Raw genomic sequence first — 115,343 nt, forward strand, 5'->3', positions numbered from 1 at the left:
TCGTGCCGGTATCGACCGCCGACTACTACGCGAGCGCCGAGGGCCCCGTCGCCCCGCGCCCGGTCCACTCCGCGCTCGACCTGTCCAAGCTCGAGGCTGCCGGCTTCCACATGCCCGACTGGGAGGAAGAGCTGGGGGAGTACATCAAGACGCTCTAGCCGCTATTAACTTTTCGAGAGTAAAAGCCGCCGTTCTTTAACGGCGGCTTTTCTTGTTGGTGGCTATCTGCGCAGTGGTGCCAATAGTATTTTGCGGAAGATCTACCTCTCGCTTGGCATGGAAGTAGGGTGGCCGGGCTGGTCGTCGTAGGCGTATTTGCTGTACACGTTGACCTCCCACTGCTTTTTTTCGACCTTTGCTACAGAATCTAGGATGAAGCCGGTCGCAAGGCTCAGGCCGCACAGGAACATAAACGAGGCGGCGAGCATAGCGGTGGGGAAGCGCGGGACGAGGCCGGTCTGGAAATATTCGACAACGATGGGCATGCCCAGGGCGAGGCCGAATACCGCGAACAGAAGCGCAACGAGGCTGAAGAACTTCAGCGGGCGGTAGTCCTTGAACAGCGTGCCGATCATCGCAACGACTTTAATGCCGTCGCTCACGGTGTTGAGTTTGGACTCGGAACCCTCGGGACGGTCGCGGTACTCGATGGGCACATCTTTGATGCGCCAGCGGTGGTCGACGGCGTGGATCGAGAGCTCGGTTTCGATCTGAAAGCCCTCGGAAAGCACTGGGAAGGTTTTAACGAACGGGCGGCTCATGGCGCGGTAGCCTGTCATGACGTCATCGAAGCTGTAGCCATAGATCCACTTGATCATGGCGCGGACCAGATTATTGCCAAAGCCGTGGAAGGCACGCTTGTTCTCCTCGGCGTAGGTGCCGTTGGAAAGGCGATCGCCTACGGTCATGTCGGCCGTGCCGTTAAGGATGGGCTCGCAGAGGGCCTTGGCCGCCTCGGCGGGGTAGGTGTCGTCTCCGTCGACCATCAGGTAGCAATCGGCGTCGATATCGCGAAACATCTGGCGGCACACGTTGCCCTTTCCCTGACGGGGCTCAAAGCGGACTGTGGCGCCGTGCTCGGTGGCAATGCGTGAGGTATCGTCCGACGAGTTGTTGTCATAGACATAGACCGTCGCCTGCGGAAGCTCGCGGTGAAAGTCGTCGATGACTTTGCCGATCGTGAGCGCTTCGTTGTAGCAAGGGATGATGACGGCGATGGATTCAGAATTCACTTAATGCTCCTTATACATTCAATCCTAGAAAGTATAGCCGTTTGGGCCTGGCATCCTAAGATGTGGGTTAGTTCTCCAGTTTTGTTGCGCGAATCGTTTGCATGGCCGTCGGGTCTATACTGTTCGTTTATCAACGATTACGAGTAAAGGAGTTGCATCCGTGTCGGATCAGACAAAGCAACAAGAAACTCGCAGTCTGCCTGCGACGTTTGCTAAGAACGAATTTGAGAAGGACGCGTTTATCCTTCGTCAGCTGGTTACCAAGGATTTTAAGATCAAGTATCGCCGTAGCGTTCTGGGCGTCGCATGGTCGGTGCTCAACCCGCTGCTGATGATGATCGTCATGGCCATCGTGTTCTCGACGATTTTTGGCCAGGGCCGCAATGGCTCAATGACGCCCGAGATGTACCCGCTGTACTTGATCGTGGGTAACATCACCTTTGCCGTCATGTCTGAGTCTACTAACCAGGCCCTGACGTCGATCGTGGGCGCTGCCCCTCTGCTCAAGAAGGTTAAGGTGCACCGCTGGGTTTTCCCGGTGCAGAAGGTGCTCTTCTCGCTGGTCAACTTTGCCTTCTCGCTGGTCGCCGTCGCCATCGTCATGCTGTGGTTCCGCGTTATGCCTTCTTGGCACCTGATTCTGTTGCCGGTTTGCCTGCTGCTGCTTATGTGCTTCTGCATGGGCCTGGGCATGATGCTCTCTGCCCTTACGGTCTTCTTCCGCGACGTTATGCATCTGTGGAGCGTCGTCATTACGGCGTGGACTTACATTACGCCCATCTTCTGGACGACTGACTATATTGCGCAAATGCCGCATCTCGTGCGTATCTTGATGTATGCGAACCCCATGTTCAACTACCTGCAGTTTATGCGCGATATCTTCCTGTTCCAGACTACGCCCTCGCTTATGACGTTTGGTATGTGCGTCGCTTGGGCGGTTCTTGCGCTTATTATTGGCTATACCGTGTTCCATAAGTCCGAGCGCAAATTTATCCTCTACATCTAAGGAGTGCTGTGATGACTGAATCTGTTGTTGATTACAGCGAGCAGCCTCTGGCTGTCGAGGTCGACGACGTCACCATGATCTTTAACATGGCGTCCGAGTCGCTGACCAACCTCAAGGAGTACTTCATTAAGCTTGCCAAGCACGAGCTGTTCTTTGAGGAGTTTAGGGCGCTTAAGCACATCTCGTTTGATATTCATCGCGGCGAGGTTGTGGGTCTGGTCGGCACCAATGGCTCCGGCAAGTCTACGATGCTCAAGATTATCGCTGGCGTTCTTGAGCCTAGCGAGGGCAGCGTTAAGGTGCACGGTAACATCGCGCCGCTGATTGAGCTTGGCGCCGGCTTTGACCCCGAGCTGACCGCCCGCGAGAACATCTATCTGAACGGCGCCCTGCTCGGCTATACCAAGGAGTTCATCGACGCCAACTTTGACGGCATTATCGAGTTCGCTGAGCTGCAGAACTTTGTCGATATGCCGCTTAAGAACTTCTCTTCGGGCATGGTGGCGCGTATCGCCTTTGCAATCGCGACGATTACCGAGCCCGATATTCTGATCGTTGACGAGACGCTGTCCGTCGGTGATGTGTTCTTCCAGCAAAAGTGTGAGGCCCGCATCCAGCACTTTATTCAGAGCGGCGACGTGACGGTTCTGTTCGTTTCGCACTCTATGGAGCAGGTTGAGCGCATCTGCCAGCGTGCCGTTTGGATTGAGAAGGGTGACCTTCGCATGGACGGCCCGGTCGATGAGGTCTGCAAGGCGTATCGCGAGCAGTTCAACTAGGTTATAATTACTTGCGCCTGACAGGCTTGCGCTTGCTTGGGCGTGCGGCTATTTGCTCCATTAGCTCAGTTGGATAGAGCAGGGGACTTCTAATCCCAAGGTCGACGGTTCGAATCCGCCATGGAGCACCATCGTTTGTTAAGCCCGGACCGCTTGGTGGTCTGGGCTTTTTTCATCTTGCTGATGTGGATTGGCCTTTCAGCGACTCCACGCATGGGCGTAGCCTCGGTTTTAAACGTTTTGCGTGGCTTACTGCTCTGCCCTCGAACACTCCGATAAGTCTTTCGCAACCGCATTCAGCGATTACGGCAATAGAACTTAGTGCGGCATTCTAGTCGCATCTTCAACATCCAGAAAATCATTCGTGGCACCAACAAACTCCTGCATGTTCCTGACGATGCGGCCATCGTTATCGATGCGAATCTCAAAACGCTTCCAGGGGAACTTCATGATGTGGTAAAGGGTTACCAGCACATCCTGTTCTTTGCCAATTTTGAGCAGCCAACGGGCGCAGTTATCGACGCAGGTGGAAGCATTAAAGATCATGTTGGGGAGATTGCGGACAAGCAGGAGCGTCTTTACTCCGCCGGATAACTCGAGCGGGCTGATCGAGCCCAGCTGCTTGCTTATGATGTTGTGAGAGCCGATGAGCTCCGATCCGTTAACGCCTTTAATAATTTGCGCAGCCATGGGGTCTTCGAACCATGAATCCAAGTACGAGTTCCTAAAGTAGGTCTTGGTATCGTAGATGGAGCCGGGGTAATCTCCCAGATGAATGCTCAGCATGCGGGTCTCCAGACATTGTGTGACTGCAACGATTATATGCCAGTAATAAAATGCCGGCAGCAGCGAGATTGCTGCTGCCGGCACTGGCGTTGTAGTCACGCGAATCAGCGTTCGTGAATTGTCACCGTTTGCTTACTTTTCGAGACGCTCCCTCAGCAGCTCCAGGGCATGGGCGTAGCCTTGGAGGCCTTCGCCGGTGATGGTGGCGAAGCAGGCCAGGCGGGCGTAGCTTACCTGGCGGAAGTCCTCGCGGGTCTCGACAGCGCTGATGTGGACCTCCACAGCCGGGATGGCGACGGCTTTAAGGGCATCCAGGATGGCCACGCTGGTGTGCGTGTAGGCAGCCGGGTTGATGACGATGCCGTCGACCTTGCCGTAGGCCTCCTGGATCTTGTCGACGATGCTGCCCTCGTGGTTAGACTGGAAGACCTCGACCTCGTCGAAGCCCTGTGCGGCACCCGCTTCCTGACAGATCTGCACTAAGCGATCGTAGTTGTCGCTGCCGTAGATGCCTGGCTCGCGAATGCCGAGCATGTTGAGGTTGGGGCCGTTAATGACGAGTGCTTTCATGGTTGCTTCCTTTGCGGTTGAAAAACCACCACAAAGGTGCCTGCCCCCTTTGTGGTGGTTTTGGTTAGAGAGCGGGTGGGAGGGTGTCGAGGAGGGCATGGGCGGTGTTGGCGGCGCAGTCGCGTGAGTCGATGATGTAGTCGGCCCAGGCGCGGTAGCGCGGCATGCGCTGTTCCGCCAGCTTATCGATGCCATCGCGGGCGGTGATGGGGCGACCCTTGTGGGCAAGTTCGTCGAGCTTGCGGTTGAGCATCACGATCTGGCTGTTCTGGTGCAGCAGCGGATAGTTTTCGTCGCGCGTGACCACGCCGCCGCCGGTGGAGAGCACCAGGCCGCTGCGCTTGGAGATGTCGGCCAGCGCCGCCGTCTCCTGCTCGCGGAAGGCCGCCTCGCCGCGCTCGACGATAAAGTCGGCGCAGGGCATGCCCAGGCGCTCCTCGAGGGCGCGATCGAGGTCGATGTGCTCGCGTCCCGTGAGCTGGGCGATCTGCTCGCCCACGCGGGTCTTGCCCGAGCCCGGCATGCCGATTAGCGCGATGTTCTGCTCGCGGCGGGACAAGCGCTCCGTTACGTCCAGGATGCGCTCGCGCGGGGTGGCTTGGCTGGTGTAACGCTCGACGGCCTGTGCTGCCTGGGCAACAAGCATGAGCAGACCGCCGATGCAGGGGATCCCGCGGCGCTCGGCCTCGAGCATCAGGCCCGTGCGGGCGGGGTTGTAGACAATGTCGATAACGCCTTCGAGCGCATCGAGCCCTTCGAGCGTGCAAGGCGCGTCGGGGCAATGGGGGAACATGCCGGCAGGTGTGCAGCTGACGAGCAGGGCGGCGTCGGACTGCTGCGCGATGTTGTCGTAGTTAACCTCGCTCGTGCGACCCACGGGCACAACGATGGCGCCCAGGTCTTCCAGCACCATACTTGCCGTGGTACCGGCGCCGCCAGTGGCGCCGAGTACGAGAGCCTTCTTGCCGGCAACCTCCACACCCAGCTCCTCGACCAGGCACTGAAAACCGAAGTAGTCAGTATTATCGCCGCGTAGGCGGCCGTCGGGTAGGCGCGTGATGGTGTTGACGTTGCCCATGCGCTCGGCGAGCGGGCTCAGCTCGTTCAGATACTCCATGACGGCGCGCTTGTAGGGGATGGTCACGTTGGTGCCCTCCCACTCGTCGCCCATCATAAAGGCCGCGAGGTCCTCGGGCTCGCGCTCAAAACGCACGTACTCGAGCCCAGCGAGCTCCTTGTAGATGGTCGGGGTGTAGCTGTGGCCCAGCACACGGCCCAGCACGCCGTAGGGACGGGTTGCGGCGGTATCGGTCATCTAGAGCACCTCCGTGTAGCTGCCAAAGTAGGTGAAGCTCTCGCACACGTCGTCGATGGAATCGAGCAGGTCGTCGAGGGCCTTACTGCCAAAGGGGCAGTCCAGGTCAAAGTAGAACATAAACTCAAAGTCGTGCCCGGGGATGGGACGGCTCTCGAGCTTGATGAGGTTGATGTTGAGCGCGTAGAAGCGCTCGAGTACGCGGTAGAGGGCGCCCGGCTCATTGGCCGTGGTGATCATGAGCGAGGTGCGGTTGGCGCCGGGGTAGACGCGCGGCTCGCGGCTGATGACGACAAAGCGCGTGTAGTTGTTGTCCGAGTCCTGGATATTAGGCTCCAGTACCTCCAAGCCGTAGAGCGCCGCACAGCTGCGCGAGGCGATAGCGGCGACGTCGGTGCGCTCGGAGTTGGCGACCATCTCGGCCGACATGGCGGTGTTGGGGTATTTGGTGGCATGCAGGCCGTGGCCCTCGATAAAGCCGGCGCACTGGGCAATGGCTTGGCCGTGGCTGTAGACCTCGCGCACGTCGGCGAGTTTGGTGTCGGGCTTGGCGAGCAAGTTGTGGTCGATCTTGAGGCGAAGCGAGCGCACGATGTGGAAGTCGAACTGGGCGAGCAGGTCGTAGACGGCGTTGACCGAGCCGGCGGTGGAGTTCTCGATGGGCAGCACGCCAAACTCGCAGAAGCCGTCGCGCACAGCGCGCATAACGCCTTCGAAGGTCTCGAAAAACGCGATGTCGGGCACGTCGAAGAGCTTGCACGCGGCGATTTGACTGTAAGCGCCCTCAACGCCCTGGCAAGCGACGGTGGCAGTTTGAGGGAAGGGCGTGTCGGAGGCTGCAGCCGTGGCGTGGGCCTTTTGCGAGACAGTGATGCCCTTGAGTTCGTTGATGTAGCGCTGCTGCTCGGCCTTGCTCATGCTCATGAGGAGACGGAACAGGGTGATGGTCTGCGCCTCGTAGCGCTCGGGCGCGCGGCTGGCGAGGTTGTTGAGCTTGGAGCGCTCGCGGGCGGGGTCGAAGACGGCCTTGCCCATCTCGATTTTTGACTTGGCGACTTCGGTGGCAATGTCCATGCGCTCGACAAAGCTGTTGAGGAGCGTGGTATCGATGGCATCGATGGCCTGGCGAATATCGGCAAGGTCCATGGAGACCCCTTTCACGTGTCGGTGATTTTTCTGGGACGGGGATTAAAAAATCATTGTGTACCTAATGATTTTTTAATCCCCGTCCCAGAAAAATCACTGGGTGGGCGTGGGGGCCGGAGCTGGCCCCCGGAGATTTTTAGCGCTGGGCGGCGTCCTCAAGGAGGGCGTCCCAAATCGCGAGGGCAGCTGCTGCTTCAGCTACGGGGACAGCTCGGGGGACGATACAGGGATCGTGACGGCCGTGCACCGAGAGTTCGGCATTTTCCATGGCGTCCATGTCTACGGTCTGCTGCTCGCGGCCAATTGAGGGCGTCGGCTTTACGGCCATGCGCCACATGACGGGCGCGCCGGTCGTAATACCGCCCAGGATGCCGCCGGCGTTATTGGACTCGACTTCGATCTTTCCGGTCTCGGCGTCGATGCGATACGGATCGTTGTTCTCGCTGCCGCGCATGGCGGCCACGGCAAAGCCCATGCCAAACTCCACGCCCTTTACAGCGGGAATGCCAAACGCGATTTGCGCGATGCGGTTCTCGATGCCGTCGAACATGGGGTCACCGATGCCTGCGGGAAGCCCGTAGATGCCGCACTCCACGATGCCGCCGATGCTGTCGAGCTCGTCGCGCGCGGCCAGAATCTCCTCGCGCATGCGACCGGCAGCGGCAGCGTCAATGCAGGGCAGGTCGTTCGTAAGGATCGCCTTGCGGTCGGCCTCGCGATAGACCATGTCGTCCATGGGCAGGTCGGAGATGCCGCCGATCTGCGCGACGTGCGCCATGACCTTGATGCCACGGGCTTCGAGTGCCTGCAGCGCAATACCGCCGGCGATGCATAAGGGGGCCGTTAGGCGGCCGGAGAAGTGCCCGCCGCCGGCGACGTCGTGCATGTTGTGGTACTTCACACGCGCCGGAAAGTCTGCGTGCCCGGGGCGGGGCTTGCGGCGCAGCTCGGAGTAATCCTTGGAGCGCGTGTTGGTGTTCTCGATAATCGCGGCGATGGGCGCGCCGGTGGTATGTCCATCGACAACACCGGCGATGATGTGGGCGGCGTCGGCCTCGCGGCGTTTGGTCGCGGTCTCGTCGCGACCGGGGGCGCGACGGTCGAGGAAGGCCTGCAGTTTCTCCTGGTCCACGGCGATGCCCGCCGGGATGCCATCGAGCGAGCAGCCGATAGCGGGGGAGTGCGACTGGCCGAAGATGCTTAAGTGCAAGACGTTGCCAAAGGTCGAGGACATGCTATTCCTCCTCGAGCGTGACCTTGCCGCCCAGCAGGCGGTAGTGGTCGAAGAAATCGGGATAGGACTTGTTGACGGCCTCGGCGCCGTGGATCACGACCTCGCCGGTGGCGCGGCTCGCAGCGATGGCGGCCATCATGGCGATGCGGTGGTCGTTGTGCGAATCGACCTCGCCGCCGGTGAAGGCATCGACACCCCTGATGATGAGGTCATCGCCGGCAATGCGCACCTGTGCGCCCAGCGCGGTGAGCTCGCGGGTGGTGGTGACCAGGCGGTCGGATTCCTTGATACGCAGACGGGCGCAATCGCGGATGAACGTGCGGCCCTGAGCCAGCGAGGCCACGGCCGAGATAACGGGCACCAGGTCGGGGATGTCGTGGGCGCTCATCTCAAAGCCGGCGAGCTTGTCGGACTGCACGGTGGCGGCGTTGGTGGAGCGCACGATGCGGGCGCCAAAGCGCGAAAGCGCGGCAAGCACGTTGCGGTCGCCCTGCGCGGAGCTCAGCGACACGCCCTCCACGGTGATGGGGTCGGTGCCGATGGCGCCAGCGCACAACCAAAAGGCGGCGTTGGACCAGTCGCCCTCGACGGCCACGCTGCCGGGCGTGCGGTACGAGCCACTGCTCACGCGGAAGTTCGTGACCTCGGGCTGACCGTCCTTGGCGGGAATGCGCTCGACGTTGACCTCGACGCCAAAGGCCTTCATGGCCTGGATCGTCAGGTTGATGTAGGGGCGGCTCTCAATGAGGCCGGTCACCTGCACGCAGGAGGGCTGGGCGAGCAACGGGGCTGCCAGCAGCAGGCCCGAGATGTACTGCGAGCTCACGTTGCCCGGCAGCACAAAGGTGCCCGGGCGCATGCGTCCGCTCGTCTTGAGCGGAAAACCGCCCAGGCCCTGCAGGTCGCAACCGGCGGCGATAATCTCGTCCGAGAGCGGAGAGAGCGGGCGGGCGCCCAGACGACCCTGGCCCACAAAGGTGGCCTCTGCGCCTAACGCGCAGGCGACGGGCAGCATAAAACGCAGCGTGGAGCCGCTCTCGCCGCAGTCGAGCGTGCCGCCTGCAAGTGCTTTGAGCAGGCCAAACTCAATACTCTTCATGGTGGGGTGGACCTGGAAGCCGTCCTCGACGGTCTCAATGCGAGCACCCAGGGCCGTAAGGCAACGCACCGTAGCCTCGATGTCGGCGCAGGTGGTGTTACAGGTGACGTGTGTCTCGCCGTTGGCAAGCGCAGCGCAGATGATCAGGCGATGCGCCATCGACTTGGACGCGATGGCGGGAACGGTGCCCTTGAGCGGGGACGGGGTGATGCGGGCTAGCATGCGGATGCGTCTCCCTTCTGGCCGAGGCCCTCGGCAATGAGTTCGTGGAAAGTGGAAAGCGGCGTGCGGTCGATGCTGCAACGGCCAATGTCGTGCGGAATTACCAGTTCGATAGTGTCACCGGCGCGCTTTTTGTCGTGGAGTGCCTCGGCAAAGACGGCGTCGGCCGAAAGCTCGCAGCGGGTCTTGAGGCCGTGGCGCGCGCAGAGCTCCTCGATGCGAGCGGGAAGTTCGGCGTCGCAAATGCCGTGCAAGGCCGCGGCGCGCGTGATGATGCCCATACCGATTGACACGCAGTTGCCGTGCCCCAGCTCATAGTTCTCGCAGGCCTCGACGGCATGTCCGGCGCTGTGTCCAAAGTTGAGGAGCTTTCGCTGGTTGGTTTCGCGCTCGTCGGCAACGACCACGGCGCGCTTGATGTCGATGTTGCGGGCGATGATAAGCGCCACGCGGGCCACATCCTGGTTGAGCAGCTCCAGCGTGAGCGGGGTCTTCTCCAGCTCGGCGAAAAGCTCCGGATAGGCAATCACGGCATGCTTGACGACCTCGCCGCAGCCGTCAGCGAACTGCTCGGGCGTGAGGGTGGCCAGGCACCCCACGTCGGCGATAACCACGCTCGGCTGCCAAAAGACGCCGGCCAAGTTCTTGCCGGCAGCCAGGTCGATGGCCGTCTTGCCGCCCACCGACGAATCCACCATGGCGAGCAGACTCGTGGGGATCTGCACAAACTTGCAGCCGCGCATGTAGGTGGCGGCCACAAAGCCCGCCACGTCGCCCACGACGCCGCCGCCGAGTGCTACGATCACGTCGGAGCGCGAAAGCTCGTGCTCGGCCACAAACTCCAAAATGGCAACATAGGTCTCGGCGCGCTTATGGGCCTCGCCGGCCTCGAAGGTGCAGATGCTCACCTCGTAGCCTGATGCCTCCAGACTCTGCTTAACTGGCATTTGGTAGAGCGGGCCCACGTTGGTGTCCGTCACGATGACGGCCTTGGTGCCGCCGGCAGTGGCGCGCACGAGCGGTCCCGCCTGCTCCAGCAAAAACGTGCCAACATGCACCTGGTAGGGGCGTGCAGTGTCGATATCGATGGTAATCGCCATAAGCTTCGGTCCTTTCGACCTGGCGTGATAGGTGGTCTAGTGGGAGGCCTCGTCGTCGAGCGCGCGCTTGATGCGGTCGCCCTCGGCAAGGAGATTCTCCAGATAGCGCTGGTCGCGGTCCTTAAGGGCGCGGCTGTAGGCGCCGAGCGATTCGATAAGATGGTCGATCTCGAAGGCGAGCGCATCGGCGTCGTCGATCATAAGCTCGGACCACATCTGAGGATTGAGGTGCGCCACGCGGGTGAGATCGCGGTAGCTACCGGCTGAAAAGCCGTGGTGGACCTGGGCGGTCGGGCTCTTTACGTAGGCGTTGGACACCACGTGCGCAAGCTGGCTCGTGAAGGCGATGACGCGGTCGTGCTCGGCGGCGCTGGTCACGCTGAACTTGCCAAAGCCCAAGGGGCGCACCATCTCGCGCACCTGGCCCAAGAGCTCCAGCTTAAGGGCATCGTCTACCGCGGGCGGAACGAGCACCAGGGGAGCGCCCTGGAACAGGTCGGCGCGGGAGTGCGCGTAGCCCGAGAACTGCGTGCCCGCCATGGGGTGCGCGCCCACAAAGTAAAAGCCGTTCTCGCGGGCAAGCTCAAAGGCGCGCTCGCACACGATGCCCTTGACGCCCACGGTGTCGATCACCACGGGACCCATGATGGCGTCGGTGTCGGTGGCGTCGGCGAGCGCCTGGGCGTGCGCCTCGAGCCACTCGATGCATGCCTCGGGATAGCAGGCAAGGACGATGATGTCGCATTCGCCGAGTGTCTTGTCGTTGAGCTCTCCGGCGACAGTGCCCATGCTGGCGGCCGTCATGACATCGTCATCGGGGTCCCAGGCCAGCACGCGAACGCCCGCCTGCGCATAGCCGCGGGCAAAGCTGCCGCCGATGAGGCCAAGGCCGACGATGCCCGCGCATTTGGGACCGCCCTGGTTAACGCGCGCGTTTCTCACCGTACCCATGGGCTACTCCATGGTCTCTTGGCAGACGACCTCGCGGATGGCTCGGATGCGGCGCATGGTGTCATCGAACTGATCGGGGGTGAGGGCCTGGGCGCCGTCGGACCAGGCGCGGCTCGGCTCGTCGTGGACCTCGATCTCCAGGCCGTTGGCACCGCAAGCGGTCGCGGCGAGCGCCATGGGCTCAACGTAGCGGGTGTAGCCGGTGGCGTGGCTGGGGTCGGCGACGACGGGCAGGTGCGACAGGTGGTGCAGCACCGGCACGGCGTTGAGGTCGAAGGTATTGCGGGTGCGGGTCTCGAAGGTGCGGATGCCGCGCTCGCACAGGATGACGTTGTCGTTGCCCTCGCTCATGATGTATTCGGCTGCCATAAGCAGCTCGTCGATCGTGCCGGACATACCGCGCTTGAGCAGGACCGGGGTCTTGGTCTTGCCGACCTCTTTGAGCAGGGGGAAGTTCTGGGCGTTGCGGGCGCCGATCTGCATGACGTCAATCTTCTTGTCCAGGAAGACCTGCACGTCGCGTGGGTCCATGATTTCGGTGACGATCGGCATGTCGAGCTCGGCGGACGCCTCGCACAGCAGGTCGAGGCCGGCGGGGCCCATGCCCTGGTAGGCGTAGGGGGAGGTGCGGGGCTTGTAGGCACCGCCGCGCAGCATCGTGGCACCGGCGGCCTTCACGCGGCGGGCGATGCGGATGAGGTTCTCGCCCTCGACGGAGCAGGGGCCGGCGATGACCTGGAATTGATCGCCGCCGATCTTGACGCCGTGGCCGCAGTCGATGACGGAGTCCTCGGGGTGGAACTTGCGGTTGGCGCGCTTGAACGGCTCGGAGACGCGCTGCACGCGCTCGACGACATCCATGGACTCGAGCAGGAACGGGTCGATCTTGGTCGTATCGCCCACCAGGCCGATGATGGTCTCATTCTCGCCGCGCGAGACATCGGTCTTCAGGCCCTTTTTCTCAATCCAGCTGACGATATGGCCGACGGCCTCGTCGCTGGCGCTCTGCTTTAAAATTGCAATCATGGTGTGCCTCTCACCTCGATGGATAACTTTTGCAAAAACGGCCCGCATCGCGAGCCGTGTATATATGGTGCATGAGAGTTTATACTATCTGACTCGCTTTTGCCTTCTAAAGTGGGCCGTTGCGCCGCGTCTTCCTCGGAATTGCAAAGCTTTTTCTTTTTTTTTGATAGCCCGTGGTGCACTTGGGTATAATGCCAAACGTTGGCCCTATTAGCTCAGGGGATTAGAGCGTCTGCCTCCGGAGCAGAAGGCCGTTGGTTCGAATCCAACATGGGGCACCATCGAACGTAAGACCGTCCGAACCTCGCATGGTCCGGGCGGTTTTTCTTATACCGACGCGACGTGATGGGACGTGGTATGGCAGCAACGGATATCGAGCGCGGACTCTCGACCGCCGAGGTTGAGGAGCGCATCGCCGCCGGTAAAATCAACCGCAACATGGAACTCAAGACCAAGTCGGTCAAAGAGCTCATCATCGAGAACCTCTGCACGCTGTTCAATTTGATCAACGTGATCTTGGCTTTCCTGGTCATTTTGACCGGTTCGTTTAAGAATCTGACGTTCCTGTTCGTGGTGTTCCTCAATACCGCTATTGGCGTCATCCAGTCCATGCGTTCCAAGAAGATGGTCGATAAGCTCACGCTGCTGACCTCCAAGAAGGCCATCGCGGTGCGCGATGGCGCCGAGGTGGAGCTCGACCTGGACCAGATCGTGCTCGACGACATCATCCGCTTGGGGCGCGGCGACCAGATTCCCGCCGACGCCGTGGTGGTGTCGGGCGAGGCGCTCGTGAACGAGAGCCTGCTGACGGGCGAGAGCGACCTTATTAAGAAACAGCCAGGCTCTGAGCTCATGAGCGGCAGCTTTATCGACTCGGGCCTGCTGCGCGCCCGCGTGATCCATGTCGGCGCCGACAACTACGTGGCCAAAATTAATAACGAGGCCAAGTACGTCAAAAAGGTTAATTCCGAGATCATGAACGCGCTGAACGCCATCGTGCGCTTTGCGAGCATCATCATGATCCCGCTCGGTTTGGCGTTGTTTGCCTCGAGTGTGAGCGAGCTGTGGGATGCCGCGGGAACCCCGGGCGATAGCGCGCTTTCGTGGTGCTTCTCCGAGCTGTTGGCCGGTCATGTGCCTTCGTCGGCGCTGCTGTCCACGGTGGGCGCCCTGCTGGGTATGATCCCGCAAGGCCTGGTGCTGCTGACTTCGTCGGTGCTCGCCATCGCCACGGTGCGCCTGGCCCGCCGCAAGGTGCTGGCACAGCAGCTCTACTGCATCGAGACACTCGCTCGCGTCGACGTGCTGTGCCTGGACAAGACGGGCACCATCACGTCGGGCCGTATGGAGGTCGAGGGCACGTATCCGCTGCCTGTTGAGGGTGTTGGCTTTGGCGTGGACTCGGACGAGGCGGCTGTTCCCGTCGATACCACAGTGCTCGATTTTGCGCTGGCTAACGTGGCACGTGCGACTTCGGCCGATGCCAACGAGACCTGCCAGGCGCTGCTCAACTATTACGCCGATCGCCCGGTCGAGGTGTCTGAGCCGCTGTCGGTCATTCCATTCTCGTCGTCTAAAAAATGGAGCGGCGCTTCTTTTGCGCAGGGCTCCTACGTAATGGGCGCCGCGCAATTTGTGCTCTCTGATCGTGCGTTTGCCCAGGTCGAGAACCGTGTCGCCGAGCTTGCCGATACCTGCCGCGTGCTCGTGGTGGCGCGCGTGGACGGCTTTACGCCCGATGGGGATATGGTGGGCGAGGCCGAGCCCGTGGGATTTGTGACCATCCGCGACGAGATTCGTACCTCGGCGGCCGAGACCATCGGCTACTTTAACGAGCAGGGCGTGACCCTCAACGTGATCAGCGGCGACGACCCGCGTACGGTGTCGTCGATCGCGCGCGTGGTGGGCGTGCCGGGGGCGGACGCTTATGTGGACGCCACGACGCTCGATACGCCGGCCAAGCTCGATGCCGCAGTGGACCGCTACCATGTCTTTGGTCGTGTGACCCCGCAGCAGAAGCGCGAGCTCGTGCAGGCGCTCAAGCGCCGCGAGCACACCGTGGCTATGACGGGCGACGGCGTCAACGACGTGCTGGCGCTCAAGGAGGCCGACTGCTCCGTCGCCATGGCGGCCGGCTCCGATGCCGCGCGTAATGTGGCCGAAATCGTACTCGTCGACAACGATTTTGCCTCGATGCCCGCCGTGGTGGCCGAGGGCCGTCGCTCCATCAACAACCTGCAGCGTTCGGCCTCACTGTTCCTGACCAAGACGCTGTTCTCGATGGGCCTGGCGGCGCTGTGTATCGCGCTGCCGCCGTACCCCTTCGAGCCCATCCAGATGACGCTCATTAACTTCTTCTGCATCGGCGCGCCGGGCTTTGTGTTGGGCCTGGAGCCCAACAATGCTCGTGTGAAGGGTGCGTTTTTGACGAACGTACTCAAGCGTGCACTGCCGGCGTCGATTGCGGTCATTTTGGCTGCGGCGCTCGACATCTTTGTGGCGCGCGTGTTTGGCTTTAGCCAGCTCACGCTGTCTACGATGTGCCTGCTTACGTCGTGCGCGGCGAGCGTCAGCCTAATCTGGCGCATCTCGCAGCCTCTCACGCCCTTACGTGTGGTGCTCTTTGTGTTTGTAGTCGCCGGCATCCTGGTGGGCGTTATCGGATTCCCGGAGCTGCTGTCTATTGCCAACCTGTCGATGGGCCAGATGGTTATCTTGGCTGTTATCGTGGTCTTTACCTGCTCGGTGTTCTTTAAGCTCGCCACGATGATGGATTCGCTCAAGCCGCGTCGTCGTCATGCCGCAACTGGTTTTGGCCGCGGTGTGCGCGTCCGCCTGGGTCGCGGTGGCGGCAAAGTGAGCTCGACGGGCTCGACGGCCGAACGTTTTGCCAAGCGCGTCGCCGCCGACATGGCGCAGCGCCGCGAAGATCGCACCGCTCGCGAGGCCGAGGCCCGCGCACTCGAGGGCGTGGCCCAGGCCCAGCCCAAGAAAAAGAAGAGTACCGGAGCCAAGCGCTCTCGCGTGACCAAGTCCGCCCAAGGCATCAAAGTCTCGATGCCAAGCAAAAAGAAGAAGTAACTACGCGCCCTGCCGATGTTGAATTGGTGCCTTGCTCCTGTGGGGCCGTGGCGATGTTATGCTCTAACCTCGATTGTTTGAATTGCTTCGAAAAGAGGATGCCGTGATCTGCCCGCATTGCCTTAAGACTATCGAGGACGGCGCCTCGTTCTGCCCCTACTGCAACGCCTATGTGGGTCCGGGCGATGGCCCCGAGCACACCGAGTTCGTGTTCTGCGAGGGCTGCGGTGCCCGTCTTTCTCCGCATGATCGTACGTGTCCCAAATGCGGACGCCCCGCTCCGGGTATCCTCTCCGAGGACGCGGCCGCATCCGACCTGGCAGCGGGCCGCACGGCGGGCTTTCCGCGCCTAACGCAAGAGCAGATCGATACCGAGGTGCCTCATGCGCCCGCCTCGGCTGCCGCGGTTCTTTCGGATGCCGCCGACCCCAATGAGACTTGCGTGCTGCCGGCTTTCGATAAGGATTTCGGTATCCCCAAGGTCGACATTCCCACGCCCGTTTCCCTGCACGACGATGCTCAAAAACCCAAGCGCAAGGTGCACCCCGACGAGGACGCTTATCACAAGCACAAGCGTCATATCCCCAAGCCGCTCATCGTCATCGCGGTCCTTGCCGTCGTTTGCGGCGGTGCCTATTGGTTCGTGACGACCGATCCCATGGGTGTCATGCCTGGCTTCTACGACCAGTTTGGCCAAGCTGCACAAACCACCTTCCCCACGCGCCAAAAGGGCGAGGCGACTGAGGACGATACCAAGCAAGACGATTCTGCCGAGGTGGTCCAGGAAGAAACCGTGCTGACCGATGATCAGCTCTATACCAGGCTCGACGGTCTGTATCAGACCATCGTGTCCTACGGTGACGAGGACCAGATCGGCGAGGTCATCGATTCCTTTAACAACGGCTATCTCCGAACGCCGCTGTCCACCCGTCAGGAGCTGTCGCAGAGTGCTTACGCCCTGCGCGACCAGATTAAAAAGACGCAAGATGAGCTCAGCAACCTTAAGTACCAGGACGATACGGTCTATGCGGACGACATTGCCCACTTAAAGCAGCTTGCCGAGTGGATGTACGAGCGTGTCGACGTGATCTGTCAGAGCTGGGACATCTCGCTGGCCATTCCCGATGGTGAGTCGATGAGTTCCCACCAAAGCGATATCCTGGCGCCCATCGCGCAGGGCGGCAACAGCGCACTGAACCAGTACGACGCCAATGTGGGTTCCTGGAAGCCGCAGCAGCGTTCCTAAAATTAGTTCGCCATAGTCGGCATAACCTACGTGCGCAATTGATGTAAGCGCATGCTTATTGCTACAATTCGTACAAATATGCTTTAAACGCACGAGGAAGGAACCACATGTTTGGTTTTAAGAAAGAGCTCTACACGCCCGAGTATCAGCTTACCGGCGACGAGTGCGCCGTTATCGAGACGTCGAAGGGTACCATCAAGGTCAAGTTTGACGGCGAGGGCGCTCCCATTCATGTCGCGAACTTCTGCGAGCTTTCTACGATGGGCTTCTATGATGGCCTTAAGTTCCATCGCTATGTGCCCGGTTTTGTCATCCAGGGCGGCGACCCCAATACCCGCGATATGTCCGGCGCCGACGTCGCTGCCGGTCTTGAGGGCCCCGACGGCATGCCCGGTACTGGTGGTCCCGGCTACTGCATCAAGGGCGAGTTTGCCACCAATCCGCGCAACAGCCATGTCGATGGTGCCCTTGCCATGGCACGCTCCATGGACCCCGATTCCGCGGGTTCGCAGTTCTACTTCTGCCTGGGCGCCCAGCATAACCTCGATTCCGGTTACACCGTCTTTGGTACCACGGTCGAGGGTCTCGATGTGATTTCGCAGCTGCGTGCCGGCGACGAGATCGTCCATGTCGAGATCGTTCACGAGTAAAGGGGACTTCCTTGAATAGCCAGCTGATCCAACAGGGCCGCGCCGCTTACCGCGCGGGTGATTTTTCCGCTGCAGCCCAGATGCTTGGGGCGGCAAAGACTCCCGATGAGATTATGGGCGAGGCCGATCACCTTCGTGGCAACGCCTTGATGCACCTGGGCATGTATGCCGAGGCCGCCGAGGCCTATGCCGCCGCCCTCAACGACGGCACCTATGGCAAGCGCGGCGCACTGCTCACCAACCGCGGAAAGGCTCTCGCCGCCGTGGGCGACTACACGACGGCCGCTCAGGCGTTTTCTGCCGCTACGCAGGACGCTTCCTATGCCACGCCGTTCAAGGCCTATCTCGGCCTGGGTAACGCGCTGTTCCAGTCGGGCGACTATGCCAACGCGGGTACTGCCTTCCGTCAGGCTGCCATCGACGGCGCCAATCCGGCTCCTGCCGCCGCACTCGGCGAGCTTGGTCGTTGCTTCATTAAGCTCGGCCGTCCGGCGGATGCCGTGGAGACCTACCGCACGGCTATCGACTTTGCCGGCCCCCGCGACGATACGCGTGCGCTCAACGCCGGCATGGGTCAGGCACTTTCTGCCGCCGGCCGTCCCTCCGACGCACTCGACGCCTTTAACGCCGCTACTGCCGATGGCATCTACCAGCTCACCTCCGAGCAGGCCGATGAGCTTGCCCGCGTGCACGATTCGCTTGCCGCGCTGTCTGCCCAGACGGCTATGGCTACGGCTCCGGCGCCCGCGATGGACGCTCCTGCCGTCGATCCGCTCGATCCTACGGGCGCGACCGGTCAGTTTATGCCCGATCCCTCGGACACCGGCTTCTTTACGCTGTCCGAGTCCGAGATGGTCCAGCAGGACCGTCAGGACCGTAAGCAGGCCAAGGTCCGTCGTCGCCATCGCCACACGGGTCTCAAAGTCTTCATCGTGCTGCTTCTGCTCATTTTGATCGCCGCGGGCGGTCTGGGCTTTGCCTACACGCGCGGCTTTGGCTTCCCGTCCCAGGAGTCTGTCGTTACCGATCTGTTCCAGGCTGCCGGCGACGGTGACACCGCAAAGGCCGATTCTTGCCTGGCCTCGAGCCTGTCCGAGGACGCCAAGTCGATGATCATCTCCTCGATTCCGCAGGGTGCCACCGTGTCCGTCGAGGGCATGGATCAGTCCATGACCGAGACGACCGCCAAGGTTAAGGCATCGCTGTCCAAGGGCGGCGAGCAGGAGTACACCGTCAAATTCGTGCGCTCCGATAACCATATCGGCTGGGCCGTTTCCTCGCTCGATATGGATTTCTCGGCTGCTGACAACCAGTAGTGACCTTATGGGATTTAGCTTTGCCCGGCGCTTCACCGCAAGTGAGGTGCCGGGCTTGCGCTAGTATGATGAGCTAGTAGTTTTCCAGCAATCATCCAACACATCAGGAGTTGCGTTGTTTTCTTTGATGGATATGTTCTTCGGTAGCTATGCGGGCGATCTTGCCATCGACCTCGGCACCGCAAATACGCTTGTCTCCGTGCGTGGCAAGGGCATCGTCATTCGCGAGCCCTCTGTTGTCGCCATCGACAAGAACGACGAGCGCATCCTGGCGGTCGGTATCGAGGCAAAGCGCATGCTCGGCCGTACGCCCGGCAACATCGTGGCCGTTCGTCCCCTGAAGGACGGCGTCATCGCCGACTTCGACGTTACCGAGGCCATGCTTCGCTACTTTATCGACAAGGCGTCCGAGAAGCGCTATCCGTGGACTCCGCGTCCGCGCGTTGTCGTCTGCGTTCCCTCCGGCGTCACGTCGGTCGAGAAGCGAGCTGTCTTTGAGGCCACGATTCAGGCCGGTGCCCGCCAGGCCTATCTGATCGAGGAGCCCATGGCTGCCGCTATCGGCGCCGACCTGCCCGTCGAGGAGCCCACCGGCTCCATGGTCATCGACATCGGTGGCGGTACCACCGAGGTTGCCGTTATCGCTATGGGCGGCATCGTCGTCTCGCAGTCTATCCGTATTGCCGGTGACGAGTTCGACCAGGCAATCCTCACGCACGTTCGCGATGCCTACAACCTGGCCATCGGCGAGCGTACGGCAGAGGACATTAAGATCAAGGTCGGCTCTGCTGTGCCGCTCAAGGACGAGCTCGACGTCGAGGTCAACGGCCGCGACGTGATCACCGGTCTGCCCAAGACCGTGCGCATCGAGAGCGAGGAGATTCGTCGCGCGCTCAACAAGCCGCTCGACGAGATGGCCAAGGCCGTCAAGGACGCCCTCGATGCCACGCCGCCCGATCTTGCCTCTGACCTTATGTACTACGGCATTTTGCTGACCGGTGGCGGCGCGCTGCTGCGCGGTCTCGACGTGCGCCTGCGCGATGAGACCGGTGTTTCGGTCAACGTCAGCCCCACGGCGCTCGATAACGTCGTTAACGGCTGTGCCCGCGTGCTCGAGGCCAATGCGTTTGATGGCGGCTTCGTCCAGACCAATGCTTAATTTCCAAAAGGTGGATTCCATTTGGCACGATCTTCGGGTTTCTCCACAAATCTGAATACCAAGCGACAATCAACGGGTATGCGCCCGTTGATTGTTTTCAGCCTGATTTCGGTGTTGCTGCTCACGTTTTACATCCGCGAGGGCGAGGCAGGACCGATTCATGCCGTGCGTTCGGGCGTAACGACGATTACCTCACCGGTGCGCTTTGTGGGCTCGGCTGTGGCGGCTCCCTTCAATGCGATTGGCAACGTGTTCTCTAACCTTACGGCGTCGCAGGACACGCTTGACGAGCTTAAGAAGCAAAACGAGGAACTGACCTCTAAGGTCGCCGAGCTTTCTGAGGCTCAAAAGACTGCCGAGCGCCTGGAGGGGCTGGTCGGCCTGCAGTCGACCTACAACCTTAAATCGACCGCAGCTCGTATTGTCGGTGCCTCCGGCGATGCCTGGACCTCGACCGTTACCATCGACAAGGGCTCTGCCGACGGCCTTACCATCAACATGCCTGTGACGAGTTCGGCCGGTGTTATCGGCCAGATCATCGAAGTTTCCGCCAAGACATCGACCGTGCGCCTGATTGGCGACGAGAACTCGGGCGTGTCCGCTATGGTGCAGGACACGCGCGCCCAAGGCATGCTGCAGGGTCAGGCTGACGGCACGCTGCGTCTTGAGTACGTGAGCGTCGACTCCGATGTTAAGGTTGGCGACATCATCGTGACCTCGGGCATCGGTGGCGTGTTCCCCAAGGGTCTACCGCTCGGCACCGTCTCGTCGGTTGAGAAATCGGCAAACGATGTGTACTACACCATTGTGGTGCGCGCTCAGACGACGGCCGAGAACAACGAGGAAGTGCTGGTCATTACCTCGCTGACCGACGAACAGTCGGCCTCGGATGAGGACGTGAGCACGGCCAACAGCACGCCGCAGGGAACGTCGCGCGATGCTGCGACCAAGACGAAGGACGAGGGCTCGGATGACAGTTCCGACACGTCCGAGATGACCGATTCCGGCTCGAGCGAATAGGGGGCATGTCCATGGATCTACACGAGCAGGGGATGAGCTCCCGCACGTTTGTGATCGCCGCCATCGTGTGCGTGCTGCTGCAGGCAGGCCTGGCACCGCAGATCTCCATTGCGGGCGGTCGCGTCAACTTCATGATTATCCTGGTGTGCCTAAGCGTGTTCTCGGGCGTCCCGACCCGTGCCGTCGTGTGCGGTTTTTGCAGCGGCTTGTTCTATGACCTGTCTGCTGCCGTGCCGGTGGGCGTTATGTCGCTCCTGCTGACCGTGGGTTCTTTTGCCCTGGTGCACAGCGCCGTCGGTCAGACGGGCGGTACCCCGAGTGCGCGCGGCGTCACCGTGGGCGCCTTTGCGCTCGTCATTAATGTGATCTACAGCATCATCTTGCTGTTTATGGGTTTGGAGACGAGCTTTGTCGTGGCGATCTTCGGCCATGCGCTGCCGTCCTCGATCCTGACGGGTCTGGTTGCCATTCCGTTTTTGATGTCCGGCGTCGTGCCGCAGTCCGGCTATGGATTCTCCGCACGTGGCGGACGCCAGTCGGGTATGCGCTTTAAGCCCAAGACCCGCAAGCTCAAATAGGGGAGGCCCGTAGATGTCTTCCCAGTTGACGGTTATTATCGCCGGTATCGTGCTGGTTGTGGCCATCGTGGTCGCGCTGGTCATCATGCGTCGTGGCGATTCCCGTTTTACCTACGATACGCAGCATGGAACGGCCCCGCGCGCCACCGAGGGCGAGGGCAATACCGCGGCGACCGCCTTTAAGGGCCGCTTTTCCATCCTCACCACGGGTGTGGGCGCGATGTTTGCGGCACTTGCCGTCAAGCTGTGGGGCATGCAGATGGTCTCGTCGGACTATTACGAGAAGCAGGCCAATAGTAATCAGACTCGCACCGTTACCACACCCGCTGTGCGCGGCCGCATCCTCGACCGCAATGGCGTGGCGCTTGTCCAGAACCGTCCCTCACTTGCTGTCGTGGCCTACCGCGACCTTGCCGAGGATGAGGTTCTGGTTCGCCATCTTGCCAACGTGCTTGGAATGCCTTATGTGGCGGTCCTTCGCAATATTCAGGACAATACAGAGGGCGCTCAGAGCCTGCATACCATCGCGACGGACGTCCGTCGCTCCACGGTTGCCTATATTCAGGAGCATGCCGGCGAGTTCCCGCGCGTCAAGATTGCCGAGCGTACCGAACGCCAGTATCCATACGGCGAGACGGCATGCCATATCTTGGGCTATACCGGCACCATTACCTCCGAGCAGCTCGAGGCCCAGAATAAGAAAACCTCTGGCGATGATGATGCTTCTGCTGGCAAGATTACGTACCAGTCGGGCGATATCGTGGGCCAGGCGGGCGTTGAGAGCTACTACGAAAACCTGCTGCAGGGTATTCGTGGCGAGCAGACCGTCAAGGTCGATGCCTCGGGCAATGTGACCGGTCAGGCCGGCGCCGTGCCCGCGAAGGCCGGCTCCGACATTAAGCTCACGCTCGACCTTAAGATCCAACAGGCCTGTGAGACGGCGCTGGCGAGCGCTATCGAGCTTGCCAAGACTACTGGTTACAGTAATGCCGGCAACGGCGCTGTGGTGTGTCTCGATCCCAACAATGGCGAGATCCTGGGCATGGCGAGCGAGCCCAAGTTCGATCCGTCCGTCTTTATCGGTGGCGTCTCAAATGACGTGTGGACCGAGCTCAATGATGACAAGGGTTCGCACCCGCTGCTCAACCGCGCCATTAGCGGACAGTACATGTCGGCTTCGACCATTAAGCCGCTCTCGGCACTGGCCGGTCTTGAGTTTGGAACCTACACGTCGGGGCAGACGACCAACTGCACGGGCTATTGGACGGGTCTGGGCAAGTCGTGGGGCAAGTACTGCTGGCTGCATTCCGGCCACGGCACCATGACGCTGCAGTCGGGTATCGCCAACTCGTGCGACCCCGTCTTCTACGACATGGGCAAGGCGTTCTTTTATGACGAGCAACATCCCGAGGGCCTGCAGGAGGTCTTTCGTCGCTGGGGCCTAGGCAAGACCTGTGGTATCGATCTGCCGAGTGAGGGCGCGGGCCGTATTCCCGATGCCGAGTGGAAAGAGTCGTACTTCACCGACGCTTCTGCTGAGGACCGCAAGTGGAATGCCGGCGATATGACCAACATTGCCATCGGCCAGGGTGACATCCTGGTGACGCCCCTGCAGATGGCGTGTGCCTATATGGGTCTTGCCAACGGCGGCAAACAGTACGTGCCTCACGTGTTTTTGTCTGCCGTGTCGCGCGATGGCGACGGCGATGCCTATAAGTACAACGGCAAGGGCAAGAAGAAGCGCCTGGAGGCCAAGATCAACAGCGATTCGGATTTGGCTCTTGTTCGCAACGGCATGCACGATGTGATTTACACGGCATCGACGTCCCTGGCGGCTCACTTTGGCACCCTGACGCCGCAGGTATACGGCAAGTCGGGCACGGGCGAGAAAAGCGGCGAGGACGAATATGCGTGGTTCTGCGCCTATGCACCGGCCGATGATCCCAAGTATGTCATCGCTACTGTCCTGGAGCAGGGCGGCGGCGGCTCAGATACCGCGATGCATGTCGTGCGCGACGTGCTCGGCGTGATTTATGACGAGCCCGATACCTCTTCGGCCTCGGGCGATTCTTCGGTTCGATAGGAGGTTGCGATGGATTTTTCTCCGGCGGATCTGTTCCGTTCAACCAAGACCGGCTCTCGCAGCAGCCTGGACCGCGTCAACAAGCAACTTTCGGCCTCGCGTGGCACGTTTCGCCAAAAGGTGCATATCGGTGTGCTCGTGGCTACTGTGGCGCTCGTCGCCTACGGTGCCATCATTATCTGGTCAGCTTCGCAGTTTAAGGCCGATGCCTCGTTCTCACGCCATCTGCTGGGAATTGGCATCGGCACGGTGCTGGCGGTGCTGGTCTGGCGCTCCGACCTGCGCGGTATTTCCAATTTCTCGACGGCGTTGCTCGTCATCGACCTGATCGTGATCCTCTCGCCCAAGATTCCGGGTCTGTCCTATACGGGCGGTCTGGGCATGACGGGCTGGATCAAGATTCCCGGTATCGGCTTGACATTCCAACCGGTTGAGCTTGCCAAGCTCATCACCATCTTCTTTATTGCTACGCTTGGATCGCAGTATAACGGCCGCATCGATACCGTTCGCGACTACGTCAAGCTCTGCGGCATGCTGTCCATTCCGTTTTTGGCCGTCGTTGCCATGGGCGACCTGGGCTCGGGCCTGGTCGTGCTGGTTTCGGGCGCCATCGTCATCTGTATGAGCGGTGCACGCCGCGAATGGGTGCTGTCGACCCTGGCCCTGCTCGTGGGCCTGGTGGCCCTCGTCCTGGCGCTCGATTCGGTTTTTGATTCGTTGCTCGGCCACGATGTGCTCATCAAGCAGTATCAGATGAACCGTCTGACGGTCTTTATCGACCCCGATAATGCCGATTCGGACGATGCCTACAACCTGCAGCAGTCGCTTATCGCCGTTGGCTCGGGCGGTTTCTTTGGTAAGGGTTTGGGCCATGCGACGCAGTCGGCAGGCGGCTTTCTGCCTGAGTTCCACACCGACTTCGTCTTCGCCTTCCTGTCCGAGACCTTTGGCTTTTGCGGTTCCTTTTTGCTGCTGTGCTTGTACGTGCTGCTCATCTTCTCGACGATCCGCGTTGCCTTTAAGTGCGAGTCTCTGTTTTTACGTCTTTCGTGTGTGGGCATCGTTGGCATGTGGACGTTCCAGACCTTCGAAAACATCGGCATGTGCATCGGCATGATGCCGATTACCGGTATTCCACTACCGTTTATTAGCTTCGGTTCGTCTTCGATGATGATTCAGCTGCTGACGGTAGGTATCGTACAATCCATATGGCGGCATCGTTCGGGCGCCGCGTAACCGCTGGAGGGGTTTGCTATGAAAATTTCCGTAGATAAGCTGACCCGCGCTTTTAAGATGGGCGCGTCCGTTAAGAAGGATTCAGATACGCCGGTGCGCGTCTCGGTCTATCTGGATTCGTCCGCATCGCGCTTTCTGGCCGAGACGGTGCGTGACGCCTTTGTGCCACAGACGACCTCGGGCATTGTACGCGTCGAGCGTCTGGGGGAGGAGCGAATTGCTCCAAAGACCGATACCGATGTGGTGCTGGTGCTCTCGTGTGGTTCCGACCGCTTGGAGAGTGCCGTGCAGGAGCTCGTGATCGCCGGCGCGCCTGTGTGCGTGCTTGCCGAGTCCGCTGTGGAGGTGCCGTTTATCGAGGAGTCCACGCCCATGCTCGGCGTGGTAGCGGCGACCGATAAGACGTATCTGCTCGAGACGCTTGCACGCTGGATTCTCGATCGCACCGAAAAGGAAACGGCTTTTGCGGCGAACTTTGCCTTTATGCGTATCGCTGCGGCCAACCGCATCATCACCTCGTGCGCGCTCACCAATATGGCGACCGGTGCGCTGGTGTTTTTGCCGGGCGCCGATTATCCCGTTATGGCGCTGGCGCAAGTGGGCATGCTCTTTGAGCTCGCTGCCGTCTTTGGATGCGGCATTAAGCCTGAGCGTGGCTACGAGGTCGCGGGCGTGCTTGCTGGCGGTCTTGTGATCCGCGCGGTCACCCGCGCGCTCGTCAAGCAGACGCCGCATATTGGGTTTGCCGTCAAGGCGCTCACTGCTGCCGCGGGTACCTATGGCATGGGCCGTGCGCTCGTTTCGCTCTACGAGCGCGATGTCGACTACAGCCGTGCCAACGAGGTGGTCACTGCCACGTTCTCCCGCGTTCGCGATCTGGTGACCACGGTCGCGGGCGCTACCCGTCCCATGGCGTCCTACCAAGACGCATCCGATCTTGCTGCTTAGGGGTTTTCCGTTGCGCGTTGCATACCAAGACTGTTTTCATTTAATTGAGCCGCTGCTCGCCAAGGTCGAGAAACCGAGCCGCTACATCGATCACGAGTGGGGCACGCTTTCCAAGGCCGATGCCGACTACCGTTGCTGCCTGATCTATCCGGATGTGTACGAGGTCGGTCTGCCCAACCAGGGCATCGCCATCCTCTACAACATCCTTAACCAGGCCGAGGGCATCTCCTGCGAGCGTGGCTATGTGCCGTGGCCCGATATGGGTGACGCCATGCGCGAGGCAGGCATTCCGCTGCTCTCGCTCGAGGGTGCAGCGCCGGTCGCTTCGTTTGATATCGTCGGTCTGCATGTGCCGCACGAGATGGCGGTGACGAACTTCCTCGAGGCTTTGGACCTCGCTGGCATTCCGCTGTTGGCGGCTGACCGTACCGAGGACGACCCCATTATCATCGCCGGCGGCCCCTCGGTGTACAACCCCGAGCCGTACGCGGCCTTCTTCGACGCTATCCTCATCGGTGAGGGCGAGGAATCGCTGCTCGAGACCTGCCAGCTGCATCGCCGCCTGCGTGACGAAGGAGTCCCGCGCGCGCAGATTGTCGAGCAGCTTGCATCCATTGCCGGCAACTACGTACCGTCGCTCTATGAGGTTCGTCACGACGAGCCCTGCTCGCCGCATGGCTACACCGTGCCGCGTGAGGGCAAGGATGCGCCGACCGTGGTTTACAAGCGCGTCGTCGAGGATTTCGGCGCCACGAATCCGCTTTCGCAGTCGTGCGTGCCCTATGCGCAGCTGGTTCACGACCGCCTGTCTATCGAGATCCTGCGCGGCTGCGCCCGCGGCTGCCGTTTTTGTCAGGCCGGCATGACGTATCGCCCGGTGCGCGAGCGCTCGGCCGACCAGATTGTCTCGTCGGTGATTCAGGGTCTGGAAAAGACTGGCTATGACGAGGTGTCGCTGACCTCGCTCTCCACGACCGACCACTCCTGCATTCGCGACGTGCTCGGCAGGCTCAACCGTCGCCTGGAGGATACGGGTATTCGCGTGTCTATTCCGTCGCAGCGCCTGGATTCGTTTGGCGTGGATATGGCCGAGTCGGTCGCCGGCGAAAAGAAGGGCGGCCTGACGTTCGCGCCCGAGGCCGGCAGCCAGCGCATGCGCGACATCATTAACAAGAACGTGACCGAGGAGGACCTGGACCGTGCGGCCAAGGCGGCCTTCGAGGCCGGCTGGAACCGCATGAAGCTCTACTTTATGATGGGCCTTCCCGGCGAGCGCGACGAGGACATCGTGGCCATCGCCAATCTGGCTGATCACGTGCTGGAGCTCGGTCGTTCCGTGGTGCCCAAGGCTCGTCGCGGCTCGATCTCGGTGTCCATCTCGGTTTCGGTCTTTATCCCCAAGGCTGCCACGCCGTTCCAGTGGTGCCCGCAGCTCGACTACGACGACGTCAAGCGTCGCCAGAAGCTGCTTATCACGAGCGTTCGCAACCGTGCCGTCCGCGTGCATTACCACGATGCCGAGACCTCGCTCATCGAGGCCGCGCTTTCCCGCGCCGGTCGTGACATGGCGCCCGTCATCATTGATGCTTGGCGTTCGGGCTCTCGCTTTGACGCCTGGGTAGAGCATTTCTCGCTCGATAACTGGAAGGAGGCTGCTGCCAAAAACGGCATCGACCTCAATGAGCTCGTGCACCTGCCCTACGAGTTGGATTGGCGCCTGCCGTGGGAGCATGTGAGCCCTGGCTGTACGCGCGGCTTCCTCGAGCGCGAGTACCGTCGCTCGCTCGAGGGCGTCACGACTCCCGACTGCACCCGCACGTCGTGCACCGGCTGCGGGATCTGCCCCACGCTCCACGCCAAGAATGTATTGATGGGTGATCGCGCATGAGTGAGCGCCTGACCGACAACCCCTCGCTCTTTAGACTTCGTGTTCGCTATGGCAAGCGCGATCGCCTTAAGTACCTGGGCCATCTCGAAGTGATCCATACCATTGAGCGCATCGTGCGCCGTGCGGGACTTCCCTATGCCGTCACGCAGGGCTTTTCTCCGCACATGCGCGTGGGCTTCTCTTCGGCGCTACCGGTGGGTACGTCGTCGACCTGCGAGTGGTATGACCTGTTTATGACCGAGTTCGTGGCGCTCGACGAGGCGTTTGGGCGCCTGGCTGCGGCGTCTCCGGCCGATCTGGCGCCCATCGAGGCGGCGTACATCGACGTGCGCACGCCGGCGTTGACGGCGCAGCTCACGCGCCTGTCGTATCGCATCGACCTGCACTTGGATCCCGAGGCGCCCGTAAGCGCCGACGAGGTGCGTCGTGCGCTCGACACGCTGCGCGCGGACCATGGCATCGACTACGCGCGCGGAAAAAAGAGCAAGCGCTTGGATTTGGATCACACGCTCGTGGGCTATGAGCTCACGGCAGGGGAGCATGAGGACCATCTGGTCCTCATGCTCGACACCCATGCCGACAACGAGGGCTCCATGCGTCCGGAAATTTTGCTTTTCGCTGCTGATGTTTTGTTGCAGGGCTTGACCCCGGGCGTGGATGCACCTATTGTTTCCACCGGTATGCAAGACCTCGTGACCATCTGCTCCTACGATGTCGAGCGTCAGAATCAAGCATGCGAGGACGACGAGGGCCGACTCGTCAGCCCCATACCTGTGCGAACTTGTGGATTTGCTCCACATACTCGTTGACGGGGGTATTTTCGCCTGCTACTATATTCGGCTGTTGCACTAACTGATGCATGAAGGGCAAGTAAACATGTACGCAATCGTTAACACGGGCGGCAAGCAGTACAAGGTCGCCACCGACGATGTCATCACCGTCGAGAAGATCGAGGGCAATGAGGGCGACAAGGTCACCCTGCCGGTTATCTTCCTCAACGATGGTAAGAAGATCGTCACCGATCCCGACAAGCTGGCCAAGGCCAAGGTTACCGCTCAGATCGTTGAGCAGTTCAAGGGCGAGAAGCAGCTGGTCTTCAAGTTCCACAAGCGCAAGCGCTATCGTCGTCTGAAGGGTCACCGTCAGCAGCTCACCAAGCTGAAGATCGTGAAGGTTCAGGCTACCTCCCGCGCCAAGAAGGCTGTCAAGGCAGAGGCTGAGGCTGTTGCCGAGGCTCCCGTCGCCGAGTAGATTACACTCGTAACGAAAGAGTAGGTATACACAATGGCACACAAAAAAGGACTCGGTTCCTCCCGTAATGGCCGTGACTCCCGCGGTCAGCGCCTTGGCACGAAGCGCTATGCCGGCCAGACGGTAACCACGGGCACGATTCTCGTCCGTCAGCACGGCACGCACATCCACCCGGGTGAGAACGTTGGCCGTGGTAAGGACGACACGCTGTTCGCGCTGGTCGACGGTACCGTTGAGTTCCACAAGGGTATCAAGCACAGGGTCAGCGTACGCCCGCTCGCGAACGCGTAATTCACCCTTCATAGAGCACATATGTGGGAGGCACTTGAGTTTTAGGATTCAAGGGTCTCCCTCTTTTTTGTAGGAGGCGATTCTGTTGTCACAGTTCACCGATATCAGCCGCATTAACGTGTGCGGCGGCGACGGCGGAGCCGGATGCATGTCGTTTAGGCGCGAGGCATTTGTCCCCAAGGGCGGCCCCGATGGCGGCGACGGCGGTCGTGGCGGCAATGTCGTCATCCAGGCCGATGCTCAGCTGTCTTCGCTGATCGATTACCGCTTTAAGCATCACTTTCGCGCCGAGCGCGGCACGCACGGGCAGGGTGCCCGTCGTAACGGCAAGAGCGGCGAGGACCTGATTCTCAAGGTCCCTATGGGTACCGTGGTGCGCGAGCTCGACCCCGAGACGCAGACCCCGATGTTCGAGATTGCCGATCTGGTGCATGATGGCGAGCGCGTTGTCGTGGCCCCTGGTGGCGCCGGTGGTCTCGGCAATACGCACTTTGTGACGTCGGTGCGCCGCGCGCCCGCGTTCGCCCAGCTGGGCGAGCCGGCCGAGGAGCACTGGATTGAGCTCGAGATGAAGCTCATGGCCGATGCCGCGCTCGTGGGCTTCCCCTCGGTGGGTAAGTCATCTCTCATCGCGCGCATGAGTGCCGCCCGCCCCAAGATCGCCGACTACCCGTTTACCACGCTCGTGCCGAATCTCGGCATGGTGCGTGCCGGCGAATATTCTTACGTCGTTGCCGACGTTCCCGGTTTGATCGAGGGCGCGAGCGAGGGCAAGGGCCTGGGTCACCAGTTCCTGCGCCACATTGAGCGTACGGCTCTGATCATGCATGTCGTCGACATGACGGGTGGTTTTGAGGATCGCGATCCGGTCGAGGATTATCGCATCATCAACCGCGAGCTCGAGCAGTATGGCGCCGAGCTTTCGGAGCGTCCGCAGATCGTTGTTGCCAACAAGTGCGACGCGCCGGGTACGGCCGATAAGATTGCCGACCTCAAGCGCGCAGCGCTCGACGATGGACATATGTTCTTTGCCGTGTCTGCCGTGACGGGCGCCGGCCTCAACACGCTGATGCTTGCCGTGGGCGAGCAGGTGGCTAAGCTGCGCGCCGAGTTGGCTGTCTCCGATGAGCCGGTCGTTCTGCGCGACGATGAATGGGAGCGCCGCCGCCTGCAGCGCGAGAAGCGTTTCCGCATTGTCCAGGAAGAGCCCGGTGCCTTCCGCGTGGTCGGTCGTGCCATTGAGCGCATGGTCATTCAGACCGACTGGGAAAACGAGGAAGCCGTCATTTACCTGCAGCATAAGTTTGCGCGTATGGGTGTTGACGATGCGCTCGAGAAGGCCGGTTGCCGTGCGGGCGACGAGGTTCGCATTTGCCAGCGCGCCTTTGACTTTGAGGGCGCCGAGGACTTCTCGGAGTACGAGGAGCTCGAGGATGCTGGCGAGGACGTTGCCGTTGAGGCCATTGACGTGACCGATGCTGCGGATGAGGGCGTCGAGGTTGTTGATGCGGCGGATGCCGCGGACGATACCGAGACACCGGAGGGCGAGTAAGCCATGTCGCTGCGCGGTGGAATCGGTTTGCCCGAGCTTCCTCTAGAGGACGGGCAGGAGTTTAGGCTCGGTATTATGGGTGGCACCTTTGATCCCATCCATTACGGGCACCTGGTGACCGCCGAGCAGGCGCGCGAGTCGCTCGACTTGGACGCTGTGCTCTTTATGCCGGCGGGCTCTCCTGCCTTTAAGCTTGACAAGCCGGTGACGCCTGCCGAGGACCGTTATGCCATGACGGTCCTCGCCACCGCTGCGAACCCGGCCTTTTTGGCGAGCCGGTTCGAGATCGACCGCCCGGGCGTAACCTATACGGCCGATACGCTTCATGCCCTTCGCGACTTTTACCCGCCGCAGGTAAAGCTCTACTTTATTACGGGCGCCGACGCGATTATCGATATTGTGACCTGGCATGATGCCGAACGAATCGCTGAGCTTGCTACCTTTATTGCGGCGACACGACCGGGCTTTGATATCGATACGGCGCGTGCCCGAATCAAAGAGTCGGGGCTGCCGTTCGACGTGCGCTATATTCAGATTCCGGCGCTGGCGATCAGCTCGACGAACATTCGTAAGCGAGTTGCCCGCGGCATGAGCGTGCGCTATCTTACGAGCGAGTCCGTGCTCGGCTACATTCGCAAACGCAGGCTATATGCCGATTTGGGCCAAGAAGATTTTGAGTGATGGGGGTCTACGTTGTCGGTAGAGGATCAGTTTGAGGGCGATGAGCGCGCGCTGCTCAAGCGCATTCAAGAGCTGCTCGATGTTCGCATGAAGGATAAGCGCAAGCGCTATGTGCATTCGCTGGGTGTTGCCGAGACCGCACTTCATCTGGCCGAGGTCTACGGCGTTGACCGCTTTGATGCCGCTGCCGCCGGCCTGATCCATGACTGGGACAAAGTGCTCTCCGACGACGAGCTCGTGGCCCGCGCGCTTCACTATGGCATCAAGGTTGCCGGCTCTCCTTCTGCCGCGACGCCGCTTTTGCATGGCCCTGTTGCCGCCTATGAGCTTCCGCAGCTTTTTCCCGAGCTGTCGCCGGCGGTCTTTCAGGCTGTCGACCGTCACACCGTGGGCGCTTGCGACATGACGCCGCTCGATATGGTCGTCTTTGTGGCCGATGCCATCGAGCCCAACCGCCACGGCGATTATGCCCATTCGCTGCGCAAGATGGTGGGGGAGTCGACGCTCGATGAGTTGTTCTTCTCCTGTTTTGCGCAGGGTCTGGTCTATGTGATCCGGTCCGGGCGCTATCTTTATCCCACGGCTATTACCATTTACAACCATTACGCCCAGCTGCGCTAGCTCGGGCTGTCTAGAAAGAGGTATTCCATGGCCGACGAGACCATGACCGACGAGCAGATTCTTGAAGGCGTGGAGCACAAGAGCTTCGCTGCCACGTCCGACCGCACCGCCGCCTCGCTGTCCGCGAGCGGTGTCGCCGCCGAGGATGTCGCCCGCGCCGCCGCTCAGGCCGCCTACGACAAGAAGGGCGAGGACGTTCAGGTGCTCGACCTGACCGAGCTTTCCGACGTATGCGACTACTTTGTGCTTGCCACCGGTACCAACAACCGCCAGGTCGATTCTATCGTCGACGAGATCGAGGAGAAGGTCGCCGAGGCTTGCGGCGAGCACCCGTTCTCCATCGAGGGTCGCGAGCAGAAGACCTGGATGCTCATGGACTACGGTTCGGTTGTCGTCCACGTCTTCACTCCCGAAGCCCGCGACTTCTACCGCCTCGAGAAACTCTGGGGAGACGCCCCCCAGCTCCCCCTCAACCTCCTCTAAATGATTTTTCTGGGACGGGGATAAAATAATCATTGCTACCGTTTGCCGAACCGCTCACCTTTGTTGGGCGGTTCGGCCCTTTTCTTCCTTTCCTTTTGTATGCTGTGACTACTGCATCCTTGGAAGGGAGGGTTTCGATGACTCGTGTTGCCCGTGCGTTGTCCGAACTCGGCCATTATCACGTCATGCTCAAGGGCTGTGCTGGCCAGCTGATCTTCGAAGACGATGACGATCGCCTTTATTTTCTCAATCTATTGAACAGACGATTTACGTCCGCTCATATTCGTCTTCTTGCCTGGTGCCTCATGGACAATCATGTTCACCTGCTATTTGATGATCTCGATAATCAGATGAGCGTTGCTATGCATGCGATTGATACGGCATATGCGAAACACTTCAATCAAAAAACCGGCCGCCGCGGACCGGTGTTCCAGGAACGATTCAAGAGTGTGATCATTTCTGACGACAAACAGCTGCTCCGTTGCGTCCGATACATACACGATAATCCTGCAAAAGCAGGTATTTCTTCTGCTCCTCTGTATCGCTGGAGCAGCTTCCATGAGTATTTCTCTCATCCCGAAATTTGTGATTGTGAAGGTATTCTCAATCTGTTTGGGGGTACGGAAGCGTTTTATCTTTCGAGTACCGACGGCAAGCCTAATCCCTATTTTATGCCCGAAGGTAAGCATATCTCCGATATGGATGCGCTGGAAGTTGCCCGGGCTCTTTTGGCTCCGCATGAGCCTTATCAGCTTAAAACTTTGCCGAAATCAGAGCGAAATCGTCTTCTGGCAGTGTTGAGGCATCGGGGGTTTACGATTGACCAGATTTCGCGTCTGACGGGAATTGGGACCAATATCATTCAAAGGGCGAAATGACGCTCCAAATGATTAAAAAATCCCCGTCCTAGAATAATCATTCGCAGCTGCCCGGCTTTTTTGCCTTAGGGACTAATCGTTGAAGCGGGATTGGCGGCCGAAGGATAGGGCGGTGTCGCCGAATTTGTCTCGGACGGCGTCGATAGCGACCGAGAGATCGCGACGGTCGCTGGATTGGGCTCCGCGATCATCGACTTCGCAGAACAGGTCGGTCTGGATGCCGCCTTGGTGGTCGAAGTCGCTCATGCCGATGCCCGCTAAGCGAACATGCATGCCTTCCTGCCAGATGTTGTCGAGCAGTTCGAGTGCAACCGCCACGAAGATGTTCTCATCGTCGGTCGGATGAGGCAGCCGGCGCTGTGCCGTACGCCCGCTGCCATACGAATACTTAAGCTTGAGCGTTACCGTGGCGCCCGTCAGCCCCTGACGGCGCAGGCGGCGTCCCACTGACTCTCCCAACAGCGCAATTGCCGCCTCAATATCCCCACGCTCAGTCAGATCTTTAGCAAAGGTGCGTTCATTGCTGACCGACTTGACCTCTCGCTCTTCATCGAGGCTCGTGACTTCGGAGATTTCGAGTCCCAGCGCACGCTGGCGCATGCGTTCGCCGTTGACGCCAAAAATAGAGGCCAAGGTGGATTCCGGTGCACGTGATAGCTCGCCGAGGGTGTAGATGCGCATGCGGTGCAGTCGCTCCTCGGCCGAGCGCCCGATGCCGCTCATGGCAGATACCGGCAGTGCGGCCAAAAAGCGCTGCTCGGTTCCGGGGCGCACGATGGTCAGCCCAAACGGCTTATCCCGCTCGCTTGCGATCTTTGTGACCGTCTTGTTGCAGCCCACGCCAATGGAGCACGTCACTCCCAGCGCTGCCACGCGGTCGCTTATACGCCGCGCAACCAGCATCGGGTCTTCGGGCGCAAAGCGGCCCGGTGTGATATCGATAAAGGCTTCGTCGATGGATACGCGCTCAACGCGCGGGGTCTCGTCGGCGAGAATCGCCATGACCTGCGCGCTCACCTCGCGGTAGCGATCAAAGTGCCCATGCGTCCAAATGGCTTGCGGGCATAAGCGCCGCGCCTCGGCCGAGGCCATGGCAGAGTGCACGCCAAAGCGACGTGCCTCATACGAACACGTGGACACGACGCCACGCGAATCGGCGTCTCCGCCCACGATGAGCGGCTTTCCTCGCCATTCGGGATGATCGAGCATCTCCACGCTCGCAAAAAACGCATCGAGGTCCATGAGGCCCACCGCCGGACCCGTCCAGGGAGGCGGCGTGACGCCCGTGGCATCCTCATAACCGTATGTATGTTCGCGTCTTTCCATGTCATGAGTATACCGCGCAGCTCATGTGGGGTGCGTGTATGTGCTTGCAAATCCCGAATTCTTGTCTAAGATATGGATTTGCCCTCGACTACACCGAAGAAGTTGGTCTCACGGACTTCACCTGCCCGCGTCGATGGCGTATTATGTTCAACTGTTTGTTTGTAGTTGCAGCCTAAAGCTGCTTGGTTGGAGGAGTTTCCTTTGGCAGTCAAGATTCGCCTTGCTCGTCACGGCGCTAAGAAGCGTCCGTACTACCGTGTCGTCGTCGCCGATTCCCGCGCCCCGCGTGACGGTCGTATCATCGAGGAGGTTGGCCGCTACAACCCGATGACCGCCCCCAAGACCATCAACCTCGACCTCGAGAAGATCGCCGACTGGCAGTCCAAGGGCGCTCAGCTCACCGACGCCGTCGCCGCTCTGGTCAAGGCCGCCAACGAGGGCGAGAAGACTGAGACCGTCGTCAAGAAGTCCAAGAAGCAGCTCGCCAAAGAGGCCGAGGCCGCTAAGGCTGCCGCTGAGGCCGCTGAGGGTGCCGAGGAGTAAATCGTGCCTGAGGTTGACGCTGCACAGCTCGAGGGTGAGGCAATGCTCTCAGATCGCATCGCCGATCTCGTCGAATATCTCGTTGTTCAGATCGTCGACGACCCGGATTCCGTGAGCCTTGAGGTCATCGATGGTGACGACGCCTCTACGATTGAGGTTTCGGTCGCCGAGGATGATGTCGCTAAGGTCATCGGCCGTCGTGGCCGTACCATCAAGGCCATTCGCACGCTCGCCCGTGCACTGGCCGCTCGCCTCGACACTGCTGTCGAGGTAGAGGTTCTGGGCTAGGACCTTGAGGTCCCAGTACAAAAACATCGCCCGTGTGGTCAAGCCGCACGGAAGGAAGGGGGAGGTCCTCGCGCAGCCGCTGCGGGGGCTTCCTTCTGTATTAGAGCCGGGTATGCGCGTCGCCCTGACGCCGCCGGCGCTCAAGCGCGACCGCTTTTGCACGGTCGTGTCCGTCACCGATACGGGCGATGGCGATCTGGTCTCGTTTGAGGGCATTGACGACTTGACGGCCGCCGAGGGCATCACGGGATGCTACGTGCTGGCAAATCGTGACGACTTTGAGCTCGATTCGCTCGACGCTGCCTATACCGACCTGATGGGTCGCGAGGTGGTCGACGAGCGCTTCGGTTCGCTCGGCACGATCGTCGAGATCATGTCGACGCCCGCTAACGATGTTTGGGTTGTCGAGGGCGATCGGTACGGCGAGGTACTGATTCCCGTGATCGAGCAGGTCGTGCTCGATCTTCCCGACACAGGAACAATTTCCGTCCATGTTATGGACGGCCTGATCGATATGGACAAGTAGGGAGGACAACATGCTGATCGAGACCCTTTCGGTCTTTCCCGAGATGTTTGAGCCCGTCATGTCCACATCGATTTTGGGCCGCGCCCGCAAGGCCGGCCTTTTTGATTTTAAGGCGTATAACCTGCGCGACTGGACGCACGACCGCCATCGTACCGTCGATGACGAGCCGTACGGCGGCGGGCAGGGCATGCTCATGAAGGTCGAGCCTATCGCAGAGGCCATCGAGGCCATTAGCGCAGAGGGTCCCAAGCCCACGGTTGTGTTCTTCACCCCCTGTGGCGAGCCCTTTACGCAGCATGTGGCCGAGCGCCTGCTCAAAAGTGAGCGCCTGCTGTTTGTGTGCAGTCGCTACGAGGGCGTCGACGAGCGCGCGTATGCGTATGCCGATGAGCGTCTGTCGATCGGCGACTACGTGCTTACGGGCGGCGAGCTTCCCGCTATGGTCGTTGCCGATGCCGTCGTACGCCTGATTCCCGGCGCCCTGGGCGACGAGATGAGCAACGTGGACGAGTCGTTCTCGACCGCCGAGGATGGAGGCCTGCTCGAGTACGCGCAGTACACCCGTCCTGCCGAGTTCAACGGCGAGGGCGTGCCTCCGGTGCTTGTGAGCGGCGATCATGCTAAGGTCGATGCGTGGCGTCGTAAGAACGCCATCGAGCGCACCTGTCGTTGGCGTCCCGATCTGATTGAGACGGCGCGGCTCACGCCCGAGGAGCGCGCTTACGCGCAGGAGATTCTGGACGCTTCGTATTCGCAGAGCGAGGAGTGAGGATGGTTCCATCGCAGCATTCCGTGCTAAAGGGTGCGTTTGAGTGGATCGTGGTCGTCGCGATCGCACTGGTCGCTACCTTCTTGATTCGCTCGTTTGTGGTCGAACCCTTTGTGGTACCCACCGGTTCCATGGAGTCCACGATCGAGATTGGCGACCAGATCATGGCACAAAAGGTGAGCCTCGAGCTCGGTCAGCCCGTCAAGCAGGGCGATATCGTGGTGTTTCACAACCCCGATGGCACCTCCGAGCATGATGTTCTTGTCAAGCGTGTTATTGCCACGGCCGGGCAGACGGTCGACCTGCAGGATGGCAAGGTGGTCGTTGACGGCCAAGCGCTCGACGAGGACTATACGACGGGCATGAGCTGGCCACTTTCGGTCCAAGCGCCCGGCGCTCAGGTAAGCTATCCCTACACCGTTCCCGACGGGTGCGTGTGGGTGATGGGCGACAACCGCGAGAACTCTGCTGACTCCCGCTACTTTGGGCCGGTCGACCGCTCCGAATTGATCGCCGTGGCGCTCGTGCGTTACTGGCCGCTCAACCGTCTGGGCGCTATCGACTAAAAACCGCTATAGTACAGTACCTAACCGTGTAATCGTTTCGACGAGGGGATATTAGAGGCATGAACGCTTCATCGCTTTCCTTCCAAGACATCATCCTGCGCCTCCAGCAGTACTGGGGCGAGCAGGGCTGCGTCATCATGCAGCCCTATGACTCCGAGGTCGGTGCCGGTACCTTCCATACCGCGACCACGCTGCGCTCGCTCGGTCCCGCCGAGTGGCGCACCTGCTATGCGCAGCCTTGCCGCCGTCCCGCCGACGGCCGCTACGGCGAGAACCCCAACCGCATGCAGCACTACTATCAGTTCCAGGTGCTCATCAAGCCCTCACCGGTCAACGCCCAGGAGCTTTACCTGGGGTCTCTTGCCGCTATCGGTCTGGACCCCAACGACCATGACGTCCGCTTTGTCGAGGACGACTGGGAGAGCCCGACGCTCGGCGCCTGGGGCCTTGGCTGGGAGGTCTGGCTCAACGGCATGGAGGTCACGCAGTTTACGTACTTCCAGCAGGTAGGCGGCATCGAGGTCGACCCCGTGCCCGTCGAGATCACCTATGGCCTAGAGCGCATTGCCATGTATGCGCAGGGCGTTAACTCGGTCTACGACTTGGTGTGGAGCTACCTGCCCGACGGCACGCCCATGACCTATGGCGACGTGTTCCTCGAGAACGAGCGCGAGTTCAGTGCCTATAACTTTGAGGTCGCAAACGTCGAGATGATGCGTCAGAAGTTTGACGACTACGAGGCCGAGTGCCATTCCTGCCTGGAGCGCAAGCTGCCGCTGCCGGCATATGACTGCGTCATGAAGTGCAGCCACGCTTTCAACCTGCTCGATGCTCGCGGCGCCCTGTCCGCGGTCGAGCGTGCCAACTACATCCTGCGCGTCCGCGCCGTCGCCAAGGCGTGCTGCGAGGCCTACATGGCCGAGGTCGCCGGAGTCAACGAGAATGCCGACCAGGAAGGCGAGGTGGCGTAAGCCATGGCAGACGCTAAGGATTTCCTGTTTGAGATCGGTACGGAGGAAATGCCCTCCGCACCGCTGAACAATGCCGTCAAGCAGCTTGGCACCATGATCGCCAAGGGTCTCGACGAGGCCGGTCTGGCTCACGGCGAGGTCCGCGTGATCTCGAGCCCGCGTCGTCTTGCCGCGCTCGTGGCTAATGTCGCCACCGCGACCGATGAGGTTCACGAGGTCAAGCGCGGTCCCGCGGCAAACATTGCTTTTGATGCCGACGGCAACGCCACTAAGGCCGCCCAGGGCTTTGCCCGCAAGTGCGGTGTGGCTGCCGAGGATCTGGTCCGTCGCGAGGACACCGACGGTCGCGAGTATGTGTTCGCCGAGAAGAACATTCCCTCCGCACCGGCTACGCCGATTCTGACCGCTCTGTGCGAGAAGACTATTGCCGGCCTGCAGTGGCCCAACTATCGCTCCCAGCGCTGGGGCCACGAGCACGCGACGTTCGTGCGTCCTGTCCGCTGGATCTGCTGCCTTTTGGGCGAGGATGTTGTGCCCGTGTCGTTTGCCGACGTGACGAGTGGCAACACCACGCGCGGTCATCGCGTACTTGGCCCTGGCGACCATGTGGTTGCCAGCCCCGCTGTTTACGAGCAGGTGCTCGAGGACGCCGGTGTGCTTTCTGCCGAGCGTCGTCGTGAGGCCATCCTCGCCGGTATCGCCGAGGTCGAGGCTGCCCGTCCCGGCTGCCATGTCGATACGCCCAAGAAGGTCTTTGAGGAGGTCATTAACCTCTGCGAGTGGCCGACGGTGCTCGTCGGTACCTTCGATGAGGAGTTTCTCAAGGTCCCGCACGAGATTATCTGCGAGTCCATGCTCACCAACCAGCGCTACTTCCCGATCTATGACGGCGAGGGCAAGCTCACGCGTGAGTTCGTGGTCGTTTCCAACAGCAAGCCCGAGAATGCCGAGCGCGTGATTGACGGCAACGAGCGCGTCGTGCGCGCCCGTCTGGACGACGCCAAGTTCTTCTACGAGGAGGACCTGAAGATCTCCCTCGACGAGTTCCGCGAGCGTCTGGCCAAGGTCGCCTTCCAGGAGAAGCTCGGTAGCGTGCTCGCCAAGTCCGAGCGCATTGAGCAACTCGCGCTTGCCATCGCTCGCGAGGCCCATCTGGGCGCCCACCTGGCCGCCGACGCTGCTCGCGCCGCGCACCTGTGCAAGGCCGACCTGGTGTCTAACGCCGTCGTCGAGTTCACGAGCCAGCAGGGCGTGATGGGCGGTTACTACGCCATCGCGATGGGGGAGAACGACGAGGTCGCTCATGCTATTCGCGATCACTATCGTCCTCGCTTTGCCGGTGACGAGCTGCCCGAGGGCACCGCTGGCTGCATCGTGGCCTGTGCCGACAAGCTCGATACCATCGCCGGTATCTTTGCCATCGGCGAGCCCCCGACCGGCTCTTCGGACCCCTACGCGCTGCGTCGTGCCGCTATCGGCATCATCAACATCCTGCGCGACCGCCTGCCGATCGACCCCACGTCGCTCATCGACTTCGCCCTCGAGCTCTATAGCGAGCAGGGCATTGAGTTCGACGCCGCCGAGGTCGCCCAGCAGGTTCGTGACTTCTTCCATGGCCGCCTGGTGAGCATGGCCCGCGACGAAAAGATCCCGGCCGATACCGTTGCCGCCGTCTCCGCGGTGCACATCATCGCTCCGTCCGTCTTCTTCGCCCGCTGCGCCGCCCTCGACGAGGCCCGCAAGAACGACGCCGAGACGTTCGACAACCTTGCGACCGCCTATGCTCGCGCCGCGCATATCTCCAAGCCCGAGCTGGGCGTGGAGTACGACCGCAGACTGATGGGCGAGGTCGAGCTTGCGCTCGCCGACGCCTCCGAGGCTGCTCAGACCGCTGTCGATGCCGCCCTTGCTACCGAGGATTATCCGGCCGCATTTGCTGCCCTCGCCGCCCTGCGCGCGCCCATCGACCGTTTCTTCGACGAGGTCATGGTCATGGACAAGGACGAGCAGCTCCGCGATAATCGCCTTAAGCTGCTCAACCGCTTCGAGGCCGTTTTCTCCGGCATCGCCAACATCGGTGAGCTTGCTCGTAAAAAGTAAGCCAGCCTGCGCGTAAGCGCAAAAGGAGCCCCGCATGGATTGCCCGGTCACCGCTCGTCCCACCGTTATCGTTATCTCCGACTCGCTCGGTGATACCGCTTGTGAGGTGGTGCTTGCGGCGTCCGGGCAATTTGATGAAGGGGCTTTTCGTTTGTTGCGCCTGCCCAAGGTGACCTCGGTGGAGCAGGTGGAGTCGTTTGTGGGCCCGCGCGTCGATGCCGACCATCGCGATATTGCCGTGTTTCACACCATTGTCGATCCGGCGCTTCGCGCCCGCGTGCTCGATTACCTGGGCATGCTGCATATCCGTTCGGTCGACCTGATCGGTCCGACGCTCGCCGTGCTATCGTCGCTCATCGGTGTGCCGCCCAAAGGCGTCGCGGGCGTGATTCACAGGACCGATGACCGCTATTTCCATCGTATCGAGGCCATGGAATATTTCGTTGAGCACGATGACGGGCGCGGTTGCGACGATTTGTCGGGTGCCGATATCGTGCTGCTGGGCGTATCGCGCACGTCCAAGACGCCGCTGTCGATGTATCTGGCTTATCAGGGCTACAAGGTTGCCAATGTTCCGTTGGCCCATGGCATGGAGCCGCCGAAGTCGATTTACGAGGTCGACCCGATGCGCCTGTTCGGCCTGATTTCGACCGTCGATGTGATTTCCGAAATTCGCGATAGCCGCTTGGGCGATGACTACGCTCGTGCCGTTGCCGGCTCCTATGCCGAGCCCGAGAGCGTGCGCAGCGAGCTTGAGGAAGCTCGTGCCCTCATGAAACGCCTAGGCTGCTTTGTGGTGCGTACCGACGGCAAGGCCATCGAGGAAAGCGCTGCCGAGATCATTAGCCACTTGGAGGAAATCCAAGAAGCCCGTGCCCGCCGCGCCGCCCGTCGCACCTAATAGTAGTAGCATTTTGATAAAGCGATTTAGCAAAAACATCGCACTTGACCTGCTTTTTTATTGCAGTGGTATCTTCATAAGGTAACCACCTTTACCTACCGTTTACCGCCAGTTTTAGCACGTTTACCAAACCGCGCACCCTCTGCTCAAGCCTGCCCAAAACCCGCCGTATAGTTCCCTCACGGCCCGCATTCGGCGGGTCGATTCGTTACCACGGTCGTGCGCGAGAGCGCATGGAAGGGGAAGTATCGTGAGCGATTGCAAGAGGGTTTACCGTTTTGGAACCGACGCCCAGGGCACCTGTGTCACCGAGGGCGACAAGTCCATGAACTTCGCGCTTGGCGGCAAAGGCGCTAACCTTGCCGAGATGAGCCGTATCGGCCTGCCGGTTCCCGGTGGCTTTACTATTACCTGCCAGACTTGCGTCGAGTACTCCGGTGCCGGCAACGTGTGGCCCGAGGGTGCACTCGATGAGATCGTTGCTGCCGAGGCGGACCTCGAGGCCCGCTGCGGCAAGAAGCTCGGCGACGCCTCCGATCCGCTGCTCGTGTCGGTTCGTTCGGGCGCTCCGTTCTCCATGCCCGGCATGATGGACACGGTCCTCAACTTAGGCCTCAACGACGACTCCGTTCAGGGGCTCATCGCCCAGACGCAAAATCCGCGTTTTGCTTGGGATAGCTACCGCCGCTTTATTCAGATGTTCTCCAACGTCGTTATGGGCGTTGACGCCGACCTGTTCGAGAACGCGCTGACCCAGGCACGCCTGGTCGCCGGCGTCCGCGTCGACTCCGAGCTTTCGGCCGAGGATCTGCAGGAGCTCGTCGAGACCTTTAAGGGCATCTTCTCCGAGAACGTCGATGCCTCCCTGTATCCCGAGCTCGAGGTCGCTGACGGCAAGCCCGTTTTCCCGCACGACCCGGAGCTTCAGCTACGCCTTGCAATTCAGGCCGTCTTTGGCAGCTGGATGAACGAGCGTGCCTGCATCTACCGCAAGCAGCATGGCATTTCCGACGAACTCGGCACCGCTGTCAACGTACAGGCCATGGCCTTTGGCAACAAGGGCGAGACATCTGCGACCGGCGTTGCCTTCACGCGCAATCCGGCCGACGGCACCAAGGAGTTCTACGGTGATTTTTTGGTTAATGCCCAAGGCGAGGACGTCGTCGCCGGTATCCGCAACACCGAGCCCATCGCCGACCTCAAGACCACCCCGGGCCTTGAGTCCGCGGGCGAGGAGCTCGAGCGCGTCTTCCTGACGCTCGAGGATCACTATCGCGACATGTGCGACATTGAGTTCACCATCGAGCAGGGCAAGCTCTGGATGCTCCAGACCCGCGTGGGCAAGCGAACTGCCACCGCCGCCCTGCGCATCGCCATCGAGATGGTCGAGGAGGGTCTGATCACCCGCGATGAGGCTGTGAGCCGCATCGATCCCGCGCAGCTCGACCAGCTCCTGCACCCACAGTTCGACGCCTCCAAGAAGTACGAGGCTCTCGCCAGCGGTCTTAATGCCAGCCCCGGTGCCGCCGTGGGCGAGGTCATGTTCTCGAGCGACGACGCCGTCGCGCGCGCCAACGAGGGCCACAAGGTCATTCTGGTTCGTTGGGAGACCAACCCCGACGACCTGAAGGGCATGGTCGCCGCCGAGGGCATTCTGACCAGCCACGGTGGCAAGACGAGCCATGCCGCCGTTATCGCCCGCGGCATGGGTACGCCCTGCGTCTGCGGCGTTGAGCGCTTCCATATCGACGCCGCCGAGAAGGTCGTGCGCATCGAGGGCAGCGACCGCGTGCTGCATGAGGGCGATGTCATCTCCATCGACGGCACCCAGGGTATCGTCGTCGACGGCGCCGTTGATCTGGTTTCGGCCGAGCTCACCGGCGACCTGGACACCATCCTGTCCTGGGCCGACGAGATTCGCCTGGACGAGACCGGTGGCCACGCCAACCATGTGCGCGTCAACGCCGACAACCCCGAGGATGCCGCGCTCGCGCTCGAGTTTGGCGCCGAGGCCATCGGCCTGTGCCGCACCGAGCACATGTTCCTGGGCGACCGCAAGAACATCATCCAGAGCTTCATCCTCTCCGATGATGAGGCCGTGAAGCAGCAGGCCCTAGCGGACCTGCTTAAGGTTCAGACCGAGGACTTCCTGGCGATGTTCAAGACCATGTCCGGTCGCGACGTAGTTGTTCGCCTGCTCGATCCGCCGCTTCATGAGTTCCTGGATAATCCTCGCGAGCTCGAGGTCGCCATCACCAAGAAGGAAGCCGCTGGCGCCAGCGAGGAAGAGCTTGCCGTCCTGCGTGCCCGCCTGCGCCGTATCGATGGCATGGTCGAGTCGAACCCCATGCTCGGCCTGCGCGGCGTGCGCCTGTCCGTTGTCTTTAGCGATCTGCCACTCATGCAGGTTCGCGCCGTCGCCACGGCTGCCGCTCGCCTCATCAAGGAGGGCGTCGATCCGCGTCCCGAGATCATGGTTCCGCTCGTCTCCATCACGGCGGAGCATGTCCAGACCCGCGAGGTCATCGAGCGCGTGATCGCCGAGGTTTCCGTCGAGGAGGGCGTCGAGCTCAATATTCCCGTGGGCACGATGCTCGAGCTGCCGCGTGCCTGCATGGTTGCCGACGAGATCGCCCATCATGCTGACTTCTTCTGCTTTGGCACCAATGACCTCACCCAGACGACCTTCGGCTTCTCTCGTGACGATGCCGAGGCCAAGTTCATCCCCCTGTACATGCACAAGAAGATCTTGAAGGACAACCCCTTCGAGACCATCGACTCGGCGGTGCTGGAGCTCGTGCGCATGGCCGTCGAGAAGGGTCGCGCCACCAACCCCGACATGCACTTTGGCGTGTGCGGCGAGCACGGCGGCGACCCCAAATCCATTAAGGGCCTGTTCAACGTGGCCGATGTGGACTACGTGTCCTGCTCGCCCTATCGCGTGCCCCTCGCGCGCCTGGCGGCCGCTCAGGCCAAGCTCGAGGCGAAGCGCTCCGCCTAACGTTTTGGGTTTAGACGCCTAGCGTAGCCCCCTTCATGCCGCCCGTCTCATTCGCGAGGCGGGCGGTTATCATGTGCGGGTTTTGTCTTTTTGTCTGCGTAAAAAATTGTTCTTGCAGCAGAAACCCGCGCGTGTATACTCGAATACGTTTGTTCAACTACGTGCCGGCCAAGGTGGTACGGCACCTCTAGAAGAGTAAGGAATTGCACATGGATTACATCCGCGCAATCGAGCGTCAGCAGATCCGCGAGGACATTCCTCAGGTTCGCGTCGCCGACAACGTCAAGGTTCACTACCGCATTAAGGAAGGCGACCGCGAGCGCATCCAGGTCTTCCAGGGCGACGTCATCCGCATGGCCGGCGCCGGTGCCCGCGAGACCTTCACTGTCCGCAAGATGTCCTTCGGTGTCGGTGTTGAGCGTACCTTCCCGCTTCACAGCCCTAAGATCGCCAAGCTCGAGGTCGTTCGTCATGGTCGCGTCCGTCGCGCCAAACTGTACTACCTCCGCGACAAGGTGGGCAAGGCTGCTCGCATCCCCGAGAAGCGCTAAGAAGATCGCAGCGTCTGTCCACTCGTTTGGACGTAAGGGTCACCTTCGGGTGGCCCTTCTTTTTATCTGATTTGCATGCAAGGAGGGCCTGGTATGGCCAATATGACGAGCTCGGTTTCGGCATCGCAGGTTGCCGGCGAGCTGGCGAGTGCCACGTTCGAGGAGATTCCCGCCCTCGTGGAGCATTATCGCGAGGATCCGCGCCAGCAGGTGATCAAGGCTTGCGAGCGTGCCCTTAAGCGCCATGCCAAGGAGCTTGCCGAGCGCGAGCGCGTCAACGGCATGTACGAGCTTATGCATGAGCTCGGCGGTGATGGCGTGGTCGTGGGCGTCGACGAGGTGGGCCGTGGCTCGGTAGCGGGGCCCTTGACCGTGTGTGCCGTGTGCCTTCCGATGGAGCCGCGCATCTGGGGCATCAACGATTCCAAAAAGCTCACGCCGGCGCGCCGCGAGCTGCTCTCGGTTAAGATTGCCGAGGTGGCGACTGCTATCGGCTTTTGCCATATCGCTCCTGCAGATATCGATGAGATGGGTATGGCCCGCGCCATCCGCGCTGCCGTTGCGGGTGCGGTGGCCGATACGGGACTTGAACCCGACTGCGTCCTCATGGATGGCAACCCCTTGGGCGCCGTTCCCAATGAGCGCGACGTGGTGAAGGGCGATGCCAAGATCGCCTGTATCGCCGCGGCATCCATCATGGCAAAGGTCACGCGTGACGAGATGATGGTCGAGTACGACGCCGAGTACCCCGAGTACCATCTGGCCGAATCGAAGGGCTATGCGAGCCCCGAGCACATCGAGGCCATTCGAAAACATGGACTTTGTCCACTGCATCGTGTGAGCTTTTGCGGAAACTTTCTGCAGACTGAGCGCCTTTTCTAGGTCAATTGTGGAGACAGGGACCTCTAGGGTTTTATAAACCTGCTGGTAGCGGGCCGTATGCAACAGCATTGCTGCGTACGGCCCTTTTTTTGACGGCATTTGGTCAGCTTTTGGTTTGCTTCCTGTACTTACCCGCATGAAAGGTGCCCTCATCATCGGGGCAATGCAGTGTGCGGGAAAGGAGACCCCATGAGTGCCGCAAGCAAAAAGAGCAAGACGCAGCAGCTCAAGGAGCGTTGGGAAAACGGCGAGCTCGACTGCGGGGCGATGACGCCCGAGTTTATCAAGGGACTCAGTCCCCGTGAGCTGGGCATGCTGGGCGAGCTGATCACCATCGACTACTTTAACGAGCGCGGCTACACCTTGCTGGAGCAGGGTTATCGTTGCACCGAGGGCGAGGCCGATCTGGTGCTGCTCGATGAGCTTGACGATGTCGTGGTGATGGCCGAGGTCAAGACCAGGCGCGTCGCCCTGGATTGCACCACGCGGGTCTTTCCCGAGGAGGCCGTGGATGCCCAAAAGCAGCGTCGGTATCGCCGTATCGCAAGTTGCTATCTCATGGAGCACTATCCGCTCAAGGCGATCCGCTTCGATGCAGTGGGTGTCACCATTCGCGGCGGGCATATCGCCGAGATCGAGCATCAGTACAACGCGTTCGATTGGCAGGTGTCGTGATGGCGTTCGAGACGTTTGCCGTTCACGCGGCCTGCATCCGCGGCGTCGAGGCGATTCACGTCACGGTCGAGGTCTCGCTTGCCGGCGGCGTTCCGGGCATTCAGATGCTCGGCATCCCGAGTATGGAGGTGATGGAGTCACGCGGTCGTATTCGCTGCGCGATGCGCTCCGCCGGGTTCGAGATCACGCGCTCGGGCATTACCGTTAACCTGGCACCCGGCGATATCCGCAAGACCGGTAGCGGCTTTGACCTGCCCATCGCCATCGCGGTTCTAGCGGCCGATGAGCAGATTCCCCGTGACAACCTCGATCGCTGCCTTATCGCAGGTGAGCTTGGTCTGGACGGTACGGTGCTTCCCGTCAAGGGCGAGGTGGCGTTTCAGCTATTGGCTCGCGACATGGGGCTGTCTTTTATCGCCGGCAGGTCCGACCAGCATGTGCCACTCGCGGGCGTAGATTGCGGCTTTATCGACCATCTGTCTCAGCTTGCTCACGGCATGGGCGATGCCGCACGGCACTACTTGGATTCCGAGGGTGTCGAGGCGACCTTTGAGCCCGAGCTCGACTATGCAGACGTGCTGGGGCAGGAAGTCGCTAAACGCGGCATGGCGCTTGCGGCGGCAGGAGAACTCGGCTTGCTCATGATCGGGTCTCCGGGATCGGGCAAGACGATGCTCGCACGCCGTATGACCGGCATCCTGCCCGAGCTTTCCGTTGAGGATCAGCAGGAGGCACTGTGCATCCATTCGGTTTTGGGTGAGAACATTGATGGCTTGTTGGCGGGGCACCGCCCCTTCCGCAGTCCCCACCACAGTATTTCGACCGCAGGCCTTATCGGCGGCGGGCGCCCGGTGCACCCGGGTGAGATCAGCCTTGCTCATGGCGGCGTGCTCTTTTTGGACGAGCTTGCCGAGTTTCCCACTGGCGTGCTGCAGACGCTGCGTCAGCCCATCGAGCGCGGCTACGTGAGGATCGTACGCGTCGACGGGGCTTTTACCTTCCCGTCGCGCTTTCAGCTGCTGGCTGCGAGCAATCCCTGCCCCTGCGGCTTTTTGGGCGATCGCGAGGTACCGTGTCGCTGCTCGGCGGCGATGGTCGAGCGCTATCGGTCTAAACTGCGCGGTCCCTTGGCCGACCGTATCGACATGATGATCGATGTGACCCGTCCCGACCCTCAAGTGATTATCGAGGGTGCGGAGGGTATGTCGTCGGCCGAGTTACGTGACTACGTTGTGCGCGGTCGTGCCTTTCGCGCCTGGCGCGAGTTCCGTATGGACGATGCGGATGCCGAGGCCGAGGATGACGAGACGCGGTCTATTGACGGCGTCGTTTCGACCTTCGAGCTCGATGATGCTGCCGAGAAATGCGTACTTGGCCTATCCAAACGCACGCATCTCACGGGCCGCGGCATCGTACGCCTGGTGCGTATCGCGCGTACAATCGCTGACGTCGCCGAGAGCGAGCAAGTGACGCAGGACCACGTGCTCGAGGCGGCGATGTACCAGGGAAGGAGGGACCAATGATAGCTGAGGGGACCTTCGAGCTGCATCCAGGTGATGCGTTGTATCCCGAGAGCGTTTTGGAGCTATCTGATGTACCCCAGACGCTCTATGTGCGCGGCAACCCCGAGGTGCTTTCGACGCCCGCGCTCTCCATCATCGGTGCGCGAAAGGCCTCGCCGTATGGTCTTGCCGTGGCAGAGCTTGCGGCGAAGGTGGCGGTTGAGGCGGGAGTGACGGTAGTTTCGGGCGGTGCGGTCGGTTGTGACCAGGCCTCGGGTTGGGCTGCGGTCAACGCCGGCGGCAAACACGTCGTGGTGCTGGGGACGGGCGCCGACGTGGTCTACCCGCGTTCGAGCGCGGGGCTTATTACGCGCACGCTCGATACGGGCGGCGCGGTCGTGTCGATCTCTCCGTGGGGCATGGGTCCGCGCAAGTTTGCCTTTCCGCGTCGCAATCGCGTGATCGCGGCCCTGTCGCAAGCCCTCTTTGTATCCGAGGCGGGTATGCCTTCCGGGACGTTTTCTACAGCCGAGGCTGCTATGGATTTGGGGCGCGAACTTCTTGCCGTGCCGGGGTCGATCCTATCGCCCGAGTCGCGTGGCACGAATTACCTCATTGCGAACGGTGCCTGCTGCATTGTCGACGAGGAGTCCATCGAGATGGCTATCTCTCGCATATACGGCACCCTGCGCTACTCGCGCCCCGATGCTCCCGGCATTGCCGACCTGAATCCAACACAGCAGACCGTGATGCATGCGCTCATCGCCTCTCCGCTCAAGGTCGACGACATCGCGGCGCTCGTCTCACTCGATGCTGTCGGCGTACTCAAACTCTTGGGTTCGCTTGAACTCGAGGGCCTTATCGAGCGCATGATGGATGGAAGGTATGCGCCCTCCAAGTTTGCCCTTCACGCCCAGACGCCCTTCGGTCACAATGGAAAACGTGTCAATTAGAAAGGTGTTTGCAGATGCAGTTCGATCAGGTGACGGTTATCGGTGGCGGTCTGGCGGGTTCGGAATGCGCGATCCAGCTGGCAGACCGCGGGTTTGCCGTAAAGCTGTGCGAGATGCGCCCCCAGGTGAGCTCCCCGGCTCACCATACCGATCACCTGGCAGAGCTCGTCTGCTCCAATTCGTTTAAGTCGACCCGTCCGGATTCCGCGGCTGGTTTGCTGAAGGCCGAGCTTGAGCGCATGGGTTCAGTCCTGCTCGACTGCGCCCATCGCGCTGCTGTTCCCGCTGGTGGCGCCCTGGCGGTCGACCGTGTTACATTCTCCGAGCTCGTCGAGGCTGAGGTTGCCGCCCGCCCCAATATCGAGGTCGTTCACGGCGAGGTCACCCAGATCCCCGAGGGCCACGTGGTCATTGCCGCGGGCCCGCTGTGTTCACCGGCGCTGAGCGAAGAGGTCATGAAGCTCGTCGGTGGCGACGCCCTTGCGTTCTTCGATGCCGCGGCGCCGATCGTCGATGCCTCCACGCTCGATATGGACGTGCTGTTTTCGCAGTCGCGCTACGAGGAGCAGGGGAGCGGCGACTATCTCAACGCTCCGCTCAACAAGGAGGAGTACGAGGCCTTTATCGAGGCGCTCACCACGGCCGACCGCGTGGTGCTCAAGGACTTTGAGGGCGGCGATCTGTTCCAGGCCTGCCAGCCTGCCGAGGAGGTTGCGCGCACCGGCAAGGACGCCATTCGCTTTGGCGCCATGAAGCCCGTCGGCCTCACCGACCCGCGTACCGGACGTCGCCCTTGGGCGGCGATTCAGCTGCGTGCCGAGAACAAGGAGAAGACCGCCTATAACCTGGTGGGCTTCCAGACCAACCTGACCTTTGGCGAGCAGAAGCGCGTCTTCCATATGGTGCCGGGCCTGGAGAACGCTGAGTTCTTCCGCTACGGTGTCATGCACCGCAATACCTTTGTCGACGCCCCGCACGTGCTCGATGGCACCTTTGCCGTGCCCGGTACCGGCGTGCGCCTGGCCGGTCAGATCACCGGCACCGAGGGGTACATGGAAGCCGTGGCGACCGGTCTGCTCGCGGCGCTCAACACCTATGCAGAGGCTATCGGCGCCGATTCCGTCGAGTTGCCCCGCGTGGGCGCCCTGGGTGCGCTCGTGGGCTATGCGACCGATCCTGCCACCGTGGGCTATCAGCCCATGCATGTCAACTTTGGCCTGGTGCCGCCGCTCGAGGACGGTAAGCGCCGCAGCAAGCGCGACCGCTATCAGGCCTATGCGGACCGTGCGCTCGAGGCCCTCGATGCCTACTTGGCCACGCGTTCCGACTTGTTTGGAGGCGACCGGTCATAGCCTTTGACCTGTACGACACCGTCGACTCTTTTATCGCCTATATCGCACGCGTTGAGGGGCTTTCTCCCAACACGGTGACGGCCTATGGCTCGAGACTGGAGCGCTTTGCTGCCTGGTGCGAGCGCGAGGATATTGATGCTTTCGCTGCCGACGTGCGCACCATTCGTCGCTATCTTGCTGAGCTTTCGCGTGAGCAGGTGGCTCCCCGAACGCTTGCGGCGCACCTGTCGGCTATCCGATCTCTCTATCGCTGGATGGCTGCCGAGGGGATTGTCGAGGGCGATGCGGTCTCGGCGATCGCGTCGCCCAAGCTGCCGCGTGACCTGCCGGGCGTCCTTACGACCCAGCAGGTCGAGGCGCTGCTCAAGACGCCTGATACCTCAACACCCGCGGGACTGCGCGATGCGGCGATGCTCGAGTTGCTCTATGCCTCGGGTGCCCGCATCTCAGAGCTTGCGGCGCTCAATGTGGAATCCATCTCATGGTCCGAGCGCACGCTGCGCCTGTGGGGCAAGGGGAGCAAGGAGCGTATCGTCCCTCTGTATCGTCGTGCGCTCGATGTGACGCGTCTCTATATTGAAGAGGGGAGGCCGGAGTTGCTCGCTCGGGCAAAGCGCCGCGACCTCGCTACCGGGCCGCATCCGCTGCTTATATCGGCGCGCGGCAATCGCATGAGCGCCGCGATGCTCCGGCGGCGGTTCCATACGCTGGCGACGCTCGCCGGCATTCCGGCTGACATCGCCCCGCATGCGATGCGCCATACCTTTGCGACCGACTTGCTCGAGGGCGGTGCGGACCTGCGCTCGGTTCAAGAGCTGCTAGGTCATGCGAGCCTGTCCACGACGCAGATCTACACGCATCTCACACCCGATCGGCTTAAACGTGCCGTGGCTCAAGCCCATCCTCGCGGCGAATAGTGGCTGGGACGTCCCGCGCCGCACTCAGGTGTGTGGTTTTGATTGCGGGTTGGCAGGAAGAGGCATTCCTGCTATCATTCATCGGGTTGCTTCACGGCAACATGTTTTTATCACGCACGCGCGGCTACTTCATACCGTGGTGCCCGGGCTTTGGTAGCACATGTCCGGGTTGGTTTTGGAGGATGACCCCGCGCGGAGGCAAACCACAGGAGGTTTAACATGGCTACCAAGATTAATATCCGCACCCTGCTCGAGGCCGGCTGCCACTTCGGTCACCAGACCCGTCGCTGGAACCCCAAGATGAAGCCGTTCATCTTCGGTGAGCGCAACGGCATCTACATCCTCGACCTCAAGCAGACCATCCTCGACGCCGACCAGGCCTACACCTTCGTCAAGAACGTCGCCAAGGGTGGCAACGTGCTGTTCGTCGGCACCAAGAAGCAGGCTCAGGAGGCCGTCAAGAACGCTGCTGAGCGCGCCAACATGCCTTACATCAACCAGCGTTGGCTCGGCGGTATGCTGACCAACTTCGTCACCATCCGCTCCCGCATCAACCGCATGGAGGAGCTCGAGGCCATGGTCGAGGACGGCCGCATGGCTGTTCTGCCTAAGAAGGAGCAGGCTGTTCTCGGCAAGGAGCTCACCAAGCTCCAGACCAACCTCGGTGGCGCCCGCGACATGAAGGGTCTGCCCCAGGCTCTCTTCGTCATCGACACCAAGCGCGAGGAGAACGCCATCAAGGAGGCTCAGCGCCTGAACATCCCCGTCGTCGCCCTGATCGACACCAACTCCGATCCCGACGAGGTCGAGTACGGCATCCCCTGCAACGATGACGCTATCTCCGCTGTCACCCTTATGTGCGAGCTCATGGCTGACGCCTGCCTCGCTGGCTCTGGTAAGGAGCAGGTCTCCGAGGCCGAGATGGCCGCTGAGCCCAAGGCCGAGTAAATCAGTCTTAGTTAATTCTTTTTCATCTCTTTGAAAGGAACCACAATGGCCCAGATTACCGCCGCTATGGTCAAGCAGCTCCGCGAGATGACCGACTCCCCGATGATGGAGTGCAAGAAGGCTCTCGTCGAGGCTGACGGCGACATGGACGCCGCTGTCGACGTTCTGCGTAAGAACGGCCTTGCCAAGGCTGCCAAGAAGGCTGGCCGTGAGACCAACGAGGGCGCTGTCGCCGCGTTCGTCTCCGAGGATGGCAAGACCGGCGCTCTGCTCGAGCTCTCCTGCGAGACCGACTTCGTTGGCTCTAACGCCAAGTTCACCGGCTTTGCTTCCAAGGTCGCTGAGGTTGTCGCTACCACCGAGCCTGCTGACGTCGACGCTCTGCTCGAGAAGCCGATGGGCGAGGAGACCGTTTCCTCCGAGCTCACCGAGATGATTCACATCATGGGCGAGAACATGAAGATCTCCCGCTTCGCTGCCCGCAAGGCTGAGAACGGCGCGCTCGCTTCTTACATCCACATGGGTGGTAAGATCGGCGTCCTCGTCGAGTTCGCCTTCGAGAAGGCTGAGACCGCTCAGGCTGAATCCTTCAAGACCTTCGCTCACGACGTTGCCCTTCAGGTTGCCGCCGTCGCCCCGATCTGCGCTACCCGCGATCAGGTTCCGGCCGAGACCGTCGAGCACGAGAAGCAGATCTACATGGCTCAGGCTGCCGAGTCCGGTAAGCCCGAGGCTATCCAGGAGAAGATGGCTGTCGGCCGTCTGGAGAAGTTCTACAAGCAGTCCGTGCTCACCGAGCAGGAGTTCATCAAGGACAGCTCCCTCACCATCAAGAAGTACGCTGAGCAGGTCTCCAAGGAGCTCGGCGACACCATTACCGTCGTTGCCTTTGACCGTCTGGTCCGTGGCGAGTAAATAAGCTCTTGTAGCTGGTAATGAGCAGGCTGTGGGTTTTACTCACAGCCTGCTTTTTCATGGCTCTTCTTAGAGCCTTTGATAGAATGTTGAGAGTTCAATCTAAAGGAGGATCGCTTTGTCCGACATCCGATATAAACGCGTGCTTCTTAAGCTTTCCGGCGAAGCGCTGATGGGCGACGGCCAATATGGCATCGACCCCAAGGTTACCGACCATCTTGCTAAGCAGGTCAAGGAGCTGCTCGCCGTTGGCCATGAGGTCGGCGTCGTTGTCGGCGGCGGCAATATTTTCCGCGGCATGGCAGGTGCTGCCGGTGGCATGGAGCGTGCTCAGGCCGACTACATGGGCATGCTGGCAACCGTTATGAACGCGCTCGCCCTGCAGGATGCCTTCGAGCATAACGATGTTCCCTGCCGCGTGATGAGCGCTATCCAGATGAACGAGATCTGCGAGCCCTATATTCGCCGTCGCGCCATCAACCACCTTTCCAAGGGCAACGTCGTTATTTTTGCCGCCGGTTCGGGCAATCCGTACTTTACGACCGACACCGCCGCGGCTCTTCGTGCGTGCGAGATCGGCGCCGAGATTCTGATTAAAGCCACCAAGGTTGACGGCATCTACGATAAGGATCCCGTCAAGTGCGCTGATGCCGTCCGTTTTGACAAGATTACCTATCACGAGGTTCTCGTCCGCGGTCTGCAGGTTATGGATTCCACCGCTACGGCACTGTGCCAGGATAACCGTATGCCGATTTTGGTCCTCAACATCGATGGCGAGGACACCGTCAAGCGCGCGCTCGCGGGTGAGTCCGTCGGCACGCTCGTCTATCAGGAGGATTAAGCATGGCAGAGAACATCACCGCCCATATGGACAAGTCGCTCGAGTCCCTCAAGCATAACTTCTCCAAGGTCCGTACCGGCCGCGCCAATGCCAACATTCTGTCCGACATCACCGTCGATTATTACGGTGTTCCCACGCCGGTCACGCAGGTTGCCGCCGTCAAGACCCCCGAGGCCCACATGCTGCTCATCGAGCCGTGGGACAAGGCACTCATCAACGCTATCGTCAAGGCCATCGGCGCTTCCGATCTGGGTATTACCCCCAACTCCGATGGCACCGTCGTTCGTCTGCCGTTCCCGGCTCCCACCGAGGAGCGCCGTCGCGAGCTCGTCAAGGAGTGCCGCGAGTACGCCGAGCAGGCCAAGGTGTCTATCCGTAACATCCGTCGCGACTTCAACAACAAGCTTGAGCGCGATGAGGAGCTCACCGAGGACGATGTCCGTCGCGAGCAGGCCAAGGTCCAGAAGCACACCGATGAGTATGTCGCCAAGGTCGAGGAGCTTCTGAAGGAAAAAGAAGCCGAGGTCATGGAGATCTAAGGTGCAATACGACGAGCATAAACTGGTCGAGTACTTTGCCGACGCCCCTGCGGGCGTCGGTTTTTCCGACCTTGACCTCAATAACATTCCGCACCATATCTCGTGCATCATGGACGGCAATGGTCGTTGGGCCACATCGCGCGGTCTTGCACGCACCGAGGGCCACAAGGCGGGTATCGTCTCCCTTCGTGAGATTATTACCGCCTGCGTGCGTCTGGGCGTCGACGTGCTTTCGGCCTATGCGTTTTCTACCGAAAACTGGAACCGCCCGCAGCATGAGGTCAACGTCTTGATGCACCTGTTTGCCAAGACGTTTATCGACGAGCTGCCGCTTCTGAAGCGCGAAAACGTGCGCGTTGTCTTTTTGGGTGACATTTCCGCGCTGCCCAAGAAGACCCGCGACGTTTTTGAACGCGGTCTTGCCGAGTGCGCCGATCACACCGGCATGACGCTGGCGCTTGCCGTCAACTACGGCGCGCGTGCCGAGATTACCCGCGCTGTCCGTCAGATCGCACTCGACGCTGCCGCCGGTAAGATCGATCCTGGCGCAATTGATGACGACATGGTGGCTTCCCACCTCTATACCGCCGGCCTTCCCGATCCTGAGCTTGTGATTCGCACTTCTGGTGAGCTGCGCCTTTCGAACTATCTGCTGTGGCAGGTGGCTTATTCCGAATTCTACGTCACCGATACCTATTGGCCCGACTTTGATCGTTGGGGCCTTGTCGACGCCATTTTGGCCTATCAGGGCCGTGACCGTAGGTTTGGTGGACTGAGCAAGACCGAGGAGGCTTAATCGTGTCCGATCGTCCCAAGGCATCTGCTCCCAAGACGCCTGCGCGCAAAGCTGCCACTGCGGGAACGCCTGCAGTGAAGAGCGGCACCGGTTCGTGGCTGGCGGGCTTTATTACCCGTGCCGCCGCCGGTATCGTCTACGCCGTTGTCTTTATCCTGTGCCTGGTTTTGGGTATCGTGCCCACGGCCATCTTTGTTTCCGTCATGAGCGGTCTGTGCTGCTATGAGTTTTTCCGTATGACAAGGCTCGATGGCAAGATGGCTAACGAGCGCATGGGTATCGCTGCCGCCGTGCTCTTTCCGCTGTCGGCGTTGGGCGATTCGATGCTGCTGAATGCCCTGCTTTTTGCCCTGATGCTCGCTGTGGGCATTTGGTATGTCTGGTCGCCGCGTACCCGTATATCCGATGTTGCCGTGACACTCATGGGTCCCATCTACACCGGTTTTATGCTGTCGGCTATCGTGCTGCTGCGCGATGCCGTGCCCGGTTTTGCCGGCGCCCTGCTTTCGGTGGGTGTTTGCGCGTCTCTCTGGGTCTCCGATTCGTTTGCCTATATCGTGGGTAGCCGTATCGGCAAACACAAGATGGTTCCCAAGATCTCTCCCAAAAAGAGCTGGGAGGGGTTTGTTGGCGGCATCCTGGGCTCGGTTTTGATTTGGCTCATCCTGTGGGCGACGCATTTCTTCAAGCTCAGCCTGCCCTATGCGCTGCTGTGCGGCGTGGTCGTGTCCATTCTGGGCGTTATCGGCGACCTTATCGAGTCGCGCATCAAGCGCGGTGTGGGCGTCAAAGATTCCGGCAACCTTATCCCGGGCCACGGCGGCATGCTCGATCGTAGCGATTCGCTTATCTTCGGCTGCATCACCGCGCAGCTGATGCTGATGATCGGAGGCGTGCTGTAATGTCATTCCAGACGACGTATGGCCCCGATGGACGCCTCCGTGTTGCCATCCTGGGTTGTACGGGCTCCATCGGCACCCAGGCGCTCGATGTGTGCCGCCAGCATGCCGATCGCCTGCAGGTGACGGCGCTGTCCGTTAACTCCAGTACCTCCGAGCTTGTTGCCGCTGCCCGCGAGTTCTCGGTTTCGGCGGTTGCCGTGGCCGATGTCGCTCATGGCGATGACGCCGTGCTGCAGGAGTTGCCCGAGGGAACGAAGCTCGGCGTTGGCGCGCAGGCGGTTTGCGAGCTCGCGCGTCGCGACGATGTCGACTGCGTACTCGTCGCTATTGTGGGTGCCGCCGGTCTCGAGGCGAGCCATGCGGCCTTGACCTCGAATAAGCGTCTTGCCCTTGCCAACAAGGAGTCCCTCGTCGTCGGTGGCGACTTGCTTATGCCGTTGGCGCAACCGGGCCAGCTTATTCCAGTCGACTCTGAGCACTCCGCCATCTACCAGTGCTATCTGGGGGAGAACCCGCGCGAGGCTCATTGTATTTGGCTCACCTGCTCGGGCGGTCCGTTCTTTGGCCGCACGCGCGACGAGCTAGATCGCGTGACGCGTGCCGATGCCCTCGCACATCCCACGTGGGCCATGGGTGCTAAGATCACCATCGACTCCGCCACCCTCATGAATAAGGGCCTGGAGCGCATTGAGGCCATGCATCTGTTTAACTGCGACCTCGATTTCATTAACGTGGTCGTGCAGCGTCAGTCCAAGATTCACTCTATGGTCGAGTTTGCCGACGGCTCCGTGATGGCGCATCTCGGTGCTTCCGACATGCGTATTCCCATCCAGTTCGCGTTCTCGTATCCCGAGCGTTGGGATACCCCGGCGCCTCGTATCGATTTCCGCGAGCTGGGGCAGCTCACGTTTGATGCTGCCGACATGGATACCTTCCGCTGTCTGGCACTGGCCGAGCGTGCCGGCAAGACGGGTGGCACCATGCCGTGCGTGCTCAATGCCGCCAACGAGGTCGCCGTCGATGCCTTCCTGCACGATGGCTGCAGCTTTACCGATATCGATCGCATTGTGGAATCCTGCATGGATGCCCACGATATGCAGACGGTCGATTCGTTTGAGCAGCTTCGCGACATCGATGTGTGGGCGCGTGAAAAGGCTGCGCAGGTGCTCGCCGCAACCCGTTCCTAACCCATAAGGATTGCTTTTTCGATTTATGGATACTGTTCTGAGCGTTCTCTCATCGGTCTTTTGGGGCCTGCTGGTGCTTTCCGTCCTCGTGTTTTTGCACGAGGGCGGCCACTTTTTGGCGGCACGTGCTTGCGGCGTTCGTGTGACCGAGTTCTTTTTGGGCCTGCCGTGCCGCTTTGACATCCATTACACGTCGCGTCGCATTGGAACCAAGTTTGGCGTGACCCCGCTGCTGCTGGGTGGCTACGCTGCCATCTGCGGTATGGATCCGACCGATGTCTCGTGCGCCGATCGCGTGCTCGCGGCTATCTATCGTCATGGTCGCGTGACCGTGGCCGACCTTGCTGTCGAGCTTGAGCTTTCCGAGGAGGATGTGCTCGAGGCATGCGCCCTGTTGCTGGGCTGGGGTTCCATCGCACCCTGGTATGAGGAAGGGGAGAAGCCCTCGCCGAGCTACTATCCCACCAAGTATCAGACGCTGCCGCGAGATGCGGCGGGTTACACTACCTTTGACGGCCGCCGTTTCGATCGCGAACATTCAACTGCCGAGGGCGATGTGTGGGAGCTGCCGTGCGGCGAGGCCGAGTTCCTTGCACAAGAGCGTTCGCACACCTATCTTGGCCAGGGCTTTCTCAAGCGCGCCTTTATGCTGCTCGCGGGCATTCTCGTCAATATCCTGACGGGCTTTTTGCTGCTTATGAGCATCTACTCTATTGCGGGTGTCACCGTGCCGATGGATACCAACGTGATCGGTCAGGTTGACGAGGGGTCTATTGCCGCCAAGGCGGGTATCGAGGGCGGCGACGCGATCCTTACGGTTGACGGAGTATCGTGCTCTACCTGGATGGACGTTTACGATGCCATCGGTAAGGCTGCCGGTAAGGACGATATCGCCATCGAGTACGAGCGTGACGGCAAGCAGCATTCGACCGCGGTTGCGCTCAAAGAGGACGAGCGCGTAGGTGTGTATGCCTCTACGCAGGTGGTCCGTTTAGACCCCATCACGTCGGCTCGACTTTCGTTCTCCTATGTCGTGCAGACAGCGGAGGGCGTGATGCGCCTGCTCCAGCCGCAGCATACGATGGAGATTCTCGATCAGTCTTCTTCGATCGTGGGCATTAGCGTTATGTCCTCACAGGCTGCTGCTGCCGGCCCTGCCACGTTCCTTTCGTTTGCCGCCCTCATTTCGTTCTCGCTTGGCTTTATGAACCTGCTGCCCATCCCACCACTCGATGGCGGCAAGCTGGTCATCGAGATCATTCAAAAGATTGCTGGCCGCGAGCTTCCGCTCAAGGTCCAGACGATTGTGAGCTATGTGGGCATCGCGCTCTTTGCGCTGCTGTTTGTCTATATGCTTCGTTCCGACGTCCTTCGATTTATCCTGTAGGGGAGTGTTTGGATTGTCTTTATCCCATCCTTTGCCTCGCGAGTTGACGCGCCCCGTGCATGTGGGCGGTGTGCAGATCGGTGGTGGCGCGCCGGTGGTGGTCCAATCCATGACCTGCACCGATACCGCTGACGCCCAGGCAACGCTTGCGCAAGTGTGCGCGTTGGCGCAGGCTGGCTGCGATATCGTGCGTGTGAGCGTGCCCACCGAGGCCGCGCTTGAGGGTTTCCGCACCATCTGTGCCGAGTCTCCGGTGCCGATCGTTGCCGATATCCACTTTAACCACAAGCTGGCCATTGGCGCTGTGGAGGCCGGTGCCGCCAAGCTCCGCATCAATCCCGGCAACATTGGCGATTGGGCCAAGGTCGATGCCGTCATCGACGCCGCCGGCGCCGCGGGCTGTGCGATTCGTATCGGCGTCAATGCCGGTTCGCTTGAGCAGGATATCGCCGAGCGCGACGACCTCACGCAGCCCGAGAAGCTCGTGATGTCGAGCGAGCGCTTTGTGCGGCACTTTGAGGACCGCGGCTTTACGAACATCGTGCTTTCGGCCAAGGCCCATAGCGTGCAAACGACGCTTGATACCTATCGAGCCCTCTCGCGCGAGATTCCCCATGTTCCGCTTCACCTGGGCGTGACGGAGGCGGGGACCAAGCTGCAGGGCACTATCAAGAGCTCGGTGGGTCTGGGTATTCTGCTGTCCGAGGGCATCGGTGACACCATGCGCGTGTCGCTTACGGCCGATCCGGTTGAGGAGTCGCCGGTTGCCTGGGGTATTCTGCAGTCGCTGGGCCTGCGTCGCCGTGGCCCCGAGATTGTCTCGTGCCCCACGTGCGCCCGCTGCCAGGTTAACCTCATTCCCATCGCCGAGGAGGTCACCGAGCGGCTTAAGAACTACTCCGCGCCGCTTTCGATCGCTGTGATGGGATGTGCCGTTAATGGCCCCGGTGAGGCTTCTGATGCCGACCTGGGCGTTGCTTGCGGACGTGGTCAGGCCTTGCTCTTTTCGCATGGCCAGATCATTGGTAAAGTAGCTGAGGACCATATTGTCGACGCGCTTATGGCCGAGGTCGACAAGCTTATTGAGGAGAAATAAATGACTCGAGCAATGTATATGTCTAAGCTCTATGCGCCGACGCTTAAGGAGGATCCGGCGGACGCTGAGCTCGCCAGCCACCGCCTGCTGCTCCGTGCCGGCATGATCCGCAAGGAGGCCGCCGGTCTGTATTCCTACCTGCCGCTTGCTTGGCGCTCGATCCGCAAGATTGAGAACATCGTGCGCGACGAGATGGACGCTGCCGGCGCCCAGGAGCTTATGATGCCCATCATGGTCGACGCCGAGTTGTGGCGTGAGTCCGGCCGCATCGACGCCTATGGCAAGGAGCTTGTGCGCTTTGACGACCGTCATGGTCGCGAGTTCGTCCTGGGCCCCACGCACGAGGAGACCGTCACGGCCCTGGTGCGCAACGAGCTGCGCTCCTATAAGCAGCTGCCCGTCAACCTGTACCACATTCAGGACAAGTTCCGCGATGAGTTCCGCCCCCGCTTTGGTCTGATGCGCGGTCGCGAGTTCATCATGAAGGACGCCTACAGCTTCTCCGCCACGCAGGAGAGCCTGCAGGAGGAGTACGACAAGATGAAGCAGGCCTATGCCAACATTTGCGAGCGCTGCTACATCAAGGCCCTGCCCGTTGTCGCCGACTCCGGCGAGATCGGCGGCGACACCTCCGTTGAGTACATGGCTTTGGCCGACGCTGGCGAGGCTTCGCTCGTCTACTGCGATGAGTGCGGCTTCGCTGCCGACGATGAGGCCGCAAGCACCAAGGTCGTTGTGACCGAGGGTCCTGGCGACGGTACGCTCACCAAGGTCGAGACTCCGGGCATGGGCACCATCGAGGCCGTTGCAAAGTTCTTCGGCTTCCCCGAGAACGGTACGCGAAAGTCGCTGGCGCTCATCGATGCTGAGGGCAAGCCGGTCGTGGCCATTGTCCCGGGCGACCACGAGCTCAACGATTGCAAGGCCGAGCATGTCTTTGGCAAGGGCTATCGCATGATGACCGACGAGGAGCTTCAGGCGAACGGTCTGCACAAGGGCTTTATCGGACCAGTTAACCTGCCCGAGGGCATTCGTCTGGTCTGCGACGAGAGCCTGCGCGAGTCCAAGCAGTGGGCCTGTGGCGCCAACGAGGTCGACTATCACTTTACCGGCGCCTGCCCCGAGCGCGACTTTACCGTTGACGAGTGGGCCGACCTGGTAACCGTCGTTGCCGGCGACCCCTGCCCGCACTGCGGCAAGCCGCTCTCCGCTGCCCGCGGCATCGAGGTCTCTCAGGTCTTCCAGCTTGGCACCAAGTATTCCGAGGCCATGGGTGCCACCTTTATGGACGAGGACGGTAAGGAGAAGCCGCTCATCATGGGCTGCTACGGCGTTGGTGTGTCCCGCTCGCTCGCTGCCGTCGTGGAGCAGCACAATGACGAGCATGGCATCGTCTGGCCGGTCTCCGTTGCTCCGTACGAGGTCGCGGTGATTCCGCTCGATCCCAAGAAGGAGGAGTGCGCGACCGTCTGCGAGCAGATTGTTGATGGCTTGTGCGCCGAGGGTATCGAGGTTGTCGTGGACGACCGCGACGAGCGTCCCGGATTTAAGTTTGCCGACAACGACCTTATGGGCTTCCCGTATCAGGTGGTGCTCGGCAAGCGCGGCCTTAAGAACGGCACCGTTGAGCTCAAGGACCGTGCCACGGGCGAGCGCGAGGACGTGGCGATTGACGAGGTCGTCGCCAAGGTTGCCGAGCTTGTTAAGGCGGCCCGCCGTTAATCTACGATTTCGCTTGTAGTTCGATATACGGGACGGCCCCGCATTTCTCCAGATCGGGGAGATGCGGGGCCGTTCTTTTATCTTGTAGCATCCTCGATATCTAAAAGGAAAACCCCACAGCCCATATGAGCTGCGGGGTTTTCCTTTGTGCCTCCGATGCGAAATAAATCGCTCAGATATTACTGATAATCGACGACGTCGATCCAGTTCTTAAGGAACTCATCGTTCACGTTGCGCTTACGAGCGAGCTCGGAAGCGGCGACGATGCTCGTCCACTGACGCACGACCTGCATGGGCATGTCAGCGCGGTCGCAGTAGAGCTCCAGGTAGGCCTCGGCCTGATCCTTGCTGTTGAGAGCGAAGAGCAGGTAGGTGGTGGCAACGTCGGCAGCAGGGGAGCCCTGGGTGGCGTGTGCCCAGTCGCACACATAGAGCTGGCCGTCGTCGCCGACGATGACGTTGGAGGGGTTGAAGTCGCCGTGGCAGACCTTGAACTCCTTGGTCATGCCGTCCAGACGCTCCTGAAGGTTGTAGCGCGTGGTGGCATTGAGCTGATCAAGGCTGTCGATCATGCGGGCGAACTTGTCGCGCTGACGGTTGAGCAGCGGGGAGGTGTAGCCGTGGATCTCAATCTGGAGGTCAACGAACATCTCGAGGTACTCACCAAAGCGCTGGGGCTCGGCAGTCATCTTCTCGGCAAGGGTGGTGCCCGGAACCTTCTCGGTCACGAGCGCCCAGCCGTTGGCGTTCTCGAGCTGAGAAACCTCGAGAGCCTTGGGGCTGCGGATGCCGCACTCATTGATGCGGGCAAGATTCAAAGCCTCGTTGAACACGTCGGAGACGGGCTTGGTCTCGTTAAAGACCTTGACGATCTTGTCGCCCAGGTCGTAAACGACCTTGTTGCCGCGACGGACGAGCTCGGTCTTGGAATCGGGTAGCAGCATGGTTGCATCCTTTCAACGATGCGATAGAAGCGACGGCGGGGGTGTGTGAAACACCCGTGCACCCCCGCCGCAAAAAACCGTGCTAAAAACTAGCAGACGGCGTAGTCCTGGGGCTCGCGGCCGTAGTAGGCGTCCAGGTAGAGCTCCTTGATCTCGCTCATGAGCGGGTAGCGCGGGTTAGCGCCGGTGCACTGGTCGTTGAATGCCTGCTCGGTCATCTCGTCGAGGGTGTCGAGGAAGTACTGCTCGTTAACACCGTAGTCGGCGATGGTCTTCTTGACACCGATGAAGTCCTTGAGCTCCTCGAGCTTCGTGATGAAGTTCTCGAAGACCTCCTTGTCGTCCTTGCCCTCGATGCCGCAGTACTTGGCCATCTCGGCGTAGTTGTGCAGCGCGTTGGGGTAAGGATACTGGGAGAAGGTACCCATCTTGACGGGAGCCTCGGCGGCGTTGTAGCGCATGACGCGGGTCAGGATGACGGCGTTAGCGATGCCGTGGGGCAGGTGATGGAAAGCGCCGAGCTTGTGAGCCATGGAGTGGTTGAGGCCCAGGAAGGCGTTGGCGAAGGCCATACCGGCCATGCAGGAGGCGTTGTGCATCTCCTCGCGGGCGTGCGGGTCCTTGGCGCCGTTCGTGAAGCTGGAGGGCAGGTTCTCAAAGACGAGCTTGGCAGCGCGCTCGGAGAGGCCCTTGGTGTAGTCGGAAGCCATGATGGAGACGTAGGACTCGATGGCGTGGGTCATGACGTCGATGCCGGAGGCAGCGGTCAGGCCGCGCGGGGCGGTCATGCAGTTGTCGGCGTCGACGATAGCCATGTTGGGGAGCAGCGCGTAGTCGGCGAGCGGCCACTTGATGCCGGTCTCCTTGTCGGTGATGATGGCGAACGGCGTGCACTCGGAGCCGGTACCCGAGGAGGTCGGGACGGCGACGAAGTAGGCCTTCTTGCCCATCTCGGGGAAGGTGAAGATACGCTTGCGGATGTCCATGAAGTCCATGGCCATGTCCTCAAACTTGCACTCGGGGTGCTCGTACATCATCCACATGATCTTGCCGGCGTCCATAGCGGAGCCACCGCCGACGGCGATGATGACGTCCGGCTCAAAGAGAGCCATCTGCTTGGCGCCGCGACGTGCGCACTGCAGCGACGGATCGGGCTCGACGTCGTAGAAGCAGTCGTGGGCGATGCCCATCTCGTCGAGCTTGGCCTCGATGGCGCGGGTGTTGCCATTCTTGAAGAGGAACTGGTCGGTAACGATGAAGGCGCGCTTCTTGCCCATGACGTTGCCCAGCTCGTCGAGGGCGACGGGCGTGGAACCCTTCTTGAAGTAGACCTTCTCGGGAGCGCGGAACCACAGCATGTTCTCACGGCGCTCGGCCACAGTCTTAACGTTGATCAAGTGCTTCACCCCAACGTTCTCGGAGACGGAGTTGCCGCCCCAGGAGCCGCAGCCCAGGGTCAGAGACGGCTTCATGCCAAAGTTGTACAGGTCACCGATGCCACCGTGCGAGGACGGGGTGTTGATGACGATGCGGCAGGCCTTCATGACGTGCTCGAACAGGCTGATCTTCTCGGCCTGGGCGGGGTGCACGTACAGAGAGGCGGTGTGGCCCGGGCCACCGGCGAGCACCAGGTGCTCGGCCTTGTCGACGGCCTCCTGGAAGTCCTTGGCGTGGTACATGGCCAGGACCGGGGAGAGCTTCTCGTGGGAGAACTCCTCCTTGGCGGGGTCGGTGGAGGTGACCTCGGCGATCAGGATCTTAGTCTTGGCGGGAACCTCGATGCCGGCGAGCTCGGCGATCTTGGCGGCAGCCATGCCGGGGATGCGGTGATCGAGGGCGCCGTTCTTGAACATGGCGGCACGCAGGGCCTCCATCTCGGCACCCTGCTTGACGAAGTAGCAGCCGCGCTTCTGGAACTCGGCCTTGACCTGGTCGTAGATGGTGTCGATGACGGTCACGGACTGCTCGGAAGCGCATATCATGCCGTTGTCGAAGGTCTTGGAGTGGATGATGGAGTTGACTGCGAGCAGAACGTCGGCGGTGTCGTCGATGACGACCGGGGTGTTACCGGCGCCAACGCCCAGGGCGGGCTTGCCCGAGGAGTAGGCGGCCTTGACCATGCCCGGGCCACCGGTGGCGAGGATGATGTCGACGTCGCGCATGACCATGTTAGTCAGCTCGATGGAGGGGACATCGACCCAGCCGATGATGCCCTCGGGGGCGCCGGCCTTGACGGCGGCGTCAAGCACGAGCTTGGCGGCGGCGATGGTGCACTTGGCGGCAGCCGGGTGCGGGGAGATGATGATGGCGTTGCGGGTCTTCAGGCAGATCAGCGTCTTGAAGATCGCGGTGGAGGTGGGGTTGGTCGTCGGGATGACGGCGCCCACGATGCCGATGGGCTCGGCGATCTTGGTGATGCCGTAAGCCTCGTCGCGCTCCAGGACACCACAGGTCTTGGTGTTCTTGTAAGCGTTGTAGATGTACTCTGCGGCGTAGTGGTTCTTGATGACCTTGTCCTCAAGAACGCCGCGGCCGGTCTCCTCGATGGCCATCTTCGCCAACGGGATACGAGCCTTGTTGGCGGCCATGGCGGCCTCATAGAAGATCTTGTCGACCTGCTCCTGCGTGTACGTAGCAAAAAGCGCCTGGGCCTCTCGCATCTGAGCGAGCTTAGCCTCAAGCGCCTCTACGTTGTCCACAATTGCGGGAGTAGTGTTTTCCGGTGACTTTTTCACCATTTGTGTCTCCTTGCGATCGGAGATTTACCCTACGCCTTGCATGATAGCAAGAAATTATTCGGCGAACGGTAAGATTCCTCTAAAAGGCACACTAAAACGCTTCAATTGAATGAAGCGTTTTAACTAAAACTATCTGCCTGCTGCATCGCCCCGCTCATTGGGGACAGACTTACATGAGTGCTTTCACTCATTTGGGACAGACATCGTTTTGCCATTTTGCCGTTCTGAACCAGTTTTTGCCGCTCATTGGATATAAATAGGTCACAGGCTCAGCATTTCGCGTTCCTTCTCTCCTTTTAGGTGTTGCCTGTTCAGTTTTGAAAGGAGAGATTATGCCTCGATGCGCCCGCGCCGTTTCGCTCACCGGCTATTACCACGTCTTTGACCGTGGCAACTCCAAACAGATTATTTTTGAAGATGATTCTGACCGATATCGTTTCTTATCGGACATCTCGGACAGGTTTGCACGCCATAAAGTGGCGGTGTTGGCTTGGTGCCTTATGGACAATCACTTCCATTTGATGATTGATGATCCATTTGACAATCTTTCAAAGGCAATGCAGTGTGCGTTGACAGCATATGCTAAGTATTTCAACGGGAAAACGGGGAGAACGGGGCATCTGTTTGATAATCGCTATTCGCGGGTCGCGGTTGAGTCGGACGTGCAGGCGGTGGAGCTGCTCGACTATATTCATCTCAATCCCGTGAAGGGTGCGCTTGACTCGCTCGAGGCGTACCGCTGGTCAAGCTATAAGGCGTATCAGCTGGGCTATGATCCCTTTGACATCTGTGATGCGGTCCCTATGCTCGATATTGTCGGAGGCTCCCGTTGCTATTGCGAGCATCTCGAGGAAGTTGCTGGGCGCATCTGGGCAATGGAGGTTCTTCCACGCCGGCGGATCTCCGATGAGGAGGCCCTTTCCGTTGCGCGCGAAGTTCTGCCGAGCATAGATCCTGCGCTGCTCAAGGCCCTGCCACGCCCCGAACGCGATGCCTGCCTGCTGAGGCTCAGGCGGGCACATCTCACGGTTAAGCAAATTGCTCGTATCACCGGTATCGGCGCCACGAGCGTGACCAAGGCAACTGCAGGCTGGAAGGATGCAGCGTGAGGCAGGGGCCGGAGTCAGTCGGTGCGCCGCATACGTACGTCATGTCTGTCCCCAATGCGTGAAAACACTCATGTAAGTCTGTCCCCAATGAGTGTGGTTTTGCATTCCTGGATAGATAGAAAAAACCGCCTTCTCAAAAGAAAGCGGTTTCTTATAGTTCTATATGAACGCGAGGTCTTTGACCCGGAGAGTCCGAAGTACCTGTTGGTAAGACCTTATTTAGGAGCGCGCAACCTTGCCAGACTTGAGGCAGGTGGAGCAAACGTTCATCTTGCGACGGTGACCATCGACGACGACGTAGACGCGCTGGATGTTGGGGCGGAACTTACGGTTGGTGACGCGGTGAGAGTGGCTGATGGAGCGACCGGCAACGGGGTGCTTACCGCAAACTTCGCAAACTTTGGACATAACTGACCCTCCTTGGGCGACAAACGAACATGTCGCGTTAACAAACAAGCCTGAACTATAGCACAGAAGCAGCTCCCTGTGCGTAATCTACACAGAGATATTCCTCTTTTGGCGATAGTGCTCACGCCACGGCCCTGGACGTAGATCCGATTTGCGTGCAGCAGAGGGGATTATGCCAGCTCGTGCGTGCGTTTTCAAGCTCGTCCCACAAATATATATAGGTTTATGGAGCATTGGGCTCCGTTTACGGATTGCTCTGTATTTATGCTCGCAATTAAGCTCGAGGTTGGCTACACTATCCCTTGACCATTAAAGGGGTACGAGATACCCACATGGAATTATATAGCTGCCAAAGAGCAGCCCTTCCTGTGGGTGTCTGGTCCGCTTTGAGCGGTCGGGCATCTATTTTTTTGACTGTGTCAGCAGTCAAGACATGTGAGGAAGGAGATCGATGGGCACGACTTCCCCCAAGGCGGTCATCATGGACGAGACCGCCGTCAATCGAGCGATGACCCGCATCGCGCACGAGATTCTCGAGCGCAACGAGGGCTGTGAAGACCTCGCTCTGGTCGGCATCGTCACGCGCGGCGACCTTCTGGCAAAGAAGCTCGCCGAGGAGATCAAGGAGATCGAGGGCGTCGACGTTCCGCTCGGCAGCCTCGACATCAGCTTCTACCGCGATGACTACGCTACCAATTTCGCTCCCGCGATCCACGCCACCAACATTCCCTTCAGCGTCGACGGCAAGCGCGTCGTGCTGGTGGACGACATCCTGTACACGGGCCGTACCATTCGCGCCGCTCTCGACGCCGTCATGGACCTTGGCCGTCCGAGCCGCATTGAGCTGGCCGTCCTCGTTGACCGCGGCCACCGCGAGCTCCCCATCTCGCCGGACTTTGTCGGCAAGAACGTTCCCTCGTCGCATGAGGAGAACGTGCACCTATATATGAAGGAAGTCGACGGCCACACCGCCGTCGAGATCAACGACGTCGCGCCGGGTTCCCACGTGGGCTCTGCGCCGCTGGGAGGTGAGTAGTACCGTGGCGTTCAACCATAAGCACCTGATCGACATTACCGAGTACTCCGAAGAGGACATCAAGCTCATCCTCGAGACCGCCAAGGCGTTCTCCGAGGTCAACGAGCGTGCGATCAAGAAGGTCCCCACGCTCAAGGGCAAGACCATCGTCAATATGTTCAACGAGCCCTCGACGCGCACCCGCAGCTCCTTCGAGCTCGCCGAGAAGCGTCTTTCGGCCGACAGCCTCAACTTTGGCGGTTCCTCGACCTCCACGGTCAAGGGCGAGAGCCTCGTCGACACCGTCGAGACCCTCAACGCTTATAAGATCGACTGCATTGTCGTGCGCGACAAGCACGCCGGCGCTCCCTACATCGTCACGCAGAACTCGCCCGCAAGCGTCATCTGCGCCGGTGACGGCAAGCACAACCATCCCACGCAGGCCCTGCTCGACCTGTACACCATCTGGGAGCACAAGGGTGACTTCCACGGTCTGAAGGTCGCCGTCGTCGGCGATATCGCCCACTCCCGCGTCTGCGGCTCGCTGATCCCCGCCCTTAAGATCATGGGCTGCGAGACCTACGCCGTCGCCCCCGGCACGCTGCTGCCGCCGGCGCCCGAGGTCCTGGGCTGCGACCACGTGACGAGCGACCTCGATTCCGTCCTGCCCGAGCTGGACGTCGTCTACATGCTGCGCGTGCAGCAGGAGCGCCTCGAGGGTGCCCCGTTCCCGACCATTCGTGAGTACCACAAGCTCTTCGGCCTGACCAAGGACCGCGAGAAGCTCATGAAGCCCGACGCGATTATCTGCCACCCGGGCCCCATCAACCGCGGCGTCGAGTTCGATTCCTATATGGCCGACCACCCGCAACGCTCCGTCATCCTGGAGCAGGTCTACGCCGGTATCTGCGTGCGTATGGCTATCCTGTATCTGCTGCTTGGAGGTGCCGATAATGGCCTTGCTTCTTAAGAATGCCCACGTCGTCGACCCGTCCGTCGAGCTTGACGGTGTCGTTGACGTCCTGATTGACGGCGACAAGATCGCCGAGGTCGGCGAGAATCTCGCCGTCGAGGGAGCCGAGGTCCGCGACCTTTCCGGCAAGTACCTCGTCCCCGGCCTGGTGGATATGCACGTTCACCTTCGCGAGCCCGGCTACGAGGTCAAAGAGGACATCGAGAGCGGCACCCGCGCAGCTGCCAAGGGCGGCTTTACCGGCGTGTGCGCCATGCCCAACACCGATCCCGTCACCGATAACGGCACCGTCGTGGAGTTCGTCAAGTCCCGCGCTGCCGAGGTCGGTCACTGCCGCGTCTATCCGTCGGGCGCCATGACCCGCGGTCTTAAGGGCGAGGCCATGTCCGAGATGGGCGATATGGTCGCCCACGGCGCCGTCGCCTTCACCGACGACGGTCGCGGCGTGCAGGGCGCTGGCATGCTCCGTCGCTGCATGGACTACGGCAAGATGTTCGGCAAGGTCTTTATGAGCCACTGCCAGGACGAGGACCTGGTCGGCCACGGCCAGATCAACGAGGGCAAGGTCTCGACCCGTCTGGCTCTCGAGGGCTGGCCGGCTGCCGGCGAGGAGCTCCAGATCGCCCGCGACATCGAGATCGCCAAGCTGACCGGTGCCAAGCTGCACATCCAGCACATCTCCACCGCCCATGGCCTGGAGATCGTGCGTGCCGGTAAGGCCGCTGGCGTTCAGGTTACCTGCGAGGCCACCCCGCACCACATGTTCCTGACCGAGAACGACCTGGACGAGACCTACAATACCTCGCTCAAGGTCAATCCGCCGCTGCGCACCGACGAGGATGCCGAGGCCATCCGTCAGGGTGTCATCGACGGCACCGTCGACGTTATCGTCACCGATCACGCTCCCCACACCCCGTGGGAGAAGGCCCGCGAGTTCGAGCTTGCGCCCTTTGGCATGATCGGCCTCGAGACCTCGCTGTCGCTCGTGCTCACCGAGCTGGTCAACACGGGCAAGATGAGCATGGGCCGCATGGTCGAGCTCATGGCCATCAAGCCGCGTGAGATCCTGGGCCTCGACCAGGTTCAGGTCAAGGCGGGCTCCGTTGCCGACCTGACCGTGTTCGACGCGTCCGCCACTTGGACGGTTGGCGAGGACGGTTACGAGTCGCGCGCCGAGAACTCCGGTTTTGCCGGCCGCACGCTTACCGGTCGTGCCACCGATGTGTTTGTCGGCGGTAAGCAGACGCTCGCCGACGGCTGCATCTGCTAGCATAGCCTTATCGCTTTTGTGCGCGGTGCCCTTGCGGTGCCGCGCTTTCTGTTCGTTTTGACCATGCAATCGCATGGGGGATTGGAGCGTCTATGCCCACACCTTCCACTGCACGCATGCACGACTTCGAGGTCGTCTCGAACCAGGAGATCGCCGACGGCATCTTCTCGCTCGTCATCTCGGCCCCCAAGCTTGCAAGTGCGCTCAAGCCCGGTCAGTTTGTGAACATTGCCGTGCCCGGCGATGCGTCTTCGCTGCTTCGCGTGCCCCTGAGCTTCTATTGCGCCGACGCCGAGGCCGGCACCGTCGAGCTGTGGTACGCCGTCGTGGGCGACGACACCCGTCGTCTGTCGCAGATGTGCCCCGGCTCCAAGTCCAACCTGTTGGGCCCTGGCGGCCGCGGCTGGCTTGTTCCCGAGGGCACTAGGAAGGCCCTGCTCGTCGCCGGTGGCATCGGCGTTCCGCCCGTGCTGTGCCTTGCCGGCAAGCTTGCCGAGCAGGGCGTGGATGTCGACGTTTGCCTGGGCTTTGGCACCGCTTCCAAGGCCGTGGGTGTCGATGAGTTCCGCGCGCTGGGCGCCACGGTTAACGTGTGCACCGATGACGGCACGCTCGGCACGCACGGTTTTTGCACCGACCCGGCAGCCGAGCTGCTCGGCGAGGGCGGCTACGACTATGTGGCCAGCTGCGGTCCCGCCGTCATGATGAAGAAAGTCGCCGCCGCTGCCGCTGAGGCCGGTGCGTACTGCGAGGTGTCGCTCGAGCGCATGATGAGCTGTGGCTTTGGCGCCTGCAACACCTGCAATGTCGAGACGGTCGACGGTATGAAGGGTGCTTGCATGTGCGGCCCCGTGTTCGATGCTTCCAAGGTGGTGGTCTTCTAGTGGGTACCGTGAACATGGCCGTCGATTTCGGCGGCGTCAAGATGCAGAACCCCATCAACACCGCAGCCGGTACCTTTGGCTACGGTTGGCAGTTCCAGAACTTCTTTGATGTTTCCCAGCTGGGCGCCATCACCACCAAGGGTTGCGCAGCCGAGCGCTGGCCCGGCAATCCCGCGCCCCGCATGGCTGAGATTCCCGGCGGCATGATCAACTCCGTGGGTCTTCAGAACCCCGGCGTGGCCGCCTTTGCCCGCGAGTCCGGTCCGTGGCTCGAGCAGCTGTCCAAGGACGGCTGCCAGGTCATTTGTCAGGTTGCCGGCCACTCCGTTGACGAGTTTGTCCGCGCGCTCGAGATGTATGTCGAGCTGTGCCCCTGGGCTGCCGGCTACGAGATCAACGTGAGCTGCCCCAATATCGCCGCCGGCGGTGCCGCCATGGGCTCCACGCCCGAGGGCGCCTCTTCCGTTATGGCTGCCTGCCGCAAGGTGACCGATAAGCCGCTGTTCGTGAAGATGGCACCGGTCAACGTCGCCGAGATCGCCAAGGCCCTCGAGGCTGCCGGTGCCGACGGCCTTTCGGTCATCAACTCCATCCAGGGCATGGCCATCGACGTCCATACCCGCAAGTCCCGCGTGGCAAAGCCCAAGGGCGGCCTTTCGGGCCCGCTGTGTCATCACATCGCCGTGCGCATGGTCTGGGAGGTTGCCCAGGCCGTCGATATCCCCATCAACGGTGTCGGCGGTGTCATGACCGGTGAGGATGCGGCTGAGTTTATCCTGGCCGGTGCCACCTGCGTGTCGGTCGGTATGGCCAACTTCGTCGATCCGTGCGCTTCGCTCAAGATCGCGCATGAGCTCGAGGCCTGGGCCGAGTCCCAGGGCGTGAAGGACATCAACGAACTGGTAGGTGCTTTCGAATGCTAGAGACCGATGCCCGCGACCGCGTTATCGTCGCCCTCGACTGCGACCGTGAGCGTGCGCTCGAGCTCGCCCACGAGCTTTCTGGTCATGCCGCTTGGCTCAAGGTGGGCATGACGCTCTATTACGCTGAGGGTCCCCAGATCGTCAAGACCTTTAAGGACCTGGGCTTTAAGGTCTTCCTCGACCTCAAGTTCCATGATATTCCGCATCAGGTTCGCGGTGCCGCCCGCTCGGCCTCGCTTGCCGGTGCCGACCTGCTCTCGGTTCACGGCTTGGGTTCGGGCGCCATGCTTGCTGCCTGCCGCGAGGGTGCCGAGGAGGCGCGCGACGACCGCGCCAAGCTCGTCGCCATCACCGTGCTCACGAGCATGAATCAGGATGCCTTGAGCGAGATCGGCGTCGAGTCGCCCGTGGCCGAGGAGGCCGCTCGCCTGGCAAAGCTCGCTCAGGCCAACGGCATCGACGGCATCGTGTGCTCGCCGATGGAGGCTCACGACATGCGTGAGCTGTTGGGTCCCGATGCCCTGATCGTGACTCCGGGTGTGCGTCCGGTTGGTGCCGCCCTTGGTGACCAGTCCCGCGTGGCGACGCCTTCCCAGGCTATCGAGCGTGGCGCAAGCCACATTGTGGTGGGCCGTCCCATCACCGGTGCCGACGATCCGGTTGCCGCCTTTGACGCCATCGTCGCCGAGCTGGTCGAAAACGTCGCGTAAAAGATTCCCCTAAGTCACCACTTTTGGGTCTCATTAGCACAAAATAGCCCCTGTTCCTGCGTAAACTTTCCCATCCTTTGTGTGGAATCGCAGGTCAGGGGCTTAACTTTGGGCGCAGTATATTGCACTTTTTGCGGGTATCGTCTAACCTATGGAGCCGCGATTGGGCATTTTGTACGTTCTACGTGCTAAAATGCCAATTATTGAATCAGATATAACCCAACTATTTGGAGGTACGAATGGCACTCCCTCAGCTTACCGACGAGCAGCGCAAGCAGGCTCTTGAGAAGGCTGCTGCCGCACGTCACGCCCGCGCTGAGCTTCGCGAGCAGATCAAGAAGGGCGAGAAGTCCCTCGAGTCCGTGCTTAACTCCGATGACCCCATCGCTTCCCGTATGAAGGTTTCCACCCTCATCGAGTCTCTCCCTGGTTATGGCAAGGCCAAGGCCGGCAAGATCATGGAGGAGCTCGGTATCTCCGCTACCCGTCGCGTCCAGGGCCTCGGCGTCCGTCAGCGCGAGCAGCTCCTCGAGCAGCTGACCAAATAAGTGAGCGCTCAGGATTCCAAGCTCTTTGTGATTTCTGGACCGTCAGGCGCAGGCAAGGGTACGCTCGTCACTCGTGTGCGCGAGCGCCGCTCGAACCTGGGCCTGACGGTTTCGGCTACCACGCGAGCACCACGCAAAGGTGAGGTCGACGGCGTCAACTACTTTTTTCTGACGCGCGAGGAGTTCGACCGCCGCGTGGCAAACGGTGAGTTTGTTGAGTGGGCCGAGGTCCACGGTAACTGCTACGGCACGTTGGTGAGCGAGGTCACATCCAAGCTCGCCTCGGGCGCGTCTCTGATTTTGGAGATCGATGTCCAGGGTGCCCTGCAGGTGAAGGAGCGTTTCCCCGAGGCTGTGTTGATCTTTATCAAGCCGCCTTCGCTTGAGGTGCTCCGCGAGCGTCTAGTCGGTCGCGGTACCGAGACGCCCGAGACGATTGAGCTGCGTATGGCAAACGCCGCCGATGAACTTGCCCTTGCCGACCGCTACGACGACGTCGTGGTTAATGACGATCTCGACCGCGCGACCGATGAGCTCGTTCGCGTTCTCGATATGCATGAAAGGATCTGAGGTCCGTGTCCGTTGTAAAGCCTTGCATTGACGATCTTCTGGAGAAGACCGATCACAACCGCTTCCTGCTCGCTTCGCTTGCCTCTAAGCGCGCCTGCGACATCAATAGCATGCTGCGTGGCCAGCACAACCGCGTGCTTGCCGTCCAGGATGTCGATGACATCACCATCGGGCTTTCCGGTGCCGATACCATCTCGATGGCTATGGACGAGATTGTCGACGGCGACATCTCTTACGACGAGGCCCGTTACGAGAAGGCGCTCGGCCACAAGGTTGCTGAAGCCTAAATGGCGGCTCGCGTCTGCCTGGTCCACTATCACGAGGTTGGACTGAAGGGCAAGAACCGCGCACATTTTGAGCATATCCTCATGGATAACATTAAGGCGGCTTTGGCCGCCTTTTCCGTGAACGCCGTGTCTCGAATTTCCGGTTATATCCTCGTGACCTTTAACGAGCATCAGGCCGATGATGCGGCGCGTGTCATTCGCACCGTTCCCGGCGTTGCTCGTGTGTCTTTGGCGTATCACACCAACCGCGACCCGCAGGAGTACTGCGCCGCCGCCGTCAAGGCGCTGCGTGAGTTTGGTTCCTTCGATTCGTTTAAGGTGCACGCTAAGCGCTCCAATACCGACTATGAGCTCACCTCGATTGACATCAATCGTCAGGTGGGCGAGGTGTTGTGTGAGGCCTTCCCCGATAAAAAGGTTCAAATGCACGAGCCCGATGCGATGGTGCACGTACTGGTGGTCCAGGGTAGCGTTTATGTGTACGCGCGCTCCGAGCGCGGCGTGGGCGGTCTGCCGGTGGGTTCTGCCGGCAAGGTCGTGACGCTGCTGTCGTCAGGTATCGATTCTCCGGTGGCGACCTGGATGCTCGCGCGTCGCGGCGCGGTGTGCGTGCCGGTACATTTCTCTGGTCGTCCGCAGACGCCCGATACGAGCGAGTATTTGGTGCAGGATATCATCCGTGCGCTTGAGCCGGGTGTCCAGATCGGCCGCCTGTACGTGGTGCCGTTTGGCGACTGCCAGCGTGAGATTTCGGTCACCTGTCCCAGCAACCTTCGCGTGATCATGTATCGCCGCATTATGTATTCGGTTGCCGAGCGCATTGCGCACATCGAGGGCGCCAAGGCTATCGTGACCGGCGAATCGCTCGGGCAGGTTGCCTCCCAAACGCTTGAGAACATCATGGCCGTCAACGAGGCCGTGAAGATCCCCGTGTTCCGCCCTCTCATCGGTTCGGACAAGCAGGAGATCATCGCGCGCGCCGAGGAGATCGGTACGTTCGATATCTCGACTGAGGCCGCTCCCGACTGCTGCACGCTGTTTATGCCACGCCGTCCCGAGACGCACGCTAAACTCGATGCTGTGCATGAGGCCTGGGAGTTGTTCGATCACGAGGAGATGATCGAGCGCCTGCTCAAGCAGACCGAGTACATCGACTTCGAGAGCAACACGTATAAGGCCCCTAAGACCTTAAAACGTAAACATTCGGAGCTTGCTCCGCGTGAGATTTACCAAGATCACGAGTAAATTTGTGCATAGACCGACGATGCGCTTGCATCGTCGGTCTTTTGTTATCTGGGCATTTTGCGACTAAGTGCTCATTTGCTGACGTGTGCCTGAATAAACGGACATTATTTCGCAAGGTTTTGGTCGGCTTTTGGTTTGACCGCGAAAACCGGTTTTGGAGCATGGCTGTTGCAGGACTCTTTTCCTGACACGATGTTATTGGGAGGTTTTGCTATGGCGCAGCGCGAACAACACGAACGGGTCAAACGGATGGATCGCTTGGCGGGCAAGCTGCTCGGTCATAAGGCAGTGGTGATGGCGATTCTGGTCGTCATTGCGATGGCGAGTGGACTGGCGATGGCGAACCTTGGCGGCGGTGCCGGCAGTGTGTCGTTTGAGCGCACTGATGGTTCGGGCTCGTTGGCGGAGCCGGGATCCGGCGATGCCTCGAGCGGAAAGACTTCCGAAGGCTCTTCGCCTAAGGCGTCTGCCGCGGCAGAGGTCTATGTCGATGTCGATGGCGCCGTTGTGTCGCCCGGTGTATATCGTCTCAAGGACGGCGCGCGGGTGGCTCAGGCGATTGATGCCGCCGGCGGGCTGGCGCCCGAGGCAGACGTTACGGGGCTCAATCGGGCATCTAAGGTCGTCGATGGACAGAAGATTCACGTTCCAACGGTAGGGGAGCAGCAGGCGTCCATTGCGGAAGCTGGTGTTGATGGTGGGGCTTCCGCATCATCGGGCGTGAGTGGCGCAACAGGCCTAGTAAATATCAATACGGCAAGCGCGGCAGAGCTACAGATGCTCTCGGGCATCGGCCCCTCCATGGCCCAGTCGATTATCGATGAGCGGACAAAGAACGGTGCTTTTGCCTCGGTTGACGATCTGATGCGTGTGTCGGGAATCGGCGAGAAGAAGCTTGCCAAAATCAAAGATTGCATCTGCGTATGAGTGCGACCGAGCGCGAGCATGTGATGCCACCGCGTCCATTGATGCCGTGGACGATGGCCCTGTGTGCCGGCATGTGCATGAGCTGCGCCTTGGTGCTCAACGTGGCCGCTGATGCGCTGCTGAGGGAGCAGGCGCCGGCGGTCGGGCCGCTATGGGCCATCCCCGTCGCGGCGGCGGTATTCGTTGTGCTGGCTCAATCTTGTGCGCGGCTTGCCCCTTTGAAGCGGTGGCTGTATGCCTCGTCCGTCGGCCTCGTGGCGGGAGCGGTCGTCTCGGCGTGGTGGGCTGTGGGCGCGCTAAGCGCCTCGAAGGCGCTCGAAGGTCGAGCGGCAAGCAGCCTCGAGTTTGTCGTGCAGGGTGATCCATCCATAAACGACGACGTGTATTCCTATACCTGCGAGGCACGTGCGGACGGTAAGAACTTGGCAACGGTTCGCCTATCGTGTGACAGCGAGCTCAATGTTGGGGCGCACGTGCGTGTTATCGGTCGCGTTTCACGTTTTGAGAACGATGCGTATGGACGATCGCGCGCGCTCCGAGGCGAGGTGCGCAAGGTAAAAGCCGTTCGGATTGTGTCGGTCGATGAGGGCTCTCCGGGGCCGCTGCTTCGGCTGCGAAATGGGCTGCTTGCGTCCATCGCGCCTGCGACCGACCCGGCGCGTGCGCTCATAGCCGGTGTCGTCTGCGGTCGTTCGGCCGAGCTGCGCGCCCAGCCGGCGGGCGACTGGTTTTCGGTGACGGGAACGGCGCATCTTATCGCCGTCTCGGGCGGCCATTTGGCTATCGTGGGGTTTGTAATCGAGGGTGTATTGCAAAAGACTCGGTGCTCACGTGGTCTTCAGCGGGCGATATTGGCGGTAACGCTTGTGGGCTACGCTGCCTTTACGGGCGCGTCTCCCTCGGCCGTGCGCGCGTGCTGCATGGTGTTCGCGACGCTTGTCGTAAACGGCGCAGGGCGTCGCCGGCACGGTGCATCGGCGCTCTTCGTAACCATGTCCATCTTTGTGCTACTGCGGCCGACGGTGCTGTTCGAGATGGGCTTTCAGCTTTCATGCGCCAGCGTTTTAGCCATTCTGTGCTTTTGCCCCTATGCGACCTACGCTTTGGGTGAGTTGGGTGTGCCATCAGGCGTTGCTGGCATGCTTTCCGTCACGTTGTGCTCGCAACTGGCGACACTTCCCATTACCATTCCTGCCTTCGGTACGTTCTCGCTCATTGCTCCGTTGGCAAATGCGGTCATTGGTCCGGTGGTGAGCGTACTGCTTGCTGTGTCGATCGTGCTGGTTCCCTTTTCGCTTGTGGCACCGTTGCGGACTTGGGCGCTCGTTGTGCCCATGATTGCCGCCCGTTGCGCGCTGTTCTTTGAGCAGCTGTTTGCCGCCGTGCCGGGTGCATCCGTGAGCGTGCCGCCCGATAGCATGTGGATTTACCTAGTGCCGTGTTTGCTGGCGGTTCTGCTGGTCTGGTGGCCACGTCCCCGTGCACGTCCTGTGGCGGTGGGGCTTGCATGTCTGGTGTTCCTGGCTGCGATTCCGTACGTCTACTGGGATCGATTCGCTCCGCCTTCTGTGACGGTGCTCGATGTGGGCCAGGCCGATGCGATTCTTATCCGCCAGGGCGGTGCAGTGGCACTCGTCGACTGCGGGCTCGACGAGCGCGTGGTGGCGGCGTTGGTTCGCAATAACGTGCACCATATCGATGCCGTCTTTGTGACGCATTGGGATGAGGACCACTGGGGTGGTCTGCCTGCCGTGCTCGAACAGTTTCCGGTCGGTACGATTGCCGTGGCGGCGGATGCGCTGGAGGATGCTCCTGCCGAGGTATTGAACCGACCTGGCGTGGAGTATCGGCAGGTGCGCCGTGGGGATACGGTCGATATCGGCTCATTTTGCGCCCGCGTGATGTGGCCATTCGAGTCCGTGGATGGTGAGGGAAATGAGGACTCGCTTGTCCTGCTGCTCTCATATGTTCAGGAAGGCAAGGGCCTGCGTATGCTCCTCACCGGTGATGCCGAGATCGACCAAGAACGGGAATTCGTGCAGGAGGTGGGGGATATCGACGTACTTAAACTTGGGCATCACGGCTCTAAGGTTTCAGTCGATGATGAGTTGCTGGACGTCCTGAAGCCCGAGCTTTCCCTCGCGAGTGCGGGCGAAGGGAATCGATACGGCCATCCGTCCGATGCCTGCATCGATGCCGTTAAGGAAGCGGGCGCCGTGTTCGCGTGCACTATCGAACACGGCGACATTACCGTCACGCCGACTGCGAATGGCTTTGCGATGCGATGCCAGCGACCGTGACGACGTCGATGGCGTGTGGTGGGCCCCTGGGCTAGAATGGCACGGAACGAATACGAAGGCCTGCGGGAGGGGAGCGTAATGTCCGAAACCGGTCTGCTGCCGGCATATCTGATCGTCGGTACCGACGGCGTCAAGCGCGATCACGCCGTCTCGCGTATGAAGGCGCGTCTGGAAAAGTCGGGAATGGTCGAGTTCAACCTCGACGAGCGCGACATGACCAAGGACCCCGATATCGAGTCCATTATCGGATCGCTTAACACCTTTCCGATGGGCAGCGAGTTTCGCTTGGTAATCCTTGATGGCTGCTCAAAGCTCGCTAAGGCGGTCTCGGAGCCGCTTGTCGACTATCTGGCGAGTCCCAGCCCCACGACGGTCTGCCTCATCATCGCCGACTCGCTTGCCAAGAACACGCGCCTGTATAAGGCGATCGCCAAAATCGACAAGAAGGCCGTGATCGATTGCTCCGGCACCAAGCGCTGGGAGTTACCGCGCCGCGTGCAACAGATGGCGACGCAGCACGGCAAGTCGATCTCGACGGCGGCCGCCGAGGAGCTCGTCTCGCGTTCGGGTGAAAACACTCGCATGCTCGATAACGACTTGGCTAAGCTTGCCCAGATGGTCGAGGCGCCCCAGATTGAGCTTGCCGACGTTGAGCGCTGGATTGTACGTACGGCCGAGGTTCAACCCTGGGACTTTCTCAATGCGGTCTCGGCCCGTGACATGCGCCGTTCGCTCGAGCTCTTCAATCTAATGCCCGCCAAGAGCTACGTGTGGACGTACACATTGCTGTGCGGCCGCATTCGCGAGCTTATCGTTGCCAAGGCGCTCGATGCGCGCGGACAGGGTCGTGAGCTGGCCGCAACGCTCAAACTCCAGTCCTGGCAGGTCAAGAATCACCTGACCTGGGCACGTCGCTTTTCGATGGCAGAGCTCGTCGCAGCGCTCGAGGGTGCCGTTGATGTGGAGCTCGCGCTCAAGGGTTCGGCCGATTCTCAGACCGCGCTTTTGCTCTGGATTACGAACATCTTGAGAAAATCGTGATGATACCTGCCTATTTGACAAATTCGTTCTATCCCTTTGAGGGGGAGCGTGCTATAGTAGGCGCTTGCATGACCTCACCGTGTCTCAGAGGTGTCATACATTTTTTGCAAGGAACTCGAAAGGAACTCCAGAAGTGGCAAACATCAAGTCTCAGAAGAAGCGTATCCGCACCAATGAGGCAGCTCGCATGCGTAACAAGGCTGTCAAGTCCGAGCTCAAGACGCTGACCAAGCACGTCCAGTCCGCCGTCGCCGAGGGCGACGCCGAGAAGGCCCAGGCTGCCCTCAAGACCGTCACCAAGCGTCTCGACATGGCTGCCGCCAAGCATGTTATCCACAAGAACCAGGCTTCCAACCGCAAGTCCGGTCTTGCCAAGCTCGTGAACAGCATCAACGCTTAAGTTGTAAATTTCACACCACACAGATTACGCGCATAAATGGAGCCTGTTTTATGGAACAGGCTCCATTTTTTGTACCGCTCGGGTAAGATAGTCCGCATGAATACTTCAATTGACATTTCCCACATCCGCAACTTCTCAATCGTTGCGCACATCGACCATGGCAAGTCCACGATCAGCGATCGCATCCTCGAGCTCACCCATACCGTCGACGAACGCGACATGGAGTCGCAGCTGCTCGACACCATGGATATCGAGCGCGAGCGCGGCATCACGATCAAGTCCAATGCCGTTCGCGTGTCCTATGACGCCGACGATGGCGAGACGTATCAGTTCAATCTGATCGATACGCCGGGCCACGTGGACTTTACCTATGAGGTCTCGCGCTCGCTGGCAGCCTGTGAGGGCGCGGTGCTCGTTGTCGACGCCACACAGGGCGTCGAGGCACAGACCGTCTCCAACGCGACGCTTGCCATGAACGCCAATCTGGACATTGTGCCGGCCATCAACAAGATCGACCTGCCCTCGGCTCATCCCGACGAGGTTAAGACCGAGATCGAGGATGACCTGGCGATCCCTGCCGACGATGCCGTATGCGTATCGGGCAAGACCGGCGAGGGCATTCACGATCTGCTGGAGTCTATTGTCTTTTTGATCTCGCCGCCCAAGGGCGATGCAAACGCGCCGCTCAAAGCGCTCATCCTGGACTCGTATTTCGATGAGTACCGCGGCGTCGTTGCCACGGTCCGTGTCTTTGACGGCTCCATCAAGAAGGGCGATACCCTGCGCATGATGCAGGCAAAGGGCGACTTTTTGGTCGATGGCGTGGGAGTCAAGCGTCCCGCCGAGACCCCGGTCGATGCGCTGACGGTCGGCGAGGTGGGCTACGTGGTCACGGGTCTGAAGGACCCCGAGGCCGTTCGCGTGGGCGATACCCTTACGTGGGCGTCGAACCCCTGCCCCGAGCCGCTTCCCGGTTACCGCGAGGCCAAGCCCATGGTCTATACGGGCCTGTTCCCGATCGATAACAAGGACTACGAGAACCTGCGTGACGCACTCGATAAGCTCCACGTTAACGACCCCTCGTTGGTGTGGGAGCCCGAGACGTCCGTGGCGCTCGGCTTTGGCTTCCGCGTGGGCTTCCTGGGTCTGCTGCACATGGAAGTCGTCAAGGAACGCCTGGAGCGCGAGTTCAACCTGGACCTCATTGCCACGAGTCCCTCGGTCGACTATCACGTCTACAAGACCGACGGCGAAATGATCGATGTCCGCAGCCCGCAGGACCTTCCCGAGGCCACGCGCATCGAGCGTATCGAGGAACCCTACCTCAAGGCAAAGATCATCTGCCCACCTGAGTACACGGGCGCCGTCATGCAGCTCGCCATCGAGCACCGCGGCGTTACGACCGACATGATCCACCTGACGAGCAAATCGGTCGAGATGCGCTTCGATATGCCGCTTGCCGAGCTCATCTTGGACTTCTTTGACCAGCTCAAGAGCCGCACTAAGGGCTATGCCTCGCTCGACTACGAGTTCAACGAGTATCGTCCTTCCGAGCTCGTGAAGCTCGATATCTTGCTTTCTGGCGACGAGGTGGATGCGCTGTCGTTTATCGTGCACAAGGACAAGGCCTATGGCCTGGCCCGCGGTCTGTGCGACAAGCTCAAGGAGATTATTCCGCGCCAGCTGTTCGAGGTGCCCATCCAGGGTGCTATCGGCAACAAGATCATTGCCCGCTCCACCGTCAAGGCACGTCGCAAGGACGTGCTTGCCAAGTGCTACGGCGGCGATATCTCGCGCAAGCGCAAACTGCTCGAGAAGCAGAAAGAGGGCAAGAAGCGCATGAAGGCCATCGGCTCGGTCGAGGTCCCGCAGGAGGCGTTTATGGCTATCCTCAAGGTGGACGAGTAGATCTATGGCGCTTTCCGAATATAGTCGGCGGCTGCTGGGCGCCTATGCCGAGCAGCCGTTCCTTATGGCTCCCATGGCGGGCGTGACCGACCCTGCCTACCGCGTCATGTGCCGCCGCCGCGGTGCCAACCTTGCCTACAGCGAGATGGTGAGCGTGGCGGGCCTTGCCTATGCCAGCAACAAGACCTGGCGACTGGTGCTTCCTGCCGACGAGGAACAGCAGATTTGCGTGCAGCTCTTTGGCTCCAAGCCCGATCAGTTTGCGAGTGCCGTCGCCGCCGTCGAGGAGCGTGTGGGTGATCGCCTGTCGCTCATCGATATCAATATGGCATGCCCCGCCCGCAAGGTCGTCACCAAGGGCGAGGGCTCGGCGCTTATGCGCACTCCCGATCTGGCCGAGCAGATCGTCGAGGCGGCGGTGGGCGCGGCGCATGTGCCCGTGACCGTAAAAATCCGTAAGGGCTTTTACGCCGAAGACCGCAACGCCGCGACGTTTGCCCAGATGCTTGAGGGAGCAGGGGCCGCCGCGGTGGCGGTACATGGTCGCTGCGCCACGCAGCTCTATACGGGCCAGGCCGATTGGTCGGTCGTCGATGAGGTGGCCGACGCCGTCGAGATTCCCGTTATCGGTTCGGGCGATGTGTTCTCGGCAGAGGACGCTGCTGAGCATCTGCAAAGCTCGGGTGCCAGCGCGGTGTTTATCGCGCGCGGCATCTACGGCAATCCATGGGTGTTCGGCGATGCCCGAGCCCTTGCACTCGATGGCACGCCGGTTCCTTCTCGCTCCTCGGTTGAGCGCCTGGATGCCCTGCGCGAGCACCTGACGCTCACGCACGAGCTGTTGCCGCTCATGTCGCGTGCCCGCACGTACGCAAGCTGGTATCTAAAGGGCATGCCCCATGCTGCCGCCTGGCGCGCTCAGGTGGTGCGTTGCTCCACATACGAGGAGTTCATGGCACTGGTCGATGATATCGAGCACGATGTGGTGGCCTGTGAGGCCGCACTTGCCGCCGGCGAGTCGGTGCCCGCTCATCCGTTGGAGGCCTAACGGTGGTCGTTACCGCGCTGTACGTGCATGTGCCGTTTTGCGCCCAAAAATGCCGGTACTGTGACTTTGACTCACGCAGTTTTGCTCCGTGCAACATGAGCGTTGCGCTCGATACCTATTTTGAGCAGTTGTATGCGCGCCTCGATGCTTTTGGCGACGCAGGCGCGCTTGCACAGATCCGCACCGTCTATGTTGGCGGCGGCACGCCGTCGCTGGCGGGGGAGCGTTTGGTAGAATTTGCCCGGCGTATCTCTGCGTGGTGCAAGCCTGTTGAGTTTACCTGCGAGGCCAATCCCGAATCGCTGACCGCAGAGCTTGCCACTGCGCTTGCCGGGGTGGGTGTCACGCGCGTCTCTCTGGGCGTGCAAACGCTCGATAACGCCGAACTTACCGCCATCGGCCGCATTCACGATGCCGATCGGGCGCTCGCTGCCATCACGACGGTCAAGGACGCTGGGCTTGTCGTGTCGTGCGACCTGATGTGCGGCCTTCCCGGGCAGACCGACCTAAGCTGGCAGCGCACACTCGATGGCGTGTTGGCGGCGGCGCCGCATCATGTGTCGGTGTACCCGCTCACGCTCGAGGAGGGCACGCCGCTCTATCGCATGGCGTGTCGCGACGAGTCGCTCGAGCCCGACGAGGATTTTCAGGCTGCATGCATGGATGCGGCGCGTGAGCGCCTGAGTGCGGCCGGCTATCACCCGTATGAGGTGGCAAGCTACGCGCTCGACGGCCATGAGTGCGCCCACAACATTGCCTATTGGACCGGACAGGGCTATCTGGGTTTGGGCCGCTCTGCCGCCGGTATGCTCGACGCCGAGGATTTCGATCGCTTGGCCGGGCTGTTTCCCGACGTGCTTGCTCGCGGCGATGCGTATCGCGTGCGCTTGGTGCAACGCGACGATGCCGCGACGACGTTTGATGCCGAGTATCTGTCGCAGCGCGAGGCGGCGGCCGAGGATTTGATGCTTGCCTGTCGCATGACGCGTGGCATTGGGCCCGATCTGTTGGTTCGCTCGGCAAGCGTGATCGCTGCAGATGAGTTGGCGGCGGCCTGCGACCGTGCGGTCGAGTTGGGCCTTGCCACCTGGGTGCCCGATCATATTGAAGGACATGCGGGGCGCGTCACCTCGAAAGACGTTATCGCAGGTCGCGTCCGTGCTCGTTTAGCGCCCACTCACTTGGGCTGGCTCGATGGAAATGTGCTGTTCGAGCTGTTTTGGGGTCTAGCCTAGGCCGCTCGGGTAGAATTACCGCAATATATACGCTGCTGTGAGCAGGAGGTTGCCGCGCATGGCGACGATGAACGAAAAAGATTACTACGAGATTTTGGGTGTCTCCAAGGACGCCACCTCGCGTGATATACAGAAAGCCTTCCAGCAAAAGGCCCGCAAGCTCCATCCGGACGTCAACAAAGAACCGGATGCCGAGGAAAAGTTCAAAGAGGTTTCCGAGGCCTATGCTGTGCTTTCGGACGAGCAGAAGCGTGCGCGCTACGACGCCATGCGCTCGGGCAATCCCTTTGCCGGCGCTCCCACGGCTTCGCCCTATGGCGGCGGTTACGCCGGCAGCGCGGGCTACGGCAATCCCTTTGAGGGCGGCTTTCCCTTTGGTGGCGCCTGGGGTCAGCCGCGTCGCGGGCAGGCTGCCTATAATCCCGAGAACGGCGCCAACGTGGTCGTCGATATTAAGCTCGACGCCAAGGAGGCCAAGGGCGGTGCCCGCAAGACCGTCCGCTATACGCGCTTCGATACCTGTGGTCACTGCGGCGGTTCGGGCTCTGTTTCGTCCGAGCATGCACATACCTGTCCGAGCTGCGGCGGTCGCGGCCACATCGATGTCGACCTGTCCTTTCTGTTTGGTGCCGGCACGTTCCAGTCTGTCTGCCCTGAGTGCGGTGGCTCCGGTAAGGTCGTCGCCGACCCCTGTCCCGATTGCGGCGGCAGCGGGCGAACCCGTGTGACCTCCGAGCAGACGATTGAGTTTCCCGCCGGCACGCACGATGGCGACGAGGTCCGTATTGGCGGCATGGGTCACGCCGGCACCAACGGCGCCTCTGGCGGTGATCTGGTCGGTCGGGCCCATGTTGAGGCCGAGCGCCTGGAAGGCAAGGCCCGTACCGGTTTTTACCTGATGGGCATCGTGGCGCCGTTTTTGGTGCTATCGGCCATCTCGGGCGTGTTCTCGGCCTTTGCCGTGATGTGCTTTATTCCGTTTGCCATGGGCCTGTTCATGGTGCTCTCGGACGGCGTGCTGCACCGCAGCCTGCTGTGGTGGAAGCGCGGCGCGATGCAGTTTGCCAACGGTTTTGCCAACGGATTTATGTTTGCGCTCGTGTCGGTTTGGTTTGCGAGCTGCTCGCAACGTGCCATGCTTTCGCCCTACGCAATGCAATAACATCAAACCCTCTGTTTGCGGCCGGCCCAGCTTGGGTATAGGACGCACTGTGACAATAATGAAAGTCGGAAGGATTCGGTCGTGTCGGAAAATAGGGATTACTACGAGGTGCTTGGCGTCGACAAGGATGCCGACGCGCGGACGATTAAGCGCGCGTTTCTAAAGAAGGCCCGTACCGTACACCCGGACGTTTCGGACGACCCCGAGGCCGAGGCTAAGTTCAAAGAGCTCAACGAGGCATATTCCGTTCTTTCCGATGAGCAGAAGCGTGCTAACTACGACCGTTACGGCACTGCCGACGGCCCCGGTGGCTCCGGCTACGTCGATATCAACGATATCTTTGGTGGCATGGGCATGGACGACTTGTTCTCGTCGTTCTTTGGCGGCGGTGCCGGCGGTGGCGCCCGCAGCCGTCGTGAGCGTCGTCGCGGACGTGATATGGCCATCTCGCTTTCGGTGACGCTCGAGGAGGCGGCGCTCGGCTGCAAAAAGACAATCAGCTATGACCGCCTTGCTCCTTGCGAGGACTGCAATGGCACCGGTAGGGCAGAGGGCGCACTGGAAAAGCAGTGCGGCCGCTGCCACGGTACGGGCTACGTCACGACGGTTCAGCGATCGTTTTTGGGCCAGGTTCAGTCTTCCTCGCCTTGCCCCGACTGCCATGGCGAGGGCACGGTTATCGATCATCCCTGCGAGACCTGCGACGGTCAAGGCCGCACGCCTTCGCACGAAAAGATCGACATCGATATTCCCGCCGGCGTTTCGACCGGTCGCCAGCTTCGTGTGAGCGGCTTTGGCGAGGCCGGCCTTCGCGGCGAGCCTTCGGGCGACCTGATTGTCAACGTGCGCGTCGCCGACCATGAGCGCTTTAAGCGCAACGGTGATGACCTGTACCTGGTGAGCGATATCTCGATTGCGCAGGCTGCGCTCGGCTGCGAGATTGAGGTCGAGGGCATTATGCCCGACGAGGTCGTTAAGGTGACGGTTCCCGCCGGCGCCCAGTACGGCGACACCGTGAGCGTCAATAATTACGGCATGCCGCGCATTGGCGGTGGCGGTTCGCGTGGCCGCCTGATCGTGCAACTGCGCATGGTCGTTCCCACCAATCTTTCCAATAAGCAGCGCGAGCTGCTCCGTGCTTTTGCCGATGAGATGGGCGATGACGTCGCTTCTGGTAAGAAGTCGGTGACCGACCGTATCAAGAGTGCCCTCGACGATATCCTCGATTAAGGAGCCCGCGTGCTCGCACCCCATATTTCCGTCGTCAACCTCGGCTGCCGTGTCAACCGGGTTGAGTCTGACCGTATCACTGCCGATCTTATGCGCTTGGGCTTTGCTATTGTGGAGCCCCAGGATGCCGATCTGATCGTCATTAACACTTGTGCCGTTACGGGCGAGGCCGAGGCTAAGACCCGTAAGGCCGTCCGTCATGCGCTGGCCCATCCAAACGAGCCCTATGTGGTCGTGACCGGATGCGTGGTCAATTTGCATCCCGAGGAGCTGTCGGAGCTTTCGGATCGCGTGATTGCCGAGCCGTCCAAGATAGATGTCGCCGAACGTGTTTGCGAGGTGCTGGGTGTTGAGTCCGATAGCGTTCCCGCCTGCAGCGATGGCGAGGTGGTCGATGCGCTCGGTCGCTCTCGCCTGGGCGTGAAGATTCAGGATGGCTGCAACCATCGCTGCACCTATTGCATTGTGTGGAAGGCGCGCGGCCCCGAGCGCTCCGTGCCCGTCGAGTCCGTGCTCGAGCAAGTTCGCGAGGCCCAGGAGGCCGGCGTGCCCGAGGTGGTGCTGGCCGGTGTGAACCTGGGTGCCTACGATGGCAAGAGCGCGACCGACGAGCACGTCGAAATCGATGAGCTGCTCGAGGCCATCATGGAGCGCACGTCTATTCCGCATGTGCGCATTTCCTCGGTCGAGCCCATGGATATCTCCGAGCGCCTGCTTAAGGTTATGGCGCGCTACCCGCAGCGTATCGCCCCGTTTTTGCACCTGCCCGTGCAGTCCGGCTGCACGGCGACCCTGCATCGCATGGGCCGTCCCTATAGCGCCGAGGCCTTTGAGGACACGGTGCGTATGATTCGCGCCAACTTGCCCCAGGCGTCCCTTTCGTGCGATGTCATCGTCGGTTTTCCTGGTGAGACGGACGAGGAGTTCGAGGAGTCGCTGGCGCTGTGCCGCCGTGTGGGTTTCTCGCGTATGCACGTGTTCCGCTACAGCAAGCGTCCCGGTACCCTTGCTGCCGACATGCCCGACCAGGTGCCACCCGAGGTTATGGCCGAGCGCAGCCGCCGTATGCGGGCCGCCGCACAGGAGCTCGCTATTGCCGACGCTCGTCGTCGCGTGGGCACGGTCGAGCGTGCCGTGCTCGAGTATGGTGACAACCTGACGCTTGGCTCGTTCCATCATGCCCGTCTTGACGATACCTGTGGACTTACAGCCCCGTGCCTGCTCGATGTTGCTATCATCGGAGTCGATGATTCCGGCTTGGTCCATGCACGCAGGGAGGTTCATGGAAGCCTCGAAGATTAGACTTACCGTTCCCGAGGGTATTGACCCCTCGCGCGTTTTGGGTGCCGGCGACGGCGTCCTTCGTGCGCTGGAGAGCTCAGTTCGCGCCCACGTGGTCGCCCGTGGCGACAGCATCGCCGTGAGCGGTGACCCGGACGAGGTCGAACTGGTCGCGCGTTTTTTCGAACATGCCTTTCGTGAGGCTGCTTCCGGGCGCACGCTTTCTGCCGACGATGTCTCTCGCTGCCTGGCCGTCTTGCGCGACGGTGAGCACGAGGCTACGTCGCTTCGCGATGACGTGCTGCTTTCGTATCGCGGTCGCGTCATTCGCCCCAAGACGCTCGGTCAAAAGCGCTATGTGGATGCCATCCGCTCAAATACCATCACGTTTGGCTTGGGTCCTGCCGGTACCGGTAAGACCTATCTGGCCATGGCGCTCGCTGTTGCCGCACTCAAGCGTCACGAGGTGGGCCGTCTGATCTTGACGCGTCCGGTTGTCGAGGCGGGGGAGAACCTGGGCTTTTTGCCCGGCACCCTCGAGGAAAAGATCGATCCGTACATGCGCCCGCTCTACGACGCCCTATTTTGCATGATGGATCGCGAGCGCACCGATGAGCTCATGGAGCGCGGCGTGATCGAGATCGCCCCGCTTGCCTACATGCGCGGCCGCACGCTGAGCGACGCCTTCGTGGTGCTCGACGAGGCCCAAAATACCACGCCCGAGCAGATGAAGATGTTTCTGACGCGCCTGGGCTTTAACTCCAAGTTTGTGATTACCGGCGACCTGAGCCAGCGTGACCTGGTGGGCCGTCGTGGTGGCTTGGCGGATGTCGAGAAGATTTTGGGCCGTGTCGACGATGTCGCATTTTCTCACCTCGAGCGTGCCGACGTGGTGCGCCATGCCCTGGTGGGACGTATCGTCGAGGCATATGATGCTTATGATGACGTGCGCGAGCAGCGCCCGCGCGACCGAAAGGAGTCCCGTTGAGTGTATTGATCAGCAACGATGCCGAGCTCGATACGCTGCTCGACGCGCAGGAGGTAGAACACATCTGCGAGGTCGTGCTTGCCGCCGAAGGCGTTGAGCGTGAAGTCGAGATTTCCCTTTCGTATGTCGACGAGGACGAGATGCACGAGCTCAACCACGAGTGGCGCGGTATCGACCGCACCACCGATGTCCTCTCGTTTGAATGCGACTCGGCCTTTGACGAGGATATTCCCGCCGACGAGACGCTTGAGCTTGGCGATATCATCCTGGCCCCGCAAGTCATTGCCCGTCAGGCCCCCGGCTTTGGCAATGCCCCTGCCGACGAGTGCCGCCTGATGCTCGTGCATGGCATGCTGCACCTGCTGGGGTATGACCATATCGAGGACGACGAGGCCGAGGTCATGGAGGCCCGCGAGGACGCCATCCTGCGCGATCTGGCGCTCGAGCGCGGCGAGGACCCCAAGCTGGTCCACGTCGGCCCCATCACCAACCACGCCCACGACTAGGAGCCGTCTATGATTCCCGGATCGAACAAGGACCATCCGTCCTTCTTAAAGTCGTTCTCCTACGGCATGGAGGGCTTCGTCACCGCCGTCAAGACCGAGCGCAATATTAAGGTCATGCTCGTTGCGGGCGTGTGCACCGTCATTGCCGGCTGCATCGTGGGGCTCGACATTGCCGAGTGGGCCACGATTATCATCTGTTGTGGCCTGGTGATTCACGGCGAGCTATGCAACACCGCCATGGAGGCGATTGTCGATCTGGCGACCCAGGAGCTCCATCCGCTGGCAAAGCGCGCGAAGGATATCGCCGCCGCCTCCGTATACGTTCTTTCCATCACCGCCGCGATTGTGGGCTTGCTGGTATTTGCCCACGCGCTCGGCTTTATCTAGAAAGGGATTTTCATGTCCGACACTATGCAGCCTATCGATGAAATTTTGGACGACGAGGTCCTGGATGCGGCGGATGCCGAAGCGGCCGAAGCATACGAGGAAGTCGAGGAATTCGATCCGTTTGAGGGCATGAGCGACGAGGAGCTCGACGCCCTGTGCGACGAGGACGATAGCCTCGCGGGCTTTGGCGACGTTGAACCCGGTTTTCGCAGCGGCTTCGTAGCCCTGGTCGGACGCCCCAACGCCGGCAAGTCCACGCTGCTCAACGCCTGCTATGGCAAAAAGGTCGCCATCACCTCGCCGGTGGCACAGACGACCCGCCGTCGCATGCGCGCCGTCGTCAACCGTCCCGGCTACCAGCTGGTCTTTGTCGATACCCCGGGTATTCATAAGCCCAAGGACGGCCTGGGGTCCGAGCTCAACAAGAGCGCACTGTTCGAGTTGAACGATGTCGACGTCGTCGCGTTTTTGATTGATGCCACCAAGCCCATCGGCAGGGGAGACGCCTGGGTTGCCGAGCGTGTCAGATGCGCTCGTTGCAAGAAGGTCCTGGTGCTCACCAAGGCCGATGAGGCCGACCCCGCACAGGTCATGGAGCAGCTTAAGGCTGCCCACGAGCTTATGGAATATGACGACGAGATTGTGACGTCGTCGGTTAAGAACTTCAACGTCGATGCCTTTATAGAGACCGTTGCGCACTTTTTGCCTGAGGGTCCGCGTTGGTTCCCCGAGGACATGGGTACTGACGCTTCCGATGAGACGCTCGTTGCCGAGTTTGTGCGCGAGAAGGTCTTGCGCCGCACCCGTGATGAGATTCCGCACTCCGTTGGCGTGATCTGCGATGCGCTCGAGCAGACCAAGAAGGTGCTGCGCGTGCACGCCACCATTTACGTCGAGCGCGAGGGCCAAAAGGGCATCATCATCGGCAAGGGCGGCGAGATGATCAAGCATATCGGTATCGACGCCCGACGCGATCTTGAACGCATTTTTGGCACGCAGGTCTTTTTGGAGCTGGACGTGAAGGTCAAGGCCGGCTGGCGTGACGACGAGGCCCAGATTCGCCGCTTTGGCTACAACGCCGAGGACTAAGGACGCGCGGCGCGCATGGCAGGCTCCCGGACATATCGCACCAAGGTGCTCGTCCTCGACAAGACGAAGCTCAAAGAGACCGACCTGATCTTGACGATGCTTGACGAGCGGGGGCGGCAGGTTCGTGCCGTGGCAAAGGGCGCCCGCAAACCCGGCGGACGCCTGGCTGCGCGCTGCGAGCTGTTCTGTACGGTCGATATGCTGCTCGCACATGGACGGTCACTCGACGTGGTTTCCCAGGCCGAGCTTATGGAGGCGCCGCTCGGCGCTGCGCCCGATTACGAGACGACCTGCGCCGCAAGCGCGATCGCCGAGGTTGCGCGCGTGTGCTCGTTCGAGGACGCCGAGGACCCGTTTACCTTTGCCATCACGCAGCGAGCGCTTGCCCTGGTGGGCAGCGGGCTTGACACGGCGCATATGGACCTACTTGTGGCGGCATATGTCTTTAAGCTGCTGTCGCACGTTGGCTATCGACCCGATTTTTCGGCCTGCGTGCTGTGCGGAGACCCCATGCTGTCGTATTTTTCACCCCAGGCGGGCGGTCTCATGTGCGGGTCGTGCGCGTCGAGCGTTCCAGGTGCCGAACTGGTGTCGACCGGTGAGACAGCATGGCTGCGCGCCCTCATGTCCATGACCTTCGATGCGCTCATGGCCGAGCGAATCGACCCGCATACGGCGGCATTCCTGCTCGGGCTTTCGCATGTGTGGGCTGCGACGCACACCGATCAACGCCTCCGTGCGATGGAATTCATGTTGGGTCGGTGATGATGCGCAGGCGCGGGCTGCTTGTGGTATCATGCCGACCTGTTGGTACCTCGACCTTGGTTGCTCGCTCCACCGGCGGCTTCCCAGTCCGAGGCGAATCGAGTCGCCCGCGGGCGACGTAAAACGAAAGGTGAAACAATGACTGTTTCCAAAGAGCGCAAGGCGGAGCTGACTGCCCAGTTCGGTAACACCCCGGTCGACACCGGCAACCCCAAGGTTCAGGTCGCCATCCTGTCCGAGCGCATCAAGGAGCTGACCGAGCACATGAAGTCCCACCAGAAGGACTTCCACACCCGTCGTGGCCTGCTCATGCTCGTCGGCCGTCGTCGTCGTCTTCTCTCCTACATCAAGAAGAACGACATCGTCGAGTACCGTGAGCTCATCAAGGCTCTGGGCATCCGCGACAACATCCAGTAGGATTTGTACATGCTAAGAGCGTCCTGCGCAGCGGGGCGCTCTTTTTGTGTAAGGGCGCGAACAATCACGCTCTGAAGCGTGGCGGGGGCAGGGGGCCCGCGTCACATGAGAAGCCCGCAGGCAAGGGGTCTGCGGGGTAAAGGAGAACAATGACACTCGTATCCAAGACCTTTGAGCTGTACGGCAAGACCTACACCTTTGAGTCGGGCGAGCTTGCCAAGCAGGCCACCGGCGCCTGCCTGGTCAAGCAGGGTGACACCACGATGCTCGACACCGTGGTCGTCTCCAAGGAGCGTAAGAACTACGACTTTTTCCCGCTGACCGTCGACTTCAACGAGAAGATGTACGCCGCCGGCCGCATCCCGGGTGGCTACCTCAAGCGTGAGGGCCGTCCCAGTGAGAAGGCTACGCTCACCGCGCGCATGATCGACCGTCCGATTCGCCCGAGCTTCCCGGATGGCTTCCGCAACGAGGTGCACATCGTCGCCACCTCGCTCGTCGCCGACCAGGTCAACCCCTTCGACGTCATCAACGTCATGGGTGCTTCTCTGGCCATGACGCTCGGCGGCGTGCCCTTCGAGGGTCCGCTTGCCTGCGTGCGCATCGGCCGTAACGTGGAGACCGGCGAGTTTATCGTCAACCCCACCTACGAGGAGCGCGAGAACTCCGATCTGGACCTGGAGCTGGGCGGCTCTGCCGACTTCATCTCGATGGTCGAGGCCGGCGCCGAGGAGATCTCCGAGGACGACATGCTCGCCGCCATGAAGTTTGGCCAGGAGGCCCTTGCTGCTTTCTGCCAGGCTCAGGACGAGTTCGTTGCCGAGTGGGAGCAGGTCAACGGCCCCATCGTCAAGAAGGAGTACCCGCTCGACCAGCCCGTCGAGGAGGTCCAGGAGCGCATCTTCGCCCACTACGACGAGATGGCAGCCGCCCTTCGCGACGCCGACAAGCTCTCCCGTATCGGCAAGGTCGAGGCTCTGAAGGAGTCCATCCGTGCCGAGTTTACCGAGCAGGAGCAGGCCGCTTGGGAGCGCGAGATCCCCGTGGCGCTCAAGAAGCTCGAGAAGAAGGCCATGCGCACCATGGTCGTCGAGACCGGTGAGCGCGTCGACGGCCGTGCCGCCGACGAGATCCGTCCCATCATGGTGAAGGACAACTACCTGCCGCTCGTTCACGGCTCCGGCCTGTTCCAGCGTGGCCAGACCCAGGTGCTCTCCGTCCTGTCGCTCGGCATGCTCAACGAGGGCCAGCGTCTGGATACCATCGAGCCCACCGAGGGCAAGCGCTACATGCACCACTACAACTTCCCGCCTTTCTGCACCGGCGAGACCGGCCGCATGGGCAGCCCCAAGCGCCGCGAGATCGGCCATGGCAATCTGGCCGAGCGCGCTCTGCTTCCGGTGCTTCCCGACGAGAACGAGTTCCCCTACGCCATCCGCGTCGTCTCCGAGGTCATGGAGTCCAACGGCTCCTCTTCGATGGCTTCGACCTGCGGCTCCACGCTCGCCCTTATGGACGGCGGCGTGCCCATTAAGCGCCCGGTCTCCGGTATCGCCATGGGCCTGATCCAGGAGGAGGGCAAGACCGTGGTCCTGTCCGACATCCAGGGTCTCGAGGACTTCCTGGGCGACATGGACTTTAAGGTCACCGGCACCACCGAGGGCATCACCGCCCTGCAGATGGACAACAAGGCCACCGGCCTCACCTTCGACATCCTGGCCCGCGCTCTGCAGCAGGCCAAGGAGGGTCGCGCCTTCATCCTGCAGAAGATGCTCGATGTGATCCCCGAGCCGCGCCACACCACGCGCAGCACCGCTCCGCGCATCGTCTCCATCCAGGTTCCGACCGACAAGATCCGCGACGTCATCGGTTCCGGCGGTAAGGTCATCCGCGGTATCCAGGATGAGACCGGCGCTTCGGTCGACATCCAGGAGGACGGCACCGTCTTTGTCGGCGGCACCGGCGAGTCCGTGGACCAGGCTGTCGAGCGCATCAAGCTCATCATCAAGGTTCCCGAGCCGGGCGAGGAGTACACCGGTCGCGTGGTCTCCATCCAGCCCTTCGGCGCGTTCGTGAATCTGCTGCCCGGCAAGGACGGCCTGCTGCACATCTCCCGCGTTGCCAAGGGCCGCGTGGAGAAGGTCGAGGACGTCCTCAACGTGGGCGACGAGGTCAAGGTCGTCGTCATCGAGGTCGACGATCGCGGTAAGATCTCGCTCGATCGCCTTGACAAGCCCGAGGCCCCGGCTCGCGCCGAGGGTGCCTCCGAGGGCGACGGCGAGCACTTCCAGCGCCGTGAGCGTCCGCGTCGCGAGCGCTCCGAGCGCAGCGACCGTCCGCGCCGTCCCGGCGACAACGGAGGCCGCAAGCCCCGCCGTCACCACGACGCCGAGTAACAGCTAAACATAAGCAGCTCAACAAGGGCGACTCCGGACAGGGGTCGCCCTTTTGCTTGCGCCCGGGAGGGCCGCATATGAAGTTTCCTGCTCTACGGGAAACCGTCGGGATGGACCAGTTCAGATGGGGCTTTGATGCATGAGTGGTCTGTTGTTGTGCAAATGGGTATCATACTGTGGTTATTGCATCGACTCTGCGATGCATGTTTGTACGTTCCCGGCGGTCGGTTTGCCAGAAGCGCCCCGTCGGTTGTTCCAGACCCGTTTCGAAGAAAGGAAACCACACTAACCTATGGCAGCTAAAAAATCATCTCCCTTGAAGATCATTCCGCTCGGCGGCCTTGACGGCATCGGCAAGAACATGACGGTCTTCGAATGCGGCGACGACATGGTGCTCGTTGACGCTGGCCTCATGTTCCCCGACGATTCCCAGCCCGGTATTGACCTGGTGCTTCCCGACTACACCTATGTTCTGGAGAACGAGGAGAAGCTCCGCGGTATCGTCGTCACCCACGGCCACGAGGACCACACCGGTTCGCTTCCGTATCTGCTGCAGGACCTCAACAACAAGGTGCCCATCTTCTCGAGCAAGCTGACGCTTGGCTTTATCGAAGGCAAGCTTTCTGAGTTCCGCATCCGCGCACCCAAGTTCCGCGAGGTTAAGGGCGGCAGCCATGTCAACCTCGGCGGCATCTCGCTCGACTTCTTCTCGATGACGCACTCCATCCCCGGCGCTCTGGGCGTGTTCATTCGCACCAATCAGGGCACCGTTATGCACACTGGCGACTTTAAGCTCGACCAGACGCCCATCGATGGTGTCACGCCCGACTATGCCGCTATCAGCCGCTTTGCCAAGCAGGGCATCGACCTGTTGCTGTCCGACTCCACCAATGCCACGGTTCCCGGCTTTACCAAGTCCGAGGCCGAGGTTGGTCCCAACCTACTGCATGCCATCAAGAACGCCCCGGGTCGCGTGTTCGTCGCTTCGTTCTCGAGCCATATCCATCGTTTGCAGCAGATCTGCGATGCCGCCCGCAAGTGCGGCCGTAAGGTCGTTGTGACCGGTCGCTCCATGCTCACCAACACCCGCGTCGCGCGCGAGCTGGGCTACCTCAACATCGACGATGCCGATATCATCGATGCCTTCGATATCGATAACCTGCCCGACGACAAGATCGTCGTCATGTGCACCGGTTCGCAGGGCGAGCCGCTGTCGGCCCTGTCCCGCATGGCCAATGGCGAGCACAAGACGCTCTCTATCCACGAGGGCGATACCGTCATCCTCTCGGCAACTCCCGTTCCCGGCAACGAGAAAGCCGTTCAGCAGGTCGTCAACAGCTTGGCCAAGCTCGGCTGCGACGTGTGGGATAAGAACCGTGCTCTTGTCCACGTCTCGGGCCACGGCAGCCAGGAGGAGCTTAAGCTCCTGATGGCCATGGCCAAGCCCACGTACTTTATGCCGGTTCACGGTGAGGCCGTGCATCTGCGCGCCCATGCCCAGCTGGCCCGCAAGATGGGCATCAAGGATGATCACATCTTTATCCTCGATAACGGCGACACGCTCGAGATGCGCGGTGGTATCGTCAAGCGTGGTACGCCCGTCGAGTCCGGCGTCGTCTACGTCGACGGCCTGCGTATCGGCGATACCGACCCCATCGTCCTGCGCGATCGCCAGAAGCTCGCCAATGACGGTATGGTCACGGCCGTCGCCATCGTCTCGCTCAAGCACAAGAAGATTGAGGCCATCGAGTTCTCGGGCCGCGGCGTCTCGTTTGCCATCGACGACCAGTTCTCCGAGGATGCCTCCGCGTCTATTATGAAGACGATTGAGAAGGGCAAGTTCAGCTTTACGAGCAGCGGTTCCGATGCCATTCGCAAGGCCGTGCGCGACTCGCTCTCTAACTTTATCTGGAGTCGTACGCGCACTCGTCCGATGATCATCCCGGTCGTCATGGAGGTTTAGTTTGGCGCGCGGATCTGCACAAAACGCCAAAGGCAATAAAGCCAACAACCAACCGGCATCTGCTAAGGGTGCCGGTTCCCATCTTCGTGCCAATAAGGGCCACGAGACCGACTTCGACGATTTTGAGCCCCTGGTCGAGCCCTCGGCCAACCGCGATATCGCCGGCGTGGTCATCGCCGTTTTGGCGATTGCGTCCTTCATTGCCGTGATTTCGCCGGCGACTGCACCCGTTACGGCTGCGGTTGCCGGTTTCTACCACCTGGGCTTTGGTCTGGGCGCCTACGTGCTGCCGATCGTTATTTTGCTGTTTGCCGCCACGCTCTTTTTAGGCGAGGACTCGCCGCTCAACGTGCGCTCTGTTGCGGGCGGAGCCGTGGTCTTTATCGCCGTCGTCTCCATTCTTTCGCTGATGGTGCCGGGTACGAGTGTCTCGTGTGACCTTATGTTCACGCCGCAAAATTTGTCCGCCTCGGGTGGCTACATCGGTGCGTTTATTGCGAGTGCGCTGCAGAATGCCCTGGGTAAGCCTATCGCGATGGTAGTCCTGTTGGGCCTTGTCGTCGTGGGCTTGGTCATCATCGGCTTTTCGGTGGGTGGCGTGCTGCGCTCTGCTCGCGACCGTGCGGCCGATTTTGCCGAGCGCCGTCGTGCCGATGTCAACGCCAGCCCGTGGGGTGACGACGAAGCCCTGTCGGTGCCCGGCGTTGCCCGTCCGCACCTGAGCATTCTTCGTCAAAAGGGCTACGATGCTGCCGTGACCACGGTCATGGGCAACGATGTGGACCCGGTTTTGGACGATGACGACGAGGACGAGAATCCGTTTGTCGACGTGTCCGAGTCGGTTGAGGTTGAGCGCGCTAAGACGACGCTGCTGCCGCGCCGCCATGCCAAGAAGGGCAAGGCTGCGCCTAAGCTCAATACAAGCGAGCCCGACCCGTCTTGGTCCGATAGCGAGATTGAGCTCACCGAGGGCGATGACGAGGACGACGAGGCTCCGATTGAGACCGCAAAGACAACTTTGCTGCCGCGTCGCCATGCAAAGCGCGACCAGGTAACCGGCCAGCTTTCGATGGAAGACGACCCCGATAAGATCGACGAGTTCGAGCCGCCGTTTGCCGTGAATCCTGTCTCGGCAGCACCTCAGATTCCCGACTTCTTGAAGCATCCCAAGGTTGCCGATGCGCCTGCCTCGAGTGCCGTCGAATCGGCTGCGGCTAGCGATGGGGGAGCGGACGGTGGCGCCGCAGATAACGAGGGCGAAGAAGAGGACGGCCTCAAGCTTCCGCCGCTCGAAATCCTGCATGCCAACCCGCAGTCGGCTTCCGCCGCGTCTTCGGACAAGGAGTTGGAGCAGACCGCTGAGTCACTGCAATCCACCTTGCTTGAGTTTGGCCGCAGTGCCCGCGTGGTCGGCTGGATCGCCGGCCCCACGGTGACGACCTTTAAGCTGCAACCTGGTGAGGGCGAGCGCGTGAGCAAGATTTCGAGCCTCGAGGACGATATCGCGCTTTCGCTCGCTGCCCAGTCGGTACGTATCTTTGCCCCGATCCCCGGCACCTCGCTCGTGGGCATCGAGATTCCCAACCGCAAGCGCCAGAACGTCAACCTGGGCGACGTGCTGCCCTATGTGAAGGGCGGTCCGCTCGAGCTCGCCATCGGCCGCGATGCCGAGGGCACGCCGGTTGTCGCCGACCTTGCCAAGATGCCCCACCTGTTGATTGCCGGTACGACCGGTTCTGGTAAGTCGGTGATGATCAACTCCATCATCACGACTCTGCTCATGCGTACTCTTCCCGAGGACGTTCGCCTGATCATGGTCGACCCCAAGCGCGTCGAGCTTGCGGGCTATAACGGACTGCCGCATCTCTATGTGCCCGTGGTGACCGAGCCCAAGCAGGCCGCGAGCGCTCTGCAATGGGCCGTGTCCGAGATGGAGCGTCGCCTGAAGGTCTTCGAGCGTCTCAACGTGCGTAAGATCTCGACCTACAACGAAAAGCAGGCCGCCGGCGAGTTTGAGCATTACGACAATCCGCCGCAAAAGATGCCCTACCTGGTCATCATCATTGACGAGCTCTCGGACCTGATGATGGTCGCCGGTAAGGATGTCGAGGCCTCGATCGTGCGTATTGCACAGCTGGGCCGTGCCGCCGGTATTCATCTTATCGTGGCCACGCAGCGTCCCAGCTCAAACGTGGTGACGGGCCTCATCAAGGCCAACATCACCAATCGCATCGCCTTTAACGTCGCCACGGGCATCGACTCGCGCGTCATCATCGACCAGATGGGTGCCGAAAAGCTTACCGGTTTGGGCGACATGCTGTTCTCCAAGGTCGACTGGGGCAAGCCTCGCCGTATCCAGGGCTGCTTTGTCTCGGACGATGAAATCAATGAGATTGTCGAGTTCGTCAAGTCGCAGAGCGAGCCCGACTACCACGAGGAGATTCTGTCTGCCGTGGCGCCCGCTTCCATGTCCATGGCGGGTGGCGGCGGCATTGTCCGCACCGGAGTAGCCGAGCCGCAAGACGATGATCCGCTCATTTGGGAAGCCGCCCATATTGTGGTGGAATCGCAGCTTGGCTCCACATCTGGCCTGCAACGTCGTCTGAAGGTTGGCTACGCGCGTGCCGGGCGTATTATGGACATGCTGGAAGAAAAGGGTGTCGTCGGCCCGCCCGACGGTTCCAAGCCGCGCGAGGTCCTGTTGGACGAGGAGGGGCTTGCCGCGCTGGAGTCTGTCGACGCCGAGATGGCACGTGAAGATCGTGAGTTTGGAGGATTCTGATGGCTGCACGCTTTGGTGACATGCTGCTCGAGCAGCGTCGCCGAATGGGCCTTTCCATTCAGCAGGTCGCCAACACCATCAAAATCAGGCCGCAGATCATCGAGTTTTTCGAGACCGGTAACTTTGCTTCGATGCCGCCGCGCGGCTATGCGCAGGGCATGATTTCGAGCTATGCTCGCTTTTTGGGCCTCAATCCGCGCGAGGTCGTCAATGCCTACTTTGACGACCTGATGGCATACGAACGCGAGACGTCGCAGCAGGGCGGTCGTTTTCAGGACGCCGCCGGCTACGTCAATTCGCGTTCCTCGGTCGACAACGGGCGCTTCCTGATGGTTCAGGGCGGTCGTTCGACCCGCTATGGACAGCGTCCTCAGCAGGCCGGTTATATTACCGAGACGGGTTCGGGCGAGGAGATTCGCTCACAGCGTGACCGGTTCCGCAGTACGCCGATGCCCGAGGACCGTGCACTTCCCGCTGCCCGCGGTGTAGCGCGTGACCCTCGTGCCGGCTACGGCGACGGCGGCTATTCCGATCGCGGTTACCGTGGTGCCTCCGCCGGACGCTCTCGCGGTGGCTATGCGGATGCCGATACCACGCAGGTGACGCCGCGTCTTCGCTCTCAATCACAGCCGTATGGCCAGCGCTCTTCGGCTCCGCGTTCGGGCCAGCGTGGCTATCAATGCCGCGGTGAGCTTGCGCCCCGCTCGGGTCAACGCAGCCTTCAGGGCCAGGGCGGCTATCGCGGCCGTCCCGATAGCAATCGCGGTCGTATGCCTCAGGGAGGCGGCCGCAGCAGTTCCGGTCGTGGACGCGGCGGGTCACGTACTCCTCAAAACAACGGGCTCGATCCGCGTATCATCTACGCCGGCATCGGTGCCGTTGCGCTGCTGTTGATTGTGCTCATCGTGGTGCTTCTGCGTGGCTGCGCATCTTCGACGCCCGAGACCACGCCCGAGACGCCCGCTGCTACCAAGACGACGACCAAGAAGTCTTCTAAGAAGACCGAAACGGTTGACGAGGACGAAGACACCGATGAGGCGACGGATGAGTCGACCGATTCGGACGCCACCAAGACGACGGCTAAAAAGGAAGAGAACGAGGTAACGAAGGTCAAGGTCTCCGTTGCCAAGGGAAAGACCGCGTGGATTGAGGTCAAGGTCGACGGCAAGTCGGTCTATGGCGCCCAGGCGACTGGCCCCTTTGAGCAGGAGTACACGCCCGAGTCCTCGATCGAGATCACCACGTCCAAGCCTTCCGATGTCACCGTTACCAAGAACGGTGAAAAGGTTCGTTACGATACCAAGACCTCGGGCGTGGCGCGTGTGACGATCACCGTTCCCAAGAAGGAGACGACTGATTCCGAGAATGGTGAAAGTTCTGATGGTACCGACACCACCGATGGTACCGATACCACCGACGGTACCGATGCCCAGTCCACGGATGGCGCCGATACCGCAACTGACGGTCAGACGCCCACCGATTCTACCGACTATTCGTACGATAGCTACTAAGCCGCTCGTACGCGAAAGGAAACATCATGGCTAAAGATTCCAGCTTCGACGTCGTGTCCGAGGTCAACATGCAAGAGGTCGACAACGCCTTCCAGCAGACCACGCGCGAGATTTCCCAGCGCTATGACCTTAAGGATTCTGGCGCCACGATCGAGCTTTCGAAGGGCGACAAGCTCTTTACGATCAACGCCCCGGCCGACTTTGTCTCCAAACAGATTATCGACGTGTTGAGCTCCAAGCTCATCAAGCGCGGCATCGACCTCAAGGCTGTCTCGTGGGATGCTCCGCAGGCGGCGTCGGGCGGCACCGTGCGCGTGCTCGGCCATATCGTCGAGGGTATCGACCAGGCGACCGCCAAGAAGATCAACAAGGACATCAAGGACCAAAAGCTCAAGGTCAAGGTGACCATCGAGGCCGACAAACTGCGTGTTTCCTCTGCTTCGAAGGACGCGTTGCAGACCGTGATCCAGTTCCTGCGCGACCAGGACTACGGCCAGCCGCTGCAGTTCACCAACTACCGCTAATATCAATCGAAAGGACCGCTCTCCAACATGGATACACCGTTGGGCTCCGTGCTCTACATCACCCTCGGGTGCGCTAAGAACGAGGTTGACACCGACCGCATGCGTTCTCTTTTGACCGCCGCGGGCTACGAGGAGGCATTCGATCCGCAGGATGCCGATATCGCTATCGTTAACACGTGCTCGTTTCTCGCCTCGGCGACGTCCGAGAGTATCGAGACCACGCTCGAGCTCGCTAACGAGGTGCAGGACGGCGTTCGCGCCTGCCCCATCGTCATGTGCGGTTGCGTGCCGTCTCGTTACGGCGACGACCTGCCCGACGAGCTTCCCGAGGTCGCGGCCTTTGTGAAGGCCGATGAGGAAGACGGTATCGTCTCAGTCATCGATGACGTTCTTGGCGTGGAGCGCGAGATCGCGGCCTATATCCCGCAGGTCAAGCGTACCGTCGAGGGTGCCGTTGCCTACGTCAAGATTTCCGATGGCTGCAATCGTTTTTGCAGCTTCTGCATGATCCCCTATATTCGCGGTCGCTATCATTCGCGCAATGCCGAGAGCATTATCTCCGAGGTGCGTGACCTGGTTGCCGGCGGTGTGCGCGAGATCGTGCTGATCGGCCAGGACACGGGCATTTGGGGCACCGACTTTGCCGACGAGGACGTCGCCGAGGGCTCGCCGCGCAATCTGGCGCAGCTGCTGCGTGCCGTCGCCGAGGCTGTGCGCCCGCATAACGTCTGGGTCCGCGTGCTCTATCTGCAGCCCGAGGGCATGACCGACGAGCTTATCGAGACGATTCGCGATACGCCTGAGGTGCTGCCCTATATCGATATCCCCGTACAGCACTGCGATGCGCGCATCCTCAAGGCCATGCGTCGCTCCGGTTCGCGCCAGGAGCTCGAGGATCTGTTCCGCGACCTTCGCGAGCGCATCCCCGGTATTGTGATTCGCTCCACGGCCATGGTTGGCTTCCCGACCGAGACCGACGACGAGTTTCGCGATCTTATCGACTTTATGGACACCGTCGGCTTTGACTACACGAGCGTTTTCGCCTACTCGCGTGAGGAGGGCAGCCTGGCCGCCAAGATGGAGGGCCAGGTCGATGAGGAGGTCAAGCTCGAGCGTGCCCAGGAGGCCATGGATCTGGCCGAGTCGCTCGGTTTTGCCGCCACGGCGGCCCATGTGGGCGAGCGCGCCCAGGTGATCGTCGATGGCATCGAAGAGACTGAGGACGGCGCCGAGCTGATCGGTCACGCCTGGTTCCAGGCGCCCGATTCCGATGGCGCGGTGCATCTGGACGCCAGCGAGGCGTCCGTGGGCGATATTCTGACCGTCGAGTTTACCGATAGCTTCTGCTATGAGCTTATCGGTCATGTTGTGGAGTAGGAGAGCGTTGTGGCAAACGAGAGCAATAAGGAACTGACGAGTGTTTGGACGCCCGCCAACATCGTGACGTGCGTTCGCATCGTCTTTATCCCGGTGTTCATGATCGTCTCGGCTCTGTCTCACGCGAGCGTTGCCGGTACGGACTGGAGCACCTTCGACGGTCCGCTTGCAGCCGCCGCCTTCATTCTGTATGTGATCCTGTCGTGCACCGATAAGGTCGACGGTTATCTGGCGCGCTCGCGCAACGAGATCACCGATTTCGGCAAGTTCTTGGACCCCATCGCCGACAAGCTGCTGGTGTTCTCGGCCCTGCTGCTGTTCCTTGATTTTGGCGCGGTGACCGTGTGGTCCGTGTTCATCATTCTGTTCCGTGAGCTGCTGGTGAGCGCCCTTCGCATGGTCGCGAGTGCTGCCGGTGTAGTCGTTGCCGCCGATAAGCTCGGCAAGTACAAGACGGCGACCACGATGGTCTCTATCTGCGGCTATCTGTGCGTCTTTGCGATGGCCGGTCTTCAGCTGGGGCCGGTGTCGCTGCTGCTCGGTGTCTATTCGGTGTCGCGCTTCCTGTACGTCATCGCCGTGATTTTGACCATTGTCTCGGGTGCCCAGTACTTCTGGAACTGCCGTAAGATCGTCTTTTCGGTCTAGGTCCTGGTGGATATGACGGAGTCTTATTTGCAGATCGCCGCAAACAACGAGGAGTTGGCGCGCGATATTGTCGATCACGCGAGTGCCCATGGTGTGACGGTGTCGACGGCGGAGTCGCTGACGGCGGGCATGATCGCCTCGACGATTGCCGATATCCCGGGTGCCTCGGCGGTGCTTCGTGGCGGTGCGGTGACCTACTGCGATGAGATCAAACATCGCGTGCTCGGCGTCGAGCAGGAAACGCTCGATCAGTTTAGCGCCGTGTCGCACCAGACGGCGCGTGAGATGGCCGCGGGCTCGTTGGACCTCTATCAGAGCGATATAGCCGTAAGCGCAACGGGCTACGCTGGACCCGGTGGTGGCACCGAGCAAGACCCCGCCGGTACGTTCTATATTGGCTGGGCGTATCGCGCGGCCGATGGTGGAGCGCCGGTTGTCGAGTCTGCACGCTCTCATTACGAGGGCGATCGGTCGTGCGTTCGTGCTTGTGCGGTCGCGGAGGCTTTGGGACGCATTGTCCGTGTGCTCAATTCTATGGAATAGACGTGGTTTAAGGGGCCTTTGGGCCCCTTAATTGTGGAGATAGAGACCTTTGACGGTATTGGTGTTTGCGCTGGTATAAGGCCTAAATTTGTTCGAGCACCTGTATTTGTGATTGGCGTGGTCAAGCGTTTGGTCGGTGATTGGTCGGCGTTTGGTCGGGTTTTGGAATGGTCGGGTACATATGATGAATCTGAACGGTTGACCACGAACAGCCGTTCGTTTATTATCGTTTCAGGTTGTTAAGAGGAGGGCTATTCATGGCCAAGAATTCAGGTCCCGTACGTACCGTTCATGCACGCACGACGGGTAAAGAGCGCGACGAGATGATCGCCACCACCAAGGCCGAGATCGAGAAGAAGTTCGGCCAGGGCTCTATTATGAGGTATGGCGACGGTGGTCCCGAGCTCGAGGTCGAGGCTATTCCGACGGGCTCTCTGGCGCTCGATGCCGCTTTGGGCATCGGCGGCGTGCCGCGCGGCCGTATCGTCGAGATTTATGGCCCCGAGTCCTCCGGTAAGACGACGCTTTCGCTCGAGATTCTTGCAGAGGCTCAGGCCATGGGCGGCGTTGTTGCATTTATCGATGCCGAGCACGCGCTTGATCCCACCTATGCCGCGCGCATCGGTGTTGATATTGATGAGGTCCTAATTTCCCAGCCCGATACGGGCGAGCAGGCGCTCGAGATCGTCGATATGCTTGTGCGCTCCGGTGCCATCGACGCCATCGTCGTCGACTCTGTTGCCGCCTTGACTCCGCGTGCCGAGATCGAGGGCGAGATCGGTGACACGACGGTGGGTCTGCAGGCTCGTTTGATGAGCCAAGCGCTCCGCAAGCTCGCCGGCTCACTTTCCAAGTCCAATACAACCTGCATCTTCATTAACCAGCTGCGCGAGAAGATCGGCGTCATGTTCGGCAACCCCGAGACCACCACGGGCGGCCGCGCACTCAAGTTCTTCTCTTCCGTGCGAATTGATATTCGCAAAATCGATACCATCAAGCTCAAGGACGAGGTTATCGGCAATCGCGTGCGTGCCAAGGTCGTTAAGAACAAGGTGGCGGCTCCGTTCCGTTCGGCCGAGTTTGACATCATGTATGGCACCGGCATCTCCAAAGAGGGCTCGATTTTGGATATGGCTGTTGAGTGCGGCATCTGCAAAAAGATGGGGTCCTGGTTTGCCTATGGCGAGGACAAGCTCGGTAACGGTCGCGAGGCCGCCAAGACGTTCCTACGCGAGCACCCCGATTGCGCCGACGAGATCGAGCACAAAGTTCGCCTTGCCTGCGGCCTTGAGTATGACGATGATGCCCCCTCCGAGGTTGAGTTGACCGACCAGCCTGCCCCCGAGGAGTTTGATGAACTGTACGCCATCGATGGCTCCGCGATGCTCGACGATGACGACGAGTAGCGGATGCCGACATGTCGTATACGGTGACCGAGGCCACGGTCGTCTTTCCTGATAAGAAGGCGGCCTCCTCGTTCTCGAGCGGTTATGCGTCTAAAAAGCCCTGCGCGCATATCGATTGCGATCTCGAGGGCGGATTTGAACGTTCCATTTGGATTCCCGTGCGCGTGGCGCGCCTGTACGTTAAGAACCGCCCCGACCTTCCCTGTGATTGGGATGACTTTCGCGAGGCTGTGCAGCTTATCGAACGTAAATGTGCGCTCACTATGGTGACCGAGATGCTTTCGCGCCGCGATCATGCCACGGGCGAGGTGCGCGATAAGTTGGCGCGCTATGGCTTTCGACAGCCTGCGATCGATTTTGCAGTTGCTCGAGCGACCGAGTATCGTTTTTTGGATGAGAACCGCTTTTGTTCGTACTTTATTGAAGAGCGTAAGCGTCGCGGCTGGGGACAGCGTAAGATCGAGGCTGAACTCAAGCGCCGTCATGTCGTACTTGACGATATCCCCGGGTATCCAGAGGATTATTTTGCCGTGGATGACGACTTGGCTCGTGCGTCGGCCTTGCTCGCTAAACGTCGCGTTCCCGAAGCGCGTGCATTCGAAAAGCTCGTCAGGTTTTTGATGGGTAAGGGCTTTTCGTATCACATCGCCGCCGATGCCGTTAAGGTGCGGCTCGATGCCTCAAGCGAGGAATGCGCCGTGTAAGCGTGCACATGGTACGCCCCTGCCGTTCACCGCTTGATAGGCGCCGTGCCGGGTGCGTTTATTTGACAGTTGTTGCGGTTCAACGTAGGATAAATACTGTCATTTGCTTTGTGATATGTGCTCATCTGTGATGAGTTTGTTTATTTGTTTATCTGTATCCGACCCGCATAAGCTGCGCCCATATTACTCAAATGTCGCGAGCCGTTCGTAAGGACGGTTCGCTTTGCTGTGTAACGAATCCATAAAAAGGAGTGAGCATGCCTATCATTGCAGCGCTCGTTGGCCTCGTTTTGGGTGCCATCGCCGCCATTGCCTACATGCGCACCGCCAAGCAGGGTAGTCTTCACGAGGCCGACGAAAAGATTCAGTCGGCAAACGCGCAGGCAGAGTCCCTGATCGGTGATGCAAAGCGTCAGGCCGAGACCCTCAAAAAAGAGGCTCTGCTCGAGGCTAAGGAAGAGATCATCAAGAACAAGCAGGCCGCCGAGGCCGAGGACAAGCAGCGTAAGAGCGAGATTCGCACGCTCGAAAACCGCGTGATGCAGCGCGAGGAATCGCTCGATCGTCGCAACGATGCGCTCGACAAGCGTGAGCATCAACTGTCCAGCCAGGCTGGTCAGGTCGAGAAGCGCTCTCGCGAGCTTGAGGAGCTCTGCGCCAAGCAGACTTCCGAGCTTGAGCGTATTGCCGACCTTACGCGCGAGGACGCTCACAAGGAGCTGCTCGACAAGGTCCGCGGCGAGGTTACCCACGAGGCGGCCACCATCATCCGCGAGTCCGAGCAGCAGGTCCGCGCCGAGTGCCACAAGACCGCTCAGGAGATTCTCTCCCTGGCGATTCAGCGTTGCGCCGCAGACCATACCGCCGAGGTCACCGTCACTTCCGTGCATATTCCTTCCGATGACCTTAAGGGTCGTATCATCGGTCGTGAGGGTCGCAACATCCGCACCTTTGAGCAGGTGTCCGGTGTCAACCTCGTGATTGATGACACCCCCGAGACCGTTGTGCTTTCGAGCTTCGATCCGGTCCGTCGTGAGACTGCCCGTGTGGCGCTCGAGAACCTCATTGCCGATGGCCGCATTCACCCCGCTCGCATCGAGGAGATGTACCACAAGGCCGCCGACTTGGTTCAGCAGCGTGTGCGCGAGGCCGGCGAGCAGGCCGCCTTCGATACCGGTATCCACGACCTGCATCCCGAGATCGTCAAGACCCTGGGCGCTCTGCGCTACCGCACCTCGTTTGGTCAGAACGTGCTGCAACACTCGCTTGAGGTCTCCGACCTTTGCGGCGTGATGGCCTCTGAGCTTGGTCTGGATGTTGTGACCGCCAAGCGCGCCGGCCTTCTGCACGACCTGGGCAAGGCCATCGACCACGATGTTGAGGGCCCGCATGCTGTCATTGGCGCCGAGCTTGCCCGCCGTTATGGCGAGAAGCCCGTTATCGTCCACGCGATCGAGGCCCATCATGCCGATGTCGACCCCAACACGGTGCTCGACGTTCTGGTCCAGGCTGCCGATGCCGTTTCCGCTTCTCGTCCCGGCGCCCGTCGCGAGTCGGCCGAGAACTACATCAAGCGCCTTGAGAAGCTCGAGGAGATTGCCAACTCTCACGACGGCGTCGAGCGTACCTATGCCATGCAGGCCGGTCGCGAGGTTCATGTCATGGTTCAGCCGGACAAGATCTCCGATGCTCAGTCCACGGTGCTTGCGCACGATATCGCCCATCAGATCGAGGAAGAGATGGAGTATCCCGGTCAGGTGCGCGTCGTCGTGATTCGCGAGAGCCGTGCCGTCGATATCGCTAAATAACATGAACGACGCGAACGAGCTCATCTCATTTATCGCGTCGATGTCGGGGGAGGGCAACCTTCGCGTCGAGGAAAACCTTGGCGAGGGGTATGTCCGCCTCCGCGTTTCGGAGGCCGAGCGCCGTCAGGCCAAGCATGACATTCAGCATGTAGAGGACATTGTCATTGAGATGCTGCGTAATGCTCGTGATGCCGGAGCCGATAAGGTCTATCTTGCCACGACCAAGGAGGAGGGTGTTCGCACCCTCCTCTTCCTGGATAACGGTTCGGGTGTGCCGCAGGATATGCAGGAGCGTATCTTCGATGCCCGTGTTACCTCCAAGCTCGAGAGCATGAAAATGGACCGTTGGGGTGTTCACGGTCGTGGTATGGCGCTGTTCTCTATCAGGCAGAACACGGATGAGGCACGCGTTGTTACATCGGGCGTCGATTTGGGTTCCGCATTTAAGGTGTGCGTTGCCACCGATCGTTTGGGCGAGCGAGCCGACCAGTCTAGCTGGCCTCAGGCGGTTAAAGACGAAGACGGTCGCTATGTATGCGCTCGTGGCCCTCACAACATCATTCGCGCAGCCTGCGAGTTTGCCCTTGAGGAACTGCGTGGCTGCGATGTGTATCTGGGCTCTCCGTCCGAGATTGCTGCGACCCTGTACGCTCAGGCTTCGAGCCGTCTCGATACGTCGCGCCTGCTCTTTATCGACGACGAGTGCGAGCTTCCGGTGATCGATCGTTTGGGCCTTGCCTCGGATGCCGAAGACTTTATCCGGATCTGCTCCGGGCTGGGTCTCGAGATGTCCGAGCGCACTGCCCACCGTATTCTGTCGGGACAGATTAAGCCCGTCCGCGGCGTGACCGCGCGTCTGCTGCGCGAGCGCGATTCCACCTCGCATGCGCCGGCTCCCGTCGATCTTGCCAAGGACCGTCGAGGCCTTCGCATCGCCAAGGATGACATGGCTCAGTTTTCGCGTGCTGTCGAGCGTGACTTTAACGACCTTGCCGCCCGGTATTACCTCAATCTGTGCGGCGACCCTAAGATTCGCGTTTCGCGTGATCGCATCACGGTGACGTTCGATCTCGCCAAAGAGGAATAAAATCTTTACCGAGTCCGCTCGGTACGATACAGTTATTGCAGTTAAAACGTACTTTTAAACGCAGGAGTTTCTTCATGGATTGCCTGAAGGTATCAAGCAAATCATCGCCCGCGTCCGTTGCCGGCGCCATTGCCGGCATGGTCAAAGATGGCGTTCCCGTCAACATTCAATGCGTCGGCGCCGGTGCCGTCAACCAGGCCATCAAGGCTGTCGCCATCGCGCGCGGTTTTCTGATTCCGACCGGCTTCGATGTCTCCTGCGCGCCGGTGTTCTCCGACATCCTCATTAACGGAGAGTCGCGCACGGCAATTCGTCTCTCTATCTACGTTCACCAGATTAATCGGGCTGCTATGGATAACGTCGTTATGGACGACGTTAAGCCTGTTGCGTAAGCGAGTCATCTGCACGCTTGTAGCACCTATGCGCCCCGTCGATACCATCGTTAGGATGTAAGCTCATGGACCAGCGTTCCGTACGCGATATTCTTGCCGGTAAAACCTACTTTATCCGCACGTTCGGCTGTCAGATGAATCAGCACGACTCCGAGCGCGTGAGTGGTTTGCTCGATTCTTATGGCTGTCTTATGGCGCTCGATCCCGAGCATGCCGATATTGTAGTGTTCATGACGTGCTGTGTTCGCGAGGCTGCCGATACGCGCCTGTATGGTCAGTGCAATTCCTGCAAGAGTCTTCCTCCTTCGCCTTCGGGTAAGCGCGTGGTCGCCGTGGGCGGCTGCATCGCCCAGCGCGATGGCGAGGGCTTGCTCACTAACGTCGATAACGTCAACGTCATTTTTGGTACCCATTCCATTGCTCACGTGGCTGAGCTTATCGCCGAGGCGTTTATGGATGGCAAGCGTCATATCCGCACGAACGAGCATGAGGATACCGACGCCATGAGTATGCCGTGGCACCGCGAGACGCAGTATCACGCGTGGGTGCCCATCATGACGGGCTGCAACAACTTTTGTACGTACTGCATCGTGCCGTACGTCCGTGGTCGCGAGAAGAGCCGTCCCTTCGAGGAGATTGTCGACGAGGTGACCGGGCTCGTGCGTCAGGGCGTGCGCGAGATTACGCTTCTGGGCCAAAACGTTAACTCCTACGGTCGCGATCTCTTTGGCAAGCCGCGCTTTGCCGATCTGCTGCGCGCGGTGGGCGATACGGGCGTCGAGCGTATCTTCTTTACCTCTTCGCATCCTAAGGATCTGCTGCCCGAGACCATTGATGCTATGGCCGAGACGCCTGCTGTCATGCCGCAGCTTCACCTGGCCGTTCAGTCGGGTTCCACGCGCATCCTTAAAGAGATGAATCGTCGTTATACACGTGAGGATTATCTGGGCCTGGTCGATCGTATTCGTAACCGTATGCCCGATATTGCGCTTTCAACCGACATCATCGTGGGTTTCCCGGGCGAGACCGAGGAAGACTTTGAGCAGACGCTCTCGCTTGCCGAGACGGTGCGCTATGCTCAGGCCTATACGTTTATTTACTCCAAGCGCGCCGGTACCCCGGCAGCTGAGATTTATGATCCCACCCCGCATGAGGTTATCCTTGAGCGCTTTAACCGTCTGGTCAAGGTTATCGAGACGACGGCACACGAGTATAACCAGGGCGAGCTTCACACCGTGGTGCCTGCACTTATTGAGGGTACGAGCAAGAAGAACGACGCTGTCCTTCTGGGCAAGAGCCCCAAGAACCAGACGGTGCATGCGCCGATTCCTACTGGCTATAGCATCGATCAGCTCATCGGCAAAATCGTCGATGTTGATATTGATGTCGCCAAGACGTGGTATCTGTCTGGCTCCGTCGTAGGCGAGCCTCGCTAATGATTTCTCCCGGTGCAAGCCTTTCTGCCGTAGCGATTGTCGGTCCGACGGCGGTCGGAAAAAGCGATGTTGCCGACCGCCTGGCTGCTCGTCTATCGTCCGAGGTGTTGTCGTGCGATGCGATGCAAATCTATCGCGGTATGGACATCGGTACGGCCAAGATGATGCCCGAGGAGTACTCTGCACCTCTGCGTCTTGTCGATATCGTGGATCCGGGTGTCGCATATTCTGCCGCGCTTTATCAGTCGGACGCCCGAGCGCATATCGAGCGTTTGCTTGGCGAGCAGCGTCTTCCGGTCTTTTGCGGCGGTACGGGCCTGTATCTCAAGGCTGCACTCGATGAAATGGATTTTCCTTCGGGTGATCTCGAGGACGAACGTCGCGCGGGCTACCAGGAGCTTGCCGAGCGCATTGGTGAGGAGGCACTGCATGCTCTGCTTGCCGAGCGCGACCCCGAATCGGCTGCCGTGATTCATCCCCATAACGTGCGTCGTGTGATTCGTGCGCTCGAGATGCACGATGACGGTGTGTCGTATGCCGAGCAGAAGTCGAAATTCAGCGTTCCGCGTGAGCGTTATCATGCCTTGTGGTTTGGTCTGACGCGTAGCCGTAAATTGCTCTATGAGCGCATTAACCTGCGTGTCGACCTTATGTTTGAGCAGGGGCTGGTTGGTGAGGTCCGTGGCCTTATGGACCAGGGCCTAGGTGATGCACTGACGTCGATGCAGGCAATCGGTTACAAAGAGATTATTGATGCCTTGCGAGGCACTATTTCCATGGATGAGGCCCGCGATCTTATCAAGATGCGCTCACGTCGCTATGCCAAGCGCCAGCTATCCTGGTTTAAGCGTGACGATCGTATCGTGTGGTTCGATATGGATGAGTTTACGATCGATGAGGTCGTTGATGATATCTACCGTCGTATTGAGGCTGCCTAATGGCACGTTTTCCCTTGGTCTCTACGGCGCCTGAACCTGAGCGCGCCATCTTGGTTGGTGTTGAGTGGCGCGATAACGCCTGGCCGCTCGACCGTTCGCTCGATGAGCTCGAGCGCTTGGCTCACACTGCTGGAGCCCAATGCGTGGCACGCTTGTCGCAGCACCTGGTCAAGCCCTATCCCAAATCGTTTATCGGCTCCGGAAAGGTCGAGGAGCTGTGCGGCTTGGTGCATCGCATGGATGCGGATGTTGTTATCTTCGATGACGACCTGACGCCTTCGCAGCAGTCCTATCTTGAGAAGGCCGTGGGCGAACCGGTCAAGATTATTGACCGTACGGCGTTGATTTTGGATATCTTTGGCCTGCATGCCCAGACGCGTGAGGGCCGCTTGCAGGTGCAGCTGGCACAGTTGCAGTATCTGCTGCCTCGTCTGCGAGGTATGTGGAGCCATCTTGCTAAGGAACAGACGCGTGGCGGTATTGGCTCGCGCTTTGGCCAGGGTGAAAGCCAGCTCGAGGTCGACCGTCGCCTGATTCGCAATAAGATCGCAGCTCTTCGACGTGAACTGAAGCAGGTTGAACAACGTCGTGATGTGCAATCGAAAAGTCGTATTGAATCGCCGGCGTTTCGCGTGGCGTTGGCTGGCTACACCAATGCCGGTAAGTCGACGTTGCTTAATCGATTGACGGGATCCAAGGTACTTTCGCAGGATAAGCTGTTTGCCACGCTCGACCCCACGACGCGCTCGTACCGTTTACCCGGTGGCCGTGGCATGACGATCACCGATACCGTTGGCTTTATTCAAAAGCTGCCCCATGGCCTGGTCGACGCGTTTAAATCTACGCTTTCCGAGGTACTCGGCGCCGATTTGATACTTAAAGTTGTAGATGCTTCCGATGAGGATTACGAGCGTCAGCTCGAGGCGGTTGATCGTGTCCTTGATGAGATTGGTGCCGGTGAGCGCCTGACGCTTACCGTGTTCAATAAAATTGATCTGCTCGATAGCGTCGATCGCTTGAGCTTTCGCCGGCGCTATCCCGAGGCGGCGCTGTTCTCGGCTCAGACGGGTGAGGGCCTTGATGACTTAGTCGACCGCATCGCTCGTGAAGCGGCCGCTACGGACGTGTTGCTCTCGGCCGATATTCCGTATCGAGAGGGCGCGTTAATCACGCTCGTGCACGAGCAAGGAACCCTTCTGCACGAGGAATACCTCGAGGACGGCGTTCGTATTGTGGCAAAGCTTCCGGCCCGTATCGCACCACGTCTTGAGCGTTACCGAACGGAATAAATCAGCTCCAGTACGCCCAAGATAACCGGTTGATGAAGCAGGTAGAACGGCAGTGCATGGCCTCCGAGGCTTGCGAGCGCCGGGATGGGATTCTCATAGGCCCATGCTGGCGCTTCACGGTTTGCTTTTTGTGCCGTGCGGGCGGCAAAGAAGCCTGTGAGGTACATAAATAAGAAGGGTATGAGCGGATAGTAATCACCGGAGACAAAGTCTGGACCTGGGAAACCTAGCCAAGCTAGATAGGGGATAGGGTAGACCGCTTTAGGAATGCTCCAGGTGAAGGCAAAGAGTATAAGGCAAATCGGTATACCCAAGCTCGTCGGCACCCTATCGAGAATCGGGCGCGTAAGTGCAACAATGGCAGTGCACGCCGCCATGCAGAAAATGATGCCGAAGTTCACTGAGTCATCGACTGAGACAAGCGTCGTCGCGAGCCACACAACTAAAGCAGCGGCTGCATATTTAGCGGCACGTTTGATGTTGTTGCGCGAGAGGGTACACATCCAGCCGGCAATAAACAAAAATACCCAACTGATGCTGGCACGCCAGATGTCTTGGAAGATGGTCTGGGTAAACCAGGGCATATCCCAACCATATAGGTAGACAAGGTCGTAGCAGGTATGAAATCCCGCCATCGACAGCATGGTAAACCCGCGAATGGTATCAAAGACCGTGATGCGTTTTTGCATTACGAAAACCGGCGCATCAAACCGACGACCTTGCCCAGAATCGTGGGATTTGTCGCGTAGATAGGCTCCATGGTGTCGTTTTCGGGCTGCAGGCGAACGCGTCCCTGCTCCTTGTAGAACGTTTTGACCGTTGCAGAACCATCGATCATGGCCACGACAATCTCACCATTCATGGCGCTCTTCTGCTCGCGAACGATGATGTAGTCGCCGTTATAGATACCGACGTTAATCATCGAATTGCCGTGGACCTCGAGGATAAAGGAACCCTGGTCCGTTGCGATCTCGGTTGGGATGGTAAAGGTATCCTCGATATTCTGCTCGGCAAGGATGGGAATCCCTGCGGCGACACGGCCTACGAGAGGCAGCGATACGGTGCCGCGGGGCGCCGTGGGCTCCTCGGATTTTGAGATGGAGACGGAAGATCCGTCCTCGTCAAAGAGCTCGAGAGCGCGAGGCTTGGTGGCGTCACGCTTGAGCAGGCCGCGTGCTTCGAGTGCGGAGAGATGAGCATGTACGGTGCTAGGGGAGGAAAGGCCCACGGCCGAAGCCATCTCGCGCACACTGGGCGGATAGCCCTTCTCCTGCTGATATTCCTTGATGAAGTCGTAAATTTGCTGCTGACGCTTGGTAATTTTGCGAGCCATCAGGGATTCCTCTCTACCCATACCAAACAAATGTTCTATTTTTGCTTGACAGGAACAACTGTTCGAAGATAATAATAACCGAACACTCGTTCCCGCGCTAGACTTTTTTGTCCCCGCGGCTTGATAAAACAGTTCTCGTCAAAACAAGCGAGAGGAGAACAGAATGAACGCAGCGGATATGGTCCAGGGAAACCTCGCTCTTAAACTTGAGGTGCCCGCCACGCCTGCCTTTACGGTCGTGAAGGGCGGACGCTCTCATTTTCAGGCTGTGGCCACTAAACCCGTTCGCACCCAGTGTGCGTCCGCTGCTTTGGCTCCTGTTGCCCTGAAGGCCTCGACGATTGTTGCTGTTGCTGTAGCGTTCACCCTGTTCTTCGTGCTCGCCACGTCAGTTTTTTCTGCTCGCCATGCAGCATATGCCGATTCCGTAGCTAACGTTACCTACGAGACTGTTCGTGTGCAGTCCGGCGATTCCCTGTGGTCGCTTGCCCAGGAGCATCCTATCGATGGCCTTTCCACGCAGGAGACTTCCGACATGATTCGTAGCGTCAATCACCTCGATCGCGGCTCTCTTGATGCCGGTGTAGTTCTGAAAGTTCCGACTCGTTCGTAAGATTTCGGCTCGGTCGCATGGTACCCTTGTTATCGTTTAAGAGGAGGTACCATGCGCTGTCCCAAATGCGGCAAAGCACATACCCGCGTTGTCGATTCCCGTATGCAGGAGTCGAACAACACTATCAAGCGCCGTCGTGAATGTTGTTCGTGCAATTATCGTTTTACGACGTTCGAGCGCTGCGAAGATCCCATCGAGGTTATCAAATCCGACGGATCAAAGCAGCGGTTCGATCGCAACAAGCTGCTGGTCGGTCTGATGCGCGCCACGATTAAGCGCGATATCGACACGAAAAAGCTCAACGAGATCATCGATGATATCGAGGTGGAGCTGCGTTCCCGTACGCTGACGGCCGTTACGTCCCACGAACTGGGCGATATGGTGCTTAAGCGCTTGGCTAAGATCGACAAGGTGGCCTACATTCGATTTGCCTCGGTCTATCGCGATTTCAAAGACGTCGACGAGTTTTTGCAAGAGCTCGACAAGCTAAGGTGATTTCATGTCCAACATTACCGTTAACATTAAGCGTCTCGATCCCACGGTCGAGCTTCCCAAATACGCTCATCCCACAGATGCCGGTCTTGACCTCCGCGCCAATGAAGATTGCATCCTCAAGCCCTTTGAGCGCCGATTGGTCTCCACTGGCTTGGCCATTGCGCTGCCCGATGGCTACGCCGGCTTTGTCCAGCCCCGCAGCGGCC

109 protein-coding genes and 2 tRNA genes (1 of these 111 running past the window's edge) are annotated in these 115,343 nt (G+C 60.4%); 95 read left to right on the top strand and 16 right to left on the bottom strand.

What is annotated here, in order from left to right:
• Nucleotides 1-260: 260 nt before the first annotated feature.
• Nucleotides 261-1,232, bottom strand: a complete 972-nt coding sequence (locus AAAX34_RS04830) for a glycosyltransferase family 2 protein (RefSeq protein WP_052044190.1) — start codon at nucleotides 1,230-1,232, stop codon at nucleotides 261-263.
• A 160-nt stretch (nucleotides 1,233-1,392) separates the two neighbouring features.
• Here AAAX34_RS04830 and AAAX34_RS04835 point away from each other — a divergent pair, with 160 nt between their 5' ends.
• The 3 genes from AAAX34_RS04835 (at nucleotide 1,393) to AAAX34_RS04845 (ending at nucleotide 3,148) form a co-directional block, all read left to right on the top strand.
• Nucleotides 1,393-2,238, top strand: a complete 846-nt coding sequence (locus AAAX34_RS04835) for an ABC transporter permease (RefSeq protein ID WP_022094778.1) — start codon at nucleotides 1,393-1,395, stop codon at nucleotides 2,236-2,238.
• Between the two features lie 11 nt (nucleotides 2,239-2,249).
• On the top strand, nucleotides 2,250-3,017 hold the full coding sequence (locus tag AAAX34_RS04840; RefSeq protein WP_006236046.1) for an ABC transporter ATP-binding protein: 768 nt from the start codon (nucleotides 2,250-2,252) through the stop codon (nucleotides 3,015-3,017).
• A 54-nt stretch (nucleotides 3,018-3,071) separates the two neighbouring features.
• A tRNA-Arg gene (locus AAAX34_RS04845) sits at nucleotides 3,072-3,148 on the top strand.
• A 187-nt stretch (nucleotides 3,149-3,335) separates the two neighbouring features.
• Here AAAX34_RS04845 and AAAX34_RS04850 read toward each other — a convergent pair.
• The 9 genes from AAAX34_RS04850 to aroF all read right to left on the bottom strand — a co-directional run bounded on the left by AAAX34_RS04850 (nucleotide 3,336) and on the right by aroF (nucleotide 12,466).
• Nucleotides 3,336-3,803, bottom strand: coding sequence for a DUF4869 domain-containing protein (locus tag AAAX34_RS04850; RefSeq protein ID WP_349110241.1), 468 nt, complete (start codon nucleotides 3,801-3,803; stop codon nucleotides 3,336-3,338).
• Nucleotides 3,804-3,935: 132 nt separating this feature from the next.
• On the bottom strand, nucleotides 3,936-4,373 hold the full coding sequence (gene aroQ / locus AAAX34_RS04855; RefSeq protein WP_055309849.1) for a type II 3-dehydroquinate dehydratase: 438 nt from the start codon (nucleotides 4,371-4,373) through the stop codon (nucleotides 3,936-3,938).
• A 64-nt stretch (nucleotides 4,374-4,437) separates the two neighbouring features.
• On the bottom strand, nucleotides 4,438-5,688 hold the full coding sequence (locus tag AAAX34_RS04860) for a shikimate kinase (protein ID WP_349110243.1): 1,251 nt from the start codon (nucleotides 5,686-5,688) through the stop codon (nucleotides 4,438-4,440).
• Nucleotides 5,689-6,834: a prephenate dehydratase gene (gene pheA, locus AAAX34_RS04865; protein ID WP_349110244.1), complete on the bottom strand. Its 1,146-nt coding sequence runs from the start codon at nucleotides 6,832-6,834 to the stop codon at nucleotides 5,689-5,691.
• Between the two features lie 136 nt (nucleotides 6,835-6,970).
• Nucleotides 6,971-8,068, bottom strand: a complete 1,098-nt coding sequence (aroC, locus tag AAAX34_RS04870; protein WP_349110246.1) for a chorismate synthase — start codon at nucleotides 8,066-8,068, stop codon at nucleotides 6,971-6,973.
• A gap of 1 nt (nucleotide 8,069) precedes the next feature.
• Nucleotides 8,070-9,389, bottom strand: a complete 1,320-nt coding sequence (aroA, locus tag AAAX34_RS04875) for a 3-phosphoshikimate 1-carboxyvinyltransferase (protein WP_349110247.1) — start codon at nucleotides 9,387-9,389, stop codon at nucleotides 8,070-8,072.
• Nucleotides 9,383-10,489 carry a 3-dehydroquinate synthase gene (gene aroB / locus AAAX34_RS04880; RefSeq protein WP_349110248.1) on the bottom strand — a complete coding sequence of 369 codons (1,107 nt, stop codon included), beginning with the start codon at nucleotides 10,487-10,489 and terminating at the stop codon, nucleotides 9,383-9,385. The genes aroA and aroB overlap by 7 nt, the downstream gene beginning before the upstream one ends.
• A gap of 36 nt (nucleotides 10,490-10,525) precedes the next feature.
• Nucleotides 10,526-11,440, bottom strand: coding sequence for a prephenate dehydrogenase/arogenate dehydrogenase family protein (locus AAAX34_RS04885; protein ID WP_349110249.1), 915 nt, complete (start codon nucleotides 11,438-11,440; stop codon nucleotides 10,526-10,528).
• Between the two features lie 3 nt (nucleotides 11,441-11,443).
• Nucleotides 11,444-12,466 carry a 3-deoxy-7-phosphoheptulonate synthase gene (aroF, locus tag AAAX34_RS04890; RefSeq protein ID WP_195503099.1) on the bottom strand — a complete coding sequence of 341 codons (1,023 nt, stop codon included), beginning with the start codon at nucleotides 12,464-12,466 and terminating at the stop codon, nucleotides 11,444-11,446.
• Between the two features lie 204 nt (nucleotides 12,467-12,670).
• Here aroF and AAAX34_RS04895 point away from each other — a divergent pair.
• The 20 genes from AAAX34_RS04895 (at nucleotide 12,671) to AAAX34_RS04990 (ending at nucleotide 33,428) form a co-directional block, all read left to right on the top strand.
• Nucleotides 12,671-12,747: transfer RNA gene (locus tag AAAX34_RS04895), tRNA-Arg, on the top strand.
• Between the two features lie 76 nt (nucleotides 12,748-12,823).
• Nucleotides 12,824-15,547: an HAD-IC family P-type ATPase gene (locus AAAX34_RS04900; RefSeq protein ID WP_349110251.1), complete on the top strand. Its 2,724-nt coding sequence runs from the start codon at nucleotides 12,824-12,826 to the stop codon at nucleotides 15,545-15,547.
• Between the two features lie 82 nt (nucleotides 15,548-15,629).
• Nucleotides 15,630-16,793, top strand: a complete 1,164-nt coding sequence (locus tag AAAX34_RS04905; RefSeq protein WP_349110253.1) for a zinc ribbon domain-containing protein — start codon at nucleotides 15,630-15,632, stop codon at nucleotides 16,791-16,793.
• Nucleotides 16,794-16,900: 107 nt separating this feature from the next.
• On the top strand, nucleotides 16,901-17,443 hold the full coding sequence (locus AAAX34_RS04910; protein ID WP_349110255.1) for a peptidylprolyl isomerase: 543 nt from the start codon (nucleotides 16,901-16,903) through the stop codon (nucleotides 17,441-17,443).
• Between the two features lie 11 nt (nucleotides 17,444-17,454).
• Nucleotides 17,455-18,759, top strand: a complete 1,305-nt coding sequence (locus AAAX34_RS04915; protein ID WP_349110256.1) for a tetratricopeptide repeat protein — start codon at nucleotides 17,455-17,457, stop codon at nucleotides 18,757-18,759.
• 127 nt (nucleotides 18,760-18,886) lie between these two features.
• The gene (locus AAAX34_RS04920) at nucleotides 18,887-19,918 is read left to right on the top strand and encodes a rod shape-determining protein (protein WP_006236061.1); all 1,032 of its coding nucleotides are present in this window, start codon (nucleotides 18,887-18,889) and stop codon (nucleotides 19,916-19,918) included.
• A 78-nt stretch (nucleotides 19,919-19,996) separates the two neighbouring features.
• Nucleotides 19,997-20,938: a rod shape-determining protein MreC gene (mreC, locus tag AAAX34_RS04925; RefSeq protein ID WP_349110257.1), complete on the top strand. Its 942-nt coding sequence runs from the start codon at nucleotides 19,997-19,999 to the stop codon at nucleotides 20,936-20,938.
• An 11-nt stretch (nucleotides 20,939-20,949) separates the two neighbouring features.
• Nucleotides 20,950-21,516, top strand: coding sequence for a hypothetical protein (locus AAAX34_RS04930; protein WP_349110258.1), 567 nt, complete (start codon nucleotides 20,950-20,952; stop codon nucleotides 21,514-21,516).
• A gap of 13 nt (nucleotides 21,517-21,529) precedes the next feature.
• Nucleotides 21,530-23,599, top strand: a complete 2,070-nt coding sequence (gene mrdA, locus AAAX34_RS04935; protein ID WP_349110260.1) for a penicillin-binding protein 2 — start codon at nucleotides 21,530-21,532, stop codon at nucleotides 23,597-23,599.
• A 9-nt stretch (nucleotides 23,600-23,608) separates the two neighbouring features.
• On the top strand, nucleotides 23,609-24,835 hold the full coding sequence (locus AAAX34_RS04940; protein ID WP_349110261.1) for an FtsW/RodA/SpoVE family cell cycle protein: 1,227 nt from the start codon (nucleotides 23,609-23,611) through the stop codon (nucleotides 24,833-24,835).
• 18 nt (nucleotides 24,836-24,853) lie between these two features.
• Nucleotides 24,854-25,783: a hypothetical protein gene (locus AAAX34_RS04945; protein ID WP_349110262.1), complete on the top strand. Its 930-nt coding sequence runs from the start codon at nucleotides 24,854-24,856 to the stop codon at nucleotides 25,781-25,783.
• A 10-nt stretch (nucleotides 25,784-25,793) separates the two neighbouring features.
• On the top strand, nucleotides 25,794-27,671 hold the full coding sequence (locus AAAX34_RS04950) for a TIGR03960 family B12-binding radical SAM protein (RefSeq protein WP_349110263.1): 1,878 nt from the start codon (nucleotides 25,794-25,796) through the stop codon (nucleotides 27,669-27,671).
• Entirely contained in the window at nucleotides 27,668-28,480 is an 813-nt protein-coding gene (locus AAAX34_RS04955) for a TIGR03936 family radical SAM-associated protein (protein ID WP_349110265.1), read from the top strand. Before AAAX34_RS04950 ends, AAAX34_RS04955 begins: the two co-directional genes overlap by 4 nt.
• A gap of 67 nt (nucleotides 28,481-28,547) precedes the next feature.
• A complete protein-coding gene (rplU, locus tag AAAX34_RS04960) occupies nucleotides 28,548-28,922 on the top strand; it encodes a 50S ribosomal protein L21 (RefSeq protein WP_035138585.1) in 375 nt (124 codons plus the stop codon).
• A gap of 33 nt (nucleotides 28,923-28,955) precedes the next feature.
• Entirely contained in the window at nucleotides 28,956-29,213 is a 258-nt protein-coding gene (rpmA, locus tag AAAX34_RS04965) for a 50S ribosomal protein L27 (RefSeq protein WP_006236075.1), read from the top strand.
• Between the two features lie 85 nt (nucleotides 29,214-29,298).
• Nucleotides 29,299-30,765, top strand: a complete 1,467-nt coding sequence (gene obgE, locus AAAX34_RS04970; protein ID WP_271736511.1) for a GTPase ObgE — start codon at nucleotides 29,299-29,301, stop codon at nucleotides 30,763-30,765.
• Nucleotides 30,766-30,768: 3 nt separating this feature from the next.
• Complete coding sequence (gene nadD / locus AAAX34_RS04975; RefSeq protein WP_055285119.1) at nucleotides 30,769-31,446, top strand: nicotinate-nucleotide adenylyltransferase; 678 nt, start codon at nucleotides 30,769-30,771, stop codon at nucleotides 31,444-31,446.
• Between the two features lie 87 nt (nucleotides 31,447-31,533).
• Nucleotides 31,534-32,067: a bis(5'-nucleosyl)-tetraphosphatase (symmetrical) YqeK gene (yqeK, locus tag AAAX34_RS04980; protein WP_349110326.1), complete on the top strand. Its 534-nt coding sequence runs from the start codon at nucleotides 31,534-31,536 to the stop codon at nucleotides 32,065-32,067.
• A 27-nt stretch (nucleotides 32,068-32,094) separates the two neighbouring features.
• On the top strand, nucleotides 32,095-32,550 hold the full coding sequence (rsfS, locus tag AAAX34_RS04985; RefSeq protein ID WP_022094751.1) for a ribosome silencing factor: 456 nt from the start codon (nucleotides 32,095-32,097) through the stop codon (nucleotides 32,548-32,550).
• 137 nt (nucleotides 32,551-32,687) lie between these two features.
• A complete protein-coding gene (locus AAAX34_RS04990) occupies nucleotides 32,688-33,428 on the top strand; it encodes a transposase (RefSeq protein WP_040359946.1) in 741 nt (246 codons plus the stop codon).
• Nucleotides 33,429-33,500: 72 nt separating this feature from the next.
• Here AAAX34_RS04990 and dinB read toward each other — a convergent pair whose 3' ends face one another.
• Entirely contained in the window at nucleotides 33,501-34,754 is a 1,254-nt protein-coding gene (dinB, locus tag AAAX34_RS04995; protein ID WP_349110267.1) for a DNA polymerase IV, read from the bottom strand.
• A 201-nt stretch (nucleotides 34,755-34,955) separates the two neighbouring features.
• Here dinB and rpsP point away from each other — a divergent pair, with 201 nt between their 5' ends.
• The 26 genes from rpsP (at nucleotide 34,956) to AAAX34_RS05125 (ending at nucleotide 61,584) form a co-directional block, all read left to right on the top strand.
• A complete protein-coding gene (rpsP, locus tag AAAX34_RS05000) occupies nucleotides 34,956-35,297 on the top strand; it encodes a 30S ribosomal protein S16 (protein WP_022094749.1) in 342 nt (113 codons plus the stop codon).
• Between the two features lie 42 nt (nucleotides 35,298-35,339).
• On the top strand, nucleotides 35,340-35,585 hold the full coding sequence (locus AAAX34_RS05005) for a KH domain-containing protein (protein WP_171021534.1): 246 nt from the start codon (nucleotides 35,340-35,342) through the stop codon (nucleotides 35,583-35,585).
• Nucleotides 35,586-35,619: 34 nt separating this feature from the next.
• Nucleotides 35,620-36,111: a ribosome maturation factor RimM gene (gene rimM, locus AAAX34_RS05010; RefSeq protein WP_226812527.1), complete on the top strand. Its 492-nt coding sequence runs from the start codon at nucleotides 35,620-35,622 to the stop codon at nucleotides 36,109-36,111.
• 10 nt (nucleotides 36,112-36,121) lie between these two features.
• Entirely contained in the window at nucleotides 36,122-36,880 is a 759-nt protein-coding gene (gene trmD, locus AAAX34_RS05015; RefSeq protein ID WP_055285126.1) for a tRNA (guanosine(37)-N1)-methyltransferase TrmD, read from the top strand.
• A 2-nt stretch (nucleotides 36,881-36,882) separates the two neighbouring features.
• Nucleotides 36,883-37,446, top strand: coding sequence for a signal peptidase I (gene lepB, locus AAAX34_RS05020; protein WP_349110269.1), 564 nt, complete (start codon nucleotides 36,883-36,885; stop codon nucleotides 37,444-37,446).
• 59 nt (nucleotides 37,447-37,505) lie between these two features.
• Nucleotides 37,506-38,417 (top strand): glycine--tRNA ligase subunit alpha, encoded by a 912-nt coding sequence (locus AAAX34_RS05025; RefSeq protein WP_006236091.1) that lies wholly within the window; start codon nucleotides 37,506-37,508, stop codon nucleotides 38,415-38,417.
• A 3-nt stretch (nucleotides 38,418-38,420) separates the two neighbouring features.
• On the top strand, nucleotides 38,421-40,517 hold the full coding sequence (gene glyS, locus AAAX34_RS05030; RefSeq protein WP_138374989.1) for a glycine--tRNA ligase subunit beta: 2,097 nt from the start codon (nucleotides 38,421-38,423) through the stop codon (nucleotides 40,515-40,517).
• Between the two features lie 34 nt (nucleotides 40,518-40,551).
• Nucleotides 40,552-41,418 (top strand): pyruvate, water dikinase regulatory protein, encoded by an 867-nt coding sequence (locus tag AAAX34_RS05035; RefSeq protein WP_195644955.1) that lies wholly within the window; start codon nucleotides 40,552-40,554, stop codon nucleotides 41,416-41,418.
• A gap of 250 nt (nucleotides 41,419-41,668) precedes the next feature.
• Nucleotides 41,669-44,419: a pyruvate, phosphate dikinase gene (gene ppdK / locus AAAX34_RS05040; RefSeq protein WP_349110271.1), complete on the top strand. Its 2,751-nt coding sequence runs from the start codon at nucleotides 41,669-41,671 to the stop codon at nucleotides 44,417-44,419.
• Nucleotides 44,420-44,628: 209 nt separating this feature from the next.
• The gene (gene rplS / locus AAAX34_RS05045) at nucleotides 44,629-44,970 is read left to right on the top strand and encodes a 50S ribosomal protein L19 (RefSeq protein ID WP_006236098.1); all 342 of its coding nucleotides are present in this window, start codon (nucleotides 44,629-44,631) and stop codon (nucleotides 44,968-44,970) included.
• Between the two features lie 93 nt (nucleotides 44,971-45,063).
• Nucleotides 45,064-45,852 carry a ribonuclease HII gene (locus AAAX34_RS05050; RefSeq protein WP_138374168.1) on the top strand — a complete coding sequence of 263 codons (789 nt, stop codon included), beginning with the start codon at nucleotides 45,064-45,066 and terminating at the stop codon, nucleotides 45,850-45,852.
• 189 nt (nucleotides 45,853-46,041) lie between these two features.
• Nucleotides 46,042-46,527 (top strand): YraN family protein, encoded by a 486-nt coding sequence (locus tag AAAX34_RS05055; protein WP_055285132.1) that lies wholly within the window; start codon nucleotides 46,042-46,044, stop codon nucleotides 46,525-46,527.
• Entirely contained in the window at nucleotides 46,527-48,050 is a 1,524-nt protein-coding gene (locus AAAX34_RS05060; RefSeq protein WP_349110273.1) for a YifB family Mg chelatase-like AAA ATPase, read from the top strand. Before AAAX34_RS05055 ends, AAAX34_RS05060 begins: the two co-directional genes overlap by 1 nt.
• Nucleotides 48,047-48,982 (top strand): DNA-processing protein DprA, encoded by a 936-nt coding sequence (locus tag AAAX34_RS05065; protein WP_349110276.1) that lies wholly within the window; start codon nucleotides 48,047-48,049, stop codon nucleotides 48,980-48,982. The genes AAAX34_RS05060 and AAAX34_RS05065 overlap by 4 nt, the downstream gene beginning before the upstream one ends.
• A gap of 14 nt (nucleotides 48,983-48,996) precedes the next feature.
• Nucleotides 48,997-50,334 carry a methylenetetrahydrofolate--tRNA-(uracil(54)-C(5))-methyltransferase (FADH(2)-oxidizing) TrmFO gene (trmFO, locus tag AAAX34_RS05070; RefSeq protein WP_195239256.1) on the top strand — a complete coding sequence of 446 codons (1,338 nt, stop codon included), beginning with the start codon at nucleotides 48,997-48,999 and terminating at the stop codon, nucleotides 50,332-50,334.
• A gap of 8 nt (nucleotides 50,335-50,342) precedes the next feature.
• A complete protein-coding gene (locus AAAX34_RS05075; protein ID WP_192934391.1) occupies nucleotides 50,343-51,251 on the top strand; it encodes a tyrosine recombinase in 909 nt (302 codons plus the stop codon).
• A 219-nt stretch (nucleotides 51,252-51,470) separates the two neighbouring features.
• Nucleotides 51,471-52,199 carry a 30S ribosomal protein S2 gene (gene rpsB, locus AAAX34_RS05080; RefSeq protein ID WP_006236109.1) on the top strand — a complete coding sequence of 243 codons (729 nt, stop codon included), beginning with the start codon at nucleotides 51,471-51,473 and terminating at the stop codon, nucleotides 52,197-52,199.
• 45 nt (nucleotides 52,200-52,244) lie between these two features.
• Nucleotides 52,245-53,114: a translation elongation factor Ts gene (tsf, locus tag AAAX34_RS05085; RefSeq protein ID WP_022094736.1), complete on the top strand. Its 870-nt coding sequence runs from the start codon at nucleotides 52,245-52,247 to the stop codon at nucleotides 53,112-53,114.
• Nucleotides 53,115-53,232: 118 nt separating this feature from the next.
• On the top strand, nucleotides 53,233-53,955 hold the full coding sequence (gene pyrH, locus AAAX34_RS05090; RefSeq protein WP_349110277.1) for a UMP kinase: 723 nt from the start codon (nucleotides 53,233-53,235) through the stop codon (nucleotides 53,953-53,955).
• A gap of 2 nt (nucleotides 53,956-53,957) precedes the next feature.
• Nucleotides 53,958-54,494, top strand: coding sequence for a ribosome recycling factor (frr, locus tag AAAX34_RS05095; RefSeq protein ID WP_006236112.1), 537 nt, complete (start codon nucleotides 53,958-53,960; stop codon nucleotides 54,492-54,494).
• A gap of 1 nt (nucleotide 54,495) precedes the next feature.
• On the top strand, nucleotides 54,496-55,290 hold the full coding sequence (locus tag AAAX34_RS05100) for an isoprenyl transferase (RefSeq protein WP_040359958.1): 795 nt from the start codon (nucleotides 54,496-54,498) through the stop codon (nucleotides 55,288-55,290).
• A 2-nt stretch (nucleotides 55,291-55,292) separates the two neighbouring features.
• Complete coding sequence (locus tag AAAX34_RS05105; RefSeq protein WP_271736527.1) at nucleotides 55,293-56,192, top strand: phosphatidate cytidylyltransferase; 900 nt, start codon at nucleotides 55,293-55,295, stop codon at nucleotides 56,190-56,192.
• On the top strand, nucleotides 56,192-57,379 hold the full coding sequence (gene dxr, locus AAAX34_RS05110) for a 1-deoxy-D-xylulose-5-phosphate reductoisomerase (protein WP_349110279.1): 1,188 nt from the start codon (nucleotides 56,192-56,194) through the stop codon (nucleotides 57,377-57,379). The genes AAAX34_RS05105 and dxr overlap by 1 nt, the downstream gene beginning before the upstream one ends.
• Before the next feature lie 25 nt (nucleotides 57,380-57,404).
• Nucleotides 57,405-58,766 (top strand): site-2 protease family protein, encoded by a 1,362-nt coding sequence (locus AAAX34_RS05115; protein ID WP_349110281.1) that lies wholly within the window; start codon nucleotides 57,405-57,407, stop codon nucleotides 58,764-58,766.
• A 31-nt stretch (nucleotides 58,767-58,797) separates the two neighbouring features.
• Nucleotides 58,798-59,862 carry a flavodoxin-dependent (E)-4-hydroxy-3-methylbut-2-enyl-diphosphate synthase gene (ispG, locus tag AAAX34_RS05120; RefSeq protein WP_349110283.1) on the top strand — a complete coding sequence of 355 codons (1,065 nt, stop codon included), beginning with the start codon at nucleotides 58,798-58,800 and terminating at the stop codon, nucleotides 59,860-59,862.
• Entirely contained in the window at nucleotides 59,863-61,584 is a 1,722-nt protein-coding gene (locus AAAX34_RS05125; protein ID WP_349110285.1) for a proline--tRNA ligase, read from the top strand.
• 179 nt (nucleotides 61,585-61,763) lie between these two features.
• Here AAAX34_RS05125 and AAAX34_RS05130 read toward each other — a convergent pair whose 3' ends face one another.
• Together AAAX34_RS05130 and adhE are read right to left on the bottom strand one after the other, a co-directional pair.
• Nucleotides 61,764-62,528, bottom strand: coding sequence for an aminoglycoside phosphotransferase family protein (locus tag AAAX34_RS05130; protein WP_006236119.1), 765 nt, complete (start codon nucleotides 62,526-62,528; stop codon nucleotides 61,764-61,766).
• Nucleotides 62,529-62,617: 89 nt separating this feature from the next.
• Nucleotides 62,618-65,266: a bifunctional acetaldehyde-CoA/alcohol dehydrogenase gene (gene adhE, locus AAAX34_RS05135; RefSeq protein ID WP_349110286.1), complete on the bottom strand. Its 2,649-nt coding sequence runs from the start codon at nucleotides 65,264-65,266 to the stop codon at nucleotides 62,618-62,620.
• Between the two features lie 332 nt (nucleotides 65,267-65,598).
• On the opposite strand from adhE, the gene AAAX34_RS05140 reads away from it, so the two are divergent.
• Nucleotides 65,599-66,375, top strand: a complete 777-nt coding sequence (locus tag AAAX34_RS05140) for a transposase (protein WP_349110287.1) — start codon at nucleotides 65,599-65,601, stop codon at nucleotides 66,373-66,375.
• A 219-nt stretch (nucleotides 66,376-66,594) separates the two neighbouring features.
• On the opposite strand, the gene rpmB is transcribed toward AAAX34_RS05140, so the two are convergent.
• On the bottom strand, nucleotides 66,595-66,783 hold the full coding sequence (gene rpmB, locus AAAX34_RS05145) for a 50S ribosomal protein L28 (protein ID WP_022094725.1): 189 nt from the start codon (nucleotides 66,781-66,783) through the stop codon (nucleotides 66,595-66,597).
• A gap of 451 nt (nucleotides 66,784-67,234) precedes the next feature.
• Here rpmB and pyrR point away from each other — a divergent pair, with 451 nt between their 5' ends.
• The 42 genes from pyrR (at nucleotide 67,235) to hflX (ending at nucleotide 112,696) form a co-directional block, all read left to right on the top strand.
• The gene (gene pyrR, locus AAAX34_RS05150) at nucleotides 67,235-67,819 is read left to right on the top strand and encodes a bifunctional pyr operon transcriptional regulator/uracil phosphoribosyltransferase PyrR (protein ID WP_006236123.1); all 585 of its coding nucleotides are present in this window, start codon (nucleotides 67,235-67,237) and stop codon (nucleotides 67,817-67,819) included.
• Between the two features lie 4 nt (nucleotides 67,820-67,823).
• Nucleotides 67,824-68,768 (top strand): aspartate carbamoyltransferase catalytic subunit, encoded by a 945-nt coding sequence (locus AAAX34_RS05155; RefSeq protein ID WP_035138537.1) that lies wholly within the window; start codon nucleotides 67,824-67,826, stop codon nucleotides 68,766-68,768.
• A complete protein-coding gene (locus tag AAAX34_RS05160; protein ID WP_349110289.1) occupies nucleotides 68,752-70,041 on the top strand; it encodes a dihydroorotase in 1,290 nt (429 codons plus the stop codon). Before AAAX34_RS05155 ends, AAAX34_RS05160 begins: the two co-directional genes overlap by 17 nt.
• A 116-nt stretch (nucleotides 70,042-70,157) precedes the next feature.
• Nucleotides 70,158-70,925: a dihydroorotate dehydrogenase electron transfer subunit gene (locus AAAX34_RS05165; protein ID WP_349110329.1), complete on the top strand. Its 768-nt coding sequence runs from the start codon at nucleotides 70,158-70,160 to the stop codon at nucleotides 70,923-70,925.
• 14 nt (nucleotides 70,926-70,939) lie between these two features.
• The gene (locus AAAX34_RS05170; protein ID WP_349110331.1) at nucleotides 70,940-71,848 is read left to right on the top strand and encodes a dihydroorotate dehydrogenase; all 909 of its coding nucleotides are present in this window, start codon (nucleotides 70,940-70,942) and stop codon (nucleotides 71,846-71,848) included.
• Nucleotides 71,842-72,558: an orotidine-5'-phosphate decarboxylase gene (pyrF, locus tag AAAX34_RS05175; protein WP_227790432.1), complete on the top strand. Its 717-nt coding sequence runs from the start codon at nucleotides 71,842-71,844 to the stop codon at nucleotides 72,556-72,558. Before AAAX34_RS05170 ends, pyrF begins: the two co-directional genes overlap by 7 nt.
• A 239-nt stretch (nucleotides 72,559-72,797) precedes the next feature.
• A complete protein-coding gene (gene mihF, locus AAAX34_RS05180) occupies nucleotides 72,798-73,106 on the top strand; it encodes an integration host factor, actinobacterial type (protein WP_349110290.1) in 309 nt (102 codons plus the stop codon).
• Complete coding sequence (gene gmk / locus AAAX34_RS05185; protein ID WP_006236131.1) at nucleotides 73,107-73,676, top strand: guanylate kinase; 570 nt, start codon at nucleotides 73,107-73,109, stop codon at nucleotides 73,674-73,676.
• Nucleotides 73,677-73,681: 5 nt separating this feature from the next.
• Complete coding sequence (locus AAAX34_RS05190) at nucleotides 73,682-73,963, top strand: DNA-directed RNA polymerase subunit omega (RefSeq protein ID WP_035138532.1); 282 nt, start codon at nucleotides 73,682-73,684, stop codon at nucleotides 73,961-73,963.
• Nucleotides 73,964-75,208 (top strand): tRNA uracil 4-sulfurtransferase ThiI, encoded by a 1,245-nt coding sequence (gene thiI, locus AAAX34_RS05195; protein ID WP_349110291.1) that lies wholly within the window; start codon nucleotides 73,964-73,966, stop codon nucleotides 75,206-75,208.
• 249 nt (nucleotides 75,209-75,457) lie between these two features.
• Nucleotides 75,458-76,135 (top strand): helix-hairpin-helix domain-containing protein, encoded by a 678-nt coding sequence (locus AAAX34_RS05200; protein WP_349110293.1) that lies wholly within the window; start codon nucleotides 75,458-75,460, stop codon nucleotides 76,133-76,135.
• Complete coding sequence (locus tag AAAX34_RS05205; protein WP_349110295.1) at nucleotides 76,132-78,435, top strand: DNA internalization-related competence protein ComEC/Rec2; 2,304 nt, start codon at nucleotides 76,132-76,134, stop codon at nucleotides 78,433-78,435. Before AAAX34_RS05200 ends, AAAX34_RS05205 begins: the two co-directional genes overlap by 4 nt.
• A gap of 78 nt (nucleotides 78,436-78,513) precedes the next feature.
• Entirely contained in the window at nucleotides 78,514-79,476 is a 963-nt protein-coding gene (holA, locus tag AAAX34_RS05210; protein WP_349110296.1) for a DNA polymerase III subunit delta, read from the top strand.
• Between the two features lie 133 nt (nucleotides 79,477-79,609).
• Nucleotides 79,610-79,876, top strand: a complete 267-nt coding sequence (rpsT, locus tag AAAX34_RS05215; protein ID WP_022094714.1) for a 30S ribosomal protein S20 — start codon at nucleotides 79,610-79,612, stop codon at nucleotides 79,874-79,876.
• Nucleotides 79,877-79,972: 96 nt separating this feature from the next.
• Complete coding sequence (gene lepA, locus AAAX34_RS05220; RefSeq protein WP_040359843.1) at nucleotides 79,973-81,784, top strand: translation elongation factor 4; 1,812 nt, start codon at nucleotides 79,973-79,975, stop codon at nucleotides 81,782-81,784.
• Nucleotides 81,785-81,788: 4 nt separating this feature from the next.
• On the top strand, nucleotides 81,789-82,832 hold the full coding sequence (dusB, locus tag AAAX34_RS05225) for a tRNA dihydrouridine synthase DusB (RefSeq protein ID WP_349110297.1): 1,044 nt from the start codon (nucleotides 81,789-81,791) through the stop codon (nucleotides 82,830-82,832).
• 23 nt (nucleotides 82,833-82,855) lie between these two features.
• A complete protein-coding gene (locus AAAX34_RS05230) occupies nucleotides 82,856-84,067 on the top strand; it encodes a coproporphyrinogen-III oxidase family protein (protein WP_349110332.1) in 1,212 nt (403 codons plus the stop codon).
• 58 nt (nucleotides 84,068-84,125) lie between these two features.
• A complete protein-coding gene (locus tag AAAX34_RS05235) occupies nucleotides 84,126-85,229 on the top strand; it encodes a DnaJ domain-containing protein (RefSeq protein WP_171021457.1) in 1,104 nt (367 codons plus the stop codon).
• Nucleotides 85,230-85,310: 81 nt separating this feature from the next.
• Nucleotides 85,311-86,459, top strand: coding sequence for a molecular chaperone DnaJ (gene dnaJ, locus AAAX34_RS05240; RefSeq protein WP_349110299.1), 1,149 nt, complete (start codon nucleotides 85,311-85,313; stop codon nucleotides 86,457-86,459).
• Nucleotides 86,460-86,468: 9 nt separating this feature from the next.
• On the top strand, nucleotides 86,469-87,761 hold the full coding sequence (locus AAAX34_RS05245; RefSeq protein ID WP_349110301.1) for a MiaB/RimO family radical SAM methylthiotransferase: 1,293 nt from the start codon (nucleotides 86,469-86,471) through the stop codon (nucleotides 87,759-87,761).
• Nucleotides 87,742-88,728: a PhoH family protein gene (locus tag AAAX34_RS05250; RefSeq protein ID WP_349091219.1), complete on the top strand. Its 987-nt coding sequence runs from the start codon at nucleotides 87,742-87,744 to the stop codon at nucleotides 88,726-88,728. The genes AAAX34_RS05245 and AAAX34_RS05250 overlap by 20 nt, the downstream gene beginning before the upstream one ends.
• Nucleotides 88,725-89,234 carry an rRNA maturation RNase YbeY gene (gene ybeY, locus AAAX34_RS05255; RefSeq protein WP_161115787.1) on the top strand — a complete coding sequence of 170 codons (510 nt, stop codon included), beginning with the start codon at nucleotides 88,725-88,727 and terminating at the stop codon, nucleotides 89,232-89,234. The genes AAAX34_RS05250 and ybeY overlap by 4 nt, the downstream gene beginning before the upstream one ends.
• A 9-nt stretch (nucleotides 89,235-89,243) precedes the next feature.
• On the top strand, nucleotides 89,244-89,621 hold the full coding sequence (locus tag AAAX34_RS05260; protein WP_349110302.1) for a diacylglycerol kinase family protein: 378 nt from the start codon (nucleotides 89,244-89,246) through the stop codon (nucleotides 89,619-89,621).
• A 12-nt stretch (nucleotides 89,622-89,633) separates the two neighbouring features.
• Nucleotides 89,634-90,710 (top strand): GTPase Era, encoded by a 1,077-nt coding sequence (gene era / locus AAAX34_RS05265; protein ID WP_349091217.1) that lies wholly within the window; start codon nucleotides 89,634-89,636, stop codon nucleotides 90,708-90,710.
• Nucleotides 90,711-90,725: 15 nt separating this feature from the next.
• Nucleotides 90,726-91,475 (top strand): DNA repair protein RecO, encoded by a 750-nt coding sequence (gene recO, locus AAAX34_RS05270; protein ID WP_349091216.1) that lies wholly within the window; start codon nucleotides 90,726-90,728, stop codon nucleotides 91,473-91,475.
• A 138-nt stretch (nucleotides 91,476-91,613) separates the two neighbouring features.
• Nucleotides 91,614-91,892, top strand: coding sequence for a 30S ribosomal protein S15 (gene rpsO / locus AAAX34_RS05275; protein ID WP_035138510.1), 279 nt, complete (start codon nucleotides 91,614-91,616; stop codon nucleotides 91,890-91,892).
• A gap of 149 nt (nucleotides 91,893-92,041) precedes the next feature.
• Entirely contained in the window at nucleotides 92,042-94,288 is a 2,247-nt protein-coding gene (locus AAAX34_RS05280; RefSeq protein ID WP_349091215.1) for a polyribonucleotide nucleotidyltransferase, read from the top strand.
• A gap of 292 nt (nucleotides 94,289-94,580) precedes the next feature.
• The gene (locus tag AAAX34_RS05285) at nucleotides 94,581-96,251 is read left to right on the top strand and encodes a ribonuclease J (protein ID WP_006235967.1); all 1,671 of its coding nucleotides are present in this window, start codon (nucleotides 94,581-94,583) and stop codon (nucleotides 96,249-96,251) included.
• Between the two features lies 1 nt (nucleotide 96,252).
• The gene (locus AAAX34_RS05290; RefSeq protein WP_349110303.1) at nucleotides 96,253-99,033 is read left to right on the top strand and encodes a DNA translocase FtsK 4TM domain-containing protein; all 2,781 of its coding nucleotides are present in this window, start codon (nucleotides 96,253-96,255) and stop codon (nucleotides 99,031-99,033) included.
• Complete coding sequence (locus AAAX34_RS05295; protein WP_349110304.1) at nucleotides 99,033-100,544, top strand: helix-turn-helix transcriptional regulator; 1,512 nt, start codon at nucleotides 99,033-99,035, stop codon at nucleotides 100,542-100,544. Before AAAX34_RS05290 ends, AAAX34_RS05295 begins: the two co-directional genes overlap by 1 nt.
• A gap of 26 nt (nucleotides 100,545-100,570) precedes the next feature.
• A complete protein-coding gene (locus AAAX34_RS05300; RefSeq protein ID WP_022094699.1) occupies nucleotides 100,571-101,068 on the top strand; it encodes a YajQ family cyclic di-GMP-binding protein in 498 nt (165 codons plus the stop codon).
• A gap of 27 nt (nucleotides 101,069-101,095) precedes the next feature.
• On the top strand, nucleotides 101,096-102,445 hold the full coding sequence (rimO, locus tag AAAX34_RS05305) for a 30S ribosomal protein S12 methylthiotransferase RimO (RefSeq protein WP_349110306.1): 1,350 nt from the start codon (nucleotides 101,096-101,098) through the stop codon (nucleotides 102,443-102,445).
• A 9-nt stretch (nucleotides 102,446-102,454) separates the two neighbouring features.
• Nucleotides 102,455-103,093 (top strand): CDP-diacylglycerol--glycerol-3-phosphate 3-phosphatidyltransferase, encoded by a 639-nt coding sequence (gene pgsA, locus AAAX34_RS05310; protein WP_118079882.1) that lies wholly within the window; start codon nucleotides 102,455-102,457, stop codon nucleotides 103,091-103,093.
• A gap of 27 nt (nucleotides 103,094-103,120) precedes the next feature.
• The gene (locus AAAX34_RS05315; protein WP_349110308.1) at nucleotides 103,121-103,636 is read left to right on the top strand and encodes a CinA family protein; all 516 of its coding nucleotides are present in this window, start codon (nucleotides 103,121-103,123) and stop codon (nucleotides 103,634-103,636) included.
• A gap of 257 nt (nucleotides 103,637-103,893) precedes the next feature.
• The gene (recA, locus tag AAAX34_RS05320; RefSeq protein WP_117746573.1) at nucleotides 103,894-105,042 is read left to right on the top strand and encodes a recombinase RecA; all 1,149 of its coding nucleotides are present in this window, start codon (nucleotides 103,894-103,896) and stop codon (nucleotides 105,040-105,042) included.
• A gap of 11 nt (nucleotides 105,043-105,053) precedes the next feature.
• Nucleotides 105,054-105,746 carry a regulatory protein RecX gene (locus AAAX34_RS05325; protein ID WP_195544602.1) on the top strand — a complete coding sequence of 231 codons (693 nt, stop codon included), beginning with the start codon at nucleotides 105,054-105,056 and terminating at the stop codon, nucleotides 105,744-105,746.
• A 257-nt stretch (nucleotides 105,747-106,003) separates the two neighbouring features.
• Nucleotides 106,004-107,554, top strand: coding sequence for a ribonuclease Y (gene rny, locus AAAX34_RS05330; protein ID WP_271738238.1), 1,551 nt, complete (start codon nucleotides 106,004-106,006; stop codon nucleotides 107,552-107,554).
• 1 nt (nucleotide 107,555) lies between these two features.
• Complete coding sequence (locus AAAX34_RS05335; RefSeq protein ID WP_271738239.1) at nucleotides 107,556-108,641, top strand: ATP-binding protein; 1,086 nt, start codon at nucleotides 107,556-107,558, stop codon at nucleotides 108,639-108,641.
• A 74-nt stretch (nucleotides 108,642-108,715) separates the two neighbouring features.
• Complete coding sequence (locus AAAX34_RS05340) at nucleotides 108,716-109,033, top strand: stage V sporulation protein S (protein ID WP_118079896.1); 318 nt, start codon at nucleotides 108,716-108,718, stop codon at nucleotides 109,031-109,033.
• A 65-nt stretch (nucleotides 109,034-109,098) separates the two neighbouring features.
• Nucleotides 109,099-110,469 carry a tRNA (N6-isopentenyl adenosine(37)-C2)-methylthiotransferase MiaB gene (gene miaB / locus AAAX34_RS05345; protein ID WP_349110309.1) on the top strand — a complete coding sequence of 457 codons (1,371 nt, stop codon included), beginning with the start codon at nucleotides 109,099-109,101 and terminating at the stop codon, nucleotides 110,467-110,469.
• Nucleotides 110,469-111,407, top strand: a complete 939-nt coding sequence (gene miaA, locus AAAX34_RS05350) for a tRNA (adenosine(37)-N6)-dimethylallyltransferase MiaA (RefSeq protein WP_349110310.1) — start codon at nucleotides 110,469-110,471, stop codon at nucleotides 111,405-111,407. Before miaB ends, miaA begins: the two co-directional genes overlap by 1 nt.
• A complete protein-coding gene (gene hflX / locus AAAX34_RS05355; protein WP_349110312.1) occupies nucleotides 111,407-112,696 on the top strand; it encodes a GTPase HflX in 1,290 nt (429 codons plus the stop codon). The genes miaA and hflX overlap by 1 nt, the downstream gene beginning before the upstream one ends.
• Here hflX and AAAX34_RS05360 read toward each other — a convergent pair.
• Both AAAX34_RS05360 and lexA read right to left on the bottom strand, forming a co-directional pair.
• Complete coding sequence (locus tag AAAX34_RS05360) at nucleotides 112,681-113,385, bottom strand: heparan-alpha-glucosaminide N-acetyltransferase (RefSeq protein ID WP_349110313.1); 705 nt, start codon at nucleotides 113,383-113,385, stop codon at nucleotides 112,681-112,683. The two genes, hflX and AAAX34_RS05360, sit on opposite strands and share 16 nt — an antisense overlap.
• Nucleotides 113,385-114,029 carry a transcriptional repressor LexA gene (gene lexA / locus AAAX34_RS05365; RefSeq protein WP_349110314.1) on the bottom strand — a complete coding sequence of 215 codons (645 nt, stop codon included), beginning with the start codon at nucleotides 114,027-114,029 and terminating at the stop codon, nucleotides 113,385-113,387. The genes AAAX34_RS05360 and lexA overlap by 1 nt, the downstream gene beginning before the upstream one ends.
• Nucleotides 114,030-114,192: 163 nt before the next feature.
• Between lexA and AAAX34_RS05370 the strand changes: the two genes are divergently transcribed.
• The 3 genes in view from AAAX34_RS05370 to dut are tightly spaced (at most 51 nt apart) and all read left to right on the top strand, a layout consistent with a single transcriptional unit that may run on beyond the window.
• Nucleotides 114,193-114,642, top strand: a complete 450-nt coding sequence (locus AAAX34_RS05370; RefSeq protein WP_349110316.1) for a LysM peptidoglycan-binding domain-containing protein — start codon at nucleotides 114,193-114,195, stop codon at nucleotides 114,640-114,642.
• Between the two features lie 51 nt (nucleotides 114,643-114,693).
• The gene (gene nrdR, locus AAAX34_RS05375; RefSeq protein WP_055285168.1) at nucleotides 114,694-115,137 is read left to right on the top strand and encodes a transcriptional regulator NrdR; all 444 of its coding nucleotides are present in this window, start codon (nucleotides 114,694-114,696) and stop codon (nucleotides 115,135-115,137) included.
• A 4-nt stretch (nucleotides 115,138-115,141) separates the two neighbouring features.
• Nucleotides 115,142-115,343 carry the beginning of a dUTP diphosphatase gene (gene dut / locus AAAX34_RS05380; RefSeq protein WP_349110317.1) on the top strand. Its footprint extends 242 nt past the window's final position, so only the first 202 of its 444 coding nucleotides appear in the window; it begins with the start codon at nucleotides 115,142-115,144; the stop codon falls past the right edge of the window.

The sequence above is a fragment of the Collinsella sp. CLA-ER-H4 genome (assembly GCF_040092395.1).
Taxonomy (GTDB): domain Bacteria; phylum Actinomycetota; class Coriobacteriia; order Coriobacteriales; family Coriobacteriaceae; genus Collinsella.

Coding starts and splice junctions, on each gene's coding strand:
- AAAX34_RS04840 (WP_006236046.1), top strand. CDS start 2,250: ATGACTGAATCTGTTGTTGATTACAGCGAGCAGCCTCTGGCTGTCGAG.
- AAAX34_RS04850 (WP_349110241.1), bottom strand. CDS start 3,803: ATGCTGAGCATTCATCTGGGAGATTACCCCGGCTCCATCTACGATACC.
- aroQ (WP_055309849.1), bottom strand. CDS start 4,373: ATGAAAGCACTCGTCATTAACGGCCCCAACCTCAACATGCTCGGCATT.
- AAAX34_RS04860 (WP_349110243.1), bottom strand. CDS start 5,688: ATGACCGATACCGCCGCAACCCGTCCCTACGGCGTGCTGGGCCGTGTG.
- pheA (WP_349110244.1), bottom strand. CDS start 6,834: ATGGACCTTGCCGATATTCGCCAGGCCATCGATGCCATCGATACCACG.
- aroC (WP_349110246.1), bottom strand. CDS start 8,068: ATGTCCTCGACCTTTGGCAACGTCTTGCACTTAAGCATCTTCGGCCAG.
- aroA (WP_349110247.1), bottom strand. CDS start 9,389: ATGCTAGCCCGCATCACCCCGTCCCCGCTCAAGGGCACCGTTCCCGCC.
- aroB (WP_349110248.1), bottom strand. CDS start 10,489: ATGGCGATTACCATCGATATCGACACTGCACGCCCCTACCAGGTGCAT.
- AAAX34_RS04885 (WP_349110249.1), bottom strand. CDS start 11,440: ATGGGTACGGTGAGAAACGCGCGCGTTAACCAGGGCGGTCCCAAATGC.
- aroF (WP_195503099.1), bottom strand. CDS start 12,466: ATGATTGCAATTTTAAAGCAGAGCGCCAGCGACGAGGCCGTCGGCCAT.
- AAAX34_RS04900 (WP_349110251.1), top strand. CDS start 12,824: ATGGCAGCAACGGATATCGAGCGCGGACTCTCGACCGCCGAGGTTGAG.
- AAAX34_RS04910 (WP_349110255.1), top strand. CDS start 16,901: ATGTTTGGTTTTAAGAAAGAGCTCTACACGCCCGAGTATCAGCTTACC.
- AAAX34_RS04920 (WP_006236061.1), top strand. CDS start 18,887: ATGGATATGTTCTTCGGTAGCTATGCGGGCGATCTTGCCATCGACCTC.
- mreC (WP_349110257.1), top strand. CDS start 19,997: ATGCGCCCGTTGATTGTTTTCAGCCTGATTTCGGTGTTGCTGCTCACG.
- AAAX34_RS04930 (WP_349110258.1), top strand. CDS start 20,950: ATGGATCTACACGAGCAGGGGATGAGCTCCCGCACGTTTGTGATCGCC.
- mrdA (WP_349110260.1), top strand. CDS start 21,530: ATGTCTTCCCAGTTGACGGTTATTATCGCCGGTATCGTGCTGGTTGTG.
- AAAX34_RS04940 (WP_349110261.1), top strand. CDS start 23,609: ATGGATTTTTCTCCGGCGGATCTGTTCCGTTCAACCAAGACCGGCTCT.
- AAAX34_RS04945 (WP_349110262.1), top strand. CDS start 24,854: ATGAAAATTTCCGTAGATAAGCTGACCCGCGCTTTTAAGATGGGCGCG.
- AAAX34_RS04955 (WP_349110265.1), top strand. CDS start 27,668: ATGAGTGAGCGCCTGACCGACAACCCCTCGCTCTTTAGACTTCGTGTT.
- rplU (WP_035138585.1), top strand. CDS start 28,548: ATGTACGCAATCGTTAACACGGGCGGCAAGCAGTACAAGGTCGCCACC.
- rpmA (WP_006236075.1), top strand. CDS start 28,956: ATGGCACACAAAAAAGGACTCGGTTCCTCCCGTAATGGCCGTGACTCC.
- nadD (WP_055285119.1), top strand. CDS start 30,769: ATGTCGCTGCGCGGTGGAATCGGTTTGCCCGAGCTTCCTCTAGAGGAC.
- yqeK (WP_349110326.1), top strand. CDS start 31,534: ATGAAGGATAAGCGCAAGCGCTATGTGCATTCGCTGGGTGTTGCCGAG.
- rsfS (WP_022094751.1), top strand. CDS start 32,095: ATGGCCGACGAGACCATGACCGACGAGCAGATTCTTGAAGGCGTGGAG.
- AAAX34_RS04990 (WP_040359946.1), top strand. CDS start 32,688: ATGACTCGTGTTGCCCGTGCGTTGTCCGAACTCGGCCATTATCACGTC.
- dinB (WP_349110267.1), bottom strand. CDS start 34,754: ATGGAAAGACGCGAACATACATACGGTTATGAGGATGCCACGGGCGTC.
- AAAX34_RS05005 (WP_171021534.1), top strand. CDS start 35,340: ATGCTCTCAGATCGCATCGCCGATCTCGTCGAATATCTCGTTGTTCAG.
- trmD (WP_055285126.1), top strand. CDS start 36,122: ATGCTGATCGAGACCCTTTCGGTCTTTCCCGAGATGTTTGAGCCCGTC.
- lepB (WP_349110269.1), top strand. CDS start 36,883: ATGGTTCCATCGCAGCATTCCGTGCTAAAGGGTGCGTTTGAGTGGATC.
- AAAX34_RS05025 (WP_006236091.1), top strand. CDS start 37,506: ATGAACGCTTCATCGCTTTCCTTCCAAGACATCATCCTGCGCCTCCAG.
- glyS (WP_138374989.1), top strand. CDS start 38,421: ATGGCAGACGCTAAGGATTTCCTGTTTGAGATCGGTACGGAGGAAATG.
- AAAX34_RS05035 (WP_195644955.1), top strand. CDS start 40,552: ATGGATTGCCCGGTCACCGCTCGTCCCACCGTTATCGTTATCTCCGAC.
- rplS (WP_006236098.1), top strand. CDS start 44,629: ATGGATTACATCCGCGCAATCGAGCGTCAGCAGATCCGCGAGGACATT.
- AAAX34_RS05050 (WP_138374168.1), top strand. CDS start 45,064: ATGGCCAATATGACGAGCTCGGTTTCGGCATCGCAGGTTGCCGGCGAG.
- AAAX34_RS05055 (WP_055285132.1), top strand. CDS start 46,042: ATGAGTGCCGCAAGCAAAAAGAGCAAGACGCAGCAGCTCAAGGAGCGT.
- AAAX34_RS05060 (WP_349110273.1), top strand. CDS start 46,527: ATGGCGTTCGAGACGTTTGCCGTTCACGCGGCCTGCATCCGCGGCGTC.
- AAAX34_RS05065 (WP_349110276.1), top strand. CDS start 48,047: ATGATAGCTGAGGGGACCTTCGAGCTGCATCCAGGTGATGCGTTGTAT.
- trmFO (WP_195239256.1), top strand. CDS start 48,997: ATGCAGTTCGATCAGGTGACGGTTATCGGTGGCGGTCTGGCGGGTTCG.
- rpsB (WP_006236109.1), top strand. CDS start 51,471: ATGGCTACCAAGATTAATATCCGCACCCTGCTCGAGGCCGGCTGCCAC.
- tsf (WP_022094736.1), top strand. CDS start 52,245: ATGGCCCAGATTACCGCCGCTATGGTCAAGCAGCTCCGCGAGATGACC.
- frr (WP_006236112.1), top strand. CDS start 53,958: ATGGCAGAGAACATCACCGCCCATATGGACAAGTCGCTCGAGTCCCTC.
- dxr (WP_349110279.1), top strand. CDS start 56,192: ATGTCATTCCAGACGACGTATGGCCCCGATGGACGCCTCCGTGTTGCC.
- AAAX34_RS05115 (WP_349110281.1), top strand. CDS start 57,405: ATGGATACTGTTCTGAGCGTTCTCTCATCGGTCTTTTGGGGCCTGCTG.
- AAAX34_RS05125 (WP_349110285.1), top strand. CDS start 59,863: ATGACTCGAGCAATGTATATGTCTAAGCTCTATGCGCCGACGCTTAAG.
- AAAX34_RS05130 (WP_006236119.1), bottom strand. CDS start 62,528: ATGCTGCTACCCGATTCCAAGACCGAGCTCGTCCGTCGCGGCAACAAG.
- adhE (WP_349110286.1), bottom strand. CDS start 65,266: ATGGTGAAAAAGTCACCGGAAAACACTACTCCCGCAATTGTGGACAAC.
- AAAX34_RS05140 (WP_349110287.1), top strand. CDS start 65,599: ATGCCTCGATGCGCCCGCGCCGTTTCGCTCACCGGCTATTACCACGTC.
- rpmB (WP_022094725.1), bottom strand. CDS start 66,783: ATGTCCAAAGTTTGCGAAGTTTGCGGTAAGCACCCCGTTGCCGGTCGC.
- pyrR (WP_006236123.1), top strand. CDS start 67,235: ATGGGCACGACTTCCCCCAAGGCGGTCATCATGGACGAGACCGCCGTC.
- AAAX34_RS05160 (WP_349110289.1), top strand. CDS start 68,752: ATGGCCTTGCTTCTTAAGAATGCCCACGTCGTCGACCCGTCCGTCGAG.
- AAAX34_RS05165 (WP_349110329.1), top strand. CDS start 70,158: ATGCACGACTTCGAGGTCGTCTCGAACCAGGAGATCGCCGACGGCATC.
- AAAX34_RS05170 (WP_349110331.1), top strand. CDS start 70,940: ATGGCCGTCGATTTCGGCGGCGTCAAGATGCAGAACCCCATCAACACC.
- pyrF (WP_227790432.1), top strand. CDS start 71,842: ATGCTAGAGACCGATGCCCGCGACCGCGTTATCGTCGCCCTCGACTGC.
- mihF (WP_349110290.1), top strand. CDS start 72,798: ATGGCACTCCCTCAGCTTACCGACGAGCAGCGCAAGCAGGCTCTTGAG.
- thiI (WP_349110291.1), top strand. CDS start 73,964: ATGGCGGCTCGCGTCTGCCTGGTCCACTATCACGAGGTTGGACTGAAG.
- AAAX34_RS05200 (WP_349110293.1), top strand. CDS start 75,458: ATGGATCGCTTGGCGGGCAAGCTGCTCGGTCATAAGGCAGTGGTGATG.
- AAAX34_RS05205 (WP_349110295.1), top strand. CDS start 76,132: ATGAGTGCGACCGAGCGCGAGCATGTGATGCCACCGCGTCCATTGATG.
- holA (WP_349110296.1), top strand. CDS start 78,514: ATGTCCGAAACCGGTCTGCTGCCGGCATATCTGATCGTCGGTACCGAC.
- lepA (WP_040359843.1), top strand. CDS start 79,973: ATGAATACTTCAATTGACATTTCCCACATCCGCAACTTCTCAATCGTT.
- dusB (WP_349110297.1), top strand. CDS start 81,789: ATGGCGCTTTCCGAATATAGTCGGCGGCTGCTGGGCGCCTATGCCGAG.
- AAAX34_RS05235 (WP_171021457.1), top strand. CDS start 84,126: ATGGCGACGATGAACGAAAAAGATTACTACGAGATTTTGGGTGTCTCC.
- AAAX34_RS05250 (WP_349091219.1), top strand. CDS start 87,742: ATGGAAGCCTCGAAGATTAGACTTACCGTTCCCGAGGGTATTGACCCC.
- AAAX34_RS05260 (WP_349110302.1), top strand. CDS start 89,244: ATGATTCCCGGATCGAACAAGGACCATCCGTCCTTCTTAAAGTCGTTC.
- era (WP_349091217.1), top strand. CDS start 89,634: ATGTCCGACACTATGCAGCCTATCGATGAAATTTTGGACGACGAGGTC.
- recO (WP_349091216.1), top strand. CDS start 90,726: ATGGCAGGCTCCCGGACATATCGCACCAAGGTGCTCGTCCTCGACAAG.
- rpsO (WP_035138510.1), top strand. CDS start 91,614: ATGACTGTTTCCAAAGAGCGCAAGGCGGAGCTGACTGCCCAGTTCGGT.
- AAAX34_RS05280 (WP_349091215.1), top strand. CDS start 92,042: ATGACACTCGTATCCAAGACCTTTGAGCTGTACGGCAAGACCTACACC.
- AAAX34_RS05285 (WP_006235967.1), top strand. CDS start 94,581: ATGGCAGCTAAAAAATCATCTCCCTTGAAGATCATTCCGCTCGGCGGC.
- AAAX34_RS05295 (WP_349110304.1), top strand. CDS start 99,033: ATGGCTGCACGCTTTGGTGACATGCTGCTCGAGCAGCGTCGCCGAATG.
- AAAX34_RS05300 (WP_022094699.1), top strand. CDS start 100,571: ATGGCTAAAGATTCCAGCTTCGACGTCGTGTCCGAGGTCAACATGCAA.
- rimO (WP_349110306.1), top strand. CDS start 101,096: ATGGATACACCGTTGGGCTCCGTGCTCTACATCACCCTCGGGTGCGCT.
- recA (WP_117746573.1), top strand. CDS start 103,894: ATGGCCAAGAATTCAGGTCCCGTACGTACCGTTCATGCACGCACGACG.
- AAAX34_RS05325 (WP_195544602.1), top strand. CDS start 105,054: ATGTCGTATACGGTGACCGAGGCCACGGTCGTCTTTCCTGATAAGAAG.
- rny (WP_271738238.1), top strand. CDS start 106,004: ATGCCTATCATTGCAGCGCTCGTTGGCCTCGTTTTGGGTGCCATCGCC.
- AAAX34_RS05335 (WP_271738239.1), top strand. CDS start 107,556: ATGAACGACGCGAACGAGCTCATCTCATTTATCGCGTCGATGTCGGGG.
- AAAX34_RS05340 (WP_118079896.1), top strand. CDS start 108,716: ATGGATTGCCTGAAGGTATCAAGCAAATCATCGCCCGCGTCCGTTGCC.
- miaB (WP_349110309.1), top strand. CDS start 109,099: ATGGACCAGCGTTCCGTACGCGATATTCTTGCCGGTAAAACCTACTTT.
- miaA (WP_349110310.1), top strand. CDS start 110,469: ATGATTTCTCCCGGTGCAAGCCTTTCTGCCGTAGCGATTGTCGGTCCG.
- hflX (WP_349110312.1), top strand. CDS start 111,407: ATGGCACGTTTTCCCTTGGTCTCTACGGCGCCTGAACCTGAGCGCGCC.
- AAAX34_RS05360 (WP_349110313.1), bottom strand. CDS start 113,385: ATGCAAAAACGCATCACGGTCTTTGATACCATTCGCGGGTTTACCATG.
- lexA (WP_349110314.1), bottom strand. CDS start 114,029: ATGGCTCGCAAAATTACCAAGCGTCAGCAGCAAATTTACGACTTCATC.
- AAAX34_RS05370 (WP_349110316.1), top strand. CDS start 114,193: ATGAACGCAGCGGATATGGTCCAGGGAAACCTCGCTCTTAAACTTGAG.
- nrdR (WP_055285168.1), top strand. CDS start 114,694: ATGCGCTGTCCCAAATGCGGCAAAGCACATACCCGCGTTGTCGATTCC.